Origin of the sequence: Streptomyces sp. NPDC060049, assembly GCF_042736715.1 — a bacterium.
Lineage (GTDB): Bacteria > Actinomycetota > Actinomycetes > Streptomycetales > Streptomycetaceae > Streptomyces.
The window spans coordinates 1-111,439 of the sequence record NZ_JBHWVV010000018.1; the positions used below are offsets into that span (position 1 = coordinate 1).

A 111,439-nucleotide genomic window follows, 5' to 3' on the forward strand; every position below is an offset into this window, starting at 1 on the left:
GCGCGCGTGCGCTGCGGGCCCTCCGTCCACGCCGGACCGGCGCGTATCAGCTCTCGCTGCGACGCAGCTTCGGCTTGAGGTCCTTGAAGCGGCCGAGCAGTCCGTTCACGAACGAGGGCGACTCGTCCGTGGAGAACTCCTTGGCCAGCTGGACGGCCTCATCGATCGCCACGGCGTCCGGGGTGCCGTCCACCCAGATCAGCTCGTAGGCGCCGAGGCGCACGATGTTCCGGTCCACGACCGGCATCCGGTCGAGGTCCCAGTCCACCGCGTAGGTGGCGATCAGATCGTCGATGCGGTCCACCTTGTCGGCGTACCCCTCGACGAGCTCCATGGTGAACTCGTTCACCGAAGGCTGTCGGTCGGTGTCCGACCGCGAGTGGCGGATCCAGTCCGCGAGGACCTCGCGCACGGACACCCCGCGCTGGTCGGCCTCGAACAGGATCTGGAAAGCGCGCTTGCGCGCGTTGCTCCGGGCAGCCACGGTTAGCCGTTCACCCGGCCGAGGTAGTCGCTGGTGCGGGTGTCGACCTTGACCTTCTCGCCGGTGTTGACGAAGAGGGGGACCTGGATCTCGTGGCCCGTCTCCAGCGTCGCCGGCTTGGTGCCGCCGGTGGAGCGGTCGCCCTGGACGCCCGGGTCGGTGTGCTGGATGACCAGCTCGACGGCGGCCGGGAGCTCGACGTAGAGCACCTCGCCCTCGTGGCGGGCCACGGAGGCGGTCATGCCCTCGATGAGGAAGTTGGCGGCGTCGGCGACGGCCTTCTTGTCGACCATGAGCTGGTCGAAGTCCTCCATGTCCATGAAGACGAAGTACTCGCCGTCCATGTACGAGAACTGCATGTCGCGGCGGTCGATGGTGGCGGTCTCGACCTTGGTGCCGGCGTTGAACGTCTTGTCGACGACCTTGCCGGACATGACGCTCTTCAGCTTGGTGCGCACGAAGGCCGGGCCCTTGCCGGGCTTGACGTGCTGGAACTCGACGACGGACCAGAGCTGGCCCCCGTCGAGCTTCAGCACCATGCCGTTCTTGAGGTCGTTCGTGGAAGCCACGGTGTGGGAATCTCCTGCACTGGAAGACCACGGGTGCGCGCACAGCCCGGCGGTACGGGCTAGAGCGCGAGCAGCTCCTTGGTCGTAATGGTGAGTAGCTCGGGACCGCCGTCCGCCTCGGGGCGTACGACGAGCGTGTCATCGATCCGGACACCGCCCCGGCCCGGGAGGTGAACCCCCGGTTCGACGGTGACCGGCACGCAAGCGTCCAGTTTACCCATGGCCGTAGGTGCAAGCTGCGGGTCCTCGTCGATTTCGAGACCGACTCCGTGTCCGGTCCACGCCGCGACGGCCTCGCCGTGACCAGCGGAGTCGAGCACGGAGCGGGCGGCGTGATCCACGTCTCGGTACGCGGCCCCCGGCAGCAGTGCCTCCCGGCCCGCCCGCTGGGCTGCGAAGACGAGGTCGTACAGCTCGATCTGCCACTCCGCGGGGGTCGTGCCGATCACGAAGGTGCGGCCGATCTCGCAGCGGTACCCGCGGTAGTTCGCGCCGAGGCAGACGGAGAGGAAGTCGCCCTCCTCCACCCGGCGGTCGGAGGGCCGGTGCCGGGAACGGCCGGAGTGGGGGCCCGTGCCTACGGAGGTCGGGAAGGCCGGGCCGTCGGCCCCGTGGTCCACGAGGCGGCGTTCCAGTTCGAGGGCGAGGTGCCGCTCGGTGCGGCCCACCAGGATCGATTCCAGCAGTTCGCCGAGGGCCTGGTCGGCGATCTCGGCGGCGATCCGCAGGCAGGCGATCTCCTGCTCGTCCTTGACGAGGCGCTGCTGCTCGACGGCGCTCCCCAGGTCGGCGAGGCGCAGTCGGGGGGCCACGGAGCGCAGCGCGCGGTGGCGGCCCACGGTGATGTGGTGCTCCTCGACGGCGAGGGAGTCGGCGTGCGCGCCGGCGGCCAGGTCGGCGGCCGCGACGGCGGGATCCGCGCCGGGGCCCGCCAGCACACAGAGCCGCAGGTTCCCGTCGAGCCGTCCCTCGTCGGCCTCCCCGGAGGGCTGCCCGGCGCAGAACAGCATGTCCTCGCCACCGGGTCCGACCAGCAGGACGGCGCCCGGCGGCGCGGCCCCGGAGAGGTAGCGGACGTTCGCCGGACGCGTGATGAGTGCGGCGGCGTTTCCGGCGGCCGCACAGCGGTCGCGAAGCAGGCCCCGGCGGGCCGCGTACACGTCTGACATGTTTCCGAGCCTACGAGCGCTTCGCGCATCCGGCCCGGCGAGCGGAGCCGTACGAGGTCGCGGGAGGGGTGGAGTCCCGGGCGCCCGGGACGGCTCAGTAGGCCGGGGCCGAGATGGCGCGGGCCAGGGTCTCGTCCAGGGCGCGGGCGGTGCCCTCGACGTCGAGGTGGGAGTTGTCGATGATCGGCAGCCCGGATCCGTACCAGCCGGCCATGCGGCCGTGGATGCGCGCGACCTCCTCGTCGGAGAGCCGCCGGTTCCCGGAGCGGGCCGCGTTGCGCTCCAGGACGATCTCCAGGCCGGGCAGCAGGACGACCGGCAGCAGCGCGGGACCGACGTGGCGCTTCCAGCCGCCGAGGCCCACGACCGGGCGGTCCGGGAACACGGCGTCGTCGAGGATGCAGGAGATGCCGTTGGCGAGGAAGTTGCGGGCGGCGAAGCCGCAGGTGCGGCGGGCGAGGCGGTACTGGGCCTCGGAGTGGTCGTTCCATCCGGCCTGCGGGTCCGCGAAGCCGGAGCACACCCATTCCCGCACGTCGTCGAGGCTGACGTGCGCGGTGGGGACGGGCCGGGTGCCCGCCCAGTGGCGGGCCACGGTGGTCTTGCCCGCGCCCGCGGGACCGATCAGCAGTACCGCGAGGGTGGCCCCGCCGGTGCCCGGGGCGGCGGGCGGCAGCGGTATGTGCCCGGTGGCGGCGTCCTGGGGCCCCGGCGCGGGCGCGGCCCCGGAGGGCGCGGCCGGTACGGGCCAGCCCTGCGCCGGGGGCGCCTGCGGGTGCGGGGGCGCCGCGGGGTGCCGGCTCCCCGGCGGCTCCCAGCTCCCGCCCGCCACTCCATGCTCCATCCGCTGCCACTCCGTCCCGTTCCAGCCCGACTGATGCGAGAACGTTATATGACCCGAGGGGCTGGTCGGGCACGCGGTCGCACGGTTGTCCGGGCGGTGACGTTCGGAGGTCACGACCTGGCCGGGCCCGGTCGTGACCTCACGGGACGGGTCAGGCCGTGACTTCCCCGAAGGCCGCCACGAGGACGGCCGGGTCCGGGCCCTCCAGGACGGTCGGCTTGGCCAGCCCGTCCAGGACGATGAAGCGCAGCAGGTCGCCACGGGACTTCTTGTCGAGCTTCATGGTCTCGAGCAGCTTGGGCCACTGGTCGCCGCGGTAGGTCAGCGGCAGCCCCACCGAGGCCAGGACCGCCTTGTGCCGGTCGGCCGTCGCGTCGTCGAGGCGGCCCGCCAGCCGGCCGAGCTCGGCCGCGAAGACCATGCCGACGGAGACGGCGGCGCCGTGCCGCCACTTGTAGCGCTCGTTCTTCTCGATGGCGTGCGCGAGGGTGTGCCCGTAGTTCAGGATCTCCCGCAGCCCCGACTCCTTGAGGTCGCTGGAGACCACGTCCGCCTTGACCTGGATGGAGCGGCAGATCAGCTCGGCCGTGTGCGGGCCGGCGGGCGTGCGGGCCGCCTCCGGGTCCGCCTCGATGAGGTCGAGGATCACCGGGTCGGAGATGAATCCGGCCTTGATGATCTCGGCGAGGCCGCTGACGTAGTCGTTGACGGGCAGCGACTCCAGCGCCGCCAGGTCGCAGAGCACGCCGGCCGGCGGGTGGAAGGCGCCGACGAGGTTCTTGCCCTCGGCGGTGTTGATGCCGGTCTTGCCGCCGACGGCCGCGTCCACCATCGCCAGGATGGTGGTCGGTACGGCGATCCAGCGCACCCCGCGCAGCCAGGAGGCGGCGACGAAGCCCGCGAGATCGGTGGTGGCTCCCCCGCCGACGCCGACGATGGCGTCGGTGCGGGTGAAGCCGGACTGGCCCAGGGCCTTCCAGCAGTACGCCGCCACCTCGGCCGTCTTGGCCTCCTCGGCGTTCGGCACCTGGATGGCGACGGCTTCGTAACCCTGGGCGGCGAGGTCGTCGCGCAGTGCCTCACCGGTCGAGGCGAGGGCCTCGGGGTGGATGACGGCCACCCGCCGGGCCTTCGTGCCGATCAGGGAGCCGAGCTCGCCCAGCAGCTGCCGGCCGACCAGCACCTCGTACGCGTCGTGTCCGGCGCTCGCGCCGACCTGGATCCGCGTCACCTGGTCTGTCATGCGTTCTTCAACTCCAGAGCGTCGAGGACCGCCTGTGCGACCTCTTCGGGGGTGCGGTCGTCGGTGGTCACCACGACACGCGCGACTTCGTTGTACAGGGGGCGCCTGGCCTCCATGAGCTCGCGCCACTGGCGGCGCGGATTGACGGCGAGCAGCGGGCGCGCGGCGCCGAGGCCCACGCGCCGGACGGCTTCCTCGACGTCCATCGAGAGGTAGGCGACGGGCAGCCCGGTCAGCAGCCGCCGGGTCTCCTCGTCGAGGACGGCGCCGCCGCCGAGTGCGAGCACTCCGTCGTGCCCGGCGACGGCGGCCGCGACCGCCTCCCGCTCCAGCTCGCGGAAGTACGTCTCGCCCTCGTCCACGAAGATGTCGGAGATCGCCCGGCCCTGGGCCGCCACGATGTCGGCGTCCGTGTCCCGGTAGGAGACGCCGAGGCGCCGTGCGATCAGCTCGCCCACGGTGGACTTGCCGGACCCCATGGGGCCGACGAGTACGACCAGGGGGCCGGCTGCGGGTGCGGGGGTCACCGGATCTGCAGGTTGTCGAGGTACGAGCGGACGTTGCGGCGGGTCTCCGGGACGGAGTCGCCGCCGAACTTCTCCACGACGGCGTCGGCCAGCACCAGGGCGACCATGGCCTCGGCGACGATGCCCGCGGCGGGCACGGCGCAGACGTCGGAGCGCTGGTGGTGGGCCACCGTCGCCTCGCCGGTGGCCACGTCCACGGTCGCGAGGGCCTTCGGCACGGTCGCGATCGGCTTCATCGCGGCCCGTACGCGCAGCAGCTCACCGGTCGTCAGACCGCCCTCGGTGCCGCCGGAGCGGCCGGAGGTGCGCTTGATGCCCTCGGGGGTGGAGACGATCTCGTCGTGCGCCTGCGAGCCGGGCACGCGGGCCAGGTCGAAGCCGTCACCGACCTCCACGCCCTTGATGGCCTGGATGCCCATGAGCGCGGCCGCGAGGCGCGCGTCGAGGCGGCGGTCCCAGTGCACGTGCGAACCGAGGCCGACGGGAACCCCGTAGGCGAGGACCTCGACGACGCCGCCGAGGGTGTCGCCGTCCTTGTGGGCCTGGTCGATCTCCGCGACCATCGCCTTCGACGCGTCGGCGTCGAGGCAGCGCACCGGGTCGGCGTCGAGCTTCTCGACGTCGGCGGGGGTCGGGTAGACGCCGTACGGGGCCTTGGCGGCCGCCAGCTCCACGACGTGGGAGACGATCTCGATGCCCGCGACCTCCTTGATGAAGGAGCGGGCGATGGCGCCGAGGGCCACGCGGGCGGCGGTCTCACGGGCGCTGGCGCGCTCCAGGATCGGCCGGGCCTCGGAGAAGCCGTACTTCTGCATGCCCGCGAGGTCGGCGTGGCCGGGGCGGGGGCGGGTCAGCGGCGCGTTGCGGCCGGTTTCCTTGAGCAGCGAGGGGTCGACCGGGTCGGCCGACATGACGGTCTCCCACTTGGGCCACTCGGTGTTGCCGATCATGACGGCGACCGGCGACCCCTGCGACAGCCCGTGGCGAACGCCGCCGAGGAAGGTGATCTCGTCCTGCTCGAACTTCATCCGGGCACCGCGGCCGTAGCCGAGTCGGCGCCGGGCCAGGTGTTCGGCCACCAGCTCCGTGGTGACCGGGACGCCGGCGGGAAGACCCTCCAGCGTCGCCACCAGCGCCGGGCCGTGCGATTCTCCGGCCGTCAGCCAACGCAACCTGCTCAACGATGCTCCTCATGCTCGCGCCTGATCCAGCGACGGCGCGATCGGGTGCGCGGCCCGGACCCGCCGTACCTGATCCTCCCATGTCCGGACGGGTATACCGGGCCCCGGTCCAGCTATCGGACGCCTTGTCCGTCAGGTGACCTGGTCACGGCGCTGCCGGAGCCGGGTGACCACTGCCCACAGGGCGACGGAGCCGAGGATTCCGAAGATGGTCGCCTTTGCCCAGACGGGCAGGCCGCCGAAAGCCACCCTGAGTGCGGTGACGACGGCGAAGGGGACGTCCCACTTCGACGCGAGTACCAGGCCCGCGACTGTCCCACCCATACCGCCCCCAAGATCAACTATGCGGGCGGAAAGCCTACCGGGCGGCCAGCGCCCTCTCTCCGGCGGCCCTCATGGCGGCGAGCGGGCCCGGGGTACGGCCGGTCATCTGCTCGACCTGGATCACCGCCTGGTGGACCAGCAGGTCCAGGCCGCCGAGGAGCTTGCCGCCGCGGCCCGACCACGCGGCGGCCAGCGCGGTGGGCCACGGGTCGTAGAGGACGTCGAAGAGCGTGCCCGGCCCGGCGGGCACGGAGCCGGCCAGCTCGTCGGTGGCACCGGCCGGGGTGGTCGCGATGACCAGCGGCGCGGCCAGCGCCTCGGCCGCCCGCGACCAGTCGGCCGTGCGGACGTCCACGCCGAGCCGCTCGCCCCACTCGCGCATCTCGGCGGCGCGGGCCGACGAGCGTACGTACGCGGTCACCTCACCGGAGCAGATCCGCGCGAGCGCGGCGAGCGCCGAGGAGGCGGTGGCGCCGGCGCCGAGGATGGCGGCCGACTCCACCTTGGCCACGCCCTGCTCACCGAGGGCGCAGAGCAGGCCCGGGATGTCGGTGTTGTCGCCGACGCGGCGGCCGTCCTCGGTGAGGACGACCGTGTTGACCGCCTCGACGGAGGCGGCGGTGTCGCTGATGCCGTCGAGCAGCGGGATGACCGCCCGCTTGAGCGGCATGGTCAGCGACAGCCCGGCCCACTCGGGGCCGAGCTGAGCCATGAACCCGGGGAGCGCGGCCTCGTCGATCTCGAAGCGGTCGTAGGACCAGTCGTCGAGGCCGAGCTCCTGGTACGCGGCGCGGTGCAGCACCGGCGAGAGGGAGTGCTCGATGGGCGAACCCAGCACCGCGGCCCGTATCCGTGACATGTCCTGCTACCCGCCGTTCTTCTGCTTCTGTCGTTCCTGGAACTCGGCGACGAGCTTCAGGTGCTCATCGTAGGTCTGGGTGAAGGTCGTCTTGTCACCGTCGACCGACACGAAGAACATCCAGCCGCCGTGGTCCGGGTCGAGCGTGGCGGTCAGCGCCTCCAGGCCCGGGTTCCCGATCGGGCCCGGGGGCAGTCCCGCAACGTTGTGCGTGTTGTACGGATGGACGAACGCCTTGGCCTCGGTGAGGTTGAAGTTGATATCGGTCGTGCCCTTGACGTAGTTGTACGTCGAGTCGAACTGCAGCTTCCGGTTCGTGACGTCATTGGTCTTCTTGAGGCGGTTGTAGACCACCTCGGCCATCTTCCGGAAGTCGTCGTGGTTCTTGCCCTCGGCGTTGACGAGGCTGGCGACCGTGATCACCTGGAGCGGGTTGCTCAGGCCCAGGTCCTTGGCCTTGCCCTCGACCCCGAGCTCCGTGTACTTGTCGGTGGCGTTCTTGACCATCTGCTTGAGCAGGGACTCCGGCGTGCTGTCCTTGGTCAGGTCGTAGCGCATCGGGTACAGGAAGCCCTCGAGCGGGTCCATGAGCTTCGGGTCGTTGTTCGCCCACGCCGGCAGGCCCAGGTTCTTGGCCTCCTTGAAGGCGATGTCCTTGGTGGTGCCCGCCGGTTTTTCGAGCTTCTTGTCGATCGCGTCGTAGACCTTGGTGTTGCGCATGCCCTCCGTGATGGTGAGCACGTGCAGCTTGGAGGGGTCGGTCATGACCTCGACCGCCGAGGCGGCCGACATCTTCTTCTTGAGCGGATAGACGCCGGGCTGGATCTTCTTGCCGTCGGGGTTGGCGTTCGCAGCGTCGACGAACGCCTGGGCGCTCGCGACGACGCCCTTCTCCTTCAGGATGCGGCCCATCTGGCCCAGGCCCGCACCCTTGGGGATCTCCACGTCGACGGTCTCGTCGATGCCGGAGCCCGCGAAGTCCGCGGCCGCGCCGAACTTGTCCTTCAGGTAGGTGTAGCCGTAGTAGCCGCCACCGCCGAGCACGCCCACGATGACCACGGCCGCGATGAGGCAGGCCATGCCGCTTCGCTTCTTCGGCTTGCCGCCGGAACGGCCCGAGCGTCCGCCGCCGGACTCGTCGTCGTCACCGTCGTCGCCGCCACCACCGAGGAAGGAGCCCCCGGCCTCGTCGGCCTCGACCTCTTCCTCCTGCACCCGCTCATCGGGTTCCAGGTGCCGCCGGCCCGGGGGGCGCGGCGGCGGGAAGGCGTCGGGAGTGCCGTAGAGGTCGGGGGCCTCGCCGGGGTAGCCGCCCGCGTGCTGTTGTGCGTACGGCTCCGCGCCCGCGTACGGGTCGGCGGTCTGCACGGCCTCCGCGTACGGGTCGGCGGTCTGCACGGCCTCCGCGTACTGGGGTGCGAATCCGGCGTTCGGGTCGAAACCGCGGTTCTGGTCCGGGCCGACCGGGATCTGGCCGGTGTCCCAGCCCTGGCCCCCGTACGTCTCCTGCTGCTGCTGGTACTGCTGCTGCGCCTGCTGCTGGTACTGGACCTGCTGCTGGTACTGCGGCTCCTGCTGGTACTGCGGATACGGCTGCTGCTCCTGGTACTGCTGGTACTGCTGCTGCTCCTGGTACTGCTGCTGGTACTGCGGCTGCTGCTGGTGCTGCGGCTGCTGCGGATACGGCTGCTGGCCATCGACGTAAGGCACATGACCCTGCTGGGCCTCGTGCCCGGTCCACCCCTGGTCCCCGTACTGGGGCTCCTCGGGGTGCCACGGTTCGGAGCCAGGGCCCCGGCCATACTCAGTCATCGATCCCCTAGCGCGCCGCAGGGCGTTGGCCGCGGCTCCGTCCGCCGCGACACCCGGTTCCGCCTCTTGGTGGGCGACGGCTGTTCGAATGCCGTCACTTCGCGCGGAACGTTACCGTATCGCGATCAGACAACCACTTCGACGCACTCGCCGGGCGGATTACCTGATACCCGTTCGGTCTCCAGAGCGTTCTGAAGGATCACCACGGCGGCCGCCTGGTCGATGACCGAACGGCCCTTCTTCGCGTTGCGTCCCGAGGCCCGCAGCCCCTGGGCGGCGGTGACCGTCGTCATCCGCTCGTCCACCAGACGCACCGTCACGGGCTTGATGCCCTTGGCGAGTTCCGTGGCGAAGGCGCGGCACTTGGCCGCGGCCGGCCCCTCCCGCCCGCTGAGCGAGCGGGGCAGGCCGACCACCACCTCGATGGGGTCGTACTCCTCGACGAGCTGCCGCAGCCGCCGGTGGGCGAAGGGAATGTCCCGGCCCGGCACCGTCTCCACCGGTGTGGCCAACACCCCGTCGGGGTCGCACGAGGCGACCCCGATCCGGGCGTCCCCGACATCGATGGCCAGGCGGCGGCCGCGGCGCAGTGTCATCGTCAGGCCGTCTCTACGACGAGGCGCTCGACGGCGCTGATGGCCTCCGGGATGGCGGCCGGGTTCTGGCCGCCGCCCTGGGCGACGTCCGGCTTGCCGCCACCGCCGCCGCCGAGGGTCTTGGCGGCCGTACGGACCAGGTCGCCGGCCTTGAGCCCGCGCTCGCGGGCCGCCTCGTTGGTGGCGATGACGGTCAGCGGGCGGTCGTTCGCCGTGGTGAACAGGGCCACGACGGCCGGGCGGTCTCCCTGGATGCGGCCGCGGACGTCGAGGACCAGCTTGCGCAGGTCGTCGGCGCCGGTGCCGTCCGGCACCGTGCCCACGACGAGGGCGATGCCGTGGATGTCCTGGGCGTTGGCGGCGAGGCCGGCGGCGGCCTGGAGGACCTTCTCCGCGCGGAACTTCTCGATCTCCTTCTCGGCGTCCTTCAGCTTGCCGAGCATGGAGGCGATCTTCTCCGGCAGCTCCTCCGGGCGGCCCTTGACCAGCTCCTGGAGCTGGGCGACGACCGTGTGCTCCCTGGCGAGGAAGTTGTAGGCGTCCACACCGACGAGGGCCTCGACGCGGCGCACGCCGGAGCCGATGGAGGACTCGCCGAGCAGCTTCACCAGGCCCAGCTGGGCGGTGTTGCCGACGTGGGTGCCGCCGCACAGCTCCTTGGAGAAGTCGCCGATGGTCACGACGCGCACGCGCTCGCCGTACTTCTCGCCGAACTCGGCGATGGCGCCCTGCTTCTTCGCCTCGTCGATGCTCATGATCTCGGCGGTGACGTCGAGCTCGCGGGAGAGCACGTCGTTGATCTTCTGCTCGACATCGGTGAGGACCGTGCCGGGAACGGCGTTCGGCGAGCCGAAGTCGAAGCGGAAGCGGCCCGGCGAGTTCTCCGAACCGGCCTGGGCGGCCGTGGGGCCGAGCGCGTCGCGCAGCGCCTGGTGGGTCAGGTGGGTGGCCGAGTGGGCGCGGGCGATGGCCCGGCGGCGGCTCACGTCGATGGCGGCGTACGCGGAGGCGCCCACCGTCACCTCGCCGACCTGGACGGATCCCTTGTGCACGGAGACGCCCGGGACCGGCTGCTGCACGTCGCGGACGACGATGACGGCGCCCGAGTCGAGCTTGATGCGGCCCTGGTCGGCGAGCTGGCCGCCGCCCTCGGCGTAGAAGGGGGTGCGGTCCAGGACGACCTCGACCTCGTCGCCCTCGGAGGCGGCGGGCGCGGAGAGGCCGTTGACCAGGAGGCCGACGATGGTGGACTCGCCCTGGTTGGTGGCGTAGCCGGTGAACTCGGTGGCGCCGGCGCCGTCGGCGATCTCCCGGTAGGCGGACATGTCCGCGTGGCCGGTCTTCTTGGCCTTGGCGTCGGCCTTGGCCTTGTCCCGCTGCTCCTGCATGAGGCGGCGGAAGCCGTCCTGGTCCACGGCGAGGCCCTGTTCGGCGGCCATCTCCAGGGTCAGGTCGATCGGGAAGCCCCAGGTGTCGTGGAGCAGGAACGCCTTGTCGCCGGCCAGGACCGTGCCACCGGTGGCCTTGGTCTCGGTGATGGCGGTGTCGAGGATGTTCGTGCCGCCGCGCAGGGCCTTCACGAAGGCGGCCTCTTCGGCGAGCGCGACGGTCTCGATGCGCTTGCGGTCGGTGACCAGCTCCGGGTACTGCTGCCCCATCGTGTCGATGACGACGTCGACGAGCTCCTGGATGACCGGCCCGGTGGCGCCCATGAGGCGCATGTTGCGGATGGCGCGGCGCATGATGCGGCGCAGCACGTAGCCGCGGCCCTCGTTGCCGGGGGTCACGCCGTCGCCGATGAGCATGGCGGAGGTGCGGATGTGGTCGGCGACGACGCGCAGCGAGACGTCCGTGCCCTGGGCGGCGCCGTACCGCACGCCGGTCAGCTCGGTGGCCTTGTCCATGACCACGCGCAGGGTGTCGGTCTCGTACATGTTCTGTACGCCCTGCAGGATCATGGCGAGGCGCTCGAGACCGAGACCGGTGTCGATGTTCTTCGACGGCAGGTCGCCGAGGATCGGGAAGTCTTCCTTCCCGTCGCCCGCGCCGCGCTCGTACTGCATGAAGACCAGGTTCCAGATCTCCACGTAGCGCTCGTCGTTGACGGCGGGGCCGCCCTCGACGCCGAACTCGGGACCGCGGTCGTAGTTGATCTCCGAGCAGGGGCCGCAGGGACCCGGGACGCCCATGGACCAGAAGTTGTCCTTCTTGCCCAGGCGCTGGATGCGCTCGGCCGGGACGCCGATCTTGTCGCGCCAGATGGCCTCGGCCTCGTCGTCGTCGAGGTAGACCGTGATCCAGAGCTTCTCCGGCTCCAGGCCGTAGCCGCCGTCCGCCACGGAGCTGGTGAGCAGCTCCCAGGCGTACTTGATGGCGCCTTCCTTGAAGTAGTCGCCGAAGGAGAAGTTGCCGCACATCTGGAAGAACGTGCCGTGGCGGGTGGTCTTGCCGACCTCTTCGATGTCCGGCGTACGGACGCACTTCTGCACGCTGGTGAGCGTGGGCGCCGGAGGCTTGACCTCACCGAGGAAGTACGGCTTGAACGGCACCATGCCGGCGGGCACCAGCAGCAGAGTCGGGTCGTCCGCGATGAGCGACGCCGAAGGGACAACGGTGTGACCGCGCTCCTCGAAGAAGCTCAGCCAGCGGCGGCGGATTTCAGCCGACTCCATCAGTGGTCCTCATTCCGGTTGTACGAATCCGCCGCCGGGCGCGAGCGGTACGTGGTGGTCTGGTCGTGCTTGTCGTGCGGGTCGTGCCCCAGGGACCGCAGCCGCCGCGGCCCGGGAAGGGCGGTGACGCTGCCGGGCCGGTCGGGGTCCTGGTGGAGGCCCAGTGCGTCGTTCAGCTCGTCCTCGCGCTGCGACATTCCCGCCTTGACGTCGAGGGCGAAGTCCTTGAGGCGGTGGCCCGCCTCGAGCGCCTTGTCGGCGGCTTGCGCGGCGAGGCTCTCCGGGGTCAGCTTCTTGAGCTGACGGTTGACCTTGGTGGTGGCCCACACGCCGGCGGCTGCGCCGGCGGTGAACCAGAAGGCTCGGCGGAACATCGGAGGTCTCAGCCCTTCTGCTTCCGGCGCCGGGGCGCCGGCACCGTACGGCCGACGATCACGGTTCGCCGGGTCGTCTTGCGCGGCGCGTCCTGTGCGGCGTCGCCCTTGCCCAGCGCCTTGCGGACGCCGTAGGCGAAGGCCGCGACCTTGACGAGCGGGCCGCCGAAGGTCGACGCCACGGTGGAGGACAGCGCGGAGGCGTTGGAGGTGACTTCCTGGACGTCGCTCGCGATGGCGTCGACCCGGTCCAGCTGGGTGCGCGCGGAGCGGACGGTGGTGGAGGCGTCCGCGAGCAGCGGAACTGCCTGGTCGGTCACCTCGGCCACCAGCTTGGTGGTCGCCTTGAGCACCTGGGCCAGCCTCACCAGCACCACGGCCAGGAAGGAGACCAGGATGGCCCAGAAGACGGCCACGAGGATCCCGGCCACCTCTCCACCGGTCACGTCACACCGCTCTCTACACATCGTTCATCAAGCGAAAAAGTCGTCCTCCGACCCTATCGCGCCGGAGATCCGCCGCAGTACCGGAATTCGGCGGCCGCGCTCGTGCGGGGCGGCCGGGCCGTGGCCCGCCTTGTACGCAGAGCATCCGGACCAGTACCCTCCGTGTCCCATGCGACAGAGACCCATTCCCCGAAGGACTCCGGGCAATCTTCCCTCGGACCTGAGCGGGTTCGTCGGGCGGGGTGTCGAACTGGCCGGGCTGGAGCGACTGCTGGGGTCCTCGCGGCTGGTCACCGTGACCGGCGCCGGCGGCGTCGGCAAGTCCCGGCTGGTCCTGGCCGCGGCCAGGGCCGCAGCGCGGGCGGCGGACCGCGCGGCGGATCAGACGGATCCCGCGGACCCCGCGTCGGCGGCCGAGACCGCCGGCCCGCCGCAGGAACGCTACTGCGACGGCGTGTGGCTGGCCGAGCTGTCCTGCGTACGGGATCCGGCGCTACTGGAACTGACCGTCGCCGAGGCGCTCGGGCTGACCGACCACACCACCCGGCCGACCCGGACGGTCCTCACCGAACATCTGGCCGAGAGGCGAATGCTGCTGGTCCTGGACGGTTTCGAGCAGCTGGTCGACGAGACCGCCGCCCTCGTACGGGACCTCCTGCGCGGCTCCCCCGGCCTGCGGGTGCTCGCCGCCGGCCGGCGCCCGCTGACCCTCGACGGCGAGCTGTCCTGGCCGCTGGCCCCGCTGGAACCGGACGAGGCCCTGGCCCTGCTGGTCGACCGGGCCGCGGCGGCCGATCCCTCCTTCACCGTGACGGAGGCCAACCGGAGGGTGCTGGCCGAGCTGTGCGCCCGGCTCGACGGGCTGCCCCTGGCGCTGGAGCTTGCTGCGGGCCGGCTGCGCGCACTGTCCCCTGCGCAGGTGCTGTCCCGACTGGAGGACCGCTTCGCCCTGCTGACGGGCGGCTCGCGCGGAGCGCTGCCCCGCCACCGCGCGCTGCGCACGGCGATCGGCTGGAGCCACGAGCTGTGCACCGCCGGGGAGCGGCTGCTGTGGGCGAGGCTGTCGGTCTTCGCGGGGCAGTTCGACCTGGAAGCCGCCGAGTACGTGTGCGCGGGCCCGGACCTGCCGGTGGAGTCGGTGCTGGACCTGGTCGGGGAGCTGCTGGCGCAGTCCCTGCTGGTCCGGGAGGAGACGGTCGCCGGGGTCCGCTACCGGATGCTGGAGACCGTACGGCTCTACGGGGCGGGCTGGCTGGAGTCGCTGGGCGACGCGGGGCGGCTGCGGCGCAGGCACCGGGACTGGTACATGGGCCTGGCCACCTGGTGCGAACTGGACTGGTTCAGCCCGCGCCAGCAGGAGGTCGCCTCGCTGGTGGAGGCGGAGCTGGCGAACCTGCGGCTCGCTCTGGAGTGCTGCCTCGACGATCCGGACGAGATCCACCTCGGCCAGTACCTGGCGGGGACGCTCTGGTTCTACTGGGCGGGCTGCGGCCGGCTCACCGAGGGTCGGCACTGGCTCGACCGCACCCTGGAGGGCGACCCCGCCGAGCCGGCGGGGTACGAGAGCTCCCGGCTGAAGGCGCTGTGGGTCCTCGGGTACGTCGCCGCCCTGCAGGGAGACGCGGTGGCTTCGATGAGCGCGCTGTACGAGTGCCGGGACGGGGCCGCGCAGAGCGGGAACAAGGTGGCGGGCGCGTACGCGGTGCACCGGATGGGCTGCCTGGCGCTGATCTCGGACGACATGGCGCGGGCCCGCGAGCTGCTGGGCTCGGCGCTGGAGCTCTACCGCGAGGCCGGGGAGCTGAACAGCAACGTCTTGATGTGCCAGGTCGAGCTGGCGATGGCACTGGCCTTCCAGGGCGAGCTTCCGGGGGCGGTCTCGCTGTGCGAGGAGGTCCGGGACATCTGCGCGGAGCGCGGGGAGCGATGGACCAAGGCGTACGCCCTGTACGTGCTGGCTTACGCGGCGCTGGACGCGGGAGGCACGGCCGAGGCGCGGCGGCTGTTGTCGGAGTGCGTGAGCGTCAACCACGTGTTCCGCGACCTGGTCGGGCTGGTTCTGGCGGTGGAGCTGCTGGCGCTGGTGACGGTCGCCGAGGGGCATCCGGCGGAAGCCGCGGTGCTCCAGGGCGCCGCGGAGCCGATGTGGGGCGCGGTGGGGATGCGGCTGTTCGGCTCGGGGTACTTCAACGCTCCGCGGCTGATGTGCCAGGAGCGGTCCGGCGAGCTGCTGGGCGCCGAGCGGTACGCCTCCTGCGCCCGGCACGGGCGGACGCTGGGGGTGGACGCGCTGGTGGAGCGGGCCCTTCGGGGGCCGGAGCCGGCGCCCGCGCCGGCGGGGCCGCTGCCGAGGCCCCGCGCCGACGCCGGCCGGACGATGGGCCGCCCGGGGGCGGAAAGCAGGAAGCCCGCCGGCTCCCCCAAGGGGGAGCCGGCGGGCTGACCAGCCTGTGAGGCTACGTCCGCTGGATCAGCGGGCGTAGTACTCGACGACGAGCTGCTCGTCGCAGATGACCGGGATTTCCTTGCGGTTCGGGTCGCGGTCCAGGCGGAAGGCCAGGGCCTTCAGGTTGACCTGCAGGTAACGGGGGGTCTCGCCCTCGCCTGCGTAGCCACCCTCACGGGCAACCTGGAACGGAACCTTCTCGCGGCTGCGCTCGCGCACCGTGATGACGTCGTCCGGGCGGACACGGAACGACGGCTTGTCGACCTTGTCACCGTTGACCTCGATGTGGCCGTGAACGACCATCTGGCGGGCCTGGTAGATGGTGCGGGCGATGCCCGAACGCAGAACCAGGGCGTCGAGGCGACGCTCGAGCTCGACGACCAGCGCCTCGCCCGTCTTGCCTTCGGCCTTCTTGGCGCGGTCGTACGCGCGGGCCATCTGACGCTCAGAGATGTCGTACTGAGCGCGCAGACGCTGCTTCTCCAGCAGACGAACCTTGTAGTCCGAGTTCTGCTTGCGGCCACGGCCGTGCTCGCCCGGCGGGTAGGGGCGGGCCTCGAAGTACTTGACGGCCTTCGGGGTCAGCGCAATGCCGAGGGCACGCGACTTCTTGACCTTGGGTCGCTTCTGGTTCACGTGGAACCTACCTCCATGTAAGTTAGGTGAGGCTTACCTTAGCGAGGAGGACGTAATGTCTCGACCACATGGGATCCCCCTGCCCAGTGCGCATCGAAGTTCAGATCCAAACGAAACAGGATCTGCTTTCGACGACGATAAGCAAGGTCAGCCGCGTCCCAGGGAAGGCGTTCGGCAGCTCACCGGAGCCGAACGCGTACGAACCCTCGTAGAGTCCAACGCCTCAGTATCCCTCACGATCCCGGGTGCTTTCGACACACTGCGGTCTCTTGACCAGGGAGAGCTCGGAACAGGCGCGCCGGCCGCAAGGACCGTCACACCGGACGGGGACGTGATTCTCCTGGTACCAGGAGAATCCGCGGCTGCCAGGGCAGCCGCTTACGCCCAGGACGACGACCTCACCGCCGTGATCGAGATCACGGATGTGGCGCCGGTGTCCGTGCCCCATCGTATCCGAGGCCGCGCGTGGCTCGCGGGGTGGCTCACTGCGGTGCGCGGGGCCGACGACCGGGCGGCCTGCGCGGCCCTGCTGGCGGAGCGCCACCCGGTCGGCGAGCTCCTCGCGCTGTCCGAGTCGCTCGAAGCCCCGTACTCCGGCCGGCCGGCCTGGACGCTGCTGCGCCTGGAGGTCGGGGAGATCTCCGTGGACGACCTGTGGGGCGCCGAGCACGTGGACCCGGAGCTGATGGCCGCGGCCGAACCCGACCCGCTGGCGGCGCACGAGACCGAGCTCCTCCAGCACCTGGCCACGGCGCACGGCGACCGGATGGCCGACCTCCGCGCGCTGCTCGGCACCCGGGAGGCGCAGGACCTGAAAGCGGTCCCCCTCGCCCTGGACCGCCTGGGCTTGCGGGTGCGCTTCACGCGCGTCGACACGGGGACGCGGCCGGGGCCGGCGTTCGACGCCCGTTTCGACTTCCCGGAGCCGGTGGGCGACGTCCGCGAGCTGCGCCGGGCGATGCGCACCCTGTTCGTCCAGGCTTAAGACCCGGCCCTGGACGGCCCAGGCGCGGGCGCGGGGCCCGGGCCGGCCGCCGGACGCCGGCCGCCGGACGCGGGTCCGCGGGTCAGGACCCCCCGCGCAGCCGCTCGCGCACCTTCTCCACCACGTCCGCGTACCGCGCCTCCGCCCCGTACCGCGTCGGCTCGTAGTACCGCTTGCCGTGCACCGCGTCCGGCGCGTACTGCTGCGCGGCGATCGCACCCGGCACGTCGTGCGGGTAGACGTACCCCACGGCGTGCCCCAGCTTCGCCGCCCCCTTGTAGTGCCCGTCCCTCAGGTGCGCGGGCACGGTGCCGGCCAGCCCGGCCCGCACGTCCGCCAGCGCGGCTCCGATCGCCGTCGTCGCGGTGTTCGACTTCGGGGCCAGGGCCAGCGCGATCGTCACGTGCGACAGGGTCAGCGCCGCCTCGGGGAAGCCGATCATCGCCACCGCCTGCGCCGCCGCCACCGCGAGCGGCAGGGCCGTCGGGTCGGCCAGCCCGATGTCCTCGCTCGCCGAGATCATCAGCCGCCGGGCGACGAACCGCGGGTCCTCGCCCGCTTCGATCATCCGCGCCAGATAGTGCAGCGCCGCGTCCACGTCCGAGCCGCGGATCGACTTGATCAGCGCGCTCGCCACGTCGTAGTGCTGGTCGCCGTCCCGGTCGTACTTGACCGCCGCCCGGTCCACCGCCTCCTCCACCGTCTGGAGGCTGATCTCGGGCTCGCCCTTGGCGATCGCGGAGCCCGCGCCGGCTTCGAGGGCCGTGAGGGCCCGCCGGGCGTCGCCGCCCGCGATCCGCAGCAGGTGCGCCTCGGCGTCGGCCGGCAGGGAGACGGCCCCGCCCAGCCCGCGCTCCTCCGTCAGCGCCCGGTGCATCAGCGCGCTCAGGTCCTCGTCCGTCAGCGGTTCCAGGGTCAGCAGCAGGGACCGCGAGAGCAGCGGGGAGATGATCGAGAAGTACGGGTTCTCCGTGGTCGCGGCGATCAGCGTGACCCAGCGGTTCTCCACGGCCGGCAGCAGCGAGTCCTGCTGCGCCTTGCTGAAGCGGTGGATCTCGTCGAGGAAGAGGACGGTGTCCCTGCCGTAGCCGCCGGCCGCCCGCTTGGCGCCCTCGATGACCGCCCGTACCTCTTTCACGCCGGCCGTGATAGCGGACAGCTCCACGAACCGCTTCTTCGTCGCCTGGCTCACCACGTAGGCGAGCGTGGTCTTGCCGGTGCCCGGCGGACCCCACAGGATCACCGAGGAGGCCCCTGCCGGACCGCCCGCCCCGTCCCCGACGAGCCGCCTGAGCGGCGAGCCGGGCTTCAGCAGGTGCTGCTGGCCCACGACCTCGTCCAGCGTGCGCGGGCGCATGCGGACGGCGAGCGGAGAACTGGAGGGGTCCTTCGCCTGGCGGTCTTCGGCAGCGGCGGTGAAGAGGTCTGGTTCCACACCGGAAGCCTAAGCGAGGCCACCGACAGGGCGGGCCGCGCGAGGACCGCCCTGTGCCGTGGCCGGGGCCCTAGGCCGTCTCTTTCGGATCTTGCCGGGCCCGCCAAGATCCGAAAGAGACGACCTAGCTGGTCCAGAAGTCCCACCAGCGGGTCAGGATCAGCATGCCGATGATCCCGATGTGCAGGACGGGCAGCACCCAGGTGAACTCGTCGAAGAAGGCGCGCAGCCAGCCGGGGGCCGGCAGCAGCCGGTTGCGGACGTTGTGCGAGGTCACGTACCAGAACATGACGATGGTGGCGGCCCAGGCGAGGCAGCACCACAGGCACAGGGAGTTGATGTTGTACAGCGACTGGTACATGAGCCAGGTGCAGAAGCCGACGCCGAAGAGCATCCCGGCATTGAGGGTCAGCCAGTACCAGCGCGGGAAGCGGGCCTGGGCGAGCAGGCTCACGCCGACGCAGACGACGATGCCGTAGGCGACCAGCCCCAGCATCGGGTTCGGGAAGCCGAAGGCGGCCGCCTGGTCGCTCGTCATGATGTTGCCGCAGGAGACGATCGGGTTGAGGCTGCACCCCGGCGTGAAGTTCGGGTCCTCCAGCAGCTTGAACTTGTCGATCGTGATGACCCAGGCGGCGAGCAGCCCCGCGGCCCCTGTGATCACCAGTAGCAGGGCGAGCGCCCGGCTGCCGCCGACCGCCGTCCGCGGCTGCGCGGTGTCCGTGCCGGTCCCTCGTGTCGTCATCCCGCCCGCTCCACATCTGCAAGGTCAACAAGCACCGGCCATTGTGCCGTACTCGACCGGCCGTCCACCGTTCGATGGACATAAGGAGGTGCGCACGGCGGGGCTTGACGGGCGGCCCGGGAAACGCAGGAGGGCGGGGCGGGGAGCGCTCCGCACCGCGGAACCCCCGCACCCGCCCCACCGGCGGTGAGCGTCAGACCAGGCGGGCCCGGACGGTGGCGACCACGTCGGCCAGGGCGACCGGGGACTGCTCCCCCGACTCCATGTCCTTCAGCTGGACCACGCCCTCTTCGAGGTCGCGGTCGCCCGCGACCAGCGCGAAGCGCGCCCCGCTGCGGTTCGCGTCCTTCATCGCGCCCTTGAGCCCCTTGCCCCCGTAACTGATGTCCGCCGCGACACCGGCCCGCCGCAGCTCGGTCACCAGACCGAAGAGCACCGGCTTCGCCCCGCCCAGCGCCACCGCGAAGACGGAGGTCGCCGAGGGGATGTCCAGTTCGATGCCCTCTGCTTCGAGCGCGAGCACCGTACGGTCCACTCCGAGCGCCCAGCCGACCGACGGGAGCGCCGGTCCGCCGATCATCTCGGACAGGCCGTCGTAGCGGCCGCCGCCGCCGACCGCCGACTGCGAGCCCAGGCCGTCGTGGACGAACTCGAAGGTGGTGCGCGTGTAGTAGTCCAGCCCGCGGACCAGCTTCTCGTCGTCCTCGAAGGCGACCCCGGCCGCCGTCACCAGCGCCCGCACCTCCTCGTGGTACGCCTTGCACGCGTCGCAGAGGTAGTCGCGCAGCATCGGCGCGCCGACCAGCTGCTTCTGTACGTCGTCCCGCTTGTCGTCGAGGACGCGCAGCGGGTTGATCTCGGCGCGGCGCACGGTGTCCGCGTCGAGGTCGAGGCCCCGCAGGAAGGACTGCAGGGCCTCCCGGTACACCGGGCGGCACTCCTTGTCTCCCAGCGAGTTCAGCAGGATGCGGAAGTCGCGCAGCCCCAGCGAGCGGTACGCCTGGTCGGCCAGGATGATCAGCTCGGCGTCCAGCGCCGGGTCCTCGGCGCCGATCGCCTCGGCGCCGACCTGGGAGAAGTGGCGGTAACGGCCCTTCTGCGCCCGCTCGTAGCGGTAGTAGGAGCCGGAGTACCAGAGCTTGACGGGGAGGCCGCCGAGCTTGTGCAGGTTGCCCTGGAGCGCCGCGCGCAGCACGGACGCGGTGCCCTCGGGGCGCAGGGCGAGCTCGTCGCCGCCCTTCGTGGTGAGGGTGTACATCTCCTTGCTGACGATGTCGGTGGACTCGCCGACACCGCGCGAGAACAGCTCGACGTTCTCGAAGCCGGGAGTCTCGATGTATCCGTAGCCGGAGTTCCTCAGGGGCGCCGAGATCGCCTCGCGCACCGCCAGGAACGTGGCGGAGCGGGGCGGCAGCAGGTCGTACGTGCCCTTGGGGGCCTGAAAAGTACTCACGAAACTCTCGTCACATTCCTCGTCGTGGAGCGGCTGTCGGGTCCGCTGCCAGGCCGGCGGCGACCTCCCGCAGGTACGGGTTGGTCGCGCGCTCGCGGCCGATGGTGGTCTGGGGACCGTGGCCGGACAGGACCACGGTCGAGTCGTCGAGCGGCAGGCACACGCGGCCCAGCGACTCGAGGATCTCGGCGTGGGAGCCGCCGGGCAGGTCGGTGCGTCCGATGGAGCCGGCGAAGAGCAGGTCGCCCGAGAAGAACACCGGCGGGATGTCCGCCAGCTCGGGCATCCGGAAGGTCACCGACCCCCTGGTATGGCCGGGCGCGTGCGCCACCGAGAAGTCCATGCCCGCCAGCTTCAGGCCCGCGCCGTCGGTGAGCTCGCGGACGTCGTCCGGCTCACCCACGGTCAGCTCGCCCATGAGCGGCATCCCGATGGAGCGGCCGAGGGCCTTCTCCGGGTCGCTCATCATGTAGCGGTCCTCGGGGTGGATCCAGGCCGGCACGTCGTGCGCTCCGCACACCGGGACCACGGAGGCCACGTGATCGATGTGACCGTGGGTCAGGACGACCGCGACGGGCTTGAGCCGGTGCTTCCTCAGCGTCTCCTCGACACCCTGGGTGGCCTGGTGGCCCGGGTCGATGATGACGCACTCCTCGCCGGCGGCGGGGGCGACCACGTAGCAGTTGGTGCCCCAGGCCCCGGCCGGGAATCCGGCAATCAGCACGTTCGTCCTCAATCGTCGTCCGGTGGGAGGCTGCAGATCGGAATGCTGCTGCTCAGAGCCTACCGGCGCCGCTCATTACACAGCGAACCCATATACGGTACGGCCTATCCCAGCCCGGACAGTGGTATCAAATACGCACAAGGAGACGACCCGGTGGTCACGAGCGATCAGCGGCGGCGCCAGCTCGCCAGGGAGAAGTACGAACGCCAGCAGAAGCGGCGTGCCGAGGCACGGCAGAAGTCGCGCAGGCGCGCGGCCGTGATCGGTGCGGCGGTGGCCGTGGTGGTCGCGACGCTGGTCGGCCTGGTGGTCGGCGGCGTCTTCGACAAGGACAAGAAGGACGAGGCGGCCGACCCGGCCGCGAACCCGTCGGCCTCGCCCACCCCGCAGCAGTCCCCCTCGCCCGCGATGGCGATCGACGCCAAGGCGAAGTACACCTTCGCCCTGAAGACCAGCGCGGGCGACATCGCGTTCGAGATGGACGCGGCGAAGACCCCGCAGACGGTCAACTCGTTCAAGTCGCTCGCCGACAAGAACTTCTTCGACAAGACCAAGTGCCACCGCCTGACGACGAACGGGATCTTCGTCCTGCAGTGCGGTGACCCGCAGGGCACCGGCATGGGCGGCCCCGGCTACACCATCGCCGACGAGAACCTCGACTCGCTCGGCAAGGCCAACGAGCAGGGCCAGGTGATCTACCCGGCGGGCACGGTGGCGATGGCGAACACCGGCCAGCCCGGCTCGGGCGGCAGCCAGTTCTTCCTGGTCTACAAGGACAGCCCGCTCGCCCCGTCGTACACGCCCTTCGGCAAGATCGACGCGGCCGGACTGAAGGTCCTCGAAGAGGTTGCCAAGGCCGGTACGGCCGACGGCGGCCAGGACGGGGCCCCCAAGACCCCCGTGACCATCGAGAAGGGCACCGTCACCCAGAACTGACCAGACCAGGCGCCCCGTGGCCGGCCGGCGTCCCGCCCGTACGTCGATATTCCGTCGTGCTGGATGCGGACAGCCGGCCCGGCGGTCGCCTATGTTGGCGTTGTGCAGGGCGGGCGCGGCCCGCCCCAGGAAACTGTGGACGATGCCCAGGGGGCGAACCCCTCGCAGGGCATCAGGTGGAGGAGGCGCTGTGAGCAGCGACCCGTGGGGCCGAGTCGACGAGACCGGCACCGTGTACGTGCGTACTGCCGATGGCGAGAAGGTCGTCGGCTCGTGGCAGGCCGGCACCCCGGAGGAGGCCCTGGCCTACTTCGAGCGCAAGTACGAGGGCCTGGTGGTCGAGATCGGCCTCCTCGAACGACGGGTGCGGACGACCGATCTGCCCGCCAAGGACGCCCAGACGGCCATCGACCACCTGCGCACGCAGGTGGACGAGCACCACGCCGTGGGCGACCTCGACGCGCTGCGCGTCCGGCTGGACAAGCTCGTGAAGACGGTGGACTCGCGGCGCGAGGAGCGCAAGGCCCAGAAGGCCAAGCAGACGGACGAGGCCCGTGCGGCCAAGGACGCGCTGGTCGTCGAGGCCGAGGAGCTGGCGCAGAGCGACCAGTGGCGCAGTGCCGGTGAGCGGCTGCGGGCGCTGGTGGACATCTGGAAGGGCCTCCCGCGCCTCGACCGCAAGTCGGACGACGAGCTGTGGCACCGCTTCTCGCACGCCCGCTCCGCCTTCTCCAAGCGCCGCAAGGCGCACTTCGCCTCGCTCGACGCGCAGCGCGAGGACGCCCGCAAGGTCAAGGAGAAGCTGGTCGCGGAGGCCGAGTCGCTGTCGAAGTCGACCGACTGGGGTCCGACGGCCGCCCGCTACCGCGAGCTGATGGAGAGCTGGAAGGCCGCGGGCCGCGCTCAGCGCGAGTCCGAGGACGACCTCTGGAACCGCTTCCGCGGCGCCCAGGACGTCTTCTTCGCGGCGCGCAGCGAGGTGTTCGCCGAGCGCGACGCCGAGCAGGTGGAGAACCTGAAGCTGAAGGAGGAGCTGGCCGACGAGGCCGAGAAGCTCGTCCCGATCACGGACCTGAAGGCGGCCCGAGCCGCCTTCCGCTCCCTGAACGAGCGCTGGGAGGCCATCGGCCACGTACCGCGGGACGCCCGTCCCAAGGTCGAGGGCCGCATGCACGCCGTCGAGCGGGCCATCCAGGAGGCCGAGGAGGGCGAGTGGCGCCGTACGAACCCGGAGGCGCGGGCCCGCGCCGCCGGTCTGACGGGCCAGCTGCAGGCGGCGGTCGACAAGCTGCGCGGCCAGATCGACGCCGCGCGCGCGGCGGGCAACGACGCGAAGGCCGACAAGCTGTCCCGGGAGCTGGAGGGCCGTGAGGCCCTGCTGGACCAGGCGCTGAAGGGCCTCGAGGAGTTCGGCGGCTGATACTCGGCCGCCCCCGAACGCGGAAGGGCCCCGGTACGGATTTCCGTACCGGGGCCCTTCCGCGTGTCCGGTGCGCCGGCCCTGTGCGTGCCGGCTACGGCCTGCGGGCCGAGGTCACGCGGTAGACGTCGTAGACGCCCTCGACACCCCGTACGGCCTTCAGGACGTGCCCCAGGTGCTTGGGGTCGCCCATCTCGAAGGTGAACCGGGAGGTGGCCACCCGGTCGCGGGAGGTCTGCACGGCCGCCGACAGGATGTTCACGTGCTGGTCGGACAGGACGCGCGTGACGTCCGACAGCAGCCGGGACCGGTCCAGCGCCTCGACCTGGATGGCGACGAGGAAGACGGAGGACTGGGTGGGCGCCCACTCGACCTCCAGCATCCGCTCGGGCTGCTGGGAGAGCGAGTCGACGTTGACGCAGTCCGCGCGGTGAACCGATACGCCGCTGCCCCGCGTGACGAACCCGATGATCGGGTCGCCCGGTACCGGGGTGCAGCAGCGCGCCAGCTTGACCCAGACGTCGTCGACGCCCTTGACGACCACACCGGGGTCGGCGTTGCCGCGGCGCTTGCTGCGGCCGCGGGCCGGCGGAATGCTGTCCTCGATGTCCTCGTTGGCCGCGTCCTCGCCACCGAGGGCCTGCACGAGCTTCTGGACGACGTTCTGCGCGGTCACATGGCCTTCGCCGATCGCCGCGTAGAGCGAGGAGATGTCGGGGTAGCGCATCTCGTGCGCGAGCGTGACGAGCGAGTCGCCGGTCAGGATGCGCTGGATCGGCAGGTTCTGCTTGCGCATGGCCCGCGCGATGGCGTCCTTGCCGTGCTCGATGGCCTCGTCGCGGCGCTCCTTGGAGAACCAGGCGCGGATCTTGTTCCGCGCCCTCGGGGACTTGACGAAGCCCAGCCAGTCGCGGGACGGGCCGGCGCCTTCGGCCTTGGAGGTGAAGACCTCGACCAGGTCGCCGTTGTCGAGGGTCGATTCGAGCGGGACGAGCCGCCCGTTGACGCGCGCCCCTATGGTGCGGTGGCCGACCTCGGTGTGGACGGCGTACGCGAAGTCCACCGGAGTGGCTCCGGCCGGCAGCGCTATGACATCGCCCTTGGGCGTGAAGACGAAGACCTCGTTGCGCGACAGGTCGAAGCGCAGCGAGTCGAGGAACTCGCCCGGGTCCTCGGTCTCCTTCTGCCAGTCCAGCAGCTGTCGCAGCCAGGCCATGTCGTTGACCGTGTCGTGGCCCGCGCTGCCCTTGGCTGCCTGCGGGACGTCGGTGCGGACCTTGGAGGTGCCGGCCACGGTCTGCTGCTTGTACTTCCAGTGCGCGGCGATGCCGTACTCGGCGCGGCGGTGCATGTCGAAGGTGCGGATCTGGAGCTCGACCGGCTTGCCGCTGGGTCCGATGACCGTCGTGTGGAGCGACTGGTACATGTTGAACTTGGGCATCGCGATGTAGTCCTTGAACCGGCCGGGGACCGGGTTCCACCGCGCGTGCACCGTACCGAGCGCGGCGTAGCAGTCCCGCACCGTGTCCACCAGGACGCGGATGCCGACCAGGTCGTAGATCTCGGCGAAGTCGCGGCCCCGCACGATCATCTTCTGGTAGACGCTGTAGTAGTGCTTGGGCCGTCCGGTGACGGTGGCCTTGATGCGGGCGGCCCGCAGGTCGACCTGCACCTCGTCGGTGACGACGGTGAGGTACTCGTCCCGCTTCGGCGCACGCTCGGCCACCAGGCGCACGATCTCGTCGTACATCTTGGGGTAGAGGATCGCGAAGGCGAGGTCCTCCAGCTCCCACTTGATCGTGTTCATGCCCAGCCGGTGCGCCAGGGGGGCGTAGATCTCGAGGGTCTCGCGGGCCTTCTTCTCCTGCTTCTCCCGCTTGAGGTAGCGCATGGTGCGCATGTTGTGCAGGCGGTCGGCCAGCTTGATGACCAGGACGCGTGGGTCCTTGGCCATGGCCACGACCATCTTGCGGACGGTCTCGGCCTGGGCCGCCTCGCCGAACTTGACCCGGTCGAGCTTGGTGACGCCGTCGACGAGGAGGGTCACCGCGTCGCCGAAGTCGCGCCGCAGGTCCTCCAGCCCGTACTCGGTGTCCTCGACGGTGTCGTGGAGCAGTCCCGCCATCAGGGTGGCCGGGTCCATGCCCAGCTCGGCGAGGATCGTGGTCACCGCCAGCGGGTGGGTGATGTACGGGTCGCCGCTCTTGCGCTTCTGGCCGCGGTGCCAGCGCTCGGCGACCTGGTAGGCCTGCTCGAGCTGGCGCAGCGTCGACGTCTCGATCTTCGGGTCGTTGCTGCGGACTATGCGGAGCAGCGGTTCCAGGACCGGGTTGTACGGGTTGGAGCGCTGGACGCCGAGGCGTGCCAGCCGGGCGCGCACCCGGTTGGAGGACCCCGCCGACTTCGCGGGCACGGGCTTGACCGGCGGCGCCGGCGGGGGCGTGGCGGCGGGCGTGGCGGCGGGCGCCGCGGCCGGCTCGGCCTGCGGGTCGGGCTGCGCGGCGGAGATTGGCTGGACCTCGTCTGGCAAGAGCGCTCCTCAGCGGATCCGGTGCCCGTGTCCGGTCCGGATAACCCATCGTAGCGAGGGTTGCGCCACCCCGTTCCCCGAGCCCGCGCCCCGACCCGTCCCCGCGCGGGTCCGGCCCCCGGACACCGCCCCGGGACCGCTGCCCGGGGGCCGGACCCGGGCTGCGGCGCCGCACACGAAAGCGGCGGGCACCCGGGTAGTCCCGGATGCCCGCCGCTCCACGCAGAAGGGTCAGACCACGATCAGCGCGTCCAGCGGGGCCCCGGCGAGGTGCCCGGCCAGCCGGTCACGGCCCGGGAGGAACGACAGTTCCAGCAGGACCGCCACGCCCGCCACCTGCGCGCCGGCCCGCCGGATCAGCTCCAGCGAGGCCGCGGCGGTACCGCCGGTGGCCAGCACGTCGTCGATGACCATGACCAGGTCCCCGGCGTCCAGCGCCTCGGCGTGGATCTCGATCTCCGCGGAGCCGTACTCCAGGTCGTAGGACTGCAGGAGCGTCGCCCCCGGCAGTTTTCCGGCCTTGCGTACCGGCACGAAGCCGATGCCCGCCTGGACGGCCACCGGAGCCGCCAGGATGAACCCCCGCGCCTCCAGCCCGACGATCTTCGTGGCCCCGTACGTCCGGGCCAGCTCCACCAGCGCGTCCGTCAGGGCGCCGAACGCCTTCGGGTCGGCCAGCAGGGGGGTGATGTCCTTGAACATCACGCCGGGCTTCGGGTAGTCCGCCACGTCCGTGATCCGGCCGAGCAGCAGGTCCCGTACGTCGGAGGAGAGCTCCACGGTCACCGGCGCCGTCCGGAACGGCCCTGGGCGACCACCTGCGGGCCGTCCTCGGACCCGGCACCGCCCTCGGGCCCCTCGCCCTTGGAATCGCCGGCCGCCCGCTTCGCGAGGACCCGCTTCCTCAGTGCCTTCATCGCCGGCTCGCGCTCCTTCAGGTCCACGACCAGCGGGGTCGCGATGAAGATCGACGAGTAGGCGCCGGCCGCGAGGCCGACGAACAGCGACAGCGAGATGTCGTTCAGCATGCCGGCGCCCAGGAAGCCGCCGCCGATGAACAGCAGCGCCCCGACCGGGAGCAGCGCGACGACGGTGGTGTTGATCGAGCGGACCAGCGTGCCGTTGATGCTGCGGTTGGCGACCTCGCTGAACGTCCAGCGGGTCTGCTTCGTGATGTCCTTCGACCCCTCCTTGAGACCGTCGAAGACGACGACGGTGTCGTAGAGGGAGTAACCGAGGATGGTCAGCAGACCGATGACCGTACCGGGGGTGACCTCGAAGCCGACCAGCGCGTACACGCCGACCGTGATCGTGAGGTCGTGGATCAGCGCGATGAGCGCCGCGATGGCCATCCGCCACTCGAAGGCGATGGCGAGGTAGATCACGACCAGGACCATGAAGACGCCGAGGCCGGTCCAGGCCTTGTTGGCGATCTGCTCGCCCCAGCTGGGGCCGACCAGGTCCGCGTTGATCTGGCCCGCTTCGACCTTGAGGTCGGCGGCGAGCTTGGTCTTCACCTCGGCGGCGGAGTCCGTGTCCAGACCAGAGATCTGGATGCGCAGGCCGCCGGTGCCGAGCTTCTGGACGATCGCGTCGTGGCCGGAGGCCTTCTCCGCGTCCTCGCGGGCCCGAGTCTCCGAGACGGACGTCTTCGGGGTGGTGAAGACGGCACCGCCCTTGAACTCGATGCCCATGTTGAGGCCCTGCACGGTCACGGCCACGATCGCCGTGATGGTGATCAGGATGGAAACGCCGTACCAGACGAAGCGCTTGCCGACGAAGTCGTAGCCGACCTCACCCCGGTACAGCTTGGCGCCGAGATCTCCGAGCTTCGACATCTCTCACGCCTCCTTTGCGTCGACGGGAACGGAGACGGTCGCGGCGGCCGCGCCGGAGCCGGTACGACGGGAGCGTCGCAGCGGCGGCTTCGCGCCCAGTCGCTTCGGGTCCAGCCCGGACCACGGGTGACCACTGGCGAAGAAGTTCGTACGGGCGAGCAGCGTCATGACGGGCTTGGTGAAGAGGAACACCACGACCACGTCGAGCAGGGTCGTCAGACCCAGGGTGAAGGCGAAGCCCTGCACCTTGCCGACGGTGACGATGAACAGCACCGCGGCCGCCAGGAACGACACGAAGTCGGAGACCAGGATGGTGCGCCGGGCACGCGGCCAGGCCCGCTCGACGGCCGGACGCAGGGTGCGGCCCTCGCGGATCTCGTCCCGGATGCGTTCGAAGTACACGATGAACGAGTCGGCGGTGATGCCGATCGCGACGATCGCACCGCAGACGGCGGGCAGGTTCAGCGCGAAGCCGATGCCCTTTCCGAGCAGCGCCATGATCGTGTAGGTGAGGACGCCGGAGACGATGAGGCTGATGATGGCGACGAAGGCCAGGCCCCGGTAGTACGCCAGCAGGTAGATCACGACGAGCGCGAGGCCGATGGCGCCGGCGATGAGGCCGGCCTTCAGCTGCTCGCCGCCGAGCGCGGCGGTGACGGTGGTGACGCTGTCCTCCTGGAAGGACAGCGGCAGGGCGCCGTACGAGAGCATGTTGCCCAGGTCCATCGCGGACTGCTGGGTGAAGCCGCCGGAGATCTCGGCGTTGCCGCCGGTCAGCGCCTGGCTGACGGACGGGTCGGAGATGACCTCGCCGTCGAGCACGATCGCGAACTGGTTCTGCGGGGACTGCTTGGCGGCGAGCTCACCGGTGATCTTGGCGAACTTGTCGGCGCCCTTGTCGGTGAACTGCATCGTGACGATCCACATGCCGCGCTGCGGGTCGATGACGCCCTTGGCGTCCTTCACGTCCTGGCCGTTGACCTGCGCCGGGCCGAGCACCCACTTGCCCCAGGCCTCGCCGCGCTTGCCACAGGCGAGCGTCGGGTCCTCGGGCTTGACGTTCTTGCCGACGGCGGCGCGCTGCTCCTCGTTGCTGCAGTCCAGCGCGGCGAACTTCGCCTGCAGGTCCGCGGCGGCGGCTTCGTCGGCGTTCGGCGCGGAGGGCGACGTGGACGGGGCGGCCTTGTCGTCTGCCTTCTTCGACTCGCCCGCCGAAGGCGAGGGAGAGGGGGCGTTCGGGGCCTTGAGGCCCTCACTGAGCGCACGGCCCTGGGAAGTGGCGCTGGACGACGGGGTGGGCGCACCGGCCGACGGAGAGCCCGAGCCGCTGGCAGACGGGCTCGGGGAACCGCTGGCGTTGGCCTCGGGGGCGACCGGGGCGCCGTCCGCAACCGCGAGCACGGGGCGGAAGAAGAGCTGGGCCGTGGTGCCGACCTGCTCGCGCGCCTGCTGCTCGTTCGTCCCCTTGGGGATGTTCACGATGATGTGGTCGCGGCCCTGCGTCTGGACCTCGGCCTCCGACACACCGAGACCGTTGACACGGCGTTCGATGATGCCGACCGCCGTGTTCATGTTGGTCTCGTTGATCGCGTCCGGCTTGCCGGGCTCGCTCTTGGCCTTGAGCGTGATGCTCGTACCGCCGGCGAGGTCGATGCCGAGTCGCGGAGTCGTCTGCTTCGTGAGGAACATCCCCGCGGTGAGCGCCACCATCGCGATCAGGATGAGGGCCAGGGAACGCCCCGGCCTCCCCTGAGCCCCCGTGGGCCGCCGGCCCTTCTTCGGTGCTGCCACCTTGTCGTATCTCCCTGTCCAACCGTCCCGCGCCGGGTCAGCGCGCGGACGGCCACGAAATGTGTGTGGGGACCCCTGCCCCCCGCAGAAGTGTCACAGGCGGGGACCGCGTGGGCGCCGGTCCGGCGTCCTGTGCGGCCCCCGGCCGGGCGCTACTTCGCGCCGGCCTCGCCGTCGGCCTTGCCGTCCTTCGGCTCGTCGCCCTCGGGCGCCTGCGCCTTGGGCTCGCCGGCCTGGGGCTCGTCCTTCTTGGGCTCGTCCTTCTTGCCCAGGTCGAGCTTGGGAGCCTCGTCCTCGGTGAGGGAGGACGCGTCGTCCGGGACGATCGGCGTGTCGATCGTCAGATCATCGGTGATGCCGTGGACGATGCGGTTGTACTCCTCGTCCTCGAGGACGGCGCCGATGGCGTTCTTCGCGTAGATCGCGTGGACGCCGGGGGCCACCTCGAGCGTGACGGTGTCGTCACCGATCTCCTTCACCGTGGCGTACATGCCGCCGATGGTGCGGACACCGGTGCCGGGCGACAGCTGGTCGCGCATCTGCACGGCCTGCTGCTGCTTCTTCTTCTGGCTGCGGGTCAGCAGGAACATCGCCCCGATGATCAGCAAGAACGGGAGGAGGGAGAGGATATTCACGGGACGCAGGTCCTTCGCATCGACCGCACGAATGGGCGGCCTTTTCTACGGGGGGTGGGTACGCCGACCGTAAGGGTCGGCATCGGCGGAGTCTAGGCGAGTCCGCACCGATGGAACAACGCCCAGCATGTCACCGCAGTTCCTGGCGGGGCCACCGTCCTCGCCGTCAGGCCCTGAACAAGCCCTGTTGTCCGCTTGATCCGCTCCCGCTCTGCTGCGGCGGGACAAGCCCCAGGTGAGCCCATGCGGCCGGGGTGGCGACCCGCCCCCGAGGTGTCCTGGCCAGGAGTCCCTCCCTCACGAGGAACGGCTCGGCCACCTCCTCCACCGTCTCGCGCTCCTCCCCGACGGCCACGGCCAGCGTCGAGAGGCCCACGGGTCCGCCGCCGAAGAGCTTGAGGAGCGCTTCCAGGACCGCGCGGTCGAGGCGGTCGAGGCCGCGCGCGTCGACCTCGTAGACCTGCAGGGCGGTCCCGGCGACCTCCCGGTTGATCACGCCGTCGGCCCTGACCTGCGCGTAGTCGCGCACGCGGCGCAGCAGCCGGTTGGCGATGCGCGGGGTACCGCGGGAGCGCCCGGCGATCTCGGCGGCCCCGGCGGTGTCGATCTCCACGTCGAGCAGGCGCGCGGAGCGGTGGATGACGCGCTCCAGCTCGTCGGGGGCGTAGAACTCCATGTGCCCGGTGAAGCCGAAGCGGTCGCGCAGCGGCGGGGGCAGCAGGCCGGCCCGGGTGGTGGCGCCGACGAGGGTGAAGGGCGGCAGCTCCAGCGGGATGGCGGTCGCGCCGGGCCCCTTGCCCACGATCACGTCGACCCGGAAGTCCTCCATGGCCATGTACAGCATCTCCTCGGCGGGCCGGGACATGCGGTGGATCTCGTCGAGGAAGAGGACCTCGCCCTCCTGGAGGGAGGAGAGGATCGCGGCCAGGTCGCCGGCGTGCTGGATGGCGGGGCCGGAGGTGATCCGGATGGGCGCGCCCATCTCGGCAGCGATGATCATGGACAGGGTGGTCTTCCCCAGTCCCGGAGCGCCGGACAGCAGCACGTGGTCGGCGGTCGCGCCGCGCTGGCGGGCCGCCTTGAGGACCAGGTCCAGCTGCTGGCGGACCTTCTCCTGGCCGACGAACTCGCCGAGGTCCTTGGGCCGCAGGGCCGCCTCGACGGCGGTGTCCTCGCCGTCCGCCGCCGCCGCGACGACCCGGTCGTCGCTCTCGTCATCCCAGTTCACGGTGTCAGTCTGCCTTCTCGGTCGTTCGTTCGGCCCCGCCCGGGGACCCCTCCCGGCGGTGGCCGGCGGAGTGTGACGCGCGGGGGTCCGGGGCGGCCGGCCCCCGGCGACCGCGCCGCACCGGCGGTCAGCGGGCGCGGTTCAGGGACTGCAGTGCCGCCCGCAGGAGCTGCGGAACGGGGGCGGAGCCGCCGGCGGCGATGGCTTCCTCCGCCTGCGGCGTGACGGCGGAGACCGCCTCCTCCGCGTCCCGGGAGGCGTAGCCGAGGCCGATCAGGGCCGCGGTCAGCTGCTCGGTCCACGGCGCCGGGCCGGTGGCGGCCGCGCGCTGCGCGCCGACCATCCCGCTCGAACCCAGCGGCGCGCCCAGCTTGTCCTTCAGATCCAGCAGCAGCTTCTGCGCGCCCTTCTTCCCGATGCCGGAGACCGCCATCAGCGCCTTCTCGTCCCCCACGGAGACGGCGACGCGCAGCGCGTCCGGGCTGTGCACGCCCAGCATCGCCTGCGCGAGCTTCGGCCCGACCCCGCTCGCGGTCTGGAGCAGTTCGAAGACCTGGCGCTCGTCGTCGTCGGCGAAGCCGTACAGCGTGAGGGAGTCCTCGCGCACGACCAGCGAGGTCGCCAGCCGGGCCGTCTCGCCCGTGCGCAGGCCGGCGATGGTGCCGGGCGTGCAGTGCACGGCCATGCCCACTCCCCCGACCTCGATCACGGCGAGGGTGGGGGCGAGCGCGGCGACGGGGCCGCTGACGAAGGCGATCATGAGGTGCGGCCTTTCAGGGCGGTGGCATGCAGGGCGACCGCCTGCTGGAGGCGGTTCTGTGCGGGGGCGCGCCAGATGTGGCAGATGGCGAGCGCCAGGGCGTCCGCGGCGTCCGCGGGCTTGGGCGGGGCGGACAGCCGCAGCAGCCTGGTCACCATGGCTCCGACCTGTGCCTTGTCGGCACGGCCGCTGCCGGTGACGGCGGCCTTGACCTCGCTCGGGGTGTGCAGTGCGACCGGCAGCCCGCGGCGGGCGGCGCACAGCATGGCGACGGCGCTGGCCTGGGCGGTGCCCATGACCGTGCTGACGTTGTGCTGGCTGAACACCCGTTCCACGGCGACGACTTCGGGCCGGTGCGTGTCGAGCCACTCCTCGATGCCCTGCTCGATCGCGACGAGCCGGTGGCCCAACTCCGCGTCCGCGGGCGTCCGCACGACGCCGACGCCGAGCATCGTCAGGGGGCGGCCCGCCACCCCCTCGACCACGCCGACACCGCATCGGGTCAGCCCCGGGTCAACGCCGAGTACGCGCACCTCACCCCTCCCTCGATCACCCGTCCGTGTCCGTGCAGGCTATCCGGCGCCACTGACAAAGCGACGGGCCGACAGGGTGTGTCCTGTCGGCCCGTCTTTACCGCGACCATCGGTGGGATGGGGGTGGACGCCGCTCAGGCGTCGACCTTCTCCATGACCTCGTCCGAGACGTCGAAGTTGGCGAAGACGTTCTGCACGTCGTCGCTGTCCTCGAGCGCGTCGATCAGCTTGAAGATCTTGCGCGCGCCCTCTTCGTCCAGCTCGACCTGCATGGTCGGCAGGAAGTTGGAGTCGGCCGAGTCGTAGTCGATGCCCGCCTCCTGGAGCGCGGTGCGGACCGCGACCATGTCGGTGGCCTCGCTGATGATCTCGAAGCTGTCCCCGAGGTCGTTGACCTCTTCGGCGCCCGCCTCGAGCACGGTCTCCAGGACGTCGTCCTCGGAGAGCTCGCCCTTGGGCAGGAGCACGACGCCCTTGCGGTTGAACAGGTACGAGACCGAGCCGGGGTCGGCCATCGAGCCGCCGTTGCGGGTCATGGCGACCCGCACGTCGGACGCGGCTCGGTTGCGGTTGTCGGTGAGGCACTCGATGAGCACCGCGACGCCGTTGGGCCCGTAGCCCTCGTACATGATCGTCTCGTAGTCGGCGCCGCCGGCCTCGAGGCCGCCGCCGCGCTTGACCGCGGAGTCGATGTTCTTGTTCGGGACCGAGCTCTTCTTGGCCTTCTGGATGGCGTCGAAGAGCGTCGGGTTGCCATCGATGTCGGCGCCGCCCATACGGGCCGCGACCTCGATGTTCTTGATCAGCTTCGCGAAGAGCTTGCCGCGCTTGGCGTCAACCACGGCCTTCTTGTGCTTCGTCGTAGCCCATTTAGAGTGGCCGGACATCTGCCTGTCTCCTTCGCGTCACCAACAGTGTTCGCCTCAGATCCTACCGGGACGCGCTCACAGCCCCGCGCGCACCATGTCGACGAAGTACGCGTGGACCCGGTCGTCCCCGGTCAGCTCGGGGTGGAACGAGGTGGCGAGCACGTTGCCCTGCCGCACGGCGACGGTGTGCCCGTCGTACGTGGCGAGCACTTCGGCGGCGCCGCCGACGGACTCGACCCAGGGGGCGCGGATGAAGACGCCCTCGACGGGGCCGCCCTCTATGCCGGCGAAGTCGACCTGCGCCTCGAAGGACTCGTTCTGCCGGCCGAAGGCGTTGCGGCGCACGATCATGTCGATGCCGCCCAGGGTCTCCTGGTCCTCACGGCCGTCCAGGAGCTTGTCCGCGAGCATGATCATGCCGGCGCAGGTGCCGTAGACCGGCATCCCGGCCCGCACGCGCTCGCGCAGCGGCTCCAGCATGCCGAACAGCACGGCGAGCTTCGACATGGTCGTGGACTCGCCGCCGGGGATCACGAGGGCGTCGACCTCGGCGAGCTCCTCGGGACGCCGGACCGGCCTGGCCACGGCGTCCGCCGAGGCCAGGGCGATCAGGTGTTCCCGTACATCGCCCTGGAGGGCCAGGACACCGATAACGGGGGTGGTCATGAGTGACTACCAGCCGCGGTTGGCGTAGCGCTCGGACTCGGGGAGGGTGTCGCAGTTGATGCCGACCATGGCCTCGCCCAGGTTGCGGGAGGCGTCCGCGATGATCTTCGGGTCGTCGTAGAAGGTGGTGGCCTTCACGATGGCGGCGGCGCGCTTGGCCGGGTCGCCCGACTTGAAGATGCCGGAGCCGACGAAGACGCCCTCGGCGCCGAGCTGGCGCATGAGCGCGGCATCGGCCGGGGTGGCGACGCCACCGGCGGAGAAGAGGACGACCGGGAGCTTGCCGAGCTCGGCGACTTCCTTGACCAGCTCGTACGGCGCGCGCAGCTCCTTGGCGGCGGCGAACAGCTCGTTGTTGTCGTAGCCGCGCAGGCGGGCGATCTCGTTCTTGATCTGGCGCAGGTGGCGGACGGCCTCGACCACGTTGCCGGTGCCGGCCTCGCCCTTCGAGCGGATCATGGCCGCGCCCTCGGCGATGCGGCGCAGGGCCTCGCCCAGGTTGGTGGCGCCACAGACGAAGGGGGTGGTGAACGCCCACTTGTCGGAGTGGTTGACCTCGTCGGCCGGGGTCAGGACCTCGGACTCGTCGATGTAGTCGACGCCGAGGGACTGGAGGACCTGGGCCTCGACGAAGTGGCCGATGCGCGACTTCGCCATGACCGGGATCGAAACGGCCTCGATGATCTCTTCGATCATGTTGGGGTCGGACATCCGGGCGACGCCGCCGTCCTTGCGGATGTCGGCGGGGACCCGCTCGAGGGCCATGACGGCCACGGCGCCGGCGTCCTCGGCGATCTTCGCCTGCTCGGCGTTGACCACATCCATGATCACGCCGCCCTTGAGCTGCTCGGCCATGCCGCGCTTGACGCGGGAGGTGCCGATCGCGGACTCAGCGGACTGCGGGGTGGAGGGAAGCGTGCTCACGGGTTGACCTCACTCGAAAGGAAGATTCAGGTGGTACTGGTGGTCTGGTGGTACTCGACCGAGGAAACCCTCTCGACCAGTCCACTGCAAGGGCCAATGTGCAGCCGGTGGCTCCTCGCGATTTGGCCATTGGGTACAAGTTACGGACGTTCCGCCAGATCCACCGGTGGCTCGTCGTCCATCTCGAAGGCCAGCGGGAAGGGCGCGTGGCCCGCCAGCCGGAACCAGCGGACCTTGCGGTGCCGGCGCAGGGCGCGGGCCGCCCGTACGGCGTCGTTGAGGAACCGCCGGGCCATGGGCACCCGCCGCACCGCCGCCGCGAGCTCCTCGGTGGCCTCCGCACCGCCCGGGGCGGCCTTCAGGGCGTCGACCTGCCCGGCGTCGGCGAACACCGCGCGCAGCGCCTGGCTGAGCTCGCTCTCGGCGACCTCGCGGTGCTCCTCCTCGGCCTGGCGGGCGGCGTGCGCGGCCTCGTAGAGGACGATGGCGGAGGCGGGGTCCAGCACCCCGGAGGCCGCGACCTCGATCACCACGGAGGCGCGGCGCACCAGCTGCGCGTCGAGCGCGGCGCGGGCGGCGTCCATCCGCGAGTGCAGCCGGTCGAGGCGGCCGGCCGTCCAGCTGAGGTAGACCCCGACGAGGCCGAGCGCGAGGGCAATCCAGACAAGGGTTTCGATCACGGGCGGCGACTCTACCTTTCACCGCGCCCCCTCCCCCGTCGCGGCCCCGCCGGGGCCGGGGCGGGCCTACGCGTCGCGGGTCAGGCCCAGGCGGGTGCGGAGCGGGACCCGTTCGTCCGGGGCGACCGCGGCCGCGCCGTCCGTCACCGTTTCGTAGACCGCGAGGATGTCCGCGCCGACCGTCGACCAGTCGAAGCGCCGTACGTGTGCCGAGCCGCGCGCGCTCAGCTCCGCGCGCCGGACCGGATCGCGCAGGAGGGCGATCGCCGAGCGCGCCAGGGACGCGGGGTCCTCGTTCGAGAAGAGCTCGCCGGCGCCGCCCTGGTCCAGGACCTGCGCGAAGGCGTCCAGGTCCGCGGCGAGGACGGCGGCTCCGGCCGACAGGGCCTCGACGAGGATGATGCCGAAGCTCTCACCGCCGGTGTTGGGGGCCACGTACACGTCGACGCTGCGCAGCAGCCGCGCCTTGTCCTCGTCCGAGACCATGCCCAGGAACTCGACGCGCGAGCGGAGCTCGGGCGGCAGGGAGGCGACCGCCTCCTGCTCGTCGCCCCGGCCCGCCACGAGGAGGCGTACGTCCGGGCACTCCTCCACGATGCGGGGGAAGGCGGCCATGAGGACGGGCAGGCCCTTGCGCGGTTCGTCGATGCGGCCGATGAAGCCGAGGGTCTGGCCCGACCAGGACGGATCCGGGTCGGCCTTGGCGAAGAAGTCGACGTCCACACCGTTGGGGATGACGACCGCGTCCCCGCCGAGGTGCTCCACGAGCGTGCGCCGCGCGTACTCGCTGACGGCGATCCGCGCGCTGATCTTCTCCAGCGCCGGCTGGAGGATCGGGTACGCCGCCAGCATCGCCCGGGAGCGCGGGTTGGAGGTGTGGAAGGTGGCCACGATCGGCCCCTGTGCCGCCCAGCAGGTCAACAGGCCCAGGGACGGCGCGGTCGGCTCGTGGATGTGGACCACGTCGAAGACCCCGTCGTTCAGCCAGCGCCGTACCCGGGCCGCCGACAGGAAGCCGAAGTTCAGCCGGGCGACCGACCCGTTGTACGGCACCGGCACCGCCCGCCCCGCCGAGACCACGTACGGGGGCAGCGGGGTCTCGTCGTCCGCCGGGGCCAGCACCGACACCTGGTGGCCGAGGCGGATGAGGTGTTCCGCGAGGTCGCGGATGTGGAACTGGACGCCGCCCGGTACGTCCCACGAGTAGGGGCACACGATGCCGATCTTCACGCGGAGCGCTCCTCCAGGTCTTCGAGCCACAGCCGCTGGAGCATGTGCCAGTCCTGCGGGTGTTCGGCGATGCCCTGCGCGAAGGCGTCGGCGAGCGCCTGCGTCATGGCGGAGGTCTTCTCCTGCCGGGTGCCGGTCCCGGGCACCTCCACGGGGGCGTGGATCCGGCCGTACATCTTCGGAGCGTCCCCGTAGTAGAGCGTGGCCGGCAGCAGCACCGCGCCCGTCTGCTGCGCCAGCAGCGCCGGGCCGGCCGGCATGCGGGCCGCGGAACCGAAGAAGTCCACTTCCACACCGGACGCCGACAGGTCGCGGTCGGCGACCAGGCAGACCAGGCCGCCCGAGCGCAGCCGGCGCGCGAGCGTGCCGAAGGCGGCGCCGCCGTTGTGCGGGAGCACCTCCATGCCGAGGCTCTCGCGGTAGGCGACGAAGCGGTCGTAGAGGGTCTCGGGCTTCAGCCGCTCGGCGACGGTGGTGAAGGGGACGCCGATGTGGGTGACGGCCCAGGCGCCCGCGAGGTCCCAGTTGGCCAGGTGCGGCAGGGCGACCACGACTCCGCGCCCGGAGGCCAGTGCCTCGCGCAGGATGTGGTCGTCCTTCATCTTCACGTCGGTGCCGAACCGCTCCTTGGCCATCGTCGGCAGCCGGAAGGACTCCATCCAGTACCGCATGTACGAGCGCATGCCCGCGTGCGACAGCTCGCGCAGCCGCTCCGGACCCGCGTCCGGCACCACCCGGGCCAGATTGGACTCCAGGCGCAGCACGCTCTTGCCGCGCCGCTTCCAGGCGAAGTCCGCGATCCGCCGGCCGAGGGCCGCGGCGGCCGGCTCGGGCAGCTTCTTGACCCCGGCCCAGCCGAGCCCGTACAGCCCGTCGACCACCTTGTCCTGCGCCGTGCCCATCAGACCGTGCCGCTTCCGGAAGGGGCGTCGGCCGCGGCTGCCGCGTCGGCCTCGGCCGACTCGCGCCGTACGGTCACCACGCGCTGGATCAGCGTCACGAGCGAGCCCGCCGCGACGACCCACAGCGCGACCGGCAGCAGCAGCCCGATCCACGAGGGCACCCCGAAGGTCTCCAGCCCGGACAGGCCGGCGGCGACGAGCGTGATCACCAGCCGTTCGGCGCGTTCGATGAGCCCGTTCACGGCCACCGGCAGTCCGATCGACTCGCCGCGCGCCTTGGTGTACGAGACCACCTGGCCGCTGGCCAGGCAGAAGATCGCGACCGCGCACAGGGCGTTGTCGTTCCCGGAGCCCGCGTACCAGAGCGCGAGGCCGCCGAAGATCGCCGCGTCCGCGACCCGGTCGAGCGTGGAGTCGAGGAACGCGCCCCACCTGCTGGAGACGCCGGCCTGGCGGGCCATGTTCCCGTCCACCAGGTCGGAGAAGACGAAGAGCGTGATGGTGATCGTGCCCCAGAAGAACTCGCCCATGGGGAAGAAGACCAGTGCTCCCGCCACCACTCCGGCCGTGCCGATGAGGGTGACCGCGTCGGGACTCACTCCCATCCGGAGCAGAAGAGCGGCGAATGGCGTGAGAACACGCGTGAAGAATGCACGCGCGTACTTGTTCAGCATGGCCTTCCCGGAGGGTCGCTGGGCCCCGTGGCCACTGCGGCCACCGGCTGGCCCATCGTAGCCAGCACCTCGCCCCCTCAGCGCCGCGCACCCACCGGTTCACACCGCGTGAGCCGTTCTTCGGCCATCGGCGCCCGTCGCGGACCGGCTCCCGTACGACGTATGGACGCGGTGTGAGGGCAGTGCAAAGCTCGAAGAGCCCCATTTCCCCTCCAACCGGGAGGCACGAGCACCATGGGAGCCACATCACACCAAGCCGGGGCCGCCGGCAGGGCACTGACGGCCGACCGCCCCAGCTCCGTAAGGAACGTCGTGCTGGTCGGCCACAGCGGATCCGGCAAAACCACCCTGGTCGAGGCCCTGGCCCTGACCGCCGGCGCGGTCAACCGGGCCGGCCGCGTCGAGGACGGCGCCACGGTCTCCGACTACGACGAGATCGAGCACCGGCGCCAGCGCTCGATCCAGCTCTCCCTGGTCCCCGTCGAGTGGGCGGGAATCAAGATCAACATCTTGGACACCCCCGGATACGCCGATTTCGTCGGAGAGCTCCGGGCGGGACTGCGCGCCGCCGACGCGGCCCTCTTCGTCGTCTCGGCCGCGGAGGACGGCGACGGAATGTCCGGCGCCACCCGCATGGTCTGGGACGAATGCGCCGCCGTCGGCATGCCGCGCGCCATCGTCGTCACCCACCTGGAAGCCGCCCGCGCCGACTACGACCAGATGACGGCCGTCTGCGGCGACGCCTTCGGCGCGCAGGACCCCGACGCCGTCCGCCCGCTCTACCTCCCCCTCCACGGCCCCACCGGACCCGACGGCCACGCCCCGGTCGCCGGCCTGCTCGGCCTGCTCTCCCAGCGCGTCTACGACTACTCCTCCGGCGACCGCGTCGAACGCGATCCGGACCCCGCCGAGCTCGCGCTCATCGCCGACGCCCGCGCCCGCCTGATCGAGGGGATCATCGCCGAGAGCGAGGACGAGACCCTCATGGACCGCTACCTCGGCGGCGAGGACATCGATCTGAAGACCCTCGTCGACGACCTGGAGCGGGCCGTAGCCCGCGGCACCTTCCACCCCGTCCTGATGGCCGCCCCCGCCGCCGACGGCGCCCGCAAGGGGCTCGGCACCGTGGAACTCCTCGAACTGGTCACCGGCGGCTTCCCCACCCCCCTGGAGCGCGGCCCGGTCGCCGTCACCGCCCCGGACGGCGCCGCCCGCCCGGCGGTCACCTGCGACCCCGACGGGCCCCTCGTGGCCGAGGTCGTCAAAACCTCCTCCGACCCCTACGTCGGCCGCGTCTCCCTCGTCCGCGTCTTCTCCGGCACCCTGCACCCCGACGAGACGGTCCACGTCAGCGGACACGGGCTGGCGGACCGCGGACACGAGGACCACGACGTGGACGAGCGCATCGGCGCCCTGACCTCCCCCTTCGGCAAGCAGCAGCGCACCCTCCCCCACTGCATCGCGGGCGACCTTGCCTGCGTGGCCAAACTCACCCGCGCCGAGACGGGCGACACCCTCTCCGGCAAGGACCGGCCCCTCCTGATGGAGGCCTGGTCCATGCCCGACCCGCTGCTCCCGCTCGCCATCGAGGCCCACAGCAAGGCCGACGAGGACAAGCTCTCGCAGGGCCTGTCCCGGCTCGTCGCCGAAGACCCCACCATGCGGCTCGAACAGAACCCGCACACCCGCCAGCTCGTCCTGTGGTGCCTCGGCGAAGCCCATCAGGACCTCGCCCTCGAACGGCTGCGCACCCGCTACGGGGTCCAGGTCGACCCCGTCCCCCACAAGGTCAGCCTGCGCGAGACCTTCGGCACCAAGGCCGCCGGCCGCGGCCGGCACGTCAAACAGTCCGGCGGCCACGGCCAGTTCGCCATCTGCGAGATCGAGGTCGAACCACTGGCGCCCGGCAGCGGCGTCGAGTTCGTCGACCGGGTGGTCGGCGGAGCGGTCCCCCGCCAGTTCATCCCGTCCGTCGAGAAGGGCGTCCGCGCGCAGGCCGCCCGGGGGCTCGCAGCCGGATATCCGCTGGTCGACGTACGCATCACCCTGCTGGACGGCAAGGCCCACTCGGTGGACTCCTCCGACGCCGCCTTCCAGACCGCCGGCGCCCTCGCCCTGCGCGAAGCCGCCGCCGAGGCCTCCATCCACCTCCTCGAACCGGTCGCCGAGCTCGCCGTCCTCGTCCCCGACGAATACGTCGGGCCCGTCATGAGCGACCTCGCCGGCCGCCGCGGCCGTGTCGTCGGCACCGACCAGGCCGGTTCCGGCCGCACCCGCGTCCTCGCCGAGATCCCCGAGATCGAGATCGGCCGGTACGCCGTCGAGCTGCGCTCGGTGTCGCACGGCACGGGCCTCTTCAGCCGGACGTACGCGCGCCACGAGCCGATGCCGCCACAGCTCGCGGACAAACTACGTGAACAGCAGGACAAGGGAGCAAGCTGACATAACGTCACTTCTGCCGCCCATCCAACCCACTTGCGATGGGCGGCATTTGGCAGTCCCATGACCATGGGGAGCAATCCGCCGATAAGCTCATCGGGGCGGTGGAACGGGCAGAACGACGGGTGGAGCGGTGACACCGCCCACGCGGCGGGCGGCCTCGCGGGCGGACCCGCACACGAGCACGACGCACAGCGATGGGGGCAGCGGTGGCGGACGACGGATTCGACTTCAGGCCGGGGGCACAGATCCCGCTCCAGGGATCCGGCGGCCAGACCGCCGCGACGAACGCACTCGCCTCCGCCGCCTACCGGGACGGCGGGCGGGACACCAAGCTGCCCTCCATACTCGCCGCCAACAACGAGTACCACGAGTCCGCCGTCAAACCGGGCAAGATCTCCCTCTTCGAACCCAACCTCGGCGAGGCCTTCTGCCGCGCCGTCGAGGCCCGCACCATCCCGTCCACGCGCAAACCCCTCATCCAGTCCTTCGGCGCCGACCCGCAGACCGTCGTCGAGCACTGCCTGGCCGCCTCCCGCATCCGCAAGGAGCGCGACCGCAAGCTCCGCTGGATCATGCTCGTCTGCGGGGTCGTGTTCCTCCCGGGGCTGCTCCTGTGGCTCGGCCTGTTCTGGGCCCGCAGGGCCCTGGCCGCCTCCGAGGGCAAGCGCGCCTCCTGGCTGGGCACCGCACTCCTCGTCGGCGTCGGCCTCGTGGTCGCCGTCCTGATGTTCCGGCTCCCCGTGACCGGCGTCTTCGGCCTGTACGTCCGCGCCATGGTCATCGCCCCGGCCCTCGGCTGGTTCTTCGCCCGCCGGCTCTGCGAGGCCACCGCCGGGGACCTGCGCTCCCGCTGGGACGGCCTCCTCGCCGGCGGCGGAGGCGTGGCCGCCAAGATCCCCGAGGCCGTCCCCGGCAACCCCGACGAGAAGGCCCGCGAGGACCTGCGCCACTCCCTCGCCAAGCTCACCGCCGAGGACCGCAGCAACTCCGTCTTCTACGCCGGCCCCAAGGGCATACTCGGCATGGGCACCCGCTGGGGCAGTTGGCAGATGGCCGAGGAGCTCGTCCCCAAGACCGAGGGGCACGAGATCCACCCCTTCCGCAGCTGGGACGTCGTACGCGCGATCGACACGCAGCTGCGCAAGCTGGAGCGCGGCCCCCTGCACACCGGCGGTCTGCCTCCGGCCTCGATCCAGCACTGGATCGTCACCCCGGTCGGCGAGGGCGCCAAGGAAGTGGCCCGCCCCACCGGAGCGGACGTCGACACCTTCCTGATCAAGTCGCACGAGATCACCCGGATCTGCAACGAGCAGCAGTTCAGCGCCGGCAACCGGCACTACCTCGGCATCCAGTACCCGCTCTGGGACGGCCAGCTCGTCATCACCATGCTGGTCACGGTCACCGTGCTCTACAAGACCCTGCGCGTGGAGGTCACCGGCCACGCGCTCGGCCCGGTGCACGGCCTGTTCACCACGAAGTCGGTGGCTCCGGTGGTCGAGGTGCCGAAGTCCGTGCGTTTCTGGGAGACCGTCGAGCGCCCGCTGCCCCTGGTCGACGCGGCCGAAGTCGTACGCCTCTCCGTGCGCGCCCCGTTCACCTGGTACCCGCCGCTCCTGGACTTCCTCGGCGGCAAGCTCGTCCTGCCCGAGCCCTTCGGCGTCCGCCACGTCTGGGCCGGCCAGCCGTGGCGCCACCGCTTCATGGCGGACGACGCGATGCGGGCCGCGACCCCGGTCCTGCGGGCGGTGCACGCCGCCGCGATGCGGGTCCTGGACGAGAACGGCGTCGACACCGACCGCTTCACCAACCGCTCGTCGATCGTCAGCGGCCTGATCCAGGACGCCGCACCGCGCAAGGCGGACGTCTACGACGCCTGACCGGTCGGGCGGGCGGCGCCGCCGCCCGCCCCCACCCGGACCCGGACCCGGCAGGATCCGAAGGAGACGGTCTAGTCGTTCGGCCAGGCGTCGGCGAGCATCTGACGGGTGTCCGCGAGGAGTTGGGGCAGCACCTTGGTGTGTCCCACGACCGGCATGAAGTTCGTGTCCCCGCCCCAGCGGGGCACGATGTGCTGGTGCAGGTGCGCGGCGATGCCGGCGCCGGCGGCCTGGCCCTGGTTCATGCCGATGTTGAACCCGTGCGCACCGGACGCCTTGCGCAGCGCGACCATCGCGCGCTTCGTGAGGTCCGCGAGCTCGGCGGTCTCGGCGGTGTCCAGGTCGGTGTAGTCGGCGACGTGCCGGTACGGGACGACCATGAGGTGGCCGCCGTTGTACGGGTACAGGTTCAGCACGGCGTAGACGTGCTTGCCCCGCGCCACGACCAGGCCGTCCTGATCGGACATGTCCGGAATCCCGCAGAAGGGACAGCCGTCCCCGGCCTCCGGCCCGGTCGGCTTGTTCTCCCCCTGGATGTAGGCCATCCGGTGGGGCGTCCACAGACGCTGGAACGCGTCCTGCGTGCCCACACCGATCTGCTGCTCCGGCTCAATCGTCATGTGATGCAGCATATGACCTTGCCCCCGCGCGGCGTGTCGCCGGGGCGAAGACCAGCGGCGGGACCGCTGCGGCGGCCGCCGGCCCTCCGGCGCCGGGACGCGCAGGAGCCCCCGGGAAGCGGAGTTCCCGGGGGCTCCTCCCGCACGGGTGCGGGGTACTGGGTCACACCTGGACGCGGCGCTCCACGACGTCGGCGATCTTGGCCAGCGCCTGGTCGCGCGGGACGCCGTTCTCCTGCGAACCGTCGCGGTAGCGGAAGGAGACGGTGCCCGCGGCCATGTCCTCGTCACCGACGATGATCATGAAGGGGACCTTCAGCTTCTGCTGGTTGCGGATCTTCTTCTGCATCCGGTCGGACGAGGCGTCCACCTCGACCCGCAGGCCCTTCTTCTTCGCCTCGGCGGCGAACTCCTGCAGGTACTCGACGTGCGAGTCGCCGATCGGGATGCCGACCGCCTGGACGGGGGCGAGCCACGGCGGCATGACGCCCGCGTAGTGCTCCAGCAGCACCGCGAAGAACCGCTCGATGGAACCGAAGAGCGCACGGTGGATCATGACCGGCCGCTGCTTGGTACCGTCCGGGCCGGTGTACTCCAGGTTGAAGCGCTCGGGCAGGTTGAAGTCGAGCTGGACGGTCGACATCTGCCAGGTGCGGCCGATCGCGTCGCGGCACTGGACCGAGATCTTCGGGCCGTAGAAGGCGGCGCCGCCCGGGTCCGGGACCAGCGGGAGGCCCTGCTTCTCGGCGACCTGCTGGAGGGTCGCGGTGGCCTCTTCCCAGATCTCGTCCGAGCCGACGAACTTCTCCGGGTCCTTGGTCGACAGCTCCAGGTAGAAGTCGGTCAGACCGTAGTCGCGGAGGAGGTTCAGCACGAAGGTCAGGGTGCGGTCGAGCTCCTCCGCCATCTGCTCCTTGGTGCAGTAGATGTGCGCGTCGTCCTGGGTGAAACCGCGCGAGCGCGTCAGGCCGTGCACGACGCCCGACTTCTCGTACCGGTACACGGTGCCGAACTCGAAGAGGCGCAGGGGCAGTTCACGGTAGGAGCGGCCGCGCGCGTCGAAGATCAGGTTGTGCATCGGGCAGTTCATGGGCTTGAGGTAGTAGTCGGTGCCACCGTCGAGCTGCATGGGGGGGTACATGCCCTCCGCGTACCAGTCCAGGTGGCCGCTCTTCTCGAAGAGCGTGCCCTTGGTGGCGTGCGGGGTGTAGACGAACTCGTAGCCCTCTTCCTCGTGCCGCTTGCGCGAGTAGTCCTCCATGGTGCGGCGGATGACGCCGCCGCGCGGGTGGAAGACGGCCAGGCCGGAGCCGATCTCGTCCTGAACGGAGAACAGGTCGAGCTCGGTGCCGAGCTTGCGGTGGTCGCGCTTCTCGGCCTCCACGAGGAAGTCGAGGTGGGCCTTCAGCTCCTCCTTCGACGGCCACGCGGTGCCGTAGATGCGCTGGAGCATCGGGTTCTTCTCGCTGCCGCGCCAGTAGGCGGCGGCGTTGCGCATGAGCTTGAACGCGGGGATGTTGCGGGTGGTGGGCAGGTGGGGACCGCGGCAGAGGTCCTTCCAGCACAGGTCGCCGGTCTTCGCGTCGAAGTTGTCGTAGATGGTCAGCTCGCCGCCGCCCACCTCGACGTTCGCGCCGTCGTCGGACGAGGCCGACCCCTTGATGCCGATGAGCTCCAGCTTGTACGGCTCGTCGGCGAGCTCCTCGCGGGCCTCCTCGTCGGTGACGACGCGGCGGGCGAAGCGCTGGCCGCGCTTCTGGATCTCCTGCATCTTCTTCTCGATGGCCTTGAGGTCATCGGGGGTGAAGGGCTTGGCCACGTCGAAGTCGTAGTAGAAGCCGTCCCGGACCGGCGGGCCGATGCCCAGCTTGGCCTCGGGGAAGAGCTCCTGCACGGCCTGCGCCATGACGTGCGCGGTCGAGTGGCGCAGGATGTCCAGGCCGTCCGGGGAGGAGATCTCCACCGGCTCGACGGTCTCGCCGTCCCGCACCTCGCGGCTGAGGTCCTTGAGCTCGCCCGCGATGCGCACGGCGACGATGGTGCGCTCGCCGGCGAAGAGCTCCGCCGCCGTAGTGCCCGTGGCCACCACGCGCTCGTCCCGCTCGGAATCGCGTTGGATGATCACACGGACGTCTGACACCGGTCTCTCCTGACTCAGGGGGTGCGCAAGCGAACACCGCGCGCCTGAATCGTACCGAGCCAATGGGCCGCGCCGCTAAACGGTTGTTCCGCCCCGGGGCCGGCGGGCCGCGCGGGTGCGTGTCCAGCCCCCGCGTGCCGTCGAGCCGCGGGCCCTGCAAGATCCGAAAGAGACGGCCTAGTCGTCCGACGGCAGCACCTCCGCGGGATCGAAGGCGTCGTCCAGCGACTTCATCAGCCGGTCCCGCTCGACCTCGTCCAGCGGCACCGGCGTCACGTCGGTGACGTCGGTGAGCCGACGGAACCCGCCCCGCCGCTGCAGCCGCCCGCTGACCCGGATCGGCAGGCCCGCCAGGTGCGCGTGGCCCGCCACGCGGTACGACTCCTCGTCGAGCGCGACCCGGACGTACGGGATCTCCGCCCCGGCGAAGACCCGCACCCGGACCGTGCCCCCGCCGCCGGACGCGGAGCGCCGCATGCGGACCACCGCGCCCGCCACCCTGACCGGGACGGCCGGCTCGTCCCGCGTGTAGCGCGCGGCCGCCTCCCGGAGCACCGGGAGGTCGCCGGGCGAGAACTCCACCGGCTCCGGCCGGGCCGCGCAGCCCGGCGGGGCGCCGGCCGCCGGGGCCCACGCGAGGGCGACCCGGGCCCCTTCCGAGCCGTGGACCAGCGCGATGAGCGCCTCGGCCAGCTCCCGGCTGACGCCGGCCGCGACCGCCGCGTCGAAGGCTTCCGTTCCGCCGGTGGCCCTCTGGTAGTCCACGGCCTCGCGGGCGGCGTGCAGCGCGTGGTGCAGCCGGGTCATGGTGCCGCGGCCGCCGTCCACGGGGACGTAGGCGGTGAGCCGCCGCCCTCCCGGAGCCGGCCCGACCAGTACCCCTTCCAGCGCCCGTTCGGCCTGGCCCCGGTGCCGGGCGCCGTGGTATCCCGCCCTCGCCCGGTCGGCCAGCGCTCCGGCGAGGAGCAGCTGGCGGGCGGCCGAGCGCAGCTGTTCCTGGACCGTCCAGTCGGCCTCGCCCGTGAGCCCGTGGGCCCCTCCCGGGATCTCGCGGTCCCAGCGGATCTCGTCGCTCGGCACGCTGAGCCCGTAGAGCACCTCGCGGGCCGACGGCAGCGCGCTGCGCGAGAGCGCGGTGAGTGCCTCCTCGAGGAGGTCGGCGCAGTCGGGGAAGGCGCGGCTCTCGGGGACGAGGAGGCTGGTGCCCCCGCCCGCCGCGTAGGGGGCGGGCGGCGTCCACCGCCCGTACCGGCCGGCGGCTCCGCCCCGGCGCAGCCAGCCGTGCCGGTGCAGCAGCGCCCCGAGCACGAGCGGATCGACCTGCGCGGGGTCGACGGCCGGGGCCGCGAACTCCGGGGGCGGGAGCGGTTCCAGGTGCGGTGACTGCCGGTTCATCAAGGTGTCCCTCCCGACCCGACCCGGGTCATGATCTCGCAGAGTGCCCGGTCGTCGAAGATCCGCGCGGTCGGGATCCTGACGGTGGTGCGGCGGCGGCCGGTCACGGGCTGTCCGGCGAGATTGGTCCAGTAGCAGCAGTGCCGCAGGTCGAGACGGTCGTGTCCGGCGCTCAGCCACTGTTCGCGCTCACGCGGTACGAGCATCACGACGAGGATCTTGTGCACGGCGACCGGGGTGCGGGCGAGCTTGACCAGGTGCTCGTTGTCGAGGGTGAAGCCGAAGGTGGGCCCCGCCGGTTCCGGCGGCACCTGGTAGGTCGCCTTCAGCTGCACCTTGATGGTCACCTCGTCGTCGACGACGTGCTCGGGGGCACCGTGGCTGACGTGCCAGTCGATGCCGTTGTCCGGAAAGGGTTGGGAGAGGGAGCAGCCGGCCGCGGCGGCGACGGCGTGCAGGTAGCCCACCTGGAGGGTCTCCATGCAGGCGGTGGTGGCGAGTGTGCCGCGCAGCGGTCCGATCCGCGGACCGGTCCGCGGATCCATCCGCCCCGCGAGCACCCCGCCCGGTTCGGGCTGCGCGAGCGCCATGGCCGGCCCCCCATGCCTTGCGGGCTCTGCCGTTTCGGGGTTGCGGGTTGACGGCCGGTCATGTGTACGGCCCCCCACTGGAGTTGTCTCCGCAGCCGGCTCGCCGCAAACGGCGTACGGGGCGAAGAGCCCGGGTATCACCGATGCGGGCGGGGGTGGCGGGTCCTGAGGCTGCGGTGCCCGGGTGCGCCCCATCTGCCGACGGGTGACGAGGAGTTCGCCATGACACGCTGGTACGAGGGCCCGCTGGCCGCATTCGACACGGAGACGACCGGGGTGGACGTGGAGCGGGACCGGATCGTGTCCGCCGCTCTCATCGTGCAGGAGTGCGCGGGCGGCCGGGTCCGCACGACGCGCTGGCTGGTCAACCCCGGCATCCCGGTGCCGCCGGGGGCCACGGAAGTGCACGGACTGACCGATGAGCACCTCCAGCGCAACGGCCGTTGGCCCGCGCCGGTGGTGGAGGAGATAGCCCGCGCGCTCGGGGAGCAGCAGGTCGCGGGCCGGCCGGTGGTGGTGATGAACGCGCCGTTCGATCTGACGCTGCTGGACCGGGAGTTGCGCCGGCACCGGGCGTCTTCGCTGGCGCGGTACCTGGACAACCGGCCGCTCACGGTGCTGGATCCGCGGGTGCTGGACAAGCATCTGGACCGCTACCGCAAGGGGCGGCGGACGCTGACGGACCTGTGCGCGCACTACGGGATAGACCTCGAGGCGGCGCACGACGCGGGTGCGGACGCGCTGGCCTCGCTGGAGCTCGTACGGGCGGTGGGGCGCCGCTTCGCGGGGCGCCTCGAGCGGCTGACGCCGGCGGAGCTGCACACCCTCCAGCAGGTGTGGCACGCCGCCCAGGCGCGGGGCCTGCAGGCGTGGTTCGCGCGCCAGGGGACGCCCGAGCCGGTGGATCCGCACTGGCCGCTGCGGCCGGAACTGCCGGCGGCGGCGTAGGCGGCTCGCCGGAGCGGCGCGACCGTGTCGCGCCACGCCCCGGGAATGCGGAAGGCCGGTCCGTCATCAGACGGACCGGCCTGTCCCGGTGGGCGATACTGGGATCGAACCAGTGACCCCTTCGGTGTGAACGAAGTGCTCTCCCGCTGAGCTAATCGCCCGGGAACGGACTGAACAATACAAGAGGCCCGGGGCTGGTTCAAACCGCTTCGGGCCCGGCCGCCAGATGCGCCGCGAGTCCGCGCCGGCCGGCCCGCATCATCAGGGCGTGGTTGAGCCGGAACACCGGCCGCCCGGGGAGCGACAGCCGGCGCATGAGGGGCCGGCGCACCTCGACCTCCTGCTCGTAGAGGGCTCGCGAACCGCCTGCCCGCGGCCGCACGGTCCAGCGCGCCCACCCCTCCAGGTCGCCGCGCAGGGCGACCTCCAGTACCCCGCGCACGGGGTCCCGCAGGAGTTCGTCGGCGCTCACGCGCAGGGTGAGGGGGAGGGCCGAGCGGATCAGGGCGGCGCCGCCGCGCTCGTCGCCGTCCACGGCGGCCGCGCGGATCTGGGGCCACCACAGGGGGTACGCCTCCGGGCGCCCGAGGGCCGCGAAGACGCGGGCGGGCGGGGCGTCGAGGTCCCACACGCTGCGGAAGCGGTAGTGGGTCCAGCGCTCGCGGGGGCCGTCGGCGCGGGGACCGCGCGGACCGCCGGGACTGCCGCTGCTTCGGTCCATGGATCCAGTGTGGCGCGCGGCGGGGGGCCGTACCCGTACTCAGGCGGAACCGGACCCGAGATGAGTACCCCCGCCCATGTCCCGACGGCGCACCTGGGGGCACAATCCGGCCATGGAGACACCCCTGCCGCCGGCCGAGGAGCTCGCGCTCATCGACCGCGAACTGTTCCAACTCGACGCCCGGCGCCACTACTTGCTGAGCCGCCGGGAGTGGCTGCTGCGCGGCCAGGCCCCCTTCGCCTGGGGTGCGCAGGTCCAGTCGGCCCGTCCGGGCCGGTCGGAGGGGGCCGCGGAGACCTCTGCGCCGAGCGCGCAGAACGTGCTGCTCACCCTCGGCGCGGTACTGCTGGCCGTGGCCGCCCTGGCGTTCACGCTGGTCAGCTGGGGCTCCCTGGGCATCGCCGGACGCGGAGCGGTACTCGCCGTGGTGACGGCGGCGGCGCTGGGCACCCCCGCGCCGCTGCTGCGGCGGGGGCTGCGCTCGACCGCCGAGGCGGTGGCCGCGGTCGGTCTACTGCTGACGGTGCTGGACGCGTACGCGCTGTACGCCGTCGGGATGCCGGAGGTGGACGGCCTGTCCTACGCGGCGGGGGCGGCCGCGGTGCTGGCGGCGCTGTGGGCCGGGTACGGGCGGCTGCTGGCGCGGCTGCGGATCCCGTCGCCCGCGGCGCTGCTGACGGCGCAGTTCCCGTTGCTCCTGGCGGCGCTGGCCGCCGGGGCGGCGGGGCCGACCCTGGGCTGGGCGCTGCTGGTGACGGCGGCGCTGGACGCGGCGCTCGCGCTGCTGCGGCCGGGGCGCCTGTCCCCCTGGGCCGCCGTCGCGGGCTCGGTGGCGGGCGGGGCGGCGCTGCTGACGGGCCTGGCGGAGTCGATGGCGGCGGGGTCGGCGGGCACGGCGCTGGGTTCTTCGGCGCTGCTGGCGGCGGCGGCCGCGCTGGGCGTGGCGGTGGCGTGGCGCGCGGCCCGGCCGGGGGCGGTGTTCGCCGCGGCGGGCGGTCTCGCGGCGGTGGCCGCGCTGGGCGGCCCGGTGACGCGGGAGCTGCGGCCGTCCTGGGCGGCGGTGGTGTACCTGGTGGTGGCGCTGGCCCTGCTCGGGGCCCTGCGGGTGCCCGCGCTTCCGGCAGCCGTCCGGCGCGGCCTCGCCTGGGCGGGCGCGGGGGTGGCCGCGCTGGAGGCGGTGTCGGCGTCGGCGTGGGTGGTGACGGTGCTCGCGGGCCGGCTGCGGGTGCTGGCGCAGGTGTGGTCGGCGACGACGCCCGCGCCGGCGGCCCCGGACGGCCCGGGGGCGGCGCCGGTGGTGGCCCTGCTGCTGACGGCGGGGGCCGCGTGGTGGCTGGCCCGGGCCCTGCCGGGGCGCCGGGAGCCCGGGGTCGCGGCGGTGGCCCTGGCCTGGGCGGCGCTGTTCGCGGGCCCGGTGGTGCTCGGTCTGCCGGCGGGCGCGGTGTTCGCGGCCCAGCTCGCGGTGACGCTGGCGGCGGGCGCGCTCGCGCTGCGCTCGGCGGCGGTCGGCGCCGGCCCCGGGATCGCGGCGGGCGTGTGCGCGCTGGGCGGGGCCCTGAGCGTGTCCGTGGCGGCGCTGGACGGCCGGCTGGCCACCTTCGCGGTGTTCGGGCTGCTGGGGGCCGCCTGCGCGGCAGCGGCGGCGTACGGGCCCGCTCCGGCCTGGGCCCGCGCGGGGGCGGCGGCGCTCGCCGTCGCGTACGCGGCGCTGCTGTCGGTGGCGCTGGGAGCCCTGCTGGAGCGGCCGGTGGCGTGGTGGGCTCCGCCGGTGCTGGCGGTCCCGGCGGCGGTGGCGGCCCTCGGGCCCCGGCTCGGGGCCGTCCGGGTTCCGGCGGAGGCCGCGGCGGCCGGCGCGGGTCTCCTGGCGGTGGCCCTGGCCACCGGGGACGCTCCGGTGCTCGCGTTGGTCCTGGCGCTGGCCGGGGTGGTGTGCGCGGGGGCGGCGGTGCGGCCCGAACGCCGCTCGGCGGCGGGGTGGCCGGCCGGGGTGCTGTTCCTGGCCGCGACCTGGGTGCGGCTCGCGGCCTCCGGGGTGACCGTGCCCGAGGCCTACACCCTCCCGGTGACGGCGGCGGCGCTGGCGGTGGGCTTCGTACGGCGGCGCCGGGATCCTGGCGCCGCCTCCTGGACCGCGTACGGGCCGGGGCTGGCGGCGACCCTGCTGCCGAGCACCCTCGCGGTGTGGGGCGACCCGCACTGGGCGCGGCCGCTGCTGCTGGGCGCGGGCGCGCTCGCGGTGACCCTGGCCGGCGCCCGGGGCCGGCTGCGGGCGCCGCTGCTGCTGGGCGGGGCGACGCTGGCCGCGGTGGCCCTGCACGAGCTGACCCCGTACGTCGTCCAGGTGGTGGACGCGCTGCCCCGCTGGCTGCCGCCGGCGCTGGCCGGCGTGCTGCTCCTCGCGGTGGGGGCGACGTACGAGAAGCGCCTGCGCGACGCCCGGCGGCTGCGGGACGCCATCGGCCGCCTGACGTAGGCCGGCCGCCCCCGGGCACCCGGCCCCGGACCGTGGGGCCCTGGGCCCTGAAACGCCGAGAGGCCCGGAGACTGTGAAGTCTCCGGGCCTCTGGTCCGGGTGGGCGATACTGGGTTCGAACCAGTGACCCCTTCGGTGTGAACGAAGTGCTCTCCCACTGAGCTAATCGCCCGGACGCACCGCAAACATTACCCCATGTCAGCGGTGCTCTTCGCCATGAGCGGCCGCGGGCGGCCGACCCGCGGCCGGGCTCACTGGTCCTTGATGTTCCAGGGCAGGACGATCCCGTACTTCCACAGGTAGAAGCCGATCAGGGCGCCCGCGACGACGAGGCCGACGCTGGTCAGGATGATGTTGCGGCGGCGGACCTTCGGGTCCAGCGCCTTCTGCGCGGCCTCGCTGACCTTGCGCTTTGTCCAGCGCAGGACGAGGTGGGCCCAGGCGAATTCGGTGGCCCAGATCGCCAGGCCGGCGAAGATCGCGACCCAGCCCGGGCCGGGCAGGACCAGCATGGCGACGCCCGCGCCGATGACGGCGAGGCCGACGACGAAGACGCCGACCTGCCAGCTCAGGTGCAGCCCCCGGCGGGCCTTGATGAAGGCCGGTGCCTTCGAGACGTGCGGCGCTTCTTCCGCGGCGGCGGACTCGTTTGCGGACCCATTGGTCTCGCGGTCACTCCCCGTGTTCATGGTGACGAATCTACCCGAGGTCGAAGCACACGCGAATGAACGTTTGGATCCGCCGTTCGAGGGACCCAGAGGTCCGCAAAACGGTCAGAGGGGTTTACAACGGCACCGTAGGTGGCATGTCGATTTCGCCGACGTGCGAATCCCCGAGCGCACACTGAGCGAAAGGCCCTGGCGCTTATGAACACCACGGTCAGCTGCGAGCTGCACCTGCGCCTCGTTGTGTCGAGCGAGTCCTCACTGCCTGTTCCCGCGGGCCTGCGGTATGACACGGCCGATCCCTACGCCGTGCACGCCACCTTCCACACCGGCGCCGAGGAGACGGTCGAATGGGTATTCGCCCGCGACCTCCTCGCCGAGGGCCTCCACCGGCCCACCGGTACCGGCGACGTCCGCGTATGGCCGTCCCGCAGTCACGGTCAGGGCGTCGTCTGCATCGCCCTGAGCTCACCGGAGGGAGAAGCACTGCTCGAAGCACCCGCCCGAGCACTCGAGTCGTTCCTCAAGCGGACGGACGCCGCGGTTCCACCAGGAACCGAGCACCGGCACTTCGACCTCGACAAGGAGCTCTCCCACATCCTGGCCGAATCCTGAGCCAGGCCTACAGAGGGAACCCTCTCCCGGCTGAAGCCGGGAGCCGCTCGACACCGTCCGACTCGGGGCGACGGTGTGCGGCGGACAACCACATAGACGAGTGCCGGCGCTGTTCACGCGGGAGCCACCCGCGCGGACGGCGCCGGTGTGCTTGGGGCGACCCGCTAGAGTCGGCCACCAGCGGCGGCAGCAGACCGTCACCGCAGGCCCGGCCCATGAGGGAGACCCCGTGCAGATCCCCCACGACACCCGTCGCGCGCTCGACGTCGTCGTCGCGCTGGTGAACACCTCGGCCGAGACGGAGCAGCCCGACGGGCTGTCGGACGTGAACGCGCTGCGCGCCTTCGTCCACGACTACGCGATCAGCGACGTCGGCGAGCTCAGTGCCCGCGACCTCGCGGGCGTCCGGACCGTGCGCGGCAAGTTCGCCCAGGTCTTCGCGGCGCCCAGCTCCCGCGCGGCCGCCGTACTGATCAACGAGCTGGTCGCGACGGCCGGCACCACTCCGCAGCTGACCGACCACGACGGCTACGACTGGCACGTGCACTACTTCGCGCCGGGCGCCTCGGTGGGCGACCACCTGGCGGCCGACGGCGGCATGGCGCTGGCGTTCATCGTGGTCTCCGGCGAGCAGGAGCGGCTGCGCCGCTGCGAGGCCCCGGACTGCCGGCGCGCTTTCGTGGACCTGTCCCGCAACCGCTCCCGGCGCTACTGCGACAGCCGTACCTGCGGGAACCGGCTGCACGTGGCGGCCTACCGGGCCCGGCGCAAGTCGGAGCAGGGGTCAGAGCAGGAAGAGGTCGTGCACGGCGGCGAGCAGCAGCAGACCGCCGATCACACCTAGGAAGATCATCAGGGGCGGCTGGGAGAGCGCGAAGAGGCAGCCTTTCGGCTCTTCGGCGGGGGCGGTGGCCGGCGGGGGTAGGGACGGCTCACCCTGCGATGTCTCGAGCATGTCGGGGCGATGATGGCGCAGCGCGCACCCGTCCGGTGCTCAACACGCCAAACCGCCCGCACGAGGTACCCGGATCCCGTCAGATCAGGTGGTTCCCGGCCCGAATCCGCCCGCGGACCGGGCCGATGTCATATGCCGTGCTTCTTCAGGATCGCCTCGATGTCGGAGAAGTCCTCGCCGGGAGCGGCGGCCTCGGCCGGCTTCGGGCGGGCACTGCCGCCCAGGGAGGGCGCGGAAGCGGCCGGGGCGACGGCCTCCCGGGCCGGGCGCCCCTTCGCTGCCTTCGGCTCCTTGGCGGGTGCCTCCTTCGCTCCGAGCCCGCGCCGCTCTATCGCGCGGGTGATCATGAAGAGCAGCCAGGCGAGCCCCAGCAGGGCGAAGCCGGCCCAGACGGTCGGCTTGAAGACGATCCCGGACACCCACTGCACGAGGCCCGTCATCACCAGGCCGACGGGCACCAGCGCGTACGCCGCGATCCGCGTGGCGGTGAGGAAGCGCCTGCGGTAGGCGGTCAGTGCGGCGATGCCCAGGCCCGCCGCGGACACCGCGGAGCAAATGGTCTCGGCGAGCATGCGGGGCCTCCAGGGGCGGTGCGTTCGGCGGGCCCGGCCTGCGGGCCGGGCGTTCTGTCCCTATCCATCCTGCACCGGCGACCGCCGCCCCGGCCACGGTCCCAGGCCGTCCCGGGCGGATCTCCGGGACATCTCCGGGTCGCGGCTCCTCCCCAGGTCCCGGTCCGTGCGCGCCGGCACGGACTGGGAGACTGTCCGTATGACCGATTCCGTGATCCTCGACGTCTGGTGCGAACTCCAGTGCCCGGACTGCCACAGCGCACTGGCCGACGTACGCGCCCTGCGGGCCCGCTACGGCGACCGGCTCGACATCCGGCTGCGCCACTTCCCGCTGGAGAAGCACAAGCACGCCTTCGCCGCCGCGCAGGCCGCCGAGGAGGCCGCCGAGCAGGGGCAGGGCTGGCCTTACGTGGAGGCCGTGCTCGACCGCACCGCGGAGCTCGGCAAGGACGGTGAGTCCGTACTCGTCGAGGTGGCGCGCGAACTCGGCCTGGACGCCGAGGAGTTCGACACCGCCCTGATCGACGGCCGGCACATCCTGATCGTTGACGCCGACCAGGCCGAGGGCAAGGCGATCGGCGTGAGCGGCACCCCGACGTACGTGATCGACGGACAGCGCCTCGACGGCGGCAAGAGCCAGGAGGGCCTGCGCGAGCGCATCGAGGAGATCGCCGACCGCCTGCTGGCCGCGGAAGGCCGGTAGCGGCCGGCACCGGGTGGACCTCCCCGGTCACGGGACTAGTGCCGCGACCAGGTGGACCTCCCCGGTCACAACACTAGATCAGGTCCTTGGCGTAGTTGAGGTTCGTCGGCAGGTAGCCGAGGGACTCGTAGAGCCGCAGGGCCGGGGTGTTGTCGGTGAAGACGTGCAGCCCGAGCACCCGGTGGCCGGCGGCGCGGGCCGTGTGCTCCGCGAGGAGCATCAGGTCCCGGCCGTAGCCGCGGCCCCGGTGCTCCTCGGCGACCGCCACGTCGAAGACGTACGACTCCTGGCCCTTGGTCGCGACCCACACGGTGCCGACGGGCGCGCCGGCCGCCTCCAGGACGGCGAAGCGGACGCCCTCGGTGGCCAGGCCCAGGGGCAGCAGGGACTCGTGGTCGGTCCGCGACTTCGCGTGCGCGGCCTCCGCCGGCATGCCGCGGCTGATCCAGCTCCGTGCGTAGTCCTCTCGCGCGCGGGCGAGCCAGCTCGCGAACTCTGCTTCCGTCATCGGGCGGCCGGTGACGCCCTCTCGCAGGGCGGGCGGCTCGACGGGGAGCTCCTTGGCCATGTTGCGGCTGTATTCGGCGTAGCCGAGGGATTCGGCCATGCGCAGGCCGCCCGCCGAGCCGGCCGGGACCGAGACGCGCACCCGCCGGCAGCCCCAGCCGCGCAGGATCTCCTCGGCCGCGAGCGCGGCGACCGTGGCGCGGCCGCGCCGACGGTCCGGCTCGTCGACCAGGAGGTCGCGGATCTCCGCGACCGTCGGCCCGAAGGGCGTGTCGCAGGCCAACAGCAGCGCGCCGACGCGCCTGCTGTTGACCCGGATCTCGTACGGGCGCGAGCGCGCCCCTCCGGCGGTCTGCTGAAGCGGCCCGCTCGGCCGCAGGGTGGTGGTCATCAATCGAGTTCTACCCGCCCCGCGGCCCGAATGACAGCGGTTTCCGCTCCGCCTCGTCCCGGATCAGGACCGGGGGTCGCCGTCCTCGGCGGAGCGGGCGTCGAAGATCCGCATGGCCTCGGCGGTGACGGGGCCGGGGGCGGTGCCCAGCTCGCGCCCGTCGATCCGTACGACGGCCTGGACGTCCCGCAGCGAGGAGGTCAGGAAGACCTCCTCCGCGCGCTCCAGCGCTTCGAAGGGCAGGTCGGTCTCCTTGGCCCCGGCCCACTCGGTGACGAGGGCGCGGGTGATCCCGCCGAGGCAGCCGGAGGCGACGGGCGGGGTGTGCAGCTGTCCGTCGAGGACCACGAACACATTGGAGCCCGTGCCCTCGCAGAGCCGCCCGACGGTGTTGGCGAACAGGGCCTCGGAGGCGCCGGCCCGGTGGGCGGCGGCGAGCGCGACGACGTTCTCGGCGTACGAGGTGGTCTTCAGGCCGGCCACGGCCGAGCGTTCGTTGCGCACCCACGGGACGGTGACGACGGCGGTGGTGTCGGGGCGCCGGCCGGACTCCGCGAGGGCGACGATCAACGTCGGTGCGGCGTCCCCGCGGTCGGAGCCCAGCGGGGAGACCCCTCCGGTGTAGGTGACGCGCAGCCGGCCGAGCGGGAGCGGGTTGGCCTCCAGTACGGCCGCGCAGGCGCGGCGGACCTCGTCCAGGTCCGGGTCGGGCAGGCCGAGCCCGCGGGCGGAGCGGGTCAGCCGCTCCAGGTGGCGGGTGAGCGCGAAGGTCGTGCCGCGCTCCGCCTTGAGCGTCTCGAAGACTCCGTCGCCGACGGTGAGACCGTGATCGAACACGGACACCCTCGCGTCGTCGGCGTCCCGAAGTTCTCCGTCGAGCCAGATCCTCACCGTACGGTCCTCCCGCTCTCGTTCGCGCCCGCCTCGTTCGCGTTCGCTTCGACGGCTCCTGACGCTACCCGCAGGAGGCGGGCGGCCTTCAGTTCGGTCTCCGCCCACTCGCGGTCGGGGTCGGAGCCCCAGGTGATCCCGGCTCCGGTACCGAAGAGCAGCCGGGGGCCGCCGGGGGTCTCGCGGTCGATCCAGAAGGTCCGGATGCCGACGGCGAGCTCGGCGGTGCCCTGGTCGGCGTCGACCCAGCCGATGCCCCCGCAGTAGGGGCCGCGCGGAGCGGTCTCCAGGGCCTCGATGATGCGCAGGGCGGAGGATTTCGGGGCGCCGGTGACGGATCCGGGCGGGAAGGTGGCGGCGAACAGCTCGGGCCAGCCGGCGCCGTCGGCCAGGTCGCCGGCGACGGTGGAGACGAGGTGGACGAGGCCGGGGTGCTCTTCGAGCGCGCACAGCGCGGGGACGGTGACGGATCCGGTGGCGCAGACCCGGCCGAGGTCGTTGCGCACGAGGTCCACGATCATCACGTTCTCGGCGTGGTCCTTGGGCAGCAGGTCGGCGGCGGTGCGGCCGGTGCCCTTGATGGGGCCGGACTCGACGCGCCGGCCCCTGCGGCGCAGGTAGAGCTCGGGGGAAGCGGTGGCGATCTCTACGCCGTGGGCCGGGAGCCGAATCGTTCCTGCATACGGGGCCGGATTGCCGCGCGCGAGGAGCGACGTCAGGGCGTCGACATCGGCCCCCGCCGGATCGGGAAGCGGCGCGGACATCACGCGGCAGAGGTTGGCCTGGTAGACCTCGCCCGCCTCGATGTGCTCGCGGACGCGGCGCACCCCCGCGACGTACGCGGCGCGGTCGAGCGAGGAGGTCCACTGGTCGGCGTCGGGGCCGCGCCAGGCACCGGGGACGGGCGCGGGCACCGGGTCGGGGCGTATGTCCCCGAAGCGCGCGCAGACGAGCCGACCCTCGAAGTCGGCGGTCACCGTCCAGAACCCGGTGGAGTCGAGGGCGGCGGCATCACTGGTGACATCTCGGAGGTCGGTCGCGAGAAGGCCGCCGAAGCGGGCCAGGGGAGGCAGGTCGTGCACGGCTGCGAGTCTATGGCCGGTGACGCGCGGGCGCCGGTGAGGAGTCGGCGGGGTGACCGGCGGTGATCGAGCGGCAGCACGCTGCGGAAACGCGTTTTTGAGCTGGCCCGGGAATCCGCTAGAGTTCAACACGTCGCCAGGGAGCGAAGGGGGAAACCCCCGGAGCGAACACGGTGACCTGCGGACGTAGCTCAGTTGGTAGAGCACCACCTTGCCAAGGTGGATGTCGCGAGTTCGAGTCTCGTCGTCCGCTCTGTGGTGGGGGATCATCTTCCCGAGGACCCCTGCTCTTGCTCCATGGTGGAGTGGCCGAGAGGCGAGGCAACGGCCTGCAAAGCCGTCTACACGGGTTCAAATCCCGTCTCCACCTCCAAGGACGATTAGCTCAGCGGGAGAGCGCTTCCCTGACACGGAAGAGGTCACTGGTTCAATCCCAGTATCGTCCACTGGTCCGCAAGGATCCCCGCGCGATTAGCTCAGCGGGAGAGCGCTTCCCTGACACGGAAGAGGTCACTGGTTCAATCCCAGTATCGCGCACGCAGTATGCTTGCCCCTTGCCACCTGCGGTGTTCGCACCGCGCTTGTGGTCCCGCGCGATTAGCTCAGCGGGAGAGCGCTTCCCTGACACGGAAGAGGTCACTGGTTCAATCCCAGTATCGCGCACTCGCATGAAAGCCCCGGCCGTCTCGACGGCCGGGGCTTTCGCGTTACCGGTGTGCGTGGCGGACCGCGCGGCCTTCGGTGTCGGGGAGCCGGGGCCCGGCCGGTGCCGGGCCCCCACCGCCCGGCCTCAGGAGGAGAAGAGCATCCGGCCGAAGCCGCCCTTGCGGTGGCCGTGGCCGTGGCCGTAGCCGCCGTGCTGCGGGGCGCCCCAGGCGGGCGCGGGGGCGGCGTGCTGGGCCGGGTAGGGCGCCGGGGCCGGCGGCGCGGCGGGCGGCGGGACCTGTCCGTACTGGGCGGTGTACTGGGACTCCAGGCGGGTCAGCGCCTCCAGCTCGCCGTAGTCGAGGAAGATGCCGCGGCAACCGCTGCACTGCTCTATCTGGACACCGTTGCGGTTGTAGGTGTGCATCATCGCGTGACACTTCGGACACTGCATGACCGGATCAACTCCTCGCCGTCTGCGTCGACACCGGATGCCTACCCGGTGGCGTGGGGCTCACCCTACGACGGAGCCGACGGCTCCAAGTCGGGCGGGAGGGCGGCAATTCGGGCACAGGCTTCCACCATCAACCGCTCCCCGCCGTCCAGTCGGCGCTCCTCACGGGCCGCCTTGGCCAGGGCGAGCGCGGCCGTCTGGACGGTGAGCGCGCGGGCGGCGACGTCGAGTTCCGGCCAGGGGTCGGCGCCGGGCGGACCCGCGGCGGGTCCGCCGGCGGCGCGGTAGGCGTCGAGGAAGCGCAGCCAGGTCCGCGTGTCGAGCAGCCCGGCGGCGTACCAGGCCGCGGGCCGGGCGAGGTCCCAGGAGGGTGCGCCGAGTCCGAGGTCGTCGACGTCGATCAGCCGCCACCGCCCCGCCGGGCCCCGGACCAGCTGGCCCAGGTGCAGGTCCCCGTGGCACAGCACCCCGCCGGGCGGCTGTTCCCCTTCCCCCCGGGCCCATCCGGGCAGCGTCGCCGCGGCGGACCGTACGCGCCGGGCCAGCGCGGGGGCGTCGGCGTCGACTTCGGCGTCGACTTCGGCGTCCGCCGCGCCCCGCCGGGCGGGCGCGGGAGCGGGGGCCGTGGGCGGGTGGGCCGCTGCGAGGCGGCGCAGGGCGCGGGCGAGCTTGGCGGGGCCGCGCATCGGCGGGAGCGGGGCGGGGAGGCGGTGGAGCGGGGTCCGGTGGAGGCCCGCCAGCAGCTCGGCCGCCTCCTCCCAGGGCGCTTCCTCTGGGCGGTCCGGGGCGACCGGAGCGCCGTAGGGCCACAGGGAGACGGCCCGGCCCCCGACCCGGCCGAGCCCGGTCCGCAGCGGAGGCAGCAGGATCCCGGCCAGCGCGGCGTCTCCGGCCACCCGGATGCGCACCGCCAGGGCACCGGGGTCGCTGTCCCTCGCGTGCGCCTTGGCCACGGTGTCCCCGCAGCGGACGACCGTGCCGTCGTCCCGGTCGGCGAGGAGCTCGTACCGCGTGGCGCCCGCGTACGCCGCGAGCGCGGCGCCGCTCAGCCGCTCCAGCGGAACCACGCCCCGGCGCCGTCGGTGTGCGGGGGGAACCGCCGCGCCGGCGCACCGGCGGGCGTGAGGAGGGGCGGCTCGTCGGCGACCGGCGCGCACACGGCGCCGAAAGGCTCTCCGCGAGGTTCGCCGTCGACCTTCCCGGCCCTCAGCGTCCGGACCCGTCCGGACCAGGGCCGGACCTGCTCGAAGCCGGGTTCCGGCGCGAAGCGGCCGTGCGGCCACGGGAAACCGGCCGACCCGACGGTGATCACATCCATCGGGTGGTCCTTCCGCGCGTGACGCCAGGCGCCGCACTCGGGGCCCGACCGCGTCATGACCACTCCCCCGCGTCCTCGCACCCCGGGCGGGTGCTCCTCGGGACGAGAGTACGGAACACCGGGAGCGCAGGATGGAGCGCGGGCATGAAAAAGGGTGCTGCCCGTCCGACTCCCCAGTCGTACGGGCAGCACCCTTCACCTGCCGTCCGTCGGCCGCGCCCCCGTCCCCACGGGGTGCGGCCGGTGAAGCCCCGGCCCAGGCCGCTCTCCTGGACCCGGGGCGCCGCTCAGCGCCCCAGCATCACGCTTACGGACGACGCTTGTGCCACCACCTGGTCGAAGCCTCCGAAGAGGAAGAGCAGGAGGGCGGCCAGGGGGAGCACCATCGCCGCCGCCACCAACGGATGGCGGTGGCCGGACTCATGGCCGTTGAACGCGAATGCCTTGCGTCCCTGCCGTGCGATGTCCGCCATGGTCCTCTCCCTGTCGTTTGGCAGCGGCGGGCTTGTGACCTCGGGGGACGAGTGCTCCACCCGCCGCTTGTCCTCAACACTAGGCGCGGGAACGGCCCCTGGCCTCATGCCCTCGTACCCATTGACGGGCCTCCGCGAGGATGACGAGGCCACCTCGCGCGTACTCCCCTGGGTGGAGACCGGCCCCCCGGCCTGAGGGTCATCCCGGAGGGGATGACCGGAGCGTGGTGACTTCGCTCACTTCCGTCACCGTCCGCACACGTACGGTCGACGACCAGGCAGTCCCAAGATCAACCGGCATGGGCCGGACCGCGTCCGGGGCTATTCCCCCCGGACACCTCTCCTCGCGCCCCAATTCCCCTGCGCCCGACCGCCTTTGGCCCGAGCACCTCTTCCCGCACATGCGTCCGAGCGGTGGCCTGAGGATCCCTCAAGTGGACCGCCCCGTACTGACAATCGAATCCCCCGGCGAGGGCGCGGCCTCTGAGCGCGCATGCCGGATGGTCCGTAAGCTGTGCCACGTCAACAGGACGACCGGTCAGCGGGGTGGACATGGCGATGATGCGGCTCCGGCGCGAGGACCCGCGTGTCGTCGGCTCGTTCAGGCTGCACCGGCGCCTCGGCGCCGGCGGCATGGGCGTCGTCTACCTGGGCTCCGACCGGCGCGGCCAGCGCGTCGCGCTCAAGGTGATCCGGCCCGATCTCGCCGAGGACCAGGAGTTCCGCTCGCGCTTCGCACGCGAGGTGTCCGCCGCCCGGCGGATCCGCGGCGGGTGCACCGCCCGCCTGGTCGCCGCGGACCTGGACGCGGAGCGCCCCTGGTTCGCCACGCAGTACGTGCCCGGCCCCTCCCTGCACGACAAGGTCGCCGAGGAGGGCCCGCTGACGGCCGCGCAGATCGCCGCCATCGGCGCGGCGCTCTCCGAGGGCCTGGTCGCGGTGCACGAGGCCGGGGTCGTCCACCGCGACCTCAAGCCCTCGAACATCCTGCTGTCGCCCAAGGGCCCGCGCATCATCGACTTCGGCATCGCCTGGGCGACGGGCGCGAGCACCCTCACCCACGTGGGAACCGCCGTCGGCTCCCCCGGTTTCCTGGCACCCGAGCAGGTGCGCGGCGCGGCCGTCACCCCCGCCACGGACGTCTTCTCGCTCGGCGCCACCCTCGCCTACGCGGCCACCGCCGACTCGCCCTTCGGGCACGGCAGTTCCGAGGTCATGCTGTACCGCGTGGTGCACGAGGAGCCGCACCTGCAGGGCGTCCCGGACGCGCTGGCGCCCCTCGTACGGGCCTGCCTGGCCAAGGACCCCGAGGAGCGGCCGAGCACGCTCCAGCTGTCGATGCGGCTCAAGGAGATCGCGGCCCGCGAGGCGCACGGGCTCGGCGAGAGCCGGCCACCGGCGCAGCGGGCGCGGACGGAGCGGCCCACGGGGCGGCTCGCCGAGGGGTACGGCGAGGAGCTCACGGAGCGTCGTACCGGCGGCACCCCCGTGCCCAGGGCCCAGGGACCCGGCGCGGCGCAGGGGCAGGGGCACGCTCAGGGGCAGGGGCACGCTCAGGGGCAGGGATCGCAGGGCGGACCGCATTCGCGGCCCTCGTCGGCGCGGGGCACCGGCTCCCGGGGCCCCGGCTCGACCGCGGGGCGCACGGGCGGGCGCCCCGCGCCCCGTACGACCGGGGCGGGACGGCGGCCGTCGCGGCCGGACCCGAGGCTGATGCGCCAGCGCCTGATCGTCTTCGTGCTGGTGACGCTGATCGTGGCGCTGGGCATCGCGGCGGCCCAGAAGCTGTAGCCGGAACCGGCGACGGCTCCTTACGGGCGGCCGCCGGCCACCGCGTAAAAGGCGACGGCCGCGGCCGCGCCCACGTTCAGCGAGTCCACGCCGTGCGCCATGGGGATCCGCACCCACTCGTCGGCGGCGACCAGCGCCTGCGTGGACAGGCCGTCCCCCTCCGCGCCCAGCATCAGCGCGACCCGCTCCAGCGTCTGCGGGACGGCCACGTCGATCGGCGAGGCCTTCTGGTGCGGGGTGAGGGCGAGCAGCTTGAAGCCGGCCTCGCGGACCGAGTCCAGGCTCTTGGGCCAGGCTTCCAGGCGGGCGTAGGGGACGGAGAACACCGCGCCCATGGAGACCTTGACGGAGCGCCGGTAGAGCGGGTCCGCGCAGTCCGGCGAGAGCAGCACCGCGTCCATGCCGAGGGCGGCCGCGCTGCGGAAGATGGCGCCGATGTTGGTGTGGTCGTTCACCGCTTCCATGACGACCACGCGCCGGGTGGTGGCGAGGAGGTCCTCGGCCGTGGGCAGCGGCTTGCGCTGCATCGAGGCGAGGGCGCCGCGGTGCACGTGGTAGCCGGTGACGCGCTCGGCGAGCTCGGGGCTGACGGCGTAGACCGGGGCCGGGAGCTCGTCGATGACGTCGCGCATGACGTCGACCCACTTGGCGGAGAGCAGCATCGAGCGCATCTCGTACCCGGCGTCCTTGGCGCGTCTGATCACCTTCTCGCCTTCGGCGATGAAGAGACCTTCCGCGGGCTCGCGCCTGCGCCGGAGTTCGACGTCGGTCAGGCCCGTGTAATCGCGCAGGCGCGGGTCGTCGGGGTCCTCGACGGTGATGAGATCAGCCACAGGGTGATACTGCCTTGTCCTGGGTTCGGTGCCAACGGCTCCGTTTGCGGGGGTTGTCCTGCCGGCCTCACGGCCCACTGCCGTCGCGCCCTACCGGGCGACGGGCCGGTTCACCTTCACCACGTCGCCGATGACGATGACGGCCGGGGGCCGCACCTCCTGGGCCAGGACGGTCTCGCCGACCGTGGCCAAGGTGGCGTCGACGCGGCGCTGCGAGGCGGTGGTGCCCTCCTGGATGACGGCGACCGCGGTGTCGGCGGGGCGGCCGTGCCGGACCAGCGCCTCGGCGATCAGGCCGATCTTGTCGACACCCATGAGGATGACCAGCGTGCCCGTGAGCTTGGCGAGGGAGGCCCAGTCCACCAGCGAGCGCGGGTCGTCGGGGCCGACGTGGCCGCTGACCACGGTGAACTCGTGCGCCACGCCCCGGTGCGTGACCGGGATGCCGGCCGCGCCCGGCACCGAGATGGAGCTGGAGATGCCGGGGACGACGGTGCAGGGGATGCCGGCCTCGGCGAGGGCCTGGAGCTCCTCCATGCCGCGCCCGAAGACGTACGGGTCCCCGCCCTTGAGCCGGACCACGGCCTTGCCGGCCTTGGCGTGCTCGATGAGGGCGTTGTTGATGGCCTCCTGGGCCATGAAGCGGCCGTACGGGATCTTCGCGGCGTCGATGACCTCGACGTGCGGCGGGAGCTCGTCGAGGAGGTCGCGGGGTCCGAGGCGGTCCGCGATGACGACGTCGGCCTCGGCGAGGAGGCGGCGCCCGCGGACCGTGATGAGGTCCGGGTCGCCGGGGCCGCCGCCGACGAGGGAGACGCCGGGGGTGCGGGGACGGGCAGCCGTGAGGGTGCCGTCGCGCAGGCCTTCGACGACCGCGTCGCGGACGGCGGCGGAGCGGCGGGGGTCGTTGCCGCTCAGGACGGCGACGGTCACGCCCTCGACGCGGCCGGTGGCCGGAGTCCAGGCGCTGGCGGCCTCGGCGTCGTCGGCACGGACGCACCAGACGCGGGCGCGTTCCGCCTCGGCGGACGCGGCGTCGTTGGCGGCCTTGTCGCGGGTTGCGATGAGCGCGTACCAGGCGTCGGTGAGGTCGCCGTCCTGGTAGCGGCGGCGCTCCCAGCGGATCTCGCCGGTCTCCGCCATGGCGTCCACGGAGGGGGTCGCGGAGGGCGAGATCAAGACGATGTCGGCGCCGGCCGCGATGAGCGCGGGCAGGCGGCGCTGGGCGACCTGGCCGCCGCCGACGACGACGACTCGGCGGCCGGCGAGTCGGAGACCGACGGGGTACGCGGGGTGTTCGGCCATGGCGGTGCGGCTCCTGATGCGGCGGTCGTCGTTCTGTCTTGCCGCTGCGGCATTGGAGCGGCGGTGTGCGTATGAGGTGTGCCGTGCTGACGTGCGGTTTCGCGTGCGGGTCCACGATACGGCCCGCCGGGGTCGGGGGCGCGGGGCGGTCCCCGCGGGCGCTCTGCCCGCCCCGCCCCTGCTCACGGCGCCGGACGGCGGCTTCGCCGCGGGCGGCCGGCCCGGACCCGCGCCCCGGTCGCCGGCGGGCTGACACCGCCCCGCGGGCGGTCCGGCCGCGCCGGCGGACACGGGGCGGAGTCCGGCCCCGCCCGCGTGCCGGGCGCCGGCCCTGGGCAGAGCCCCGGGGAGGCGGCCCCGGGGCTCCTCAGGGCTACTTCTCGGTCACGCCCGCCGAGTCGAAGGTGGCGACCTCGTGCATCGCGCGGGCCGCGCTCTGGACCAGGGGCAGGGCCAGCAGGGCGCCCGTACCCTCGCCGAGGCGGAGGTCGAGGTCCACCAGGGGGCGCAGACCGAGCTTGTTCAGGGCCGCCACGTGGCCCGGTTCGGCGCTGCGGTGGCCCGCGATGCACGCCGAGAGGGACTCGGGTGCGATGGCACGGGCCACCAGGGCGGCCGCGCCCGCGCTCACGCCGTCCAGGATGACCGGCGTACGCAGGGAGGCTCCGCCGAGGAGGAGGCCGACGATGGCCGCGTGCTCCAGGCCGCCGATGGCCGCCAGCACGCCGACCGGGTCCGCCGGGTCCGGCTGGTGGAGTTCGAGGGCACGGCGGACGACCTCGACCTTGCGGGCGTGGGTCTCGTCGTTGATGCCCGTGCCGCGGCCGGTGACCTCCGCGGGGTCGACGCCGGTGAAGACCGAGATCAGGGCCGCCGAGACGGTGGTGTTCGCGATGCCCATCTCGCCGGTGAGCAGCGCCTTGTTGCCCGCCGCCACCAGGTCGCGGGCCGTCTCGATGCCGACCTCGATGGCCGCGATCGCTTCCTCGCGGGTCATCGCCGGGCCGACGGAGAGGTCGGCCGTGCCCGGGCGGACCTTGCGCGGGAGCAGGCCCGGCGTGGCCGGGAGGTCCCCGGCGACGCCGACGTCGATCACGCAGACCTCGGCGCCCACCTGGTTGGCGAACGCGTTGCAGACCGCGCCGCCGCCCAGGAAGTTGGCGACCATCTGCATGGTGACCTCCTGGGGCCACGGAGTGACGCCCTGGGCGTGCACCCCGTGGTCGCCCGCGAAGATCGCGACCGCGGCCGGCTCCGGGATCGGCGGAGGACAGACCCGGGAGAGGCCGGCCAGCTGCGCCGAGATGATCTCCAGCATGCCGAGCGCGCCCGCCGGCTTGGTCATGCGCTTCTGCCGCTCCCACGCCTCGCCGAGCGCCTTCGCGTCGAGCGGGCGGATGCCGGCGACGGTCTCCGAGAGCAGGTCGTGCGGCTCCTCGCCGGGCAGCGCGCGGCGCCCGTACGTCTCCTCGTGCACGACCCAGGAGAGGGGGCGGCGCTGGGACCAGCCGGCCTGGGCCAGCTCGGGCTCCTCGGGGAACTCGTCCACGTAGCCGACGCACAGGTACGCGACGACCTCCAGGTGCTCCGGCAGGCCGAGCGCGCGGACCATCTCGCGCTCGTCGAAGAAGCTGACCCAGCCGACGCCGAGGCCCTCGGCGCGCGCGGCGAGCCAGAGGTTCTCGACGGCGAGGGCCGAGGAGTACGGGGCCATCTGCGGCTGGGTGTGCCGGCCGAGGGTGTGGCGGCCGCCGCGGGTGGGGTCGGCGGTGACGACGATGTTCACCGGGGTGTCGAGGATGGCCTCGATCTTGAGTTCCTTGAACTGCTTGGCCCGGCCCTTGGGCAGCGACTTCGCGTAGGCCTCGCGCTGGTGCTCGGCGAGCTCGTGCATCGTCCGGCGGGTCTCGGCGGACTTGATGACGACGAAGTCCCACGGCTGGGAGTGGCCGACGCTCGGCGCGGTGTGGGCCGCCTCCAGGACGCGCAGCAGCACCTCGTGCGGGATCGGGTCGCTGCGGAAGCCCTTGCGGATGTCGCGGCGCTCGCGCATGACGCGCAGGACGGCCTCGCGCTCGGCGTCGGCGTACGCGGGGGCGGGCTCGCCGGCCGCGGGCCCGGTCTCCGGCTCGGACGCGCCTTCCGGCTCGGCCTCCGGCGCGGGGGCGGCCGCGGGCTCGGGCCGGGCCTGGGGTGCGGTCGCGTCGTCGGAGGCCGTCCCGGCGTCCAGCGGTGCGGCGGCCACGGGCTCGGCAGCCGGCTCCGGCGCGGTCCCGGCGGCCTGGACCACCGCTTCCGCGGGCTGCGGTTGCGGCTCCGCGACCGGCTGGGGCTCGGGGGCCGGTACGACGACGGCCTCGGGAGCCCCGGCGGCGACGGGCTCGGCAACGGGCTCCGCCACGGCCGGCTCGGCGACGGCCACCGCGACCGGCTCCACGCCGGCCTCCGGCTCCGCGACGGCCACGAGGACCGGCTCGGGCTCGGCGACGGCCGGGGCGGCGGGCTGGGTCTCGTGTTCCGCGAGGGCGATCGGCTCGGGCTCGGCGGAGGCGTCGGGCCCGGCCTCGGGGTCCGGCGCCGTGAGCGCGACGGGCTGGGCCTCGGCCTGGGTCTCGGGCTGTGCCTCGGCCTGGGTCTCGGGCTCCGTGAACGCGACGGGCTGGACCTCGGGTCGGACGGGTTCGGCCTCGGGTTGCGCCTCCGGCTCGGCCGGGGCGGCGGGCTCGGGAGCCGCCACCGCCTCGGGAGCCTGCTCCGTCCACGGTGTGCCCGCCTGTACGGGGATCTCGGCCCGCGAGAGGTCCAGGTACTCGGGCTCCGCGGCCGGCGGCTCGGACCGGTGCACCGCAGCGGGCGGCACGGAGCCGAAGTGCTCGGCGGCGGGCTGGGCGGCCGGCACCTCGGCCGGCGCCTGCGCGGGGGCCGGAGCGGGCGCGGGGGGCGCGGCAGGGCCGCGGTCCGCGAGGGAGCGTACGACTCCGCCGCCGGCATCGGGCACGGGCGGGCCCATGTGCAGCGGCCGCCGCACCGGGGCCGGGGCGGCGGGGGCAGCCGGGGCCTGGGCCTGCGGGGCCACCAGGCCGCCGAGGTCCAGCGCGCCGGAATCCCGGCCTCCGGCCTCGTGCGCGCCCGCGCTGTAGGAGGCCGGGTCGGGGAAGGACGGCTGCGGCGGGAAGGGTTCGGAGAAGGACTGCTCCGGGAAGGACTGGGGCGCATAGCCCGCGGTCTCGTAGGAGACCGGAGCCGCCTGCTGCTGGTACTCGCCGACCGCCGGATATTCGGCGTAGGGCGCGTCCGCGTACGGGGCGGGCTCGGGGAAGGCGGGTACGGGCGGGACGACCTGGGGGTCGCTCCACGCGCCCTGGCTGCTGGGCATCAGCAGCAGTTCCTCGTCCTCCGGCCCGGCCGGGTCGTCCACGAGGTCCTGGAAGGCGTAGCCGCCGGGGGCGGGTACGGGAACCGGGGCGGGGAAGCCGGGCTGATCCACCACGCCCGTGCTGTCCGGGAGACCCTCGCCCGGAACCTGGCCGGTGTCAGTCATGCGTACCCCTCGCCCATCGGTATTGCCTCTTCGACCGCCCGGTCGCCCACGAGGCCGCCCAGCGGATTTCCGTGCGGGATCGCCGTGCGGAGGTTTCGCCCCGCGTACGACTGCACGACAACCAGTAAGTATTGTCGTGCCCGTTCGCCACCGTGGCGGCCATTACCCGCCATGGTCCTCTGTGGACTACGCCACGTCCCGTGTCCTACCGGTACCGCATGCCCGGATTCGGTCAGGGGCAGTGCGACGATCGGCCAGCCTACCCGGCCCCGCCGCCAGCGCTGTGGCCGGTGGACCTTCCCGGTCGCAGCGCTAGTGCTGTGACCGGTTGACGGGCCGTTCGGCTGCGAGCAGGAACACCACGGAGCGCTGTTGTTCGGTCCAGGTCCGGGTGTCCAGGCCGACGGACTGGAGCAGCGCGCACTCGACGGCGTACCCGCCCTCGCCCAGTACGCGGCCGATGGCCTCCGCCTCGTCGCGCGTCGAGGCGTGGCTGACGATCCGTTCGGGGCGGCGGTCGACGACCGCGGCGACGACCGCGGCTCCGCCGCCGCCGACGCGGACGACGTCCGGCTCGGGCAGGTCCTCCAGTACGTGCGGGGCGCGGCCGGCGACGACCTGGAGCTGTACGCCCCGGGCGCGTGCGGCGGCGGTCGTGCGTTCGAGGGCGCGCGGGTCGGCGTCGACGGCGATGACGGCGGCGCCGAGGGCGGCGGCGTCCACGGCGAGGGCTCCGGAGCCGGCGCCGATGTCCCAGACGAGGTCCCCGGTGCGCGGGCCGAGCCGGGCGAGCTGCGCCGCGCGCAACTGTGCGGACTCCCCTTCCCCCACGTCGCTCTGCGGGCGGGCCCAGCCGCGGCCGGCGCTCTGGGCGGCGCTCTGGCCCAGGAGCCACGCGGGGTCGGCGGCGGCGGGCTGGCCGCCGCCGATGACGATCACCACGTTCGGGTCGCGCCAACTGTGGTCGGCGGCCCTGTCGGAGGTGAGGACCGTCACCTGTTCCTTGTCGGTGCCGAGCTCCTCGCAGATGACGAAGGTGCGGTGGACACCTTCGAGGAGCAGGGCCAGTTCGGCGGGGCCCGCGCCGGGTGAGGTGAGGACGGCGACCTTGGAGTGGGCGCGGCAGACGTTGACGGCGCGGCGCAGGGTGCGGGGGTGGGCGACGACGACCTGGGCGTCGTCCCAGGGCATCCCGGCGCGGGCGAACGCGGCGGCGACGGCGGACACGGCGGGTACGACTTCGACTTCCAGGCCGTGTTCGGGGGCGCGCAGGGTGCGTACGGCGCCGAAGAAGCCGGGGTCGCCGTCGGCGAAGACGACGGCGGTGCCGCGGTGGCCGGCGATCCGGCGGGCGGCGAGGCCGAGGCTGCCGAGCCGGACGCGTTCGGCGGCGGGCGGCACTTCGGGGAGTGCGAGGTGGTGGGCGGCGCCGGCCACCAGGGTGGCCGCGGCGAGCGCGGACCGGGCGGAGGCGGTCAAGGGGGAGCCGTCCCAGCCGATCACCGTGACCCGGTCGGCCATCGTCAGTCTCCTGGTGTGGGGGCGGGCGGAGCTTCGTCGGGGGGGGGCGGGGGCGGGGGCACGGTGAGACTACCTGGTCATCGGGTCAGTTCCGGTCGGACGAGACCGCGTAACCGTTCGCGTCGGACGGGTGGTTCCCCAGGCCGCCGTACTCGCCGGAGTAGTGGGCGGAGTAGCCCGCCGAGTAGTCCTCGGAGTAGCCGTCGGCGTACCCGTCGTATCCGTCCGAGTAGCCGTCGCCGTCGTCGTCGAGGTCCTCGGGGACCAGGCCCCAGACGATGAGGTCGCTGCGGCCGGCCGCCCAGGAGCCGTCGGGGTTCTGCGTGCGCACTATGCACGCGCTGCGCAGGACGCCTTCACTGATGCAGCCGATCTTCTGGGCGACTTGCTGGGAGGCGGTGTTGTCGGCGGCGGTGCGCAGTTCGAGGCGTTCGAAGCCCTGCTCGCGGAAGAGCCAGTGGGCGACGGCGCGCACGGACTCGCTGGCGTAGCCCTCGCCGCGCGCCCAGGGGGCGGTGACGTAGCCGACTTCGGCGGCGCGCAGGCGCCAGTCGGTGCCCTGCAGGTGGACGACGCCGACCAGGCGGTGGGTGAGGAACTCGGTGACGGCGAAGACGATGCCGCGGCCCCCGGTGCGCTCCTCGTGCGCGGCTCTGGTGGCCCAGTCGAGCGCGTGGGCGTGGGTGTACGGGTGCGGGACCGAGGTCCAGGCGGTGACCTGCTCGTCGTTCATCATCTCGGTGAGCGCGGTGACGTCCTCTTCCTCGAAGGGGCGCAGCACCAGCCGGTCCGTGCTGATGGTGACGTCCGGGAAGGTGGTAGTCATGCGCAGCTCCAAGCCTGGGACCGTGGTGCGACCGTGATGCGAGGCGACCGTCGTGCGGAACCGTTCGTGCGGGCCGCGGCTGCGGGTCGTAGGCCACAGCATGCAGCATCGGCCTGGGGATGTGCAGGGCCGGGCTGCCCGGGAGCGGGCAGCGTCCGGCCCCGTGCACCGGCGGGGTGGACGGGGCCGGACGGCCTGGGCGGATTCCTACTGGATCAAGAGGTCGGCTTGCCGAAGGCCGGGATGACCGAGCCCTGGTACTCGCCCTCGATGAACTTCTTGACCTCGTCGGAGTTCAGGAGCTTGGCGAGCTTCTGGATCCGCGGGTCGTCCTGCTTGCCGCTCTTGACCGCGAGGATGTTGGCGTACGGGTTGCCGTCGGCCTTCTCCAGGACGAGCGCGTCCTTGGCCGGGACGAGCTTGGCCTCGATGGCGTAGTTGCCGTTGATGACGGCGGCGTCCACGTCGTTCAGGGCGCGCGGGACCGTGGCGGCCTCCAGCTCCTTGAACTCGAGGCCCTTCTTGTCCGTGATGTCGGCCAGCTTGGCGCCGGTGCCGACACCCTCCTTCAGGGTGATGAGGTTGTTCACGGCGAGGAGCTGGAGCGCGCGGCCCTCGTTGGTGGGGTCGTTGGGGACGGCGACGGTCTGGCCGGCCTTGATGTCCGTGAGGGCCTTGACCTTCTTGGAGTAGAGGCCCAGCGGCTCCAGGTGCACGTTGACGACGGGCACGATGTCGGTGCCGTTCTTCTTGTTGAAGTCGTCGAGGTACGGGACGTGCTGGAAGTAGTTGGCGTCGACCTGGCCCTGCTGGGTGGCGGTGTTCGGCAGGACGTAGTCCGTGAACTCCTTGACCTCCAGCTTGAGGCCCTCCTTGGCCGCCAGGTTGTCCTTGACGAACTTCAGGACGTCGGCGTGCGGGGTCGGCGACGCCGCGATGACCAGGGGCTTGCTCTCGTCGACCTTGCCGCCGTCGGCCTTGGTGGAGGACGGGTCCGAGGAGCTGCCGCAGGCGCTCAGGGAGAGGGTGAGCGCGGCTGCGGTGGCGGCGAGGGCGGTGAGCTTGATGTTCTTGCGCACGAAGAGTGCCTTTCTTGCTTCTTGCTGGTGAAGGACGGCCCAAGCACGACAAGTGCGGGCTTTCTGGGAAAAAGTTCGAAGTACGGCTCAGGCCCGGATCAGGCTGTCCGGCCCCGGCGCGCGAGGAGGCGTACCACGCCGTCGCCGATGAGCTGGATCACCGTGACGAGCACGATCAGGACGACGACGGTCGCGACCATGAAGCCGGTCTCGAAGCGCTGGAAGCCGTAGGTGATGGCCTTGGAGCCGAGCCCTTCGCCGCCGACCGCGCCGGCCATGGCCGAGTAGCCGATGAGCGTGATCACGGTGGTGGTGACGGCCGCGATCAGGGAGGGCAGGGCCTGCGGGAGCAGCACCTTGCCGACGAGGGTCGGGATGCCGCCGCCCATGGACTCGACGGCTTCGATCAGACCGTGGTCCACCTCGCGGAGGGCGGTCTCCACGAGCCGGGCGAAGAAGGGGATGGCGCCGATGGCGAGCGGGACGATCATGGCGGTGGGGCCGATGAAGGTGCCGACGACCGCCGTGGTGACCGGGATGAGGAAGATCAGCAGGATGATGAACGGCAGCGAGCGGCCCATGTTCACGATCACGCCGAGCACCTTGTTGACCGGGCGGCTCTGGAGCAGGCCGCCCTTGTCGGTGAGCACCAGCAGGATGCCGATGGGCAGGCCGCCCAGGACGGTCACCAGGGCCGACCAGAGCACCATGTAGAGGGTGTCGAAGGTGCCCTGCGTGAGCAGCGGCTGCATTTCGGACCAGGTCACTTGGCACCGTCCTTGACCAGCTCGGCGAGCTCGCCGTCCACGTTCACATTCAGGTCCGCCGGGTCCGCGTCCGCGTCCGGTTCCACCACGTCCACCTGCAGGCCCTGTTCGCGGAGGAATCCGACGGGCACGACGTTGTCCTCGTAGCGGCCGGGCAGCTCGATGCGCATGCGGCCGATCTGCCGGCCGGCGACGGTGTCCATCGCGGCCCCGAGGATCGAGATGTCGATGTTGTAGGTGCGGGCCAGCTGGGAGATCACCGGCCGGGTCGCGGTATCGCCGTGGAAGGTGACGTCGACGACCGTGTGCTCCGCGGTGGTCGCGGCCCCGGTCAGCGGGAACAGTTCGTGGGCGAGCTGGGAGCCGGGGGTGGCCAGGAGTTCGGAGACCGTGCCGGACTCGACGATCCGGCCCCGCTTCATCAGCGCGGCCGAGTCGCAGACGGACTTGACCACGTCCATTTCGTGCGTGATGAGCAGGACGGTCAGTCCGAGCTGGCGGTTGAGGTCGCGCAGCAGCTGCAGGATCTGGCGGGTGGTCTCGGGGTCGAGCGCGCTGGTGGCCTCGTCCGAGAGCAGCACCTTGGGGTCGCCGGCCAGGGCGCGGGCGATGCCGACGCGCTGCTTCTGGCCGCCGGAGAGCTGGCCGGGGTAGGCCTTGGCCTTGTCGGCGAGGCCTACGAGGTCGAGGAGTTCGGCGGCCTTGCGGGAGCGCTCGCCGCCGGAGATTCCGAGGATCTCCAGGGGCAGTTCGATGTTGCCCTGGACGGTGCGCGAGGACAGCAGGTTGAAGTGCTGGAAGACCATGCCGATGCGGCTGCGGGCCTCACGCAGCTCCTTGCCGGCTCGCCGGCCGCGGCCGGCGAGCGCGGTGAGGTCGACTCCGTCGACGCTCACGGTGCCGGTGGTCGGGCGCTCCAGCAGGTTCACGCAGCGGATCAGGGAGGACTTGCCGGCACCGCTCTGGCCGATGACTCCGTAGACCTCGCCCTGGCGGACGTGCAGGTCGACGCCGTCCAGGGCGGTGACCTCGCGGCCACGGGACTGGTAGACCTTCGTGAGGCCCGATGTGGTGATCACAGGAATTCCGTCGCTGTCGAGTGCGCGGCGCAGCGGGTGCCGGGCACGGGGCAAACATCAGGGGACGCGATACGGGTCGAACCGTCGGAAAACGGCGGTGTCGGCGCGTGTGCGGGGCAGGAGCGGTCCGGGTCGCACAGGAGTGCCGGAGGAAGCTCGGCCGGTCTCGCTTCGGGGCGCGAGACTGCGGGAAGGGGCCCTCAGAAGGCGCGCATTCGACACATACAACGAGCACCGGGCGTCATCGTCGCCTCGGTCGCAAGGGTGCGGCTGCTCGTCGTGGTCATGGGCCCCAGTAAACCAGACCTTCCCCGTCACCGATCAAAAGCGTCCGAATACCGGACGGATTTCGATCACATACCGGACGGCACCGGTCAAGGCAGATCGCTCGTCCCACCGTCATCCCGTCGGCCCTGCCCAGTAGCGACACGGCCGAGAGGTCCCTGACGACCACGTCCGCATCGCGCTCGGCAGCGGTGTGCGGTGTGGTCAAGGCCACGGTCCGCATCCCGGCGGCGCGGCCGTGCGGCTGCGGCGAAGCCCGGGGGCAGGGGTGAGCGCATCGGGTCTTTCGGCCCGTAATACCCTCGCTGCATGCTCGACGCCCTGACGGTCGCCATCGGCGTGGCCGCACTCGCCCTCGCCGCCTGGTGCGGTTTCGCCGCCTCGCGCGACCAGCCGACCAAGGACTGGCACTTCATCGGCATGGCGGTGGTGACCGTACTGGTCCTGGCCCAGCTGGTCGTCGGCCTGGTCCAGCTCGCCCGGGGCGAGGAAGCCGGACAGGGGACGGTGCTCTTCGTGGCCTACCTGCTGGGTGCTTTCGCCGCCGTGCCGGCCGCCGCGATGCTGTCGGTCACCGAACGGACCAAATGGGGTTCGGTGACGGTGGCCGCGGGCGCGGTCGTCCTCGCCGTGCTGGAAGTACGGCTCTACGACATCTGGGGAAACACCGGTGCCTGACACGGACGCGAACACGGGTGCGGACACCACCGGGCCGGCCGCCGAGCGGCGGCGCCTGGTCACCGGGCCGGGGGTACTGCTGGTCTGGCTCTACGGGGTGATCACGGTCGGCGCGGTCTCCCGGTCGCTCTACCAGATCTCCACCGAGTTCGACCGGGCACCACTGGCGTACTCGCTGTCTGCCGTGGCCGCCCTGGTCTACGCCTTCATCACGTACTCGCTCGTCCGCGGCGGGGAGACGGCCCGCAAGGCGGCGCGGATCTGCTGCGCCGCCGAGCTGGCCGGCGTCCTCACCGTCGGCACCTGGACCCTGCTGCGGCCCGAGGCGTTCCCCGACGCGACCGTGTGGTCGGACTTCGGGATGGGCTACCTGTTCATCCCGGTGATCCTGCCGGTCACCGGGATGCTCTGGCTGCGCGTCAAGCGCCCGGCGCCGGACGCCGGTCGCTAGGGGCTGCGGGGGCTGGGGGCTAGGCGCTCACCGCGAAGTCGGTGGCCTCCTTGGCCTCCTTCTCCAGGATCACCAGACGGACGCCGTCGGACGCGGTGCGCCCGCCGACCTGGGTGTAGCCGGCCTTGCGGTAGAGGCGCAGGTTCGACTCGCTCTTGTGGCCGGTGAGCAGCCGGAAGCGAATGGTCCCGTCGTGGCCGCCGAGGACCTCCTCGACCGCGGTGAGCAGCCGGGCGCCGAGGCCGTGGCCCTGGAGGCGGGGGTGGACGCAGAGCTTGGCGATCTTGCCGGTGCCCTCCGCGTCGACGTTGCCGCGCACGGCCCCGACGATCTCGTCGCCGAGCCGGGCCACCAGGACGGTGTCCGAGGCCAGCTCCTCCTTGAGGGAGTCGAGGGACTGGGTGAGCGGCTGGATGCGGTAGTTGCCGTACAGCTGGGCCTCGCTCTGGAACGCCAGATACTGCAGTTTGATGATCTGCTCGGCATCCTCGGCAGCTGCCGCCGAAATGGTCACGCTCATGCCCATGTGCGCATGCCTCCCGCTCACCTGGTGGCCTTTTGGTCTACCGCTCCATTCCCCGCAGGTCGGGAGCCGCAACCTTTACGGCCAGCATTCTGCGCAGACATCCCAGGCAACGGGAACGGACCGGCCCCAAACTTCCTTGTGAGATTCCCAACTCTCCTGCGATTTCACGGTAAGTGAGGTCCCTGGGCGAAAGAAGTGCCCTCATCAGCTCCGGACACCGTCCGGGCAATCGGGCGACCGCCGATCGCAGGGCCCGGTTCTCCTCCCCGTGCAGGAGGGCGTCTTCCGGTTCCGCGCCGCCACTGCTACGGGCGCCGCCGCCGGGCCCGCCGTACGGTACTTCGCGCCGGGCCCGGCGGCGTGCCTGGCGGGCTTCCGCGCGCACCGCCCGGCGCAGCCAGTCGGCGGGTTCCGCGGGGGTGCGCCGGTGCTCCAGCAGCCTGACCCAGACGGCTTGTTCCAGGTCGGCGGCGTCCACGCCGGTGCCCGCGGTCTCCGCGGCCGCTTCGGCGCGGAGCAGCGGGCGGAGCTTGTCGAAGAGGTCAGCCATCAGCAGGTCCATGCCGGGACGGACGAGTGGGCGGGGCCCGGCGGTTTCCCCGCCGGGCCCCGCCCACTCGTACGAGGGGCTGCGGCTAGGTGTTGACGCCCCGGCCCGGGCGGAAGGCCTCCGCCGCGAGCAGCCCGGTGTCGGGCTGGTCGGTGAAGATGCCGTCGATGCCCTGTTCGAAGTACTTCCGGAAGGCGCCGAAGGCATCGCCGTAGGCGGCGGGGTCGGTGCCCTTGCGGTACTCGGCGGGCAGGAAGCTGTTCTCGTTCCGCGCGGTGTAGGGGTGCAGGACGAGCCCCTGCGCATGGGCGTCCGCGACCAGGGTGGTCGGGGCGCCGAGCCTGCCCGCCGCGTCGCGCGGCAGGATCAGGTCCATGGTCGGCCCGATGCCCTGGGCGAAGCCGGCGATCCACTTCAGCCCCTCGGGCTTGACGAGGTCCGCGACCGTACGGGGGTCCCCGGCCGCTTCGAAGTCCCACGGGCGGGTGCTCGCGGCGGAGAGGAGGACCACGCGCGGGGCGGAGACCAGCCGGGAGAGCCGCTGGATGCTGGAGGGCTCGAAGGACTGCAGGAAGAGCGGGGCGCCGCGTCCGTCGCGCCCGTAGCGGCGCAGCAGCCGGGCGAGGGGCTCCTCCAGGCCGAGGCCCAGACCCCGGAAGTAGGTGGGGTGCTTGGTCTCCACGTGCAGCCAGACGCGCTTGCCGCGCCGCCGGCCCTCGCGATCGGCCCACCGCAGGACCTCTTCGAAGGTGGGCACCTCCCAGCGGCCGTCGTAGAGCGTGTTGCGCTGGCGGACGGCGGGGATGCGCTCCTTCGCACGCAGGGTCTTCAGTTCGGCGAGGGTGAAGTCCTCGGTGAACCAGCCCGTGACCGCCACGCCGTCGATGGTCTTGGTGGCCTTGCGCGCGGCGAACTCCGGGTGGTCGGCGACGTCGGTCGTGGCGCCGATCTCGTTCTCGTGGCGGCACACCAGGTGGCCGTCCTTGGTGGGCACGAGGTCCTGCTCCACCACGTCGGCGCCGAGGTCGAGAGCGAGTTGGTAGGAGCCGAGCGTGTGCTCGGGCCGGTAGCCGCTGGCGCCCCGGTGTCCGATGACCGTCGGCACGGGCAGGTCCCGGTACCCGCCGCCGTGGCCGTTCTGCGCCGCCGAAGCGGGCGCGGTGCCCATCGCCACCCCGCCGAAGGCCCCGCCCGCCGCCAGGACGGCCCCCAGTACCGTCCGCCGTGCTGCCCCACCCTGCGTCATGAGTGCCACTCCCCATCGGACAAGGGCCAGGCGCCCGGGATCTCCCGGTCCTACGGCCCGATTTCGCGTGCCGATGGTAGGCAAGCGGCGGTGGCGTGCGGGGGTGCGCGGGCCGAACTTGGCGCGAACGCGTGTCAACACTGCGTATCCGACTCGTGAACCCGATGTGCGATCAGAGCTGACCCGCGAGTATCGTCCTCACCTGCACCACCACCGTGTGGTGGGTGCGCGAACCGCTTTTCGATGCCGGAGGGCCCCACGTTGTTCCGTACTGCGCTCATCAAAGCCACCGTCGGACCCGTCATGCGCCTGATGTTCCGCACCCGCGTGGAGGGCATCGAGAACATCCCGGGTACCGGTCCGGTGATCCTGGCGGGCAACCACCTCACCTTCATCGACTCGATGATCCTGCCGCTGGTGTGCGACCGCACGGTCCACTTCATCGGCAAGGACGAGTACGTGACCGGCAAGGGCGTCAAGGGCCGGGCCATGGCTTGGTTCTTCACCGGCGCCGGAATGATCCCCGTGGACCGCGACGGGGCCAACGGCGGCGTCGCCGCCCTGATGACCGGCCGCCGGATCCTCGAAGAGGGCAAGATCTTCGGCATCTACCCCGAGGGCACCCGCTCCCCCGACGGCCGCCTCTACCGCGGCCGCACCGGCATCGCCCGCCTGACGCTGATGACCGGCGCGCCCGTCGTCCCCTTCGCGATGATCGGCACCGACAAGCTGCAGCCCGGCGGCGCCGGCATGCCGCGCCCGGGCCGGGTCACCGTCCGCTTCGGCGAGCCGATGGAGTTCTCCCGCTACGAGGGCATGGACCGCGACCGCTACGTGCTGCGCGCCGTCACCGACTCGGTGATGGCCGAAGTCATGCGGCTCTCGGGCCAGGAGTACGTGGACATGTACGCGACCAAGGCCAAGGAAGCCGCGTAGCGGCGCTACTGCCGGCGCAGTGACCGGCTGACGCCCGCCGCGGTCGTCGTGGCGAGGACCCAGCCGGTCACGATCAGCAGGTACGACAGCCACTGGTACCAGCCGTCCGGCGCGAAGGCCGCCTCCTGGCCGAAGCCGATGATCGGCAGCATCAGGTCGATCGTGTAGAAGACCGCGTTGAACTGCGGCGCCTCCCCCGCCTTCAGTTCCCTGGGGTGCTGGAACCAGTAGGCGACCGTGCCCGTCAGGAGCAGCGCCAGCAGCCAGCCCGCGGCGCGCAGCGGCCGGAAGCCGTAGCCGACGGTGGCGTCCTGGAGCAGTCCCCAGATCCTGGCGTGCCGCGGCAGTGTCCGGCGGTGGCGGCGCAGCTTGGCGAGTTGCACGGTCCGGGCTGCCGCCTCGTCGCCCGCCGTGCGGTAGGCGGCGGCGAGCTGTTCGTACGCGTACGGGAGGTAGCCCGACTCCTCGCGCTCCAGGGCGGGCAGCCGCTGCTCGGCCGGCAGGTGCGGGGCCAGGGTGCGGTAGGTCAGCCCGTCGATCCGGATCCTCTCCGGCCAGGTCTCGGGCGGCACGTGCAGCAGGTCGAACTGGGAGCGCCGCAGGTTGACCGTGCCCCGGACCGTCTCGCAGGAGCGCAGCCACACCTCGCCGATGGTGCAGCTGGAGGCGCGCAGGGCGAAGCCGTCCGGGTTCGCCAGGCGGGCGTAGGCGAGGTTGAGCTGGCCGGGGATCCGGGAGCCGCTGAGGTTGACCCTGCCGTTCGTCTCCAGCCGCATGGCACGCAGATCGGTGCCGACGGTGAGGGTCTCGGCGTGCAGGGCCGTTCCGCCGGGGGCGAGGAGGCGGGCGTCGTCGAGGTTGATCTGGCCTCCGACGATGGCGCCGTTGATGCGCGTCTGGCCGTGGACGGTCAGTCCGAAGGCGATGATGTCAGTGCCGATGGTGGCGTGATTGAGCTGGAGCGGCGGCTCCTGCGTCGTCGCCTCGGCGGGGTCTCCCGGGGTGCCGAGGACCGCGCCCTGGAGGAAGAGGCCGCCGGATATCTGGGCTCCGGCGAGGCGGATGGGCCCGGTGACCCGGCAGCAGGACATCCGGAGTACCACCTCGACGCGCACGGTGGCGGCGGTCAGGCCCGGCAGGAACGAGTCGGTGAGGACGAGGGCGCGCAGCCGCGCCCCGTACAGGCCCGGTTTGTGTTCGAACCAGCAGCCACGCATCCGCATCGGAGCCTCGATGGCGGCGTACTTGAGGTCGAGCCTGCCGGTGATCTTCGCACCCTTGATCTTGAGACCGGCGACCTGACCGGGCACGGAGGGGCTGTTGACGAGCAGGGCGCTGAGCACGTCGGCGCGGACGGTCCGCTCGGGCCCCCAGGAGGCACCGTCCGCCGGATCCTCGTCGCGGCCCTGCCTGAAGTCGACGCCTTCACCGCGCGGGAAGGCGTCCCATACGCGGCGTTCGGCCGGGGTCAGATCGGTGATCTCCATCGCCGGGATGGTGTCCCGCGGTTCCACGGACTGTCAACTCCGCGCGGGACACCACCCTCTGGCAGGGCGTCAGTGCTCGATGCCGTCCTGGAGCTCCTGGCCCTTCAACAGGAACCAGGCCGCCGCGGCGGTGGCCAGCAGGACGGCCGCGCCGACTCCGGAGGCCAGCCGCAGGCCGTCCACGAAGGCCTCCTGGGCGGCCCCGACCATCTGCTCCGCGGTCTGCGGGTCCAGGGACGCGGCCGCTTCCACGGCTCCGCCGAGGGATTCGTGGGCGGCGTCGGCGACCGGCCGGGTCACCGAGGCCGGGGCGTTGAAGCCCTGGTAGACGCCGGTGACGACCGAGCCGAGCAGGGCGATGCCGAGGGCGGCGCCCAGTTCGTAGGCGGTCTCCGAGACGGCCGAGGCCGAACCGGCCTGCTCCTTGGGCACGCTGGAGAGGATCACGTCGGCGGTGACGGTGAAGGAGAAGCCGGCGCCGAGGCCGACGATGAGCAGGGCCGCTCCGAGCAGCGGGTAGCCGGTCTCCTTGTGGATGACGGTGAGCGCGGCCAGCGCGACGCCGATGGCGGCGAGGCCTCCGGTCACGATGACCCGTACGCCGTACCTGCGGGCGTACTTGCCGGCGACCAGGCCGGTGGCCACCGCGCCGATCGCGGCGGGCAGTTCCGCCAGCCCGGCTTCCAGCGGCTCGCGGCCCTGGACGAGCTGGAGGAACTGGGAGAGGAAGAAGACCAGTCCGGACAGGCCGAAGACGGTGAGCAGGTCGGCGAGGACCGCGCCGGAGAAGCCGCGGTGCTTGAAGAGCCGCATGTCGAGGAGGGGGGCGGCCAGGGTGAACTGGCGGCGCACGAAGGTGTAGAGCGCGCCCGCTCCGATGGCGGCGGCCGCCCACGCCTCCCAGCCCATGCCGTGGGTGGCGACCTGCTTGACGGCGTATACGACGCCGATGATGCCGACGAGGGAGAGTCCGACGCTGAACAGGTCCCAGGGGCCGGCGACCGGATTCTTGGACTCGGGCAGCAGCTTGATGCCGACGATGACCAGGACGATCATCACGGGGACGTTGATGAGGAAGACGGAACCCCACCAGAAGTGCTGGAGCAGGGCTCCGCCGACGACCGGTCCGACGGCCGCGCCCGCGGAGGCGGTCGCGCCCCAGATGCCGATGGCGAGACTGCGTTCCTTGGGGTCGTGGAAGATGTTGCGGATCAGGGCGAGGGTGGAGGGCATCAGGGTCGCGCCGGCCACGCCGAGCAGGGCCCGGGCGAGGATCATCATCTCGGGGCTGGTCGCGTAGGCGTTGAGGACGGAGACGGCGCCGAAGGCCGCCGCGCCGACGAGGAGGAGCTTCTTGCGGCCGATCCGGTCTCCGAGGGAGCCCATGGAGACGAGCAGGCCGGCGATGACGAAGGAGTAGATGTCCCCGATCCACAGCAGCTGCGTGCCGGAGGGCTTGAGGTCCTCGCTGAGGGCCGGCGTCGCGAGACCGAGTACGGTGGCGTCGACCGCGACCAGCAGGACGGCCAGGACGAGCACGGAGAGCGCGATCCAGCGCCCGGAGCCCCTGCCCTCCGCCCCCTTCACCTGGGTCAGCTGTTCGGTTCGGCTCATTTCTCCACGCTCCGTCTTGCGCCACCGAGCAGCAGCTCGGTGATCATGTACTGAAAGTCCTTGGCCGCGACCCGGCCGTCCATGACGGCCCAGGCGCAGGTGCCGATGAGCCCGTAGAGGGCCTCGGTGAGCCATGCGGGGCTCAGGTCGATGCGGATGTCGCCCTCTTCCTGGCCGCGCCGGAAGAGCGCGCCGACGCGGGCGTCGAGCCGGGCCCAGCCCTCGTTGACCTGGTCGCCCTCGAAGAGCTGGTTCTCGGTGACGAGGAAGGCCAGCAGTTCGGCGTTGGGTTCGGCCTCGGCGACGAGGCGCCTGAGCCCGTCGATCGCCGTGCCCTCGTCGAGGCGGGCGTTGTCGAAGGCCACCTCGAACTCCCGGATACCGAGCTCTTCGAGCGCCCGCACGAGGGCGTCGCGCCCGGCGAAGTGCCGGTGGAGGGTCGCGCGGCCGATTCCGGCGGCGCGGGCGACCTCGTCCATCGTCGCGGTCGATTTGCGGGAGAGCAGGGCGGCCGCGTCGCGGAGCACCTGGTCACGATCCATGGCCATGAGACAAGCATACCCCAGGTGAGACATCAACGTCTCATTCGATCGACAAATGAGCTGCCGGAAGGCAGCCTGAGAGGAATCCTGCCGAGATGAAGCCGACGAAGCCCCTACTCCTGATCGATGTCGACGGCCCGCTCAACCCGTACGCGGCCAAACCCCAGAGCCGTCCGGCCGGGTACTCCACCCACCGGATGCGCCCGACGGGCTGGACGGCGGCCGAAAGCCCCAAGCCGCTGCGCGTCTGGCTGAACCACGGCCACGGGGCGCGGCTGCTCGCGCTCGCGGACTCCTACGAGCTCGTGTGGGCCACGACGTGGAAGGACGAGGCGAACGACTGGATAGGCCCGCACCTGGGCCTGCCCCGGCTCCCGTTCATCGACTGGCCGGTGATGCACGGCCGGGCGCCGCGCGGCACGTTCTGGAAGACGCAGTACGTCCTGGAGTACGCGGGGCACCGGCCCTTCGCGTGGATCGACGACGACATCACGGCCATGGACCACGAGTACGTCGACATGCGGCACCCGGCACGGGCGCTGCTGATGCGGATCGACGAGCGGATCGGCCTCGTCGCAGAGGACTTCGGGACGCTGGCCGCGTGGGCCGCGTAGCGAGCGGCGACGGTGCGCGGCGGGGTGCCGGGCACGCCGAGCGGGGTGAGTACGCCGAAGGGGCGGCGGGCGGGGCGGTACGCCGAACGGGGCGGGGTGCGCCGAACGGGCGTCGAGCACGCGGAAGGGGGCGGCCGGGGCCCGAAGGCTCCCGGCCGCCCCCTTCCGGGCGGGTACCGCTACTGCTTGTGCGCCGCCCAGGCGTGCTGGATGACCAGGTCGGCCTTCAGCTCCGTGAGCTGGACCGCGACCGCCGACGGCGCGGTGCCGCCGCGGCCGTCGCGGGAAGCCAGCGCCCCCTTGACGTTGAGGACCGTGCGGACCTCCGGCGTCAGGTGCTCCGAGATCTTCGCGAACTGCTCGTCGCTCAGCTCGTCGAGCTCGATGCCGAGCCCCTCGCACACCTTCACGCACTCGCCGGCGACCTCGTGCGCGACCCGGAAGGGCACGCCCTGCTTGACCAGCCATTCGGCGATGTCGGTGGCGAGCGAGAAGCCCGCCGGGGCCAGCTCCTCCATGCGCTCCCGGTTGACCGTGAGGGTCGCCATCATCCCGGTGAAGGCGGGCAGCAGGACTTCCAGGGTGTCGCAGGAGTCGAAGACGGGCTCCTTGTCCTCCTGGAGGTCGCGGTTGTAGGCCAGCGGCAGCGCCTTCAGTGTGGCGAGCAGGCCGGTCAGGTTGCCGATGAGACGGCCCGACTTGCCGCGCGCCAGCTCCGCGATGTCCGGGTTCTTCTTCTGCGGCATGATCGACGACCCGGTGGAGAAGGCGTCGTGCAGGGTCACGAAGGAGAACTCCTTCGTGTTCCAGATGATGATCTCCTCGGCGATCCGCGACAGGTTGATCCCGATCATCGCGGTGACGAAGGCGAACTCGGCGACGAAGTCGCGCGATGCCGTGCCGTCGATGGAGTTGCCGACCGAGCCGCGCTCGAAGCCGAGCTCGGCGGCGACCGCCTCCGGGTCCAGGCCGAGCGAGGAGCCGGCCAGCGCCCCCGAACCGTACGGGGAGACCGCCGTCCGGGTGTCCCACTGGCGCAGCCGCTCCGCGTCGCGGGACAGGGCCTGCACGTGGGCCAGTACGTGGTGGGCGAAGAGCACCGGCTGCGCGTGCTGCAGGTGGGTCCGGCCCGGCATCGCCACGTCCGCGTGGTGCTCGGCGAGGCCGACCAGCGCGTCCTGGAGGTCGGCGATCAGGCCGCCGATGGTCCGCGCGTGGTCGCGCAGGTACATCCGGAAGAGCGTGGCGACCTGGTCGTTGCGCGACCGGCCGGCGCGCAGCTTTCCGCCGAGGTCGGCGCCGAGGCGTTCCAGCAGGCCCCGCTCCAGGGCGGTGTGGACGTCCTCGTCGGCGATGGTTCCGGTCAAGGTGCCGTCCGCGACGTCGGCTTCGAGCTGGTCAAGGCCCGCGATCATGCGGCCGAGCTCGTCGGCCGTGAGCAGGCCGGCCTTGGCCAGCGCGCGGGCGTGGGCGCGCGATCCCGCGATGTCGTAGGGCGCGAGGCGCCAGTCGAAGTGGACCGACGCGGACAGTTTCGCGAGGGCCTCGGCGGGACCGTCGGCGAACCGGCCGCCCCAGAGCCGGACGTCACCACCGTTGTTGCTGCTCACAGCTACTGCTCCTCAAGATGCATGGCATGGCATGGGATACGCGTCGGCCTCCCCGCCGCGGAGGTAACGGGGAGGCCGTTTGTACAACGCGCGGGGTCGGGCGAGGTCGCGACGCGCGGCGGTCTTCGAGGACAGACCGACGGCGCCCACCAACCGGCATAACTATGCACTGCTCCGTATGTTTCGTCAATCGAGCTCGGCCGCAAGGCCCTGACCGGCCCGAATATGGGGAGGCCCCGCACACCGACGGCGGCCTACCATCGGCGGACGACTCGGGGAGGGCACATGGGAGCCGGTGTACAGCGGGATGTGCTGCTGGGGCGGGGGGTGGCCGTGGACCTGCTGCGGCAGCGCGAGCCCGCCGCCGTCGCCGGCGTGCTCAACCACAGCGGGCCGCAAGCCTGGACGGCTTTCGACGAGGAGGTGCGACGCATCGGCCGCCGCTCCTACGAGCCGGTGCGCGGCAAGCGGATCGAGGCCCGGATCTGCGACCCCGACGGGCGGATCCGCGCCTCCGCCCTCAGCCCGTGGCGGCTCACGCCGATGGAACTCTTCTTCCTCGACTACGTCGCCTGGATCCCGGCGGTGCGCCGACGCGCCCGCCGGGTGCTCCGCCGGGCCGGTGCCGCGCACCCGCCGCTCGAGCTCGTCCTGATCCGCTGCGCCGACTGGGCCCCGCCGGTACGCCAACGCGCCCGGCGGGTGCTGGCCTGGGGCATTTCCAAGGACCCCGTCGAGTCCCTGATCCGGCTGACCCCGCTCGCCCTTCGGCTGGGCCGGCGCGAGCACGGCGCCTGGGCACTGGAACAGCTGGAGGCCGCCTTCAGCGGCCGGTACTCACTCCTCGCCGCGTGGTGGCGCCCCGGACGGCCCTCGACCACGTGGAGCTGGAACTCGCTGACCCCCGCGCAGCGCGAGCACATCCTGGACCGCCTGCGCCGGCACGCCGACCGGCCGACCCGGCGCTTCGCCGCCCGGCTGTCCCTGGAGATCGGCGGGACCGGCGTACGGGAGCTCGCACGGCGGGCCGCCGCGGAGCCGGACCCGACAGCTGCCCGGCTGTGGACCGATGCCGCCCTGCGGGCCATGGCCGCCGACGGGCCGGACGACGGGGCGGTCAACGCCCTGCTCGGCGGACGCATCCCGATGGTCCGGGCCTCGGGGGTCATCGCGCTGCGCGGGGCCGGGCGGGCCACCGAGGCCGGGCGCTTCCTCGCCGACCGCTCGGGCCTCGTACGGGCCTGCGCGCGCTGGCTCGTCTCGCAGAGCGGCGGGGAACCGGTCGCGCGCTACCTCGCGCTGGTCACGGACCGCGAGCACGTCTCCCCGCACGCGGTGACCGGCTTCGCCGAATGCGCGGAGCGGGAGCACGCACCGCTGCTGCGCTCCCTGCTCGACCACCCCTCCGGCACGGTGCGGGCCGCCGTCGTGGCCGGGCTGCGCCGACTGGACGACGCCACCGACCACGCCGTCCTGCTCCGCCTGCTGGACGACCCGTCCGCGTCGGTGGCCCGCGAGGCCTCGGTGAGCCTGCTCCAGGTGGTGGAGCGGCTGGACCACCACCACCTCGCCGAGCGCCTCGAACCCGAACGGCCCCTGCACGTACGCCGGGCCGCCTTCCGGCTGCTGCGCGCACGGGGCGGGATCCACGAACTGCGGGCCGCGGTGACCCTGTCGAAGGACACCGACCCGTTGTTGCGCTCGGCGGCGCGGGCGATCGTGATCGGCTGGGACTGGCGGCTGACCTTGACCACGCAAGAGGCGGACCTGTCCGAACTCGCCGCGCTGCTCGAGCGGTCGGAACACCTGTTCCACCCCTACGACATGTGGAGGCGCCGCTCCCGCCTCGGTCTCGACCGCTGACATCCCCTGACCGGACGAGGGGCCGGGGGCGGTCATGCGGTCATGGGGGCACGGGGGCACCACGCACGCGTGGACGGCAGGCTGCGCGGGTCCGGACCGCCCCGTACGGAGAGGCCTAACGGGCTCTCGGAGACCATCGGAGTCATCGGAGCGAGTCGCGACGGCCTGCCTGCGCTGCCGCTGACCCCCGCGCCCCGTACCGTCTGACCTGTGCCGCGTACCGCTGTCGTCCTCGTCTCACTGATCGTCACCAGCCTGCTGCTGCAAGGCCCCGACGGCCCCCACGACGATCTGCCGCTGCCCGCCCGTCTCGCCGACACCGGCGGCGGCAGCCAGCTGATCACCGCCGTCGCCCCGGCCCCCGGATCCACGACCGGTCGCCTGACCTGGTGGGACCGGCGGGCGGGACGCTGGTACGAGGCGGGCGGCGCTCCCGCCCGCTTCGGCGCGAACGGCCTGACCGAGGGCGCGGCCCGCGCCCAGGGCACGAACACGACCCCGGCCGGCCTGTACGCCCTCCCGTACGCCTTCGGCATCGCGCACGCTCCGGCCGGGACGGCGTACCGCTACCGACGGGTGAGCCCCGCCTCGTGGTGGTGCCAGGACAACGCCTCGGGCAGCTACAACCGCTGGGTGGAGCCGCTGCCCGCGGACTGCGCGCCGGGCGAGGCGGAGCACCTGGTCTCGTACGCGAAGCAGTACGCGCACGCGCTGGTCATCGCCTTCAACTACGACCGGCCCGTACGGGGCCGGGGCGCGGGGATCTTCCTGCACGTCGACGGCAAGGGCGCGACGGCCGGCTGCGTCTCGGTCCCGAAGGGCGCGATGCGGGCGATCCTGCGCTGGGCGAACCCGCGCAGGCACCCTCACATCGCGATCGGCACGGAGTCGGGCCCCCTCGCGGTGACGCGGTACTGAAGGGACCGGGCCCGAACCCGCGCTCAGCTCTCCTTCTGGGCCAGCCTCAGCAGGTGGTCGGCGAGGGCCTGACCGCCCGCCGGGTCGCGGCTGATCAGCATCAGGGTGTCGTCGCCCGCGATCGTGCCGAGGATGGCCCGGAGCTCGGCCTGGTCGATCGCCGAGGCGAGGAACTGGGCCGCGCCGGGCGGGGTGCGCAGGACCACCAGGTTCGCGGAGGCCTCCGCCGAGATCAGCAGTTCCCCGGAGAGGCGCCGCATGCGCTCCTCCTTCGCCGACTCGCCGAGCGGTGCCTGCGGGGTGCGGAAGCCGCCCTCGCTGGGCACCGCGTAGATCAGTTCGCCACCGGTGTTGCGGATCTTCACGGCGCCGAGCTCGTCGAGGTCGCGGCTGAGCGTCGCCTGGGTGACGCTCAGCCCGTCGTCGGCGAGCAGCTTGGCCAGCTGGCTCTGGGAGCGGACCGGCTGCCGGTTCAGGATGTCCACGATCCGGCGGTGGCGGGCGGTGCGGGTCTGCGGAACGGACTGGCCGTTCTGCTCGTGTTCCTGCGCCTGACTCATCGTCGTCTCATTCCCCGGTTCATCATCCGTCCACGTCCGCGGCGGACTTCGCTGCGTCGAGCACGCCGGGCAGGGCCTGCAGGAACGCGTCCACCTCGGCCTCGGACAGCACGTACGGGGGCATCAGCCGTACGACGTCGGGGGCGGGCGCGTTGACCAGGAAGCCGGCGTCCTGAGCCGCGCGCTGCACCTGCGGTGCGAGCGGCTCCGTCAGCACGATACCCAGCAGGAGGCCCGCCCCGCGGACGTGGGAGACGAGCGGGTGTGCGAATCCTTCGATACCGCCGCGCAGCCGCTCGCCGCGGTCCTTGACCTGGTCGAGGAGCCCGTCGGCGGCGATCGTCTCGATGACGGCGAGGCCGGCGGCGCACGCGACGGGGTTCCCGCCGAAGGTGGTGCCGTGCTGGCCGGGCTGGAGCAGGTCGGCCACGGGGCCGAAGGCGGCCACGGCGCCGATCGGCAGACCGCCGCCGAGGCCCTTCGCGAGTGTGACGAGGTCGGGCTCGACACCTTCGTGGGCCTGGTGCTCGAACCACTGGCCGCAGCGCCCGACGCCGGTCTGCACCTCGTCGAGGACCAGCAGGGTGCCGGTCGCCCGGGTGATCTCGCGGGCGGCCGTCAGATAGCCGGCCGGGGGCACGACCACGCCGTTCTCGCCCTGGATCGGTTCGATGACGACGAGCGCGGTCTCCTCGGTGACGGCGGCCCGCAGGGCCTCCACGTCGCCGTACGGGACGTGCGTGACGTCTCCGGGCAGGGGCAGGAAGGGGTCCTGCTTCTTGGGCTGGCCGGTGAGCGCGAGGGCGCCCATGGTGCGGCCGTGGAAGCCGCCTTCGGTGGCGACCATGTGGGTCCGCCCGGTCAGCCGGCCGATCTTGAAGGCGGCTTCGATCGCCTCGGCGCCGGAGTTGCAGAAGAAAATCTTGCCGGAGCGGCCGAAGAGCTGGAGCAGCCGTTCGCCGAGCGCGAGGACCGGCTCGGAGGCGTACAGGTTGGAGACGTGGCCGAGGGTGGAGACCTGGGTGGTGACGGCCTCGACGATCGCGGGGTGGGCGTGGCCGAGGGCGTTGACCGCGATGCCGCCGACGAAGTCGGTGTACTGCTTGCCGTCCGCGTCCCAGACCTGGGCGCCCTCGCCGCGGACGAGGGCCAGCGCGGGGGTCCCGTAGTTGTCGGTCAGCACGCCCTGCCAGCGGGCGGCGTAGTCCTGGTTGCCGGTCACGCGGGTTCCCCTCCCTGTGCGTCGGGCACGACCATCGTGCCGATTCCCTCGTCCGTGAAGATCTCCAGCAGGATCGAGTGCTGGACCCGCCCGTCGATGACCCGGGCGGTGGTCACGCCGTTGCGGACGGCGTGCAGGCAGCCCTCCATCTTCGGGACCATGCCGCTGGACAGCTCGGGCAGCAGCTTCTCCAGCTCGCTGACGGTGAGCCGGCTGATGACCTCGTCGCTGCTCGGCCAGTCCGCGTAGAGGCCCTCGACGTCGGTGAGGACCATGAGCGTCTCGGCGCCGAGCGCGGCCGCGAGGGCCGCGGCCGCGGTGTCGGCGTTCACGTTGTAGACGTGGTGGTCGTCGGCGCTGCGCGCGATGGAGGAGATGACCGGGATCCGGCCGTCCGCCAGCAGCGCCTCGATCGCGCCCGTGTCGATGGCGGTGATCTCGCCGACCCGCCCGATGTCGACGCACTCGCCGTCGATCTCGGGGGTGTGCTTGGTGGCGGTGATGGTGTGGGCGTCCTCGCCGGTCATGCCGACGGCGAGCGGCCCGTGCTGGTTGAGCAGCCCGACCAGCTCGCGCTGGACCTGCCCGGCCAGGACCATCCGTACGACGTCCATCGCTTCCGGAGTGGTCACCCGCAGGCCCGCCTTGAACTCGCTGACCAGGCCCTGCTTGTCCAGCTGGGCGTTGATCTGCGGGCCGCCGCCGTGCACGACGACCGGCTTCAGCCCGGCCTGGCGCAGGAAGACGACGTCCTGGGCGAAGGCCGCCTTCAGGTTCTCGTCGATCATGGCGTTGCCGCCGAACTTGATGACGACGACCTTGCCGTTGTGGCGGGTCAGCCAGGGCAGGGCCTCGATGAGGATCTCGGCCTTGGGCAGCGCGGTGTGCTTGCGTGCGGTGCTCATGAGGAGTACGCGCTGTTCTCGTGGACGTACTCGGCCGTCAGGTCGTTGGCCCAGATGACCGCGGACTCGGAGCCGGTGGCCAGATCGGCGGTGATGCGGACCTCGCGGTCCTTCATCGAGACCAGGTCGCGGTCCTCGCCCACGGAGCCGTTCTTGCAGACCCAGACGCCGTTGATGGCGACGTTCAGACGGTCCGGGTCGAAGGCCGCCCGCGTGGTGCCGATCGCCGACAGGACCCGGCCCCAGTTCGGGTCCTCGCCGTGGATGGCGCACTTGAGCAGGTTGTTGCGGGCGATGGACCGGCCGACCTCGACCGCGTCGTCCTCGGTGGCCGCGCCGATCACCTCGATGCGGATGTCCTTGCTGGCGCCCTCGGCATCGCCGATCAGCTGGCGGGCCAGGTCGTCGCAGACCGTGCGCACGGTCTCGGCGAACGCCTCGTACGCCGGCACCTGGCCGGACGCGCCCGAGGCGAGCAGCAGCACCGTGTCGTTGGTGGACATGCAGCCGTCGGAGTCGACCCGGTCGAAGGTGGTGCGGGTCGCGGAGCGCAGCGCCTTGTCGAGGGTGGCGCTGTCCAGGTCGGCGTCGGTGGTGAGGACGACGAGCATGGTGGCCAGGCCGGGGGCGAGCATGCCCGCGCCCTTGGCCATACCGCCGACGGTCCAGCCGTCCTGGCCGGCCGTGGCCGTCTTGTGCACGGTGTCGGTGGTCTTGATGGCGATGGCGGCGGCCTCGCCGCCGTCGGCCGAGAGCGCCGCGGCGGCGGTCTCGATGCCGGGCAGCAGCTTGTCCATGGGGAGCAGGACGCCGATCAGGCCGGTGGACGCGACGGCGACCTCGCCGGCGTTGACCTCCGCGCCGCGGCCGGTCCGGTTCAAGACGTCGGCGGCCTTCTCGGCGGTGGCGTGCGTGTCCTGGAAGCCCTTGGGGCCGGTGCAGGCGTTGGCGCCGCCGGAGTTGAGGACCACCGCGCTCACGGAGCCGCCGCGCAGGACCTGCTCGGACCAGTGGACGGGCGCGGCCTTGACGCGGTTGGAGGTGAAGACGCCCGCGGCGGCCAGACGCGGCCCGTCGTTGACCACGAGGGCCAGATCCGGGTTGCCGTTCGCCTTGATCCCGGCGGCGATGCCCGCCGCCGTGAACCCCTGTGCTGCCGTGACGCTCACGGTGCGACTCCGATCGTGGAAAGACCCAGTGCCTCGGGGAGCCCGAGGGCGATGTTCATGCTCTGCACCGCGCCGCCGGCGGTGCCCTTGGTGAGGTTGTCGATGGCGCTGATCGCGATGATCCGCCGGGCGGCCTCGTCGAAGGCGACCTGCACCTGGACGGCGTTGGAACCGTAGACGGACGCGGTCGCCGGCCATTGGCCCTCGGGCAGCAGGTGCACGAAGGGCTCGTCCGCGTACGCCTTCTCGTACGCGGCGCGGACCGCCTCGGCGTCGGTTCCGGGCAGCGCCTTGGCGGTGCAGGTGGCGAGGATGCCGCGGGGCATGGGCGCCAGCGTCGGCGTGAAGGACACCGAGACCCGCGTTCCGGCGACGGGGCTGAGGTTTTGCACCATCTCGGGCGTGTGGCGGTGACCGCCGCCCACCCCGTACGGGCTCATGGAGCCCATGACCTCGGAGCCCAGCAGGTTCGGCTTGAGGGCCTTGCCGGCGCCGGAGGTTCCGGAGGCGGCGACGATCACGGCCTCGGGCTCGGCGAGCTGCGCGGCGTAGGCCGGGAAGAGCGCGAGGGAGACGGCGGTCGGGTAGCACCCGGGCACGGCGACGCGCTTGGAACCGGCGAGCGCGGCGCGGGCTCCCGGCAGCTCCGGGAGGCCGTAGGGCCAGGTCCCGGCGTGCGGGGCGCCGTAGAACCTGTCCCAGTCGGCGGAGTCCTGGAGCCGGTGGTCGGCGCCCATGTCGACGACGAGGACGTCGTCGCCGAGCTGGGCGGCGACGGCGGCGGACTGCCCGTGCGGCAGTGCGAGGAAGACGACGTCGTGACCGGCGAGCACCTCGGGCGTGGTCGCCTGCAGGGTGCGCCCGGCGAGCGGCACCAGGTGCGGCTGGAGCGAGCCGAGCAGCTGCCCGGCGTTGGAGTTCCCGGTCAGCGCGCCGATCTCGACCTCGGGGTGGGAGAGCAGCAGGCGCAGCACTTCCCCGCCCGCGTACCCGCTCGCACCGGCCACCGCTACACGTACCACCATCGGACCCTCCTCCTCGATGGCATGACTATACGTAGCTACGCACGTTTATGCAAAGCCACTATCCGGCCGAGCGGCGCGCCGCGCGACCGGCTCACCGCGTGACCGGCTCACCGCGAGGACTCACCCTTCTCTCGTCGCGCGGACTCACCCTTCTACTGAAGCACTCCGACCCACCCGCGGCGGCGCAGGTGCCCGAGGTACCGCGAAGACCCCCGCTACGAACCCATGGCGGGGCCCACGCGGGCCGACCTGGGCCGTCTCCTGCCGGGAAGGCGGCCGGGTCGCGGTGTCCGGTGCGGTGCATTGCACGGCGGAGCCGCGGTACGTACGGGACGTCGTCGTGCGGGAGACGGGGGCGGGCCGAACTCCTGCCCGCGCCCGCGCGCCCGTTCGAGCTGGACGACGGGCCCCCGCCCTTACTGTCCGCGCGAGCGCAGCCCGCACGGTTGCGGCCGTCCGGCCGCCCGGGGAGCGGGAGCACACAGCCGCCCGCCCGTGCGGGTGCGGCCTGGCGGCGGAGAGCGGGAGGCCTCGGCGGACGGCGGGCGCGGGCAGGTTCGGCTCCGGCGCTGCACGCCGCGCGGTCCGGTGCGGACACGGAGCGCGCTGGAGCGTGCGACGGGTTGCGGGGTGGAGGCTTACGGGGTGCTCGCGCGGGCGGTTTCGAGCGCGGTCGCGGTGGAGCGGCGTACGGCCCGCGCGGATCCGCGGTCTCGTCACGGCCGGAGGACGCCGATGCCCCGGCCGGAGCCGATGCCCGACGGCTACGACCGCGGCCGGGGCACCGACCTCAGTGCTCGCCCTGCCGACGGCGGAGCCGAAGCCCCTGGGCCTCACCCGCCCTGGGCGGGCGGATCAACCCGCCCGGTGAAGGGCCGCCCGGTGAAGGGCCGCCCGGTGAAAGGGCCGCCCGCGCCGACGCGTCAGGGGCCCGGTGCAGTTCCGGGCCGGGCGAGGGAACTGCCTGCACGGACGCGCGAGCCCTGAGCGCCGGTCCGGCGACAGGGCTGCTCGCGCCGGCGCGTGAACGGTCACAACCCTGGTGTGGGGCCGCGCAGGCCGCCGCCCGGGGCGGTAGGGCCGGGCGCGGAACCGGGGCCGGCCTCGCCGCACCGGTCGGGGCGGCGGGCCGGGGAGGTCAGGAGCGCTCTCGCTTCTCGGCCTTCTCCGCCTGCATCTGCTTGATGCGGACCGTCTCCTTGCGGACCTCCGCCTGGGTGGACCGTTCCTTCTCGAGCCACTCGGGCATTTCCTGCTTCAGGGCCTCGATCTGCTCGGTGGTGAGCGCCTCGGTGATACCGCCGCGGGCGAGGCCCGAGATGGAGATGCCCAGCTTCGCCGCCACCACCGGACGGGGGTGCGGACCGTTGTTCCGGAGGTCCTGCAGCCACTGGGGCGGCTCGGCCTGGAGGGCGGCCAGCTCGGTGCGCGAGACGACACCCTCCTGGAACTCTGCGGGGGTGGCCTCGAGGTACACACCCAGCTTCTTCGCCGCGGTCGCGGGCTTCATGGTCTGGGCGGTCTGGTGCGACGTCATGGGGTCAAGGGTATCGAGCGTGTGCGCCACCTCCGACCACGGCCGGTAATCTGGCCGGGTGACAGACTCCGAGACGCCCCCGTCGTTCCAGCTCGCGTACGTCCCCGGGGTGACTCCCACCAAGTGGGTCCGGATCTGGAAGGAACGGCTGCCCGACGTTCCGCTGACCCTCGTTCCGGTCACCCCCGCCGAGGCGCCCGCCCTGCTGCGCGCCAAGGGTGCCGACGCCGGGTTCGTCCGGCTGCCGATCGACCGGACGGACCTCAGCGCGATCCCGCTCTACACGGAGACCACGGTCGTGGTGATCCCCAAGGACCACCTCGCCGCGGCGGTCGAGGAGCTGTCGCTCGCGGATCTCGCCGACGACATCGTGCTCCACCCGCTCGACGACACCCTCGACTGGGAGCGGCTGCCGGGCAAGCCCGCGCGGGAACGGCCCGAGACGACGGCCGACGCGATCGAGCTGGTGGCGGCGGGCATCGGGGTCCTCGTCGTACCCCAGTCGCTCGCACGCCTGCACCACCGCAAGGACCTGACCTACCGGACGCTGCTGGACGCGCCGGAGTCACGCGTCGCGCTGTCGTGGCCCGAGGCCGACGAAACCCCCGACCTGGTCGAGGAGTTCATCGGGATCGTGCGCGGCCGGACCGTCAACAGCTCGCGCGGGCGCGGGCGTACGCAGCCCGAGCCCGAGCAGAAGAAGGCGAAGCCGCAGCGCAAGCCGGCTCCCCGCGGCGGCGGCAAGCCGGCCGCCAAGAACCCGCGCGCCGGCGCCCCCAAGAGCGGCAAGGCCGTCGCCAAGTCCAACAGCAAGCGCGGCAAGCCCCGCGGCCGGTAGTCCGCGGCGCCTGCGGGCGGCTCCGCACCGCCGACGTGCCGTGCCGTGCCGTGCCTGCTGAGCCTGTACGCCCTTCCCGATCACAGCACTAGGTCGAGCAGGCTCGCGAGGGATCCGCCGAAGAGGACGAGGGGGACCAGCGCGACGAGCGTGGCGAGGACCGTGGACACCGTGGCCGCGGTGCGGTAGGCGCGCGGGTCCGCGAAAGCGGCGCACAGCAGGAGCAGCGCCGGGGGCAGGAAGATCCACGCGCCCTCCGGCAGACCGTAGGCCGACCACCACAGCAGCAGGACCGCGAGGCCCACGCAGGCGGTCATGAACCACGCCCGGTTCGCCCGGAGGGCGGCCGGCACCGCGAGGAGCAGGACCGGGACGGTCAGGAGCGGGACCGGCAGGCCCGCCCTGAGCATGTCCACGACGACCGGCACCGGGAGGATCAGCGCGGCCGGCGCGATCCTGTGCTGCCACGGATGGACGGCTCGCGTTCGCCGGACCACCACCGCGGTGTCCACCGTGGCCGTCATCGCCGCTCCACCCCGCCCCCGTACCGCACCCATCGACTTGAACGCGTTCAAGCCAGCGGCTATTCGCACGCTTGGGCAGTCCCCGCAAAGCGTTGCGTCCGGCACCCGCCCATCCCTATAGTCACTTCGTATTCATTTCGTCACAGTGAGTGACAAGCGATCTGGGGGAAGCGGTGTCGTTACGCATCGGCAAGGGACTGGCCGCGCTGGCCGCCGGGGCGGTCGTCGCCCTGGGCATGACGGCGGCTCCCGCCACCGCCGCCGAGGGCTCGTGCGCCGGCGGCGTCACCGGGCGGCTGCCGAGGATGCAGGACCAGCGGTTCTACGTGCAGTGCGGGGGCGGGGTCGCCACCGTGACCGCCTGCCCCGTCGGCCAGGTCTACGCCCCCGCCCTCCAGGTCTGCGACGACCCCGGGCGGGTCCGGCCCGCCGTGGCCACCGCCGCGACGGCCGGTCCGGCCAAGCTCAACGGGCTGCTCTTCGGCGTGAAGAACCTCAGCACCACCGTGCGGATCGCGGACGCCCCGGCCGGGCTGGACGGCGTACCGGTCGTCTTCACCACCGTCGGCGGCCGCACCCTGTGCACCGCCGTCACCGACCAGTTCGGTGCCGCCCGCTGCGACACCCCGGCCCGGCTGACGATCCCGCTGGACGAGATCCTGCGCGGCTACCGGGCGCAGTACGCGGGCATCGGCGGGATCTACCTCCCGTCCTTCGCGACCGCCCCCGTCTCGCTCCTCTGAGGCGGCACGGCCCGTCAGACCAGCGCGTGCCGGACCCAGACGTTCGGCTCCACGTAGACCGCGTAGCCCTGCTCCGGTTCGCAGCGGACCGGGGACAGGGCGCCGGGCACGAGGACCGGGCCCGCCGCGTCGAAGGGGAGGCCGGTCCACTGCCGCCACTGCGGGAGGGAGCCGGTGATCGTCATCGACAGCGGGGCCACCGAGTCGATGACGGCGCCCGCGCGCACGTGGACCCGTAGCCACGGGTCGTAGGGGAGGCCGTCCTCGCGGGTGCGGTACGCGTACTCGTGGATCGAGGCCTCCGGCTCGGCCGGCTTTCCGCTCGGCCGGACCGGGGCCACCACCTCGGTGAAACCGCGCGCCCGGGCGGTCTCCCGCAGCGCGGCGAGCATCCTCCCCGACAGCCCCCGGCCCTGCCGGTCCGGCCGGACGCTGATCTCGATGGCGCTGACCGTGTCGGGGACCGCGCCGCGCCGCAGGTCGGAGAAGGCCCACATCAGGACCTGGTCCCAGCCCTGCGCGGGCAGCCGCCCGTCCCGTCCGGGCGCGTGCTGGACGAAGGGCACGCTGAACGCCTTGGCTACCACCTCGCCGGTGGCGTCGTCGGTCGCGACGAAGACGTACTGCGGGAGTTCCGCCACCATGCGCGGGTACAGCATCCAGGCGATCGAGTCCTGCGTGGCGAACTCGGGCCACGAGTCGTTCATGCCCCAGAGCGCGTCGGTCAGTTCGGGCCGCTCCGCGAGCGTGGTGATCCGGATGCCGGCTCCACGGGCTCCGCCGTCATCGCCGCCCGGGTCGTTCGAGGTGTTCGAGGAGTTCGAGGTGTCCGTCGCGTTCATGTCCGCAGGCTAGATCCGGTCGGGTCGCCGCTCAACGGGTTTACACCGGCGCCTGGAGGGAGAGGTGCCAGTGTCGCGGCCAGCCCGCCAGGGTGACCGTCGACAGGGGCCGGACGTCCACGTTCCAGTAGGTCAGCGGAGGCACGTTCAGCGCGTACACGAGGGCCGCGCGGACCACCGACGGTTCCGCCACCGCCACGATCGCTCCCCCGTCGTCCGCCGGCCGGGTGTCCAGCCAGCCGCCGATCCGGGTGATGAAAGCGAGCAGGGACTCCCCTCCGTGCGGGGCCGCGCACGGGTCCGCGAGCCAGAGGTCCACCGCCGCAGGCTCCCGGGCCGCCACCTCCCCCAGGGTCAGGCCGCGCCAGCGGCCCATGTCGCACTCCCGCAGCGCGGGCTGCGCCATCGGCGCGTAGCCGAGGGCCGCGCCGGTGGCCCGGCTGCGCGAGGTCGGCGAACAGTAGCGGAGGTCGGCCGAGCCCAGTGGTACGAGCCCGCGCGCGGCGGACTCCACCGCGCGCCAGCCGTCCACGTCGATGGGGCGGTCGTCGTCGAAGCGCTCGGCGAGCAGCGGGGTACTACGGGCTGCTGCGACTAGCGAAACCCGAACATGCATGCGGCGATGGTGAGCCGCGTGCCGCACGGGGTCAAGCGTCTGAACGAAGCCCGCCCCCGGGCCCTTCCCCGGGCCTCCCGCCGGGCACGCCCCCCGGCGCCGACCGCAGCCGCCGGACGGCCTCGGTCAGCTCGCCCGCGCCGGCGACCCCGGCGAAGCTCAGCCGCACGAACGGGCCGGGCGGTTCCGCGCAGAAGTAGGGCCTGCCGGGCGCGACCGCGACCCCGGCGCGCAGTGCGGAGGCCACGAAGGCGGCGTCGTCGCCCGTACCGGTCCGCGCCCACAACTGGTATCCGCCGCGCGGGAGTCGCGACACCTCCAGCGAGGGCAGCTCCCGGCGCAGCGCCCCCGCGAGGACGTCCCGCCGGTGGCGCAGCTCGGCGGCGACGGTCTTGAGGTGGCGGGGCCAGGCGGGTGCGCCGACCAGCTCCAGGGCGGCTTCCTGGAGCGGCCTGGGCACGAAGAAGCTGTCCACGACCTGGATGGCGCGCAGCCGGTCCAGGACCGGCCCGCGGGCGGCCAGCGCGCCCACCCGCAGGCTGGGCGAGGTGACTTTGGTCAGCGACCGGACGTGCACGACGACCCCGTCGGTGTCCTCGGCGGCGAGCGTCGCGGGCAGCGGGCCGGCGTCCTCGTGGGCCAAGGCGCGGGCGTAGTCGTCCTCCACCACGAACGCCCCGGCGGCGCGCGCGATGCGCAGCACCTCGCCGCGCCGTTCGTCCGCGAGGACCGCCCCGGTCGGATTCTGGAACAGCGGCTGGCATACGAACACCCGCGCCCCGGTCGCTTCGAAGGCCTCGGCCAACAGCTCGGGCCGGACCCCGTCGGCGTCCACCGGGACGGGCACGGGCCGGCACCCGGAGGCCCGGGCGATGGCCAGCAGTCCGGGGTAGGTCGGGGACTCGACGAGGATCGGCGCCCCGGGCGGGGCGAGCGCCCGCAGGGCCGTGGTGAGCGCGCTCTGCCCGCCGGCGGTGACCAGGACGTCCGCGGCCCCGACCGCCCCGCCGATCTCCCGCGCGAACCAGTCGCGCAGCTCCGCCAGCCCCTCCACGGGCGGGCGTCCCCACACTCCGGGCCGCCGTCCGGCGCGGGCGAGGGCGGCCGCCATGGCCCGCTCGGGCTGGAGCACGGGGTGGAGGTAGCCGCTGTGGAGCTCGATGACCCCGGCGGGCGGGGCGGCGAGGGTGACCAGCACCCCGGAGGCGTCGACGGAGCGCGGGACGACCTCGCCGGCGCCTTCCGCGCTGAGGGCGACGGCCTGCCAGGAGGTGTCGCCGGGCGCGGGGGCCGGCGTACGCGGCCGGGCGCGGAAGGCTCCGGCCCCCGGGCGGGTGACCACGAGGCCTTCGGCGGCCAGCTGGGCGATGGCCCGGGAGACGGTGACGGGACTGACCCGGAAGCGCTCGACCAGCGCGCGACTGGACGGCAGCTTTCCACCGGGCGAGTAGCGGTTCAACTCGGCCCGCAAGGATTCCGCCAGATCCGCGACGCTGCTACGCTCGTACATGACAGCAAAGAATAGCGCTACTCTCCCCGCCTCGGTAGCAGTTCGGGGCAGGGCGCAAGGCCCGACGCAGGGCTCGACGCGCGGTCCGGCGCAGGACCCGGCGCGAGCCGCGGCGCCGGACCCGGTAGCGGGCGGCGCGCGGGCGGGCCGGTTCGGCGGCGGCACCGTCCTCGCCTCCGCCGGCGTCGTCGCCTTCTCGCTGACCTTCCCCGCCACCGCCTGGGGGCTGGAGAGCTTCGGCCCCTGGTCGCTGTTCGCCCTGCGCTGCGTCCTCGCGGGGCTGACGGCCGGCGCCTGCCTGCTGGTCGGACGCGTACCGCTGCCCCACCGCGCGCACTGGCCGGGCCTGCTGGTCGTCGCGGGCGGCGTCGTCATCGGGTTCCCGCTGCTCACCACACTGGCGCTGCGCACCTCCACGACCTCGCACGCCGCCGTTGTGGTCGGCCTGCTGCCGCTGACCACCGCGGTCGTGTCCTCCCTGCGCACCGGCGCCCGCCCGCCGCTGCGGTTCTGGGCGGCGGCCGTCGCCGGGGCCGTGGTCGTCCTCGGCTTCACCCTGGCCCAGAGCGGCGGCTCCCTCTCCTTCGGCGACGGCCTGCTCTTCGCCGCCCTGCTGGTGTGCGCGGCCGGGTACACCGAGGGCGGGCGCCTGGCCCGGGAGCTGCCCGGCTGGCAGGTGATCGGCTGGGCGTTGGTGCTCTGCCTGCCGATCGGCCTGGCCGGTTCCGCGCTCGGGCTCGCGTACGAGCCGGTCCACCTCACGGGACACGGGCTGGCCGGGCTCGTCTGGGTGGCCGTCGGCTCCACCTTCCTCGGCCTCTACGTCTGGTACCGGGGCATGGCGGAGATCGGCGCCGCCCGCGCGAGCCAGCTCCAGCTCGCGCAGCCGATGCTGACCCTCGTGTGGTCGGTGGCGCTGCTCGGCGAGCACCTCTCCCCCGCCGCTCCTGTAGCCGCCGGTGCGGTGCTCGTCTGCATCGCGGTGACCCAACGGGTCAAATAGGGGTGGAACGACCTAAACTGCTAGCACCGGATCGGACCGCCACCGAGGAGGTCAGCTATGCGCGCGACCGAGGGCGACCAGCTGGTTCAGCACGGCAGGATCGTGGGCCAGCACGACAAGGTCGGTGAGATCACCCAGGTTCTCGGAGAGAACGGCACGCCTCCCTACCGGGTCCGCTTCACGGACGGGCACGAGGCCGTCATGTCCCCCGGCCCCGACTGCGTGGTGAAGCACCCCGCCGACCACGACCACTGAACCCGTGCGTTGCGCCGGTCAACGCGCCGCCGCCACCGCGGCGTAGTGGTCGGCGACCACCCGGGCCATCGCCCCGTTGGGGTCCGCGGCCACCTGCTTCGCCGAAAAGTAGGCGTGGCCGCGGACCTCCGGGTAGGCGCGGGCGAACCGCACGTGCCGCGACAGCTCCCGCGGATCGCGCCAGGCTGCGGTGGAGCTGTCCCGATCGCAGCGGTAGAGCGCCTCCCCCACGTACAGCCGGACGCCGGTGCCGGCGACGGTCTTCGCCCACCAGGGGACGATGTCCGCGTAGTCGGCGCTCGGATGGCCGATGTGCCAGTACGCCTGGGGCGCGATGTAGTCGATCCAACCCTGGCGCACCCACTTGCGGGTGTCCGCGTACAGATCGTCGTACGTGGCGACGCCCGCCCGCGTCGGCGAACCGAGCGGGTCGCGGTCGGAGTTGCGCCAGACCGCGAAAGGGCTGATGCCGAAGGCCACGGCGGGGCGCAGCGCCCGCAGCCGCGCCGACATCTCCTGGACCAGGGTGTCGGTGTTGTGGCGGCGCCAGTCCGCCCGGGTGGCGAAGGAGCCGCCGTACTCCTCGAAGGCGGCGTCGTCGTCGAAGTCCTCGCCCTCGACCGGGTAGGGATAGAAGTAGTCGTCCCAGTGGACCGCGTCGACGGGGTAGCGGGCCACGGCGTCGAGCATGGCCTCCTGCACGAAGCGCCGCACCTGGGGCAGCCCGGGGTTGTAGAACAGCTTGCCGCCGTACGCGACGGTCCAGCCCCGGTTGCGGCGGGCCGGATGCCCGGGGACGAGCCGGCTCAGGTCGGTGTGATTGGCCACCCGGTAGGGGTTGAACCAGGCGTGCAGCTCCAGCCCCCGGGCGTGCGCCTCGGCGACGGCCGTGCCGAGCGGGTCCCAGCCGGGGTCGACGCCCTGTTCCCCCGTCAGCCACTGGGACCACGGCTCGCGCGCCGAGGGCCACATCGCGTCGGCGGTGGGCCGGACCTGGAGGATCACGGCGTTGAGTCGGCGGGAGACGGCGGTGTCGAGGAGTGCGAGCAGCTCGGCGCGCTGCTCGGCGGCGGGGAGACCGCTTTCGGAGGGCCAGTCCACGTTCTGCACGGACGCGGCCCACATCCCGCGGAACTCCGCCGCGGCCGCCTTCGGCGCCATGGCCGCCCGCGCTCCCCGGACCGCCCCGGCGGGGGACGCGGTCGCCGCGGCGGCCAGCACCCCCGCCGCACAGGCCAGTACTCCCCGCCTCCCGATGTACGCCATGTGACGACTCCGTTCCGTTCCGTGACATTGTCCCGTGTCCGTCCAGCATGCCCGCCCCGGCCCGCCACGCCGGGCAAGGACGGGGGTAACGTCGGGGGGCGTGGCGGGCGCCGGAACGCAGTTACCACTGCACGAGTACGGGGGACCCGCGATGGATGAGCAGCGAAAGGCACGATGTGACGGACCTCCCAGACGACATCGCACGCGTCGGCGTAGTGGGCTGTGGCCAGATGGGCGCGGGCATCGCGGAGGTGTTCGCCCGCAGCGGTCTTGAGGTGATGGTCGCCGAGACCACCGGCGAGGCCCTCGAACTCGGGCGGACGCGCCTGCACTCCTCGCTGACGAGGGCCGCCGAACGCGGCAAGATCAGCGAGGAGGAGCGGGACGCGACCCTGGCCCGCCTGTCGTTCACCACCGACCTCGGCGAGTTCGCCGACCGCGACCTCGTCATCGAGGCGGTCGTCGAGAACGAGCAGGTCAAGACGGAGATCTTCCAGGTCCTCGACCAGGTGATCACCCGCCCGGACGCGATCCTCGCCTCCAACACCTCCTCGATCCCGCTGGTCAAGCTGGCCGTCGCGACCTCGCGGCCCGACCAGGTCATCGGCATCCACTTCTTCAACCCGGCCCCGGTGCAGCAGCTCGTGGAGCTGATCCCGGCGCTGACCACGAGCGACGAGACGGTCAAGCGGGCCGAGGCCCTGGTCGGGGGCGTGCTGGGCAAGCACGCGATCCGCGCCCAGGACCGTTCCGGCTTCGTGGTGAACGCGCTCCTCATCCCGTACCTGCTGTCCGCGATCCGGATGTTCGAGTCGGGCATCGCGAGCCGCGAGGACATCGACAACGGCATGGAGCTGGGCTGCGCCCACCCGATGGGCCCGCTGAAGCTCGCGGACCTCATCGGCCTGGACACGGTCGCCTCGGTGGCCGACTCGATGTACGCGGAGTTCAAGGAGCCCCTGTACGCGGCTCCCCCGCTGCTCCAGCGGATGGTCGACGCCGGCCGCCTCGGCCGCAAGACGGGCTCGGGGTTCTACCCGTACGGCTGACGGCTACGGACGGCCCTGGAGCCGGCCCAGCTTGAGATGGTGCAGCAGCAGCAGCCCGGCCGCCATGTTGGCGGCCGGGACCTCGCCGCGCGCGATCATGTCCGGCACCTTCTCGAGGGGCACCCACTCGCGGCGCGAGGACTCGAAGTCGTCCTCGGGGTGGCCCGTGTAGGTGGCCCCGTCCGCCCAGTAGAGGTGGTGGCGGGCGTCGGTCAGCCCGTTGGACGGCTCGACGGTCATCAGGTGGTGCAGGGGTCCGGGCCGCCAGCCCGACTCCTCCTCCATCTCCCGGGCGGCGGCGCTCTCCACGGACTCGCCGTCCTCGACGACCCCTGCGGGCAGCTCCCAGCCCCAGCTGTCCGTGATGAAGCGGTGGCGCCACAACAGCAGCACCTCATTGGCCTCGTTGACGGCCGTGGCCACGGCGACCGGGCGCAGCCGGATCACGAAGTGGTCCAGGTGCCGGCCGTCGGGGAGCTCCACATCGGCGAGATTCACATCGAACCAACGGTTCGCGTACACGGTCTGCTCACTCAAGTTCGTCCACTGCACGGTTGTGCCACCTTCCGATCGAGTAGGTGGCAACATGGCAGCAGTTCACCGTGTCACAGGGGAACGCGCAGCGCTCCGTCGATGAGCTCGGCCGTCTCCTCCGCCCCCGAACAACCGCTGGTCAGAAGCTGTTCGCGGACCGCCCGCAGCCGGTCGCGCAGCCGCAGCGACTCCATCCCCCTGGACCGCTCGGCCATTTCGGCCGCCGCCGCCACCGCCTGGTCGGCCTCTCCCTGGCGCAGCTGGATCTCGCACAGCATCGCGAGGCGGTGCACGCGACCCCGGTCGTGCGCGGGGGTTCCGACGGCTGCGGCCGCCTGTTCGTGGGCCGCCCGCAGGTCCCCCAGACCGAGCAGCGCCTCGGCCACCTGTACGTTGACCAGCCCGGGCTGTACGTACCCCGTCTCGTCCGGCTCTGTGCCCGGCCGGATCCGCTCGGCGGCCGCCTCTGCCTTGCGGATGCAGGCCAACGCCGCAGCCGTGTCCCCGAGTTGGGCGTAGGCCTTGGCCTGCATGGCGTACAGGTCGGCGGCCAGCGCCGGGGTGGTGTACCGGCCGGCCGCGCGCAGGGCCGCCTCGGCGAAGGCGACGGCCTGGCGGAACTCCCGTAGGTGCAGGCACTGGTTGACGATCAGCGCGATCACATAGGCGCCGAGCCCCCGGTCGCCGCTGGCCTTCGCCAGACGCAGGGCCTGGTGGAAGTAGCGCTGGGCCAGCCCGTGCGCGTCCGAGTCGTAAGCGCAGATCCCCGCCACCGCCACCAGGGATCCGCCGGCCCGGTACAGGCTGCGGCCGAGGCCGTCGGAGTAGCTGCCGCGCAGCATCGGGGCGGTCTCGGTGCCGAGGAAGCGCACGATCCGGTCACGCGTGGCCACGCCGCCCGCCCGGCGGTACATCAGCTCGTAGTGCGCGCGGGCGGCCCGCAGGATCTCGATGTGCTCCGGGCCCACCCGGGTCGGGCCCTCGCGGGACACGTCCGCGTCCTCCGGCGGGTTCTCCCACTCCCACACCGGTATGACGGCGGGCGTACCGGTGAGGGCGTCCGCGGCGAGGCACTGGCGGCCGTTGCCGTCGGAGCGCCACAGGGCGGCGGCCCGGTCGACGAAGCCGCTGAGCGGGGAGCCGTGCGGGTCGGCGGACTGGCCGGGCACGCCGAAGCCCGCGTCGTCGAGGGACAGCGGTCGCCGCAGCCGGCCCCCGATCACCTCGCAGATCAGGTCCGGGACCTGGCCGCGGGGGCGCTGGCCCTTCAACCACCGGGCGACGGCGGTGTGTTCGTAGCGCAGGGCGAGCCCCCGTCGGCGGCCCGCCTGGTTCACGTACGCGGCGAGACCCGCGTGGGACATGCCCGCCTCGGCGAGGAGGGCGTCGAGCAGGGCATTGGGCTGCATGGACCGCTCCAGGGCTCGTCGGACTCAGGCTAATGGGTGCGCGGTTCACACGGGGTGTGAACGCGGTACGCGCATAAATGCGATGCGCACCCTGCCGTCCGGGGCCCTGCGGGCGCTTCACTTAAGGGCCTCGCCAAGAGGTGGCTCGGGTCGTCGGCTCCCCCTCGTACAGTGCGACGACCCGTCAACCGCGCCGCCCGTCTGTTGTCTGCCCGACACTCCACGGCAGGCGGGCGGCGCGCTTCGGCTCCGCCGGGGACCTGGTTGGTCGCCGGGCCCCGGCCGGGCCGGACCGAACGCGCGCCGGGCCCACCCACCGGGCCCGGCCCGCGTGGTCCCCCGGGCGCGGACGCCCGCTTCCCAGCCGCACGGACGTCCGCCCCCGCCCCGCCGCGAAACCCCCATCGCCTGACGGTGCCCACGGCGACGCACGGCGCGCACCGGCCCGCAGCGTCACAGTCGGGTAGCAGACCAGCCCCGCAGGACAGGCGCGGCCCGGAGTGCCGGCGCAGCCGGGCGGGCGGGTACGCGTGAGGGGGTGCGCCCCGTGTCCGGGACGCACCCCCTCCGTGTCGCGGGGCAGCGGCAGCGGCTACGCGCCGCGCAGCACCGCGCCCGTGCGCTCGCCGGCCAGGGCGACCGCCGCGTCGCGGGCCGCCGTGGACTCCTCGGCGGTCAGCGTGCGGTCGGCCGCGCGGAAGCGCAGCGCGTACGCCAGGGACTTCTTGCCCTCGCCCACCTGCTCGCCCTCGAAGACGTCGAACAGCCGCAGCGACTCCAGCAGTTCGCCCGCGCCCTTGCGCAGCGCGTCCTCCACGGACAGCGCCGGGACGGACGCGTCGACGATCAGCGCGACGTCCTGGGTCGCCACCGGGAAGGAGGAGATCCGGGGCGCCTGGAGCGCCTCGCCGCCGGCCGCCGCGAGGCGGTCGAGGTCGAGCTCCATCGCGCTGGTACGGGCCGGCAGGCCCATCGCCTTGACCACGCGCGGGTGCAGCTCACCGGCGTGGCCGATGACCGTCTCCACCCCGTCGAGGGTGACGAGCAGCTCGGCGCAGCGGCCCGGGTGCCAGGGGCCGTACTGGCCCTGGCGCACGGTCAGGTCCGCGCCGGCCTCGACGGCCAGCGAGCGGGCGGCTTGGACCGCGTCGGCCCAGTCGGCCGGACGGCCCTTGCCCCACCAGCCGGCCTGCTCGCGGGCACCGGCCAGCACGACCGCGGCGTAGCGCGGCTGTGCGGGCAGGGCCGCGTTCAGCGTGGCGATCTCCTCGTCCGTGGGGCGCCGGTCGGCGGGCAGCCGTACGGCGACACCGGGCCGGGCGGCAGCCCGGAAGACGGAGCCGGTCTCGAAGAGCGCGAGGTCGTGGCTGCCCCGGCTGTCGTTGCGGCGCAGCGCGCCGAGCAGACCCGGCAGCAGCGTGGTGCGCAGCGCCGGCTCCTCGTCGGAGATCGGGTTGACCAGCTTGACGACCTGGCGGGAGGCGTCGTGCGCGGGCAGCTGGAGCTGGTCGAAGACGCCCTCGCCCAGGAACGGGTAGCTGAGCGCCTCGACGTAGCCGGCGCCGGCCAGCGCGCGGCCCACCCGGCGGTGCAGCTGCTGCCGGGCGGTCAGACCGCGGCCGGACGGCACCTGCGGGAGGGTGGAGGGAAGGTTCCCGTAGCCCTCCAGCCGGATGACCTCTTCGGCGAGGTCGTTGGGCGCGGCGAGGTCGGGCCGCCACGAGGGGACGGTGACGACGAGCTCGTCCTGGCCGTAGACGTCGCAGCCGACCTCCTGGAGGCGGCGTACGACGGTCTCGCGGCCGTAGTCCATGCCCGCGACCTTGTCGGGGTGGTCCGCGGCCATCGCGATGGTGCGGGGGGCACCGGGGGCGGTGCGCTCGGTGACGCCGGCCTCGGCGGTGCCGCCGGCGAGCAGCACCAGCAGGTCCACGGTCCGCTGCGCGGCCGCTGCGGCGGCCTGCGGGTCGACGCCGCGCTCGAATCGCTTGGACGCCTCGGAGGACAGCTTGAGCCGGCGGGCGGTGCGCGAGATCGACACGGCGTCGAAGTGCGCGGCCTCGACGACCACGTCGGTGGTGCCGGTGACCGCGCCGGTCGCCGGGTCGGTGACGGAGTCGGCGATCTCGGTGTTGGCGCCGCCCATGACACCGGCGAGCCCGATCGGGCCGCTGTTGTCGGTGATCACCAGGTCTTCGGCGTCGAGCGTGCGCTTGACGCCGTCGAGGGTGGTGAACTTCTCGCCCTGCTCGGCACGGCGGACGCCGATGGCGCCGTCGATGCGCGAGCGGTCGTAGGCGTGCAGCGGCTGACCGAGTTCGAGCATCACGTAGTTGGTGATGTCGACGGCGAGCGAGATCGGGCGCATGCCCGCCTTCTGCAGGCGCCGGGTGAGCCAGATCGGGGAGCGCGCCTCGGGGTCGAGGCCGGTCACCGTGCGGGCGGTGAAGCGGTCGCAGCCCTGCGGGTCGTCGATGTCGACGGTGTAGCCGTACGAGTTCGGCGCGGGCACGTCGAGCAGTGCCGGGTCGCGCAGCGGCAGACCGTACGCGGTGGCGGCCTCGCGGGCCACACCGCGCATGGACATGCAGTAGCCGCGGTCCGGGGTGATGTCGATGTCGAGGACCTCGTCGACGAGCTCCAGGAGCGCGATCGCGTCGGTACCGACCTCGTGCTCGTGGGGCAGCACGATGATGCCGTGCGTGCCGTCGTCGCCCATGCCCAGCTCGTCGCCGGAGCAGATCATGCCGTGCGAGGTCCGGCCGTACGTCTTGCGCGAGGCGATCGCGAAGTCTCCGGGCAGCACCGCGCCCGGCAGGACCACGACGACCTTGTCGCCGACGGAGAAGTTCCGGGCTCCGCAGACGATCTCCTGCGGCTCGCCGGTGCCGTTGGCCGAGCCGACGTCCACCGTGCAGAACCGGATGGGCTTGCGGAAGCCCTCGAGCTCCTCGATGGTCAGCACCTGGCCGACGACGAGCGGGCCCTTGAGCCCGCCGCCGAGCTGCTCGACGGTCTCGACCTCGAGGCCGGCGTCGACGAGCTTGGCCGCGACGTCGCGACCGGTTTCACCGGCGGGGAGGTCGACGTACTCCCGCAGCCAAGAAAGCGGGACCCGCATCAGATCTCCATCCCGAACGGCCGGGTGAAACGGATGTCACCCTCGACCATGTCTCGCATGTCTTCTACGTTGTGGCGGAACATCAGCATCCGCTCGATGCCGAACCCGAAGGCGAACCCGCTGTACTTCTCCGGGTCGACACCGCAGGCGACGAGCACCTTGGGGTTGACCATGCCGCAGCCGCCGAGCTCGATCCAGCCCTCGCTGGAGCAGGTGCGGCACGGGCGGTCGGGGTTGCCCACCGACTCGCCGCGGCACACGTAGCACTGCATGTCCATCTCGGCGGACGGCTCGGTGAAGGGGAAGAAGTGCGGGCGCAGGCGCGTGGTGGTGCCCTCGCCGAACAGCTCCTGGACCATGTGGTCCATGGTGCCCTTGAGGTCGGCCATGGTCAGGCCCTCGTCCACGGCGAGCAGCTCGACCTGGTGGAAGACCGGGGTGTGCGTCGCGTCGAGCTCGTCCGTGCGGTAGACCCGGCCCGGGCACACGATGTAGACGGGGGGCTTGCGCTCCAGCAGCGAGCGCGCCTGCACCGGGGAGGTGTGGGTGCGCAGCACGACGCCGGACTCGTCGCCCTCGGTGCCTTCCGGCCCCCGGACGAAGAAGGTGTCCTGCATCTGGCGCGCCGGGTGGTCGGGCGTGAAGTTGAGGGCGTCGAAGTTGAACCACTCCGCCTCGACCTCGGGGCCCTCCGCGACCTCGTACCCCATGGCCACGAAGATGTCCGCGATGCGGTCCATCAGCGTGGTCAGGGGGTGCCGGGCGCCGGCGGGAACCCGGTCGTAGGGCAGCGTGACGTCCACCGCCTCCTCGACCAGCACCCGCTCGTCGCGCTCGGCCTCGAGCGCGACCGTGCGGGCCCCGAAGGCCTTGTTCACGGCGCCGCGGGCCTGGCCCACGCGCTTGCCCGCCTCGGCCTTGGCCTGCGGGGGCAGCGCGCCGATCTCGCGGTTGGCGAGCGCCAGGGGCGAGCGGTCGCCCATGTGCGCGGTCTTCGCCTCGCGAAGTTCGTCGAGGTCGCCGGCGGCGGCGAAGGCGGCGAGCGCCTCGTCCCGCATGCGCTCGATCTCATCCGGTTTCAGTGCCTCGACCTCAACAGGGTCGTACGACTTGTTCGGTGCCGACATCTCTTCCCGTACTTCCGATGGCTGGCTGGTGGGTCCCCCGCGCGACGCGCAGGACGCGCTCGGCACTAGGACACAAAGGTGCCAAAGGTCGAGTCTAAAGGTCGCTGGGGGTGAAGGGGCCCGTGGGCCGCCTGGCGAGACGCTCCGCAGGGTTACTGCGTGAGGTACGCCGGGGCGGCGACGGGCAGGATAAATCGGAACTCGGCGCCGCCGCAGGGGCCGCGGCCGACCGTGATGGTTCCGCCGTGGGCTTCGACGATGCCCTTGACGATGTAGAGGCCCAGGCCGGTGCCGCCGCGCTTGCTCCCCCGCCAGAAGCGGGTGAAGACGCGGCCCATCGACTCTTCGGGGATCCCGGGGCCCTCGTCGGTCACGGTGACGGCGGTTCCCTTCTCGGTCTTCCCCGCTGCGTTCGCGAAGCTGGTCGGCGTCACGTCGATGGTGACCGTTCCCTCGCCGTGGCGCACCGCATTTTCGAGCAGGTTGCCGAGGATCTGGTCGATCTTGTCCGGGTCCGCCCACAAGTCGGGCAGCGGCCGGCTCACGCTGACGAGGAAGCGCTCCGGGGCCTGCCCGTTCGCGGTGAGCGCCTGGACGTGGCGGCCCACGGCGGTGGAGATGTCCACCGGCTGGCGGCGCACCTCCAGCCGGCCCGAGTCGATGCGCGAGATGTCCAGGAGCTCGGCGATGAGCCGGGTGACGCGGTTGGCGTCGGCGTCGACGGTCTCCAGCATCAGCCGCTTCTGGTCGTCGGTGAACCGCTCCCACTTGGCGAGCAGGGTCGCCGTGAACCCCTTGACCGAGGTCAGGGGCGAGCGCAGCTCGTGCGCGACGGTGGCGATCAGCTCGGCGTGGCTGCGTTCGGTGCGCCGCCGCGCCTCCGTACCGCGCAGGGTGACCACGAGGCGGCGCAGCGGGCCGGTGGGGTGGGTGCGCACGTACCGGGCGGAGACGAGCACCTCGCGGCCGCCGGGGAGCAGCAGGTTGCGCTCGGGCTGGCCGCGCCGGGTGGCGAGGCCGCCGTAGGGGTCGGTCAGCGCCCACCAGCGGCGCCCTTCGAGGTCCTCCAGCGGAAGGGCCCGCTCGATGCCCTCGCCGAGCGCCTCGCCCGCCGCGCGGGCGGTGATCCGGGCGGCGGCGGAGTTGAAGCAGATGACCCGGCCGGTGTCGTCGGCGATCACGAGCCCGTCGGGCAGGTCGTCGGGGTCGATCCCGAGCCCGGCGAACTCCGTGTGCGGATCGGCCGCGGGCCCCGGTCCTACGGGGCTCGCGTGCGCGGGCCGGGCACGGGAGGCCGGGGCGGGCGCGGGCTGCACGGGCGCGGACTGCACGGGCACTTTGCCGGCCTCGGCCCGCTGGGGCACCGTCGCCAGGATGGGTGCGCCGGCCGCCTCGGCGGCCGCCGGCGAGCTGTTCGTACCGACGGTCATGTCCCCGTACCCCACATCTCCGAGTACCGCGGTCGGCCCCCGGGCCGCCACATTACTAGCTGGGGGTCACGGAGCGGCACCCTCCGGGCGCCCGCTGTGCACGCGCGGAGGCGTAGAGGCACACGGCGGCGGCCGTCGCGAGGTTCAGGCTCTCGGCCTTTCCGTGGATCGGGACCCGCACCACGGCGTCGGCGAGCGCCCTGGTCTCCTCGGGCAGGCCCCAGGCCTCGTTGCCGAAGATCCAGGCCGAGGGGGTGCCCATCGTGCCCGCGTCCAGCTCGGCGTCGAGGTCGTCCTCGCCGGCGCCGTCGGCCGCGAGGATCCGTACGCCCGCTGCCCGCAGCCCCTCGACGGCCAGCCCGACGGGGACGCCGACGGCCACCGGGAGGTGGAAGAGGGAGCCCACGGAGGCCCGTACCGATTTGGGGTTGTACAGGTCCACGGAGGCGTCGGTCAGCACCACGGCGTCGGCTCCGGCGGCGTCCGCGCAGCGCAGCACCGTGCCGGCGTTGCCGGGGTCGCGGACGTGGGCGAGGACGGCGACCAGCTTGGGCCGGGCGGCCAGGATCTCCTCGAAGGGCGAGTCGAGGAAGTGGCAGACGCCGACCAGGCCCTGCGGGGTGACCGTCTGCGAGACCTCGGCGAGCACCTCGTCCGAGGCGTAGTGGACGCGTGCTCCGGCGGCGTAGGCGGCGTCGACGATGTCGGCGTGGCGCTCGGCGGCCTCGGCGGTCGCGAAGAGCTCGATCAGGGTCGGCTCGCCCGTGGCGCCCCGGTGTTCGGCGGCCTCGCGCACGGCCTGCGGGCCCTCGGCGATGAAGCGCCGCTCCTTGGTGCGGAAGTTGCGGCGCGCCAGTCGCCTGGCGGCGGCCACCCTCGTGGACCGGGGGGAGATCAGCTCGGCGGGGGTGCCCATGGCGGTCGGCTCGCTTCCGTACGTACAGCGGGTGGAACTCGTTGGTCAACGCACCGGACCCGCAGGCGCGAGGCCTGCGGGTCCGGGCAAATTACTGCAGCCTTCGAGGGCTTGCTGCTCAGGCAGCGACCTTCGGGGCGTTGACGTCGGCCGGGAGGG

At 72.5% G+C, this 111,439-nt stretch carries 105 protein-coding genes, 7 tRNA genes and 1 pseudogene (1 of these 113 cut by a window edge); 28 read left to right on the plus strand and 85 right to left on the minus strand.

What is annotated here, in order from left to right:
- Positions 1–46: 46 nt before the first annotated feature.
- From nusB to ACFWBY_RS28730, 14 genes are all read right to left on the minus strand, one after another.
- Positions 47–484 (minus strand): transcription antitermination factor NusB, encoded by a 438-nt coding sequence (gene nusB / locus ACFWBY_RS28665; RefSeq protein ID WP_385409721.1) that lies wholly within the window; start codon positions 482–484, stop codon positions 47–49.
- Between the two features lie 2 nt (positions 485–486).
- Positions 487–1,053 (minus strand): elongation factor P, encoded by a 567-nt coding sequence (gene efp, locus ACFWBY_RS28670; RefSeq protein ID WP_385339928.1) that lies wholly within the window; start codon positions 1,051–1,053, stop codon positions 487–489.
- Positions 1,054–1,112: 59 nt separating this feature from the next.
- A complete protein-coding gene (locus ACFWBY_RS28675) occupies positions 1,113–2,222 on the minus strand; it encodes a M24 family metallopeptidase (protein ID WP_385339930.1) in 1,110 nt (369 codons plus the stop codon).
- A gap of 94 nt (positions 2,223–2,316) precedes the next feature.
- A complete protein-coding gene (locus tag ACFWBY_RS28680; RefSeq protein ID WP_385339932.1) occupies positions 2,317–3,066 on the minus strand; it encodes an AAA family ATPase in 750 nt (249 codons plus the stop codon).
- A 151-nt stretch (positions 3,067–3,217) separates the two neighbouring features.
- Positions 3,218–4,309 carry a 3-dehydroquinate synthase gene (aroB, locus tag ACFWBY_RS28685; protein WP_385339934.1) on the minus strand — a complete coding sequence of 364 codons (1,092 nt, stop codon included), beginning with the start codon at positions 4,307–4,309 and terminating at the stop codon, positions 3,218–3,220.
- Positions 4,306–4,788, minus strand: coding sequence for a shikimate kinase (locus ACFWBY_RS28690; RefSeq protein WP_385340002.1), 483 nt, complete (start codon positions 4,786–4,788; stop codon positions 4,306–4,308). Before ACFWBY_RS28690 ends, aroB begins: the two co-directional genes overlap by 4 nt.
- 44 nt (positions 4,789–4,832) lie before the next feature.
- Positions 4,833–6,017, minus strand: a complete 1,185-nt coding sequence (gene aroC, locus ACFWBY_RS28695; RefSeq protein WP_385339936.1) for a chorismate synthase — start codon at positions 6,015–6,017, stop codon at positions 4,833–4,835.
- Positions 6,018–6,149: 132 nt separating this feature from the next.
- Entirely contained in the window at positions 6,150–6,341 is a 192-nt protein-coding gene (locus ACFWBY_RS28700) for a hypothetical protein (protein ID WP_385339938.1), read from the minus strand.
- 34 nt (positions 6,342–6,375) lie between these two features.
- The gene (locus tag ACFWBY_RS28705; protein ID WP_385339940.1) at positions 6,376–7,200 is read right to left on the minus strand and encodes a shikimate dehydrogenase; all 825 of its coding nucleotides are present in this window, start codon (positions 7,198–7,200) and stop codon (positions 6,376–6,378) included.
- A gap of 6 nt (positions 7,201–7,206) precedes the next feature.
- Positions 7,207–9,012, minus strand: a complete 1,806-nt coding sequence (gene mltG / locus ACFWBY_RS28710) for an endolytic transglycosylase MltG (protein WP_385339942.1) — start codon at positions 9,010–9,012, stop codon at positions 7,207–7,209.
- 125 nt (positions 9,013–9,137) lie between these two features.
- Positions 9,138–9,608: a Holliday junction resolvase RuvX gene (gene ruvX, locus ACFWBY_RS28715; RefSeq protein WP_214948206.1), complete on the minus strand. Its 471-nt coding sequence runs from the start codon at positions 9,606–9,608 to the stop codon at positions 9,138–9,140.
- A gap of 2 nt (positions 9,609–9,610) precedes the next feature.
- A complete protein-coding gene (gene alaS / locus ACFWBY_RS28720; RefSeq protein WP_385339944.1) occupies positions 9,611–12,280 on the minus strand; it encodes an alanine--tRNA ligase in 2,670 nt (889 codons plus the stop codon).
- Positions 12,280–12,654, minus strand: a complete 375-nt coding sequence (locus ACFWBY_RS28725; RefSeq protein WP_385339946.1) for a DUF6167 family protein — start codon at positions 12,652–12,654, stop codon at positions 12,280–12,282. The genes alaS and ACFWBY_RS28725 overlap by 1 nt, the downstream gene beginning before the upstream one ends.
- A gap of 8 nt (positions 12,655–12,662) precedes the next feature.
- Complete coding sequence (locus ACFWBY_RS28730; RefSeq protein ID WP_385339948.1) at positions 12,663–13,100, minus strand: DUF948 domain-containing protein; 438 nt, start codon at positions 13,098–13,100, stop codon at positions 12,663–12,665.
- Between the two features lie 169 nt (positions 13,101–13,269).
- On the opposite strand from ACFWBY_RS28730, the gene ACFWBY_RS28735 reads away from it, so the two are divergent.
- Positions 13,270–15,543 carry an ATP-binding protein gene (locus tag ACFWBY_RS28735; protein WP_385339950.1) on the plus strand — a complete coding sequence of 758 codons (2,274 nt, stop codon included), beginning with the start codon at positions 13,270–13,272 and terminating at the stop codon, positions 15,541–15,543.
- A gap of 27 nt (positions 15,544–15,570) precedes the next feature.
- Here ACFWBY_RS28735 and rpsD read toward each other — a convergent pair whose 3' ends face one another.
- Entirely contained in the window at positions 15,571–16,182 is a 612-nt protein-coding gene (gene rpsD / locus ACFWBY_RS28740) for a 30S ribosomal protein S4 (protein WP_008740451.1), read from the minus strand.
- 55 nt (positions 16,183–16,237) lie between these two features.
- On the opposite strand from rpsD, the gene ACFWBY_RS28745 reads away from it, so the two are divergent.
- Complete coding sequence (locus tag ACFWBY_RS28745; protein ID WP_385339952.1) at positions 16,238–17,167, plus strand: DUF2470 domain-containing protein; 930 nt, start codon at positions 16,238–16,240, stop codon at positions 17,165–17,167.
- Positions 17,168–17,249: 82 nt separating this feature from the next.
- Here the strand turns inward: ACFWBY_RS28745 and ACFWBY_RS28750 are convergent, their stop codons facing one another.
- The 4 genes from ACFWBY_RS28750 to ACFWBY_RS28765 all read right to left on the minus strand — a co-directional run bounded on the left by ACFWBY_RS28750 (position 17,250) and on the right by ACFWBY_RS28765 (position 21,524).
- Positions 17,250–18,602, minus strand: a complete 1,353-nt coding sequence (locus tag ACFWBY_RS28750) for a replication-associated recombination protein A (protein ID WP_385339954.1) — start codon at positions 18,600–18,602, stop codon at positions 17,250–17,252.
- 124 nt (positions 18,603–18,726) lie between these two features.
- Positions 18,727–19,347, minus strand: coding sequence for a vitamin K epoxide reductase family protein (locus ACFWBY_RS28755; protein ID WP_385339956.1), 621 nt, complete (start codon positions 19,345–19,347; stop codon positions 18,727–18,729).
- Between the two features lie 193 nt (positions 19,348–19,540).
- Positions 19,541–20,800, minus strand: a complete 1,260-nt coding sequence (hisS, locus tag ACFWBY_RS28760; protein ID WP_385339958.1) for a histidine--tRNA ligase — start codon at positions 20,798–20,800, stop codon at positions 19,541–19,543.
- 10 nt (positions 20,801–20,810) lie between these two features.
- Positions 20,811–21,524, minus strand: coding sequence for an MBL fold metallo-hydrolase (locus tag ACFWBY_RS28765; RefSeq protein WP_385339959.1), 714 nt, complete (start codon positions 21,522–21,524; stop codon positions 20,811–20,813).
- A 153-nt stretch (positions 21,525–21,677) separates the two neighbouring features.
- Between ACFWBY_RS28765 and ACFWBY_RS28770 the strand changes: the two genes are divergently transcribed.
- Together ACFWBY_RS28770 and ACFWBY_RS28775 are read left to right on the plus strand one after the other, a co-directional pair.
- Positions 21,678–22,460: a peptidylprolyl isomerase gene (locus ACFWBY_RS28770; protein WP_385339961.1), complete on the plus strand. Its 783-nt coding sequence runs from the start codon at positions 21,678–21,680 to the stop codon at positions 22,458–22,460.
- Between the two features lie 190 nt (positions 22,461–22,650).
- Positions 22,651–23,880, plus strand: coding sequence for a DUF349 domain-containing protein (locus tag ACFWBY_RS28775; protein ID WP_385339963.1), 1,230 nt, complete (start codon positions 22,651–22,653; stop codon positions 23,878–23,880).
- 94 nt (positions 23,881–23,974) lie between these two features.
- Here ACFWBY_RS28775 and ACFWBY_RS28780 read toward each other — a convergent pair whose 3' ends face one another.
- The 15 genes from ACFWBY_RS28780 to pgsA all read right to left on the minus strand — a co-directional run bounded on the left by ACFWBY_RS28780 (position 23,975) and on the right by pgsA (position 39,140).
- Positions 23,975–26,410: a RelA/SpoT family protein gene (locus ACFWBY_RS28780; RefSeq protein ID WP_385339964.1), complete on the minus strand. Its 2,436-nt coding sequence runs from the start codon at positions 26,408–26,410 to the stop codon at positions 23,975–23,977.
- 231 nt (positions 26,411–26,641) lie between these two features.
- Positions 26,642–27,190, minus strand: coding sequence for an adenine phosphoribosyltransferase (locus tag ACFWBY_RS28785; protein ID WP_385340004.1), 549 nt, complete (start codon positions 27,188–27,190; stop codon positions 26,642–26,644).
- Positions 27,191–27,192: 2 nt separating this feature from the next.
- Complete coding sequence (gene secF / locus ACFWBY_RS28790) at positions 27,193–28,248, minus strand: protein translocase subunit SecF (protein ID WP_385339966.1); 1,056 nt, start codon at positions 28,246–28,248, stop codon at positions 27,193–27,195.
- Between the two features lie 3 nt (positions 28,249–28,251).
- Positions 28,252–30,039 (minus strand): protein translocase subunit SecD, encoded by a 1,788-nt coding sequence (gene secD / locus ACFWBY_RS28795; protein WP_385339968.1) that lies wholly within the window; start codon positions 30,037–30,039, stop codon positions 28,252–28,254.
- 152 nt (positions 30,040–30,191) lie between these two features.
- Positions 30,192–30,674, minus strand: coding sequence for a preprotein translocase subunit YajC (yajC, locus tag ACFWBY_RS28800; RefSeq protein ID WP_385339970.1), 483 nt, complete (start codon positions 30,672–30,674; stop codon positions 30,192–30,194).
- Positions 30,675–30,840: 166 nt separating this feature from the next.
- Complete coding sequence (ruvB, locus tag ACFWBY_RS28805) at positions 30,841–31,902, minus strand: Holliday junction branch migration DNA helicase RuvB (protein WP_385339971.1); 1,062 nt, start codon at positions 31,900–31,902, stop codon at positions 30,841–30,843.
- A gap of 127 nt (positions 31,903–32,029) precedes the next feature.
- Positions 32,030–32,662 (minus strand): Holliday junction branch migration protein RuvA, encoded by a 633-nt coding sequence (gene ruvA / locus ACFWBY_RS28810; RefSeq protein WP_385339973.1) that lies wholly within the window; start codon positions 32,660–32,662, stop codon positions 32,030–32,032.
- A complete protein-coding gene (ruvC, locus tag ACFWBY_RS28815; protein ID WP_385339975.1) occupies positions 32,659–33,195 on the minus strand; it encodes a crossover junction endodeoxyribonuclease RuvC in 537 nt (178 codons plus the stop codon). Before ruvC ends, ruvA begins: the two co-directional genes overlap by 4 nt.
- Before the next feature lie 134 nt (positions 33,196–33,329).
- Positions 33,330–34,082: a YebC/PmpR family DNA-binding transcriptional regulator gene (locus ACFWBY_RS28820; protein WP_385008865.1), complete on the minus strand. Its 753-nt coding sequence runs from the start codon at positions 34,080–34,082 to the stop codon at positions 33,330–33,332.
- A 57-nt stretch (positions 34,083–34,139) separates the two neighbouring features.
- Positions 34,140–34,730 carry a pyridoxal 5'-phosphate synthase glutaminase subunit PdxT gene (pdxT, locus tag ACFWBY_RS28825; protein WP_250744713.1) on the minus strand — a complete coding sequence of 197 codons (591 nt, stop codon included), beginning with the start codon at positions 34,728–34,730 and terminating at the stop codon, positions 34,140–34,142.
- 6 nt (positions 34,731–34,736) lie between these two features.
- Positions 34,737–35,654, minus strand: coding sequence for a pyridoxal 5'-phosphate synthase lyase subunit PdxS (gene pdxS / locus ACFWBY_RS28830; RefSeq protein WP_030294529.1), 918 nt, complete (start codon positions 35,652–35,654; stop codon positions 34,737–34,739).
- A gap of 140 nt (positions 35,655–35,794) precedes the next feature.
- Entirely contained in the window at positions 35,795–36,334 is a 540-nt protein-coding gene (locus tag ACFWBY_RS28835; protein WP_385339978.1) for a hypothetical protein, read from the minus strand.
- A 66-nt stretch (positions 36,335–36,400) separates the two neighbouring features.
- Complete coding sequence (locus tag ACFWBY_RS28840) at positions 36,401–37,564, minus strand: glycosyltransferase family 4 protein (protein ID WP_385339980.1); 1,164 nt, start codon at positions 37,562–37,564, stop codon at positions 36,401–36,403.
- A complete protein-coding gene (locus tag ACFWBY_RS28845; protein WP_385339982.1) occupies positions 37,561–38,466 on the minus strand; it encodes a phosphatidylinositol mannoside acyltransferase in 906 nt (301 codons plus the stop codon). Before ACFWBY_RS28845 ends, ACFWBY_RS28840 begins: the two co-directional genes overlap by 4 nt.
- A complete protein-coding gene (gene pgsA / locus ACFWBY_RS28850) occupies positions 38,466–39,140 on the minus strand; it encodes a phosphatidylinositol phosphate synthase (RefSeq protein WP_385339984.1) in 675 nt (224 codons plus the stop codon). Before pgsA ends, ACFWBY_RS28845 begins: the two co-directional genes overlap by 1 nt.
- Before the next feature lie 234 nt (positions 39,141–39,374).
- Here pgsA and ACFWBY_RS28855 point away from each other — a divergent pair, with 234 nt between their 5' ends.
- Both ACFWBY_RS28855 and ACFWBY_RS28860 read left to right on the plus strand, forming a co-directional pair.
- A complete protein-coding gene (locus tag ACFWBY_RS28855; protein WP_385339986.1) occupies positions 39,375–41,582 on the plus strand; it encodes an elongation factor G-like protein EF-G2 in 2,208 nt (735 codons plus the stop codon).
- Between the two features lie 206 nt (positions 41,583–41,788).
- On the plus strand, positions 41,789–43,459 hold the full coding sequence (locus ACFWBY_RS28860) for a hypothetical protein (RefSeq protein ID WP_385339988.1): 1,671 nt from the start codon (positions 41,789–41,791) through the stop codon (positions 43,457–43,459).
- A gap of 71 nt (positions 43,460–43,530) precedes the next feature.
- On the opposite strand, the gene ACFWBY_RS28865 is transcribed toward ACFWBY_RS28860, so the two are convergent.
- The 4 genes from ACFWBY_RS28865 to ACFWBY_RS28880 form a co-directional block, all read right to left on the minus strand.
- Positions 43,531–44,091, minus strand: coding sequence for an HIT family protein (locus tag ACFWBY_RS28865; protein ID WP_385339990.1), 561 nt, complete (start codon positions 44,089–44,091; stop codon positions 43,531–43,533).
- Positions 44,092–44,242: 151 nt separating this feature from the next.
- Complete coding sequence (gene thrS, locus ACFWBY_RS28870; protein WP_385339992.1) at positions 44,243–46,219, minus strand: threonine--tRNA ligase; 1,977 nt, start codon at positions 46,217–46,219, stop codon at positions 44,243–44,245.
- 177 nt (positions 46,220–46,396) lie between these two features.
- On the minus strand, positions 46,397–47,614 hold the full coding sequence (locus ACFWBY_RS28875; protein WP_385339994.1) for a hypothetical protein: 1,218 nt from the start codon (positions 47,612–47,614) through the stop codon (positions 46,397–46,399).
- Positions 47,614–48,204 carry a DUF4365 domain-containing protein gene (locus ACFWBY_RS28880; protein ID WP_385339996.1) on the minus strand — a complete coding sequence of 197 codons (591 nt, stop codon included), beginning with the start codon at positions 48,202–48,204 and terminating at the stop codon, positions 47,614–47,616. The genes ACFWBY_RS28875 and ACFWBY_RS28880 overlap by 1 nt, the downstream gene beginning before the upstream one ends.
- 222 nt (positions 48,205–48,426) lie before the next feature.
- Between ACFWBY_RS28880 and ACFWBY_RS28885 the strand changes: the two genes are divergently transcribed.
- The gene (locus ACFWBY_RS28885) at positions 48,427–49,152 is read left to right on the plus strand and encodes a 3'-5' exonuclease (RefSeq protein WP_385339998.1); all 726 of its coding nucleotides are present in this window, start codon (positions 48,427–48,429) and stop codon (positions 49,150–49,152) included.
- 89 nt (positions 49,153–49,241) lie between these two features.
- Here ACFWBY_RS28885 and ACFWBY_RS28890 read toward each other — a convergent pair.
- Both ACFWBY_RS28890 and ACFWBY_RS28895 read right to left on the minus strand, forming a co-directional pair.
- Positions 49,242–49,313, minus strand: a tRNA-Val gene (locus ACFWBY_RS28890).
- 38 nt (positions 49,314–49,351) lie between these two features.
- Positions 49,352–49,873 carry an SRPBCC family protein gene (locus ACFWBY_RS28895; protein ID WP_385340000.1) on the minus strand — a complete coding sequence of 174 codons (522 nt, stop codon included), beginning with the start codon at positions 49,871–49,873 and terminating at the stop codon, positions 49,352–49,354.
- Positions 49,874–49,985: 112 nt separating this feature from the next.
- Here ACFWBY_RS28895 and ACFWBY_RS28900 point away from each other — a divergent pair, with 112 nt between their 5' ends.
- A complete protein-coding gene (locus tag ACFWBY_RS28900) occupies positions 49,986–52,346 on the plus strand; it encodes an SCO7613 C-terminal domain-containing membrane protein (RefSeq protein ID WP_385409722.1) in 2,361 nt (786 codons plus the stop codon).
- Between the two features lie 100 nt (positions 52,347–52,446).
- Here ACFWBY_RS28900 and ACFWBY_RS28905 read toward each other — a convergent pair.
- Positions 52,447–52,518, minus strand: a tRNA-Val gene (locus ACFWBY_RS28905).
- A gap of 79 nt (positions 52,519–52,597) precedes the next feature.
- On the minus strand, positions 52,598–53,035 hold the full coding sequence (locus ACFWBY_RS28910) for a TIGR02611 family protein (RefSeq protein ID WP_385342753.1): 438 nt from the start codon (positions 53,033–53,035) through the stop codon (positions 52,598–52,600).
- 177 nt (positions 53,036–53,212) lie between these two features.
- On the opposite strand from ACFWBY_RS28910, the gene ACFWBY_RS28915 reads away from it, so the two are divergent.
- Together ACFWBY_RS28915 and ACFWBY_RS28920 are read left to right on the plus strand one after the other, a co-directional pair.
- A complete protein-coding gene (locus ACFWBY_RS28915; RefSeq protein WP_030011909.1) occupies positions 53,213–53,626 on the plus strand; it encodes an SsgA family sporulation/cell division regulator in 414 nt (137 codons plus the stop codon).
- Positions 53,627–53,855: 229 nt separating this feature from the next.
- Complete coding sequence (locus ACFWBY_RS28920; protein WP_385342751.1) at positions 53,856–54,470, plus strand: CGNR zinc finger domain-containing protein; 615 nt, start codon at positions 53,856–53,858, stop codon at positions 54,468–54,470.
- On the opposite strand, the gene ACFWBY_RS28925 is transcribed toward ACFWBY_RS28920, so the two are convergent.
- Both ACFWBY_RS28925 and ACFWBY_RS28930 read right to left on the minus strand, forming a co-directional pair.
- Positions 54,411–54,581 (minus strand): hypothetical protein, encoded by a 171-nt coding sequence (locus ACFWBY_RS28925; RefSeq protein ID WP_385342749.1) that lies wholly within the window; start codon positions 54,579–54,581, stop codon positions 54,411–54,413. The two genes, ACFWBY_RS28920 and ACFWBY_RS28925, sit on opposite strands and share 60 nt — an antisense overlap.
- Positions 54,582–54,709: 128 nt before the next feature.
- The gene (locus ACFWBY_RS28930; protein ID WP_385342747.1) at positions 54,710–55,153 is read right to left on the minus strand and encodes a hypothetical protein; all 444 of its coding nucleotides are present in this window, start codon (positions 55,151–55,153) and stop codon (positions 54,710–54,712) included.
- A 199-nt stretch (positions 55,154–55,352) separates the two neighbouring features.
- Here ACFWBY_RS28930 and ACFWBY_RS28935 point away from each other — a divergent pair, with 199 nt between their 5' ends.
- A complete protein-coding gene (locus tag ACFWBY_RS28935) occupies positions 55,353–55,856 on the plus strand; it encodes a DsbA family protein (protein WP_385342746.1) in 504 nt (167 codons plus the stop codon).
- Between the two features lie 73 nt (positions 55,857–55,929).
- Here the strand turns inward: ACFWBY_RS28935 and ACFWBY_RS28940 are convergent, their stop codons facing one another.
- The 3 genes from ACFWBY_RS28940 to ACFWBY_RS28950 all read right to left on the minus strand — a co-directional run bounded on the left by ACFWBY_RS28940 (position 55,930) and on the right by ACFWBY_RS28950 (position 58,727).
- Positions 55,930–56,754 carry a GNAT family N-acetyltransferase gene (locus tag ACFWBY_RS28940; protein WP_385342744.1) on the minus strand — a complete coding sequence of 275 codons (825 nt, stop codon included), beginning with the start codon at positions 56,752–56,754 and terminating at the stop codon, positions 55,930–55,932.
- 63 nt (positions 56,755–56,817) lie between these two features.
- The gene (locus ACFWBY_RS28945; RefSeq protein ID WP_385342742.1) at positions 56,818–57,645 is read right to left on the minus strand and encodes an aminotransferase class IV; all 828 of its coding nucleotides are present in this window, start codon (positions 57,643–57,645) and stop codon (positions 56,818–56,820) included.
- A complete protein-coding gene (locus ACFWBY_RS28950) occupies positions 57,642–58,727 on the minus strand; it encodes a chorismate-binding protein (protein WP_385342740.1) in 1,086 nt (361 codons plus the stop codon). Before ACFWBY_RS28950 ends, ACFWBY_RS28945 begins: the two co-directional genes overlap by 4 nt.
- A gap of 180 nt (positions 58,728–58,907) precedes the next feature.
- On the opposite strand from ACFWBY_RS28950, the gene ACFWBY_RS28955 reads away from it, so the two are divergent.
- The 5 genes from ACFWBY_RS28955 to ACFWBY_RS28975 all read left to right on the plus strand — a co-directional run bounded on the left by ACFWBY_RS28955 (position 58,908) and on the right by ACFWBY_RS28975 (position 59,390).
- Positions 58,908–58,980 (plus strand) — tRNA-Gly (locus tag ACFWBY_RS28955).
- Positions 58,981–59,026: 46 nt separating this feature from the next.
- Positions 59,027–59,100: transfer RNA gene (locus ACFWBY_RS28960), tRNA-Cys, on the plus strand.
- A 1-nt stretch (position 59,101) separates the two neighbouring features.
- Positions 59,102–59,173: transfer RNA gene (locus ACFWBY_RS28965), tRNA-Val, on the plus strand.
- Between the two features lie 19 nt (positions 59,174–59,192).
- A tRNA-Val gene (locus ACFWBY_RS28970) sits at positions 59,193–59,264 on the plus strand.
- 54 nt (positions 59,265–59,318) lie between these two features.
- A tRNA-Val gene (locus ACFWBY_RS28975) sits at positions 59,319–59,390 on the plus strand.
- 127 nt (positions 59,391–59,517) lie between these two features.
- On the opposite strand, the gene ACFWBY_RS28980 is transcribed toward ACFWBY_RS28975, so the two are convergent.
- From ACFWBY_RS28980 to ACFWBY_RS28995, 4 genes are all read right to left on the minus strand, one after another.
- A complete protein-coding gene (locus ACFWBY_RS28980; RefSeq protein ID WP_385342738.1) occupies positions 59,518–59,826 on the minus strand; it encodes a zf-TFIIB domain-containing protein in 309 nt (102 codons plus the stop codon).
- 65 nt (positions 59,827–59,891) lie between these two features.
- On the minus strand, positions 59,892–60,884 hold the full coding sequence (locus ACFWBY_RS28985) for a phosphotransferase family protein (protein ID WP_385342758.1): 993 nt from the start codon (positions 60,882–60,884) through the stop codon (positions 59,892–59,894).
- Positions 60,872–61,144, minus strand: a complete 273-nt coding sequence (locus ACFWBY_RS28990) for a hypothetical protein (protein WP_385342736.1) — start codon at positions 61,142–61,144, stop codon at positions 60,872–60,874. Before ACFWBY_RS28990 ends, ACFWBY_RS28985 begins: the two co-directional genes overlap by 13 nt.
- Before the next feature lie 287 nt (positions 61,145–61,431).
- Complete coding sequence (locus tag ACFWBY_RS28995) at positions 61,432–61,617, minus strand: hypothetical protein (protein ID WP_112448041.1); 186 nt, start codon at positions 61,615–61,617, stop codon at positions 61,432–61,434.
- A 552-nt stretch (positions 61,618–62,169) separates the two neighbouring features.
- Here ACFWBY_RS28995 and ACFWBY_RS29000 point away from each other — a divergent pair.
- The gene (locus ACFWBY_RS29000) at positions 62,170–63,408 is read left to right on the plus strand and encodes a serine/threonine-protein kinase (protein ID WP_385342734.1); all 1,239 of its coding nucleotides are present in this window, start codon (positions 62,170–62,172) and stop codon (positions 63,406–63,408) included.
- A 20-nt stretch (positions 63,409–63,428) separates the two neighbouring features.
- On the opposite strand, the gene ACFWBY_RS29005 is transcribed toward ACFWBY_RS29000, so the two are convergent.
- From ACFWBY_RS29005 to ACFWBY_RS29045, 9 genes and pseudogenes are all read right to left on the minus strand, one after another.
- On the minus strand, positions 63,429–64,241 hold the full coding sequence (locus ACFWBY_RS29005; RefSeq protein WP_385342732.1) for a TrmH family RNA methyltransferase: 813 nt from the start codon (positions 64,239–64,241) through the stop codon (positions 63,429–63,431).
- Positions 64,242–64,331: 90 nt separating this feature from the next.
- On the minus strand, positions 64,332–65,546 hold the full coding sequence (gene cobA, locus ACFWBY_RS29010; RefSeq protein ID WP_385342730.1) for a uroporphyrinogen-III C-methyltransferase: 1,215 nt from the start codon (positions 65,544–65,546) through the stop codon (positions 64,332–64,334).
- 373 nt (positions 65,547–65,919) lie between these two features.
- Complete coding sequence (gene cobT / locus ACFWBY_RS29015; RefSeq protein WP_385342728.1) at positions 65,920–69,087, minus strand: nicotinate-nucleotide--dimethylbenzimidazole phosphoribosyltransferase; 3,168 nt, start codon at positions 69,085–69,087, stop codon at positions 65,920–65,922.
- Between the two features lie 312 nt (positions 69,088–69,399).
- A complete protein-coding gene (gene cbiE, locus ACFWBY_RS29020) occupies positions 69,400–70,608 on the minus strand; it encodes a precorrin-6y C5,15-methyltransferase (decarboxylating) subunit CbiE (RefSeq protein WP_385342726.1) in 1,209 nt (402 codons plus the stop codon).
- A gap of 85 nt (positions 70,609–70,693) precedes the next feature.
- Complete coding sequence (locus ACFWBY_RS29025; RefSeq protein WP_385342724.1) at positions 70,694–71,434, minus strand: GNAT family N-acetyltransferase; 741 nt, start codon at positions 71,432–71,434, stop codon at positions 70,694–70,696.
- Between the two features lie 215 nt (positions 71,435–71,649).
- Complete coding sequence (locus tag ACFWBY_RS29030) at positions 71,650–72,513, minus strand: MetQ/NlpA family ABC transporter substrate-binding protein (protein ID WP_385342722.1); 864 nt, start codon at positions 72,511–72,513, stop codon at positions 71,650–71,652.
- 98 nt (positions 72,514–72,611) lie between these two features.
- A complete protein-coding gene (locus tag ACFWBY_RS29035; protein WP_385342720.1) occupies positions 72,612–73,280 on the minus strand; it encodes a methionine ABC transporter permease in 669 nt (222 codons plus the stop codon).
- On the minus strand, positions 73,277–74,359 hold the full coding sequence (locus ACFWBY_RS29040; RefSeq protein ID WP_385342718.1) for a methionine ABC transporter ATP-binding protein: 1,083 nt from the start codon (positions 74,357–74,359) through the stop codon (positions 73,277–73,279). Before ACFWBY_RS29040 ends, ACFWBY_RS29035 begins: the two co-directional genes overlap by 4 nt.
- Positions 74,360–74,780: 421 nt before the next feature.
- A pseudogene (locus ACFWBY_RS29045) lies at positions 74,781–74,882 on the minus strand (HAD family hydrolase); the annotation flags it as partial.
- A gap of 71 nt (positions 74,883–74,953) precedes the next feature.
- Here ACFWBY_RS29045 and ACFWBY_RS29050 point away from each other — a divergent pair.
- Positions 74,954–75,322, plus strand: a complete 369-nt coding sequence (locus tag ACFWBY_RS29050; RefSeq protein WP_385342716.1) for a hypothetical protein — start codon at positions 74,954–74,956, stop codon at positions 75,320–75,322.
- On the plus strand, positions 75,315–75,773 hold the full coding sequence (locus tag ACFWBY_RS29055; RefSeq protein WP_385342714.1) for a hypothetical protein: 459 nt from the start codon (positions 75,315–75,317) through the stop codon (positions 75,771–75,773). The genes ACFWBY_RS29050 and ACFWBY_RS29055 overlap by 8 nt, the downstream gene beginning before the upstream one ends.
- 19 nt (positions 75,774–75,792) lie before the next feature.
- On the opposite strand, the gene ACFWBY_RS29060 is transcribed toward ACFWBY_RS29055, so the two are convergent.
- The 3 genes from ACFWBY_RS29060 to ACFWBY_RS29070 form a co-directional block, all read right to left on the minus strand.
- Complete coding sequence (locus ACFWBY_RS29060) at positions 75,793–76,299, minus strand: GNAT family N-acetyltransferase (protein ID WP_385342712.1); 507 nt, start codon at positions 76,297–76,299, stop codon at positions 75,793–75,795.
- A gap of 37 nt (positions 76,300–76,336) precedes the next feature.
- A complete protein-coding gene (locus tag ACFWBY_RS29065) occupies positions 76,337–76,849 on the minus strand; it encodes an RNA polymerase sigma factor (RefSeq protein WP_385409723.1) in 513 nt (170 codons plus the stop codon).
- Between the two features lie 85 nt (positions 76,850–76,934).
- Positions 76,935–78,095 carry a glycerophosphodiester phosphodiesterase gene (locus tag ACFWBY_RS29070; RefSeq protein WP_385345039.1) on the minus strand — a complete coding sequence of 387 codons (1,161 nt, stop codon included), beginning with the start codon at positions 78,093–78,095 and terminating at the stop codon, positions 76,935–76,937.
- A gap of 261 nt (positions 78,096–78,356) precedes the next feature.
- Between ACFWBY_RS29070 and ACFWBY_RS29075 the strand changes: the two genes are divergently transcribed.
- On the plus strand, positions 78,357–79,031 hold the full coding sequence (locus ACFWBY_RS29075) for a lysophospholipid acyltransferase family protein (RefSeq protein ID WP_385345036.1): 675 nt from the start codon (positions 78,357–78,359) through the stop codon (positions 79,029–79,031).
- 5 nt (positions 79,032–79,036) lie between these two features.
- Here ACFWBY_RS29075 and ACFWBY_RS29080 read toward each other — a convergent pair whose 3' ends face one another.
- The 3 genes from ACFWBY_RS29080 to ACFWBY_RS29090 all read right to left on the minus strand — a co-directional run bounded on the left by ACFWBY_RS29080 (position 79,037) and on the right by ACFWBY_RS29090 (position 82,680).
- Positions 79,037–80,518 carry a membrane-associated oxidoreductase gene (locus ACFWBY_RS29080; RefSeq protein ID WP_385345034.1) on the minus strand — a complete coding sequence of 494 codons (1,482 nt, stop codon included), beginning with the start codon at positions 80,516–80,518 and terminating at the stop codon, positions 79,037–79,039.
- A gap of 69 nt (positions 80,519–80,587) precedes the next feature.
- Positions 80,588–82,132 (minus strand): MFS transporter, encoded by a 1,545-nt coding sequence (locus ACFWBY_RS29085; protein WP_385345031.1) that lies wholly within the window; start codon positions 82,130–82,132, stop codon positions 80,588–80,590.
- On the minus strand, positions 82,129–82,680 hold the full coding sequence (locus tag ACFWBY_RS29090) for a TetR/AcrR family transcriptional regulator (RefSeq protein WP_214948142.1): 552 nt from the start codon (positions 82,678–82,680) through the stop codon (positions 82,129–82,131). Before ACFWBY_RS29090 ends, ACFWBY_RS29085 begins: the two co-directional genes overlap by 4 nt.
- 89 nt (positions 82,681–82,769) lie before the next feature.
- Between ACFWBY_RS29090 and ACFWBY_RS29095 the strand changes: the two genes are divergently transcribed.
- Positions 82,770–83,288 carry an HAD domain-containing protein gene (locus ACFWBY_RS29095; RefSeq protein ID WP_385345028.1) on the plus strand — a complete coding sequence of 173 codons (519 nt, stop codon included), beginning with the start codon at positions 82,770–82,772 and terminating at the stop codon, positions 83,286–83,288.
- A gap of 179 nt (positions 83,289–83,467) precedes the next feature.
- On the opposite strand, the gene argH is transcribed toward ACFWBY_RS29095, so the two are convergent.
- Positions 83,468–84,898 (minus strand): argininosuccinate lyase, encoded by a 1,431-nt coding sequence (argH, locus tag ACFWBY_RS29100; RefSeq protein WP_385338446.1) that lies wholly within the window; start codon positions 84,896–84,898, stop codon positions 83,468–83,470.
- 285 nt (positions 84,899–85,183) lie between these two features.
- On the opposite strand from argH, the gene ACFWBY_RS29105 reads away from it, so the two are divergent.
- Positions 85,184–86,761, plus strand: a complete 1,578-nt coding sequence (locus tag ACFWBY_RS29105) for a HEAT repeat domain-containing protein (protein ID WP_385338444.1) — start codon at positions 85,184–85,186, stop codon at positions 86,759–86,761.
- 210 nt (positions 86,762–86,971) lie between these two features.
- Positions 86,972–87,679 carry a L,D-transpeptidase gene (locus ACFWBY_RS29110; protein WP_385338442.1) on the plus strand — a complete coding sequence of 236 codons (708 nt, stop codon included), beginning with the start codon at positions 86,972–86,974 and terminating at the stop codon, positions 87,677–87,679.
- A gap of 23 nt (positions 87,680–87,702) precedes the next feature.
- Here the strand turns inward: ACFWBY_RS29110 and ACFWBY_RS29115 are convergent, their stop codons facing one another.
- From ACFWBY_RS29115 to ACFWBY_RS29140, 6 genes are all read right to left on the minus strand, one after another.
- Positions 87,703–88,239: an arginine repressor gene (locus ACFWBY_RS29115; protein WP_281209917.1), complete on the minus strand. Its 537-nt coding sequence runs from the start codon at positions 88,237–88,239 to the stop codon at positions 87,703–87,705.
- A gap of 22 nt (positions 88,240–88,261) precedes the next feature.
- Positions 88,262–89,461, minus strand: coding sequence for an acetylornithine transaminase (locus tag ACFWBY_RS29120; protein ID WP_385338439.1), 1,200 nt, complete (start codon positions 89,459–89,461; stop codon positions 88,262–88,264).
- Positions 89,458–90,366: an acetylglutamate kinase gene (argB, locus tag ACFWBY_RS29125; protein WP_385338436.1), complete on the minus strand. Its 909-nt coding sequence runs from the start codon at positions 90,364–90,366 to the stop codon at positions 89,458–89,460. The genes ACFWBY_RS29120 and argB overlap by 4 nt, the downstream gene beginning before the upstream one ends.
- Entirely contained in the window at positions 90,363–91,535 is a 1,173-nt protein-coding gene (argJ, locus tag ACFWBY_RS29130; protein WP_385338433.1) for a bifunctional glutamate N-acetyltransferase/amino-acid acetyltransferase ArgJ, read from the minus strand. The genes argB and argJ overlap by 4 nt, the downstream gene beginning before the upstream one ends.
- Positions 91,532–92,560, minus strand: a complete 1,029-nt coding sequence (gene argC / locus ACFWBY_RS29135; protein ID WP_385338430.1) for an N-acetyl-gamma-glutamyl-phosphate reductase — start codon at positions 92,558–92,560, stop codon at positions 91,532–91,534. The genes argJ and argC overlap by 4 nt, the downstream gene beginning before the upstream one ends.
- 1,138 nt (positions 92,561–93,698) lie before the next feature.
- Complete coding sequence (locus ACFWBY_RS29140; protein ID WP_385338427.1) at positions 93,699–94,097, minus strand: DUF5997 family protein; 399 nt, start codon at positions 94,095–94,097, stop codon at positions 93,699–93,701.
- Between the two features lie 58 nt (positions 94,098–94,155).
- Here ACFWBY_RS29140 and ACFWBY_RS29145 point away from each other — a divergent pair, with 58 nt between their 5' ends.
- Entirely contained in the window at positions 94,156–94,935 is a 780-nt protein-coding gene (locus tag ACFWBY_RS29145) for a LysR family substrate-binding domain-containing protein (protein ID WP_385338424.1), read from the plus strand.
- A gap of 80 nt (positions 94,936–95,015) precedes the next feature.
- On the opposite strand, the gene ACFWBY_RS29150 is transcribed toward ACFWBY_RS29145, so the two are convergent.
- A complete protein-coding gene (locus tag ACFWBY_RS29150; RefSeq protein ID WP_385338422.1) occupies positions 95,016–95,459 on the minus strand; it encodes a hypothetical protein in 444 nt (147 codons plus the stop codon).
- A gap of 173 nt (positions 95,460–95,632) precedes the next feature.
- On the opposite strand from ACFWBY_RS29150, the gene ACFWBY_RS29155 reads away from it, so the two are divergent.
- Positions 95,633–96,202 (plus strand): chitin binding peritrophin-A domain-containing protein, encoded by a 570-nt coding sequence (locus tag ACFWBY_RS29155; protein WP_385338420.1) that lies wholly within the window; start codon positions 95,633–95,635, stop codon positions 96,200–96,202.
- A gap of 14 nt (positions 96,203–96,216) precedes the next feature.
- Here the strand turns inward: ACFWBY_RS29155 and ACFWBY_RS29160 are convergent, their stop codons facing one another.
- From ACFWBY_RS29160 to ACFWBY_RS29170, 3 genes are all read right to left on the minus strand, one after another.
- Complete coding sequence (locus ACFWBY_RS29160) at positions 96,217–96,909, minus strand: GNAT family N-acetyltransferase (RefSeq protein WP_385338456.1); 693 nt, start codon at positions 96,907–96,909, stop codon at positions 96,217–96,219.
- Between the two features lie 175 nt (positions 96,910–97,084).
- Positions 97,085–97,660, minus strand: a complete 576-nt coding sequence (locus ACFWBY_RS29165; protein ID WP_385338417.1) for a histidine phosphatase family protein — start codon at positions 97,658–97,660, stop codon at positions 97,085–97,087.
- A gap of 31 nt (positions 97,661–97,691) precedes the next feature.
- The gene (locus ACFWBY_RS29170) at positions 97,692–99,170 is read right to left on the minus strand and encodes a PLP-dependent aminotransferase family protein (RefSeq protein ID WP_385338414.1); all 1,479 of its coding nucleotides are present in this window, start codon (positions 99,168–99,170) and stop codon (positions 97,692–97,694) included.
- Between ACFWBY_RS29170 and ACFWBY_RS29175 the strand changes: the two genes are divergently transcribed.
- Together ACFWBY_RS29175 and ACFWBY_RS29180 are read left to right on the plus strand one after the other, a co-directional pair.
- Positions 99,169–100,173, plus strand: a complete 1,005-nt coding sequence (locus ACFWBY_RS29175; RefSeq protein WP_385338411.1) for a DMT family transporter — start codon at positions 99,169–99,171, stop codon at positions 100,171–100,173. The two genes, ACFWBY_RS29170 and ACFWBY_RS29175, sit on opposite strands and share 2 nt — an antisense overlap.
- Positions 100,174–100,230: 57 nt before the next feature.
- Positions 100,231–100,428, plus strand: coding sequence for a DUF1918 domain-containing protein (locus ACFWBY_RS29180; protein ID WP_250744647.1), 198 nt, complete (start codon positions 100,231–100,233; stop codon positions 100,426–100,428).
- A gap of 18 nt (positions 100,429–100,446) precedes the next feature.
- On the opposite strand, the gene ACFWBY_RS29185 is transcribed toward ACFWBY_RS29180, so the two are convergent.
- Positions 100,447–101,694: a glycoside hydrolase family 10 protein gene (locus tag ACFWBY_RS29185; protein ID WP_385338408.1), complete on the minus strand. Its 1,248-nt coding sequence runs from the start codon at positions 101,692–101,694 to the stop codon at positions 100,447–100,449.
- Between the two features lie 155 nt (positions 101,695–101,849).
- On the opposite strand from ACFWBY_RS29185, the gene ACFWBY_RS29190 reads away from it, so the two are divergent.
- Positions 101,850–102,743 (plus strand): 3-hydroxybutyryl-CoA dehydrogenase, encoded by an 894-nt coding sequence (locus ACFWBY_RS29190; protein WP_385338405.1) that lies wholly within the window; start codon positions 101,850–101,852, stop codon positions 102,741–102,743.
- Positions 102,744–102,746: 3 nt separating this feature from the next.
- Here ACFWBY_RS29190 and ACFWBY_RS29195 read toward each other — a convergent pair whose 3' ends face one another.
- The 7 genes from ACFWBY_RS29195 to rplT form a co-directional block, all read right to left on the minus strand.
- Positions 102,747–103,295 (minus strand): NUDIX hydrolase, encoded by a 549-nt coding sequence (locus ACFWBY_RS29195; RefSeq protein ID WP_385338402.1) that lies wholly within the window; start codon positions 103,293–103,295, stop codon positions 102,747–102,749.
- Positions 103,296–103,348: 53 nt separating this feature from the next.
- Complete coding sequence (locus tag ACFWBY_RS29200; RefSeq protein ID WP_385338400.1) at positions 103,349–104,686, minus strand: transcriptional regulator; 1,338 nt, start codon at positions 104,684–104,686, stop codon at positions 103,349–103,351.
- 592 nt (positions 104,687–105,278) lie between these two features.
- Positions 105,279–107,807, minus strand: coding sequence for a phenylalanine--tRNA ligase subunit beta (gene pheT / locus ACFWBY_RS29205; RefSeq protein ID WP_385338397.1), 2,529 nt, complete (start codon positions 107,805–107,807; stop codon positions 105,279–105,281).
- Positions 107,807–108,934, minus strand: coding sequence for a phenylalanine--tRNA ligase subunit alpha (gene pheS, locus ACFWBY_RS29210; protein WP_385338394.1), 1,128 nt, complete (start codon positions 108,932–108,934; stop codon positions 107,807–107,809). Before pheS ends, pheT begins: the two co-directional genes overlap by 1 nt.
- Positions 108,935–109,086: 152 nt before the next feature.
- Complete coding sequence (locus ACFWBY_RS29215; RefSeq protein ID WP_385338391.1) at positions 109,087–110,364, minus strand: sensor histidine kinase; 1,278 nt, start codon at positions 110,362–110,364, stop codon at positions 109,087–109,089.
- A gap of 55 nt (positions 110,365–110,419) precedes the next feature.
- Positions 110,420–111,280 carry a TrmH family RNA methyltransferase gene (locus tag ACFWBY_RS29220; protein ID WP_385338388.1) on the minus strand — a complete coding sequence of 287 codons (861 nt, stop codon included), beginning with the start codon at positions 111,278–111,280 and terminating at the stop codon, positions 110,420–110,422.
- A 118-nt stretch (positions 111,281–111,398) separates the two neighbouring features.
- A protein-coding gene (gene rplT, locus ACFWBY_RS29225) for a 50S ribosomal protein L20 (protein ID WP_215021862.1) crosses the window boundary here: on the minus strand, positions 111,399–111,439 show its 3' portion. The gene runs 346 nt beyond the window's last position; 41 of the gene's 387 nt are visible here — the last part of the coding sequence; the start codon falls outside the window, past its right edge; its stop codon occupies positions 111,399–111,401.

What these genes read in the sequence shown, in the direction of transcription:
- ACFWBY_RS29170 (WP_385338414.1), bottom strand. Translation starts at nt 99,170, where the DNA reads ATGTACGAGCGTAGCAGCGTCGCGGATCTGGCGGAATCCTTGCGGGCC.
- pdxT (WP_250744713.1), bottom strand. Translation starts at nt 34,730, where the DNA reads ATGACCACCCCCGTTATCGGTGTCCTGGCCCTCCAGGGCGATGTACGG.
- alaS (WP_385339944.1), bottom strand. Translation starts at nt 12,280, where the DNA reads ATGGAGTCGGCTGAAATCCGCCGCCGCTGGCTGAGCTTCTTCGAGGAG.
- ACFWBY_RS29160 (WP_385338456.1), bottom strand. Translation starts at nt 96,909, where the DNA reads ATGAACGACTCGTGGCCCGAGTTCGCCACGCAGGACTCGATCGCCTGG.
- cobA (WP_385342730.1), bottom strand. Translation starts at nt 65,546, where the DNA reads ATGGCCGAACACCCCGCGTACCCCGTCGGTCTCCGACTCGCCGGCCGC.
- ACFWBY_RS29215 (WP_385338391.1), bottom strand. Translation starts at nt 110,364, where the DNA reads ATGACCGTCGGTACGAACAGCTCGCCGGCGGCCGCCGAGGCGGCCGGC.
- ACFWBY_RS29080 (WP_385345034.1), bottom strand. Translation starts at nt 80,518, where the DNA reads ATGGAGATCACCGATCTGACCCCGGCCGAACGCCGCGTATGGGACGCC.
- ACFWBY_RS28980 (WP_385342738.1), bottom strand. Translation starts at nt 59,826, where the DNA reads ATGCAGTGTCCGAAGTGTCACGCGATGATGCACACCTACAACCGCAAC.
- ACFWBY_RS29065 (WP_385409723.1), bottom strand. Translation starts at nt 76,849, where the DNA reads ATGGCTGACCTCTTCGACAAGCTCCGCCCGCTGCTCCGCGCCGAAGCG.
- ACFWBY_RS28880 (WP_385339996.1), bottom strand. Translation starts at nt 48,204, where the DNA reads ATGGCGCTCGCGCAGCCCGAACCGGGCGGGGTGCTCGCGGGGCGGATG.
- ACFWBY_RS28900 (WP_385409722.1), top strand. Translation starts at nt 49,986, where the DNA reads ATGGAGACACCCCTGCCGCCGGCCGAGGAGCTCGCGCTCATCGACCGC.
- argB (WP_385338436.1), bottom strand. Translation starts at nt 90,366, where the DNA reads ATGAGCACCGCACGCAAGCACACCGCGCTGCCCAAGGCCGAGATCCTC.
- secF (WP_385339966.1), bottom strand. Translation starts at nt 28,248, where the DNA reads ATGTCGAAGCTCGGAGATCTCGGCGCCAAGCTGTACCGGGGTGAGGTC.
- ACFWBY_RS29190 (WP_385338405.1), top strand. Translation starts at nt 101,850, where the DNA reads ATGAGCAGCGAAAGGCACGATGTGACGGACCTCCCAGACGACATCGCA.
- argC (WP_385338430.1), bottom strand. Translation starts at nt 92,560, where the DNA reads ATGGTGGTACGTGTAGCGGTGGCCGGTGCGAGCGGGTACGCGGGCGGG.
- ACFWBY_RS29165 (WP_385338417.1), bottom strand. Translation starts at nt 97,660, where the DNA reads ATGCATGTTCGGGTTTCGCTAGTCGCAGCAGCCCGTAGTACCCCGCTG.
- aroB (WP_385339934.1), bottom strand. Translation starts at nt 4,309, where the DNA reads ATGACAGACCAGGTGACGCGGATCCAGGTCGGCGCGAGCGCCGGACAC.
- ACFWBY_RS29115 (WP_281209917.1), bottom strand. Translation starts at nt 88,239, where the DNA reads ATGAGTCAGGCGCAGGAACACGAGCAGAACGGCCAGTCCGTTCCGCAG.
- ACFWBY_RS29070 (WP_385345039.1), bottom strand. Translation starts at nt 78,095, where the DNA reads ATGACGCAGGGTGGGGCAGCACGGCGGACGGTACTGGGGGCCGTCCTG.
- pheS (WP_385338394.1), bottom strand. Translation starts at nt 108,934, where the DNA reads ATGTCGGCACCGAACAAGTCGTACGACCCTGTTGAGGTCGAGGCACTG.
- ACFWBY_RS28700 (WP_385339938.1), bottom strand. Translation starts at nt 6,341, where the DNA reads ATGGGTGGGACAGTCGCGGGCCTGGTACTCGCGTCGAAGTGGGACGTC.
- ACFWBY_RS28915 (WP_030011909.1), top strand. Translation starts at nt 53,213, where the DNA reads ATGAACACCACGGTCAGCTGCGAGCTGCACCTGCGCCTCGTTGTGTCG.
- ACFWBY_RS29000 (WP_385342734.1), top strand. Translation starts at nt 62,170, where the DNA reads ATGGCGATGATGCGGCTCCGGCGCGAGGACCCGCGTGTCGTCGGCTCG.
- cobT (WP_385342728.1), bottom strand. Translation starts at nt 69,087, where the DNA reads ATGACTGACACCGGCCAGGTTCCGGGCGAGGGTCTCCCGGACAGCACG.
- pgsA (WP_385339984.1), bottom strand. Translation starts at nt 39,140, where the DNA reads ATGCTGAACAAGTACGCGCGTGCATTCTTCACGCGTGTTCTCACGCCA.
- ACFWBY_RS28725 (WP_385339946.1), bottom strand. Translation starts at nt 12,654, where the DNA reads ATGTTCCGCCGAGCCTTCTGGTTCACCGCCGGCGCAGCCGCCGGCGTG.
- ACFWBY_RS29140 (WP_385338427.1), bottom strand. Translation starts at nt 94,097, where the DNA reads ATGACGTCGCACCAGACCGCCCAGACCATGAAGCCCGCGACCGCGGCG.
- ACFWBY_RS29105 (WP_385338444.1), top strand. Translation starts at nt 85,184, where the DNA reads ATGGGAGCCGGTGTACAGCGGGATGTGCTGCTGGGGCGGGGGGTGGCC.
- ACFWBY_RS28690 (WP_385340002.1), bottom strand. Translation starts at nt 4,788, where the DNA reads ATGGGGTCCGGCAAGTCCACCGTGGGCGAGCTGATCGCACGGCGCCTC.
- ACFWBY_RS28990 (WP_385342736.1), bottom strand. Translation starts at nt 61,144, where the DNA reads ATGGATGTGATCACCGTCGGGTCGGCCGGTTTCCCGTGGCCGCACGGC.
- ACFWBY_RS28940 (WP_385342744.1), bottom strand. Translation starts at nt 56,754, where the DNA reads ATGACCACCACCCTGCGGCCGAGCGGGCCGCTTCAGCAGACCGCCGGA.
- ACFWBY_RS28820 (WP_385008865.1), bottom strand. Translation starts at nt 34,082, where the DNA reads ATGTCCGGCCACTCTAAATGGGCTACGACGAAGCACAAGAAGGCCGTG.
- ACFWBY_RS29200 (WP_385338400.1), bottom strand. Translation starts at nt 104,686, where the DNA reads ATGCAGCCCAATGCCCTGCTCGACGCCCTCCTCGCCGAGGCGGGCATG.
- ACFWBY_RS28875 (WP_385339994.1), bottom strand. Translation starts at nt 47,614, where the DNA reads ATGAACCGGCAGTCACCGCACCTGGAACCGCTCCCGCCCCCGGAGTTC.
- ACFWBY_RS28680 (WP_385339932.1), bottom strand. Translation starts at nt 3,066, where the DNA reads ATGGAGCATGGAGTGGCGGGCGGGAGCTGGGAGCCGCCGGGGAGCCGG.
- ACFWBY_RS28745 (WP_385339952.1), top strand. Translation starts at nt 16,238, where the DNA reads ATGTCTCGACCACATGGGATCCCCCTGCCCAGTGCGCATCGAAGTTCA.
- ACFWBY_RS28755 (WP_385339956.1), bottom strand. Translation starts at nt 19,347, where the DNA reads ATGACGACACGAGGGACCGGCACGGACACCGCGCAGCCGCGGACGGCG.
- ACFWBY_RS29060 (WP_385342712.1), bottom strand. Translation starts at nt 76,299, where the DNA reads ATGGGCATGAGCGTGACCATTTCGGCGGCAGCTGCCGAGGATGCCGAG.
- ACFWBY_RS28865 (WP_385339990.1), bottom strand. Translation starts at nt 44,091, where the DNA reads ATGCTGCATCACATGACGATTGAGCCGGAGCAGCAGATCGGTGTGGGC.
- ACFWBY_RS29085 (WP_385345031.1), bottom strand. Translation starts at nt 82,132, where the DNA reads ATGAGCCGAACCGAACAGCTGACCCAGGTGAAGGGGGCGGAGGGCAGG.
- ACFWBY_RS28995 (WP_112448041.1), bottom strand. Translation starts at nt 61,617, where the DNA reads ATGGCGGACATCGCACGGCAGGGACGCAAGGCATTCGCGTTCAACGGC.
- cbiE (WP_385342726.1), bottom strand. Translation starts at nt 70,608, where the DNA reads ATGGCCGACCGGGTCACGGTGATCGGCTGGGACGGCTCCCCCTTGACC.
- ACFWBY_RS28735 (WP_385339950.1), top strand. Translation starts at nt 13,270, where the DNA reads ATGCGACAGAGACCCATTCCCCGAAGGACTCCGGGCAATCTTCCCTCG.
- ACFWBY_RS29150 (WP_385338422.1), bottom strand. Translation starts at nt 95,459, where the DNA reads ATGACGGCCACGGTGGACACCGCGGTGGTGGTCCGGCGAACGCGAGCC.
- ruvX (WP_214948206.1), bottom strand. Translation starts at nt 9,608, where the DNA reads ATGACACTGCGCCGCGGCCGCCGCCTGGCCATCGATGTCGGGGACGCC.
- ACFWBY_RS28845 (WP_385339982.1), bottom strand. Translation starts at nt 38,466, where the DNA reads ATGGGCACGGCGCAGGACAAGGTGGTCGACGGGCTGTACGGGCTCGGC.
- ACFWBY_RS28885 (WP_385339998.1), top strand. Translation starts at nt 48,427, where the DNA reads ATGACACGCTGGTACGAGGGCCCGCTGGCCGCATTCGACACGGAGACG.
- ACFWBY_RS28675 (WP_385339930.1), bottom strand. Translation starts at nt 2,222, where the DNA reads ATGTCAGACGTGTACGCGGCCCGCCGGGGCCTGCTTCGCGACCGCTGT.
- ACFWBY_RS29175 (WP_385338411.1), top strand. Translation starts at nt 99,169, where the DNA reads ATGACAGCAAAGAATAGCGCTACTCTCCCCGCCTCGGTAGCAGTTCGG.
- ACFWBY_RS29025 (WP_385342724.1), bottom strand. Translation starts at nt 71,434, where the DNA reads ATGACTACCACCTTCCCGGACGTCACCATCAGCACGGACCGGCTGGTG.
- ACFWBY_RS29220 (WP_385338388.1), bottom strand. Translation starts at nt 111,280, where the DNA reads ATGGGCACCCCCGCCGAGCTGATCTCCCCCCGGTCCACGAGGGTGGCC.
- ACFWBY_RS28935 (WP_385342746.1), top strand. Translation starts at nt 55,353, where the DNA reads ATGACCGATTCCGTGATCCTCGACGTCTGGTGCGAACTCCAGTGCCCG.
- mltG (WP_385339942.1), bottom strand. Translation starts at nt 9,012, where the DNA reads ATGACTGAGTATGGCCGGGGCCCTGGCTCCGAACCGTGGCACCCCGAG.
- ACFWBY_RS28910 (WP_385342753.1), bottom strand. Translation starts at nt 53,035, where the DNA reads ATGAACACGGGGAGTGACCGCGAGACCAATGGGTCCGCAAACGAGTCC.
- ACFWBY_RS29185 (WP_385338408.1), bottom strand. Translation starts at nt 101,694, where the DNA reads ATGGCGTACATCGGGAGGCGGGGAGTACTGGCCTGTGCGGCGGGGGTG.
- ACFWBY_RS29090 (WP_214948142.1), bottom strand. Translation starts at nt 82,680, where the DNA reads ATGGCCATGGATCGTGACCAGGTGCTCCGCGACGCGGCCGCCCTGCTC.
- ACFWBY_RS28895 (WP_385340000.1), bottom strand. Translation starts at nt 49,873, where the DNA reads ATGGACCGAAGCAGCGGCAGTCCCGGCGGTCCGCGCGGTCCCCGCGCC.
- ACFWBY_RS28705 (WP_385339940.1), bottom strand. Translation starts at nt 7,200, where the DNA reads ATGTCACGGATACGGGCCGCGGTGCTGGGTTCGCCCATCGAGCACTCC.
- ACFWBY_RS29095 (WP_385345028.1), top strand. Translation starts at nt 82,770, where the DNA reads ATGAAGCCGACGAAGCCCCTACTCCTGATCGATGTCGACGGCCCGCTC.
- pheT (WP_385338397.1), bottom strand. Translation starts at nt 107,807, where the DNA reads ATGCGGGTCCCGCTTTCTTGGCTGCGGGAGTACGTCGACCTCCCCGCC.
- ACFWBY_RS29050 (WP_385342716.1), top strand. Translation starts at nt 74,954, where the DNA reads ATGCTCGACGCCCTGACGGTCGCCATCGGCGTGGCCGCACTCGCCCTC.
- ACFWBY_RS28930 (WP_385342747.1), bottom strand. Translation starts at nt 55,153, where the DNA reads ATGCTCGCCGAGACCATTTGCTCCGCGGTGTCCGCGGCGGGCCTGGGC.
- ACFWBY_RS28925 (WP_385342749.1), bottom strand. Translation starts at nt 54,581, where the DNA reads ATGCTCGAGACATCGCAGGGTGAGCCGTCCCTACCCCCGCCGGCCACC.
- ACFWBY_RS29180 (WP_250744647.1), top strand. Translation starts at nt 100,231, where the DNA reads ATGCGCGCGACCGAGGGCGACCAGCTGGTTCAGCACGGCAGGATCGTG.
- ACFWBY_RS28855 (WP_385339986.1), top strand. Translation starts at nt 39,375, where the DNA reads ATGGGAGCCACATCACACCAAGCCGGGGCCGCCGGCAGGGCACTGACG.
- ruvA (WP_385339973.1), bottom strand. Translation starts at nt 32,662, where the DNA reads ATGATCGCCTTCGTCAGCGGCCCCGTCGCCGCGCTCGCCCCCACCCTC.